At 71.3% G+C, this 109,287-nt stretch carries 110 protein-coding genes, 1 tRNA gene and 1 rRNA gene; 53 read left to right on the top strand and 59 right to left on the bottom strand.

What is annotated here, in order from left to right; genetic code table 11:
- Window positions 1-22: 22 nt before the first annotated feature.
- Complete coding sequence (locus DVK06_RS07965; protein WP_121599915.1) at window positions 23-1,240, bottom strand: twin-arginine translocase subunit TatC; 1,218 nt, start codon at window positions 1,238-1,240, stop codon at window positions 23-25.
- Between the two features lie 156 nt (window positions 1,241-1,396).
- Between DVK06_RS07965 and DVK06_RS07960 the strand changes: the two genes are divergently transcribed.
- Both DVK06_RS07960 and uvrA read left to right on the top strand, forming a co-directional pair.
- Window positions 1,397-3,622 (top strand): twin-arginine translocase subunit TatC, encoded by a 2,226-nt coding sequence (locus DVK06_RS07960; protein ID WP_121599914.1) that lies wholly within the window; start codon window positions 1,397-1,399, stop codon window positions 3,620-3,622.
- Between the two features lie 97 nt (window positions 3,623-3,719).
- Window positions 3,720-6,671, top strand: a complete 2,952-nt coding sequence (gene uvrA / locus DVK06_RS07955; RefSeq protein ID WP_121599913.1) for an excinuclease ABC subunit UvrA — start codon at window positions 3,720-3,722, stop codon at window positions 6,669-6,671.
- A gap of 24 nt (window positions 6,672-6,695) precedes the next feature.
- Here the strand turns inward: uvrA and DVK06_RS07950 are convergent, their stop codons facing one another.
- Window positions 6,696-6,944, bottom strand: coding sequence for a hypothetical protein (locus DVK06_RS07950; protein WP_121599912.1), 249 nt, complete (start codon window positions 6,942-6,944; stop codon window positions 6,696-6,698).
- Window positions 6,945-7,061: 117 nt separating this feature from the next.
- On the opposite strand from DVK06_RS07950, the gene DVK06_RS07945 reads away from it, so the two are divergent.
- Window positions 7,062-7,442: a RidA family protein gene (locus tag DVK06_RS07945; RefSeq protein WP_121599911.1), complete on the top strand. Its 381-nt coding sequence runs from the start codon at window positions 7,062-7,064 to the stop codon at window positions 7,440-7,442.
- A 49-nt stretch (window positions 7,443-7,491) separates the two neighbouring features.
- On the opposite strand, the gene DVK06_RS07940 is transcribed toward DVK06_RS07945, so the two are convergent.
- Window positions 7,492-9,507, bottom strand: coding sequence for a helix-hairpin-helix domain-containing protein (locus tag DVK06_RS07940; RefSeq protein WP_121599910.1), 2,016 nt, complete (start codon window positions 9,505-9,507; stop codon window positions 7,492-7,494).
- A gap of 132 nt (window positions 9,508-9,639) precedes the next feature.
- On the opposite strand from DVK06_RS07940, the gene larE reads away from it, so the two are divergent.
- From larE to DVK06_RS07905, 7 genes are all read left to right on the top strand, one after another.
- Window positions 9,640-10,584 (top strand): ATP-dependent sacrificial sulfur transferase LarE, encoded by a 945-nt coding sequence (gene larE, locus DVK06_RS07935; protein WP_121599909.1) that lies wholly within the window; start codon window positions 9,640-9,642, stop codon window positions 10,582-10,584.
- Window positions 10,585-10,680: 96 nt separating this feature from the next.
- A complete protein-coding gene (locus DVK06_RS07930) occupies window positions 10,681-10,884 on the top strand; it encodes a hypothetical protein (protein WP_053770335.1) in 204 nt (67 codons plus the stop codon).
- Window positions 10,885-11,064: 180 nt separating this feature from the next.
- On the top strand, window positions 11,065-11,715 hold the full coding sequence (serB, locus tag DVK06_RS07925) for a phosphoserine phosphatase SerB (RefSeq protein WP_121599908.1): 651 nt from the start codon (window positions 11,065-11,067) through the stop codon (window positions 11,713-11,715).
- Between the two features lie 106 nt (window positions 11,716-11,821).
- The gene (locus tag DVK06_RS07920) at window positions 11,822-12,655 is read left to right on the top strand and encodes a lycopene cyclase domain-containing protein (protein WP_053770333.1); all 834 of its coding nucleotides are present in this window, start codon (window positions 11,822-11,824) and stop codon (window positions 12,653-12,655) included.
- Window positions 12,648-13,781 carry a Brp/Blh family beta-carotene 15,15'-dioxygenase gene (locus DVK06_RS07915; protein WP_121600045.1) on the top strand — a complete coding sequence of 378 codons (1,134 nt, stop codon included), beginning with the start codon at window positions 12,648-12,650 and terminating at the stop codon, window positions 13,779-13,781. Before DVK06_RS07920 ends, DVK06_RS07915 begins: the two co-directional genes overlap by 8 nt.
- 71 nt (window positions 13,782-13,852) lie before the next feature.
- On the top strand, window positions 13,853-14,476 hold the full coding sequence (locus DVK06_RS07910; RefSeq protein ID WP_121599907.1) for a GNAT family N-acetyltransferase: 624 nt from the start codon (window positions 13,853-13,855) through the stop codon (window positions 14,474-14,476).
- On the top strand, window positions 14,473-14,751 hold the full coding sequence (locus DVK06_RS07905; protein WP_121599906.1) for a hypothetical protein: 279 nt from the start codon (window positions 14,473-14,475) through the stop codon (window positions 14,749-14,751). The genes DVK06_RS07910 and DVK06_RS07905 overlap by 4 nt, the downstream gene beginning before the upstream one ends.
- A 19-nt stretch (window positions 14,752-14,770) precedes the next feature.
- Here the strand turns inward: DVK06_RS07905 and DVK06_RS07900 are convergent, their stop codons facing one another.
- The 5 genes from DVK06_RS07900 to DVK06_RS07880 all read right to left on the bottom strand — a co-directional run bounded on the left by DVK06_RS07900 (window position 14,771) and on the right by DVK06_RS07880 (window position 20,459).
- The gene (locus DVK06_RS07900; RefSeq protein ID WP_121599905.1) at window positions 14,771-16,555 is read right to left on the bottom strand and encodes an L-aspartate oxidase; all 1,785 of its coding nucleotides are present in this window, start codon (window positions 16,553-16,555) and stop codon (window positions 14,771-14,773) included.
- Between the two features lie 69 nt (window positions 16,556-16,624).
- Window positions 16,625-17,518, bottom strand: coding sequence for a YkgJ family cysteine cluster protein (locus DVK06_RS07895; protein ID WP_121599904.1), 894 nt, complete (start codon window positions 17,516-17,518; stop codon window positions 16,625-16,627).
- Window positions 17,519-17,583: 65 nt separating this feature from the next.
- The gene (hisB, locus tag DVK06_RS07890) at window positions 17,584-18,180 is read right to left on the bottom strand and encodes an imidazoleglycerol-phosphate dehydratase HisB (RefSeq protein WP_053770328.1); all 597 of its coding nucleotides are present in this window, start codon (window positions 18,178-18,180) and stop codon (window positions 17,584-17,586) included.
- Between the two features lie 379 nt (window positions 18,181-18,559).
- Window positions 18,560-19,300 carry a 1-(5-phosphoribosyl)-5-[(5-phosphoribosylamino)methylideneamino]imidazole-4-carboxamide isomerase gene (hisA, locus tag DVK06_RS07885; protein WP_121599903.1) on the bottom strand — a complete coding sequence of 247 codons (741 nt, stop codon included), beginning with the start codon at window positions 19,298-19,300 and terminating at the stop codon, window positions 18,560-18,562.
- 319 nt (window positions 19,301-19,619) lie between these two features.
- Window positions 19,620-20,459, bottom strand: a complete 840-nt coding sequence (locus DVK06_RS07880; protein WP_121599902.1) for a hypothetical protein — start codon at window positions 20,457-20,459, stop codon at window positions 19,620-19,622.
- A gap of 84 nt (window positions 20,460-20,543) precedes the next feature.
- Here DVK06_RS07880 and DVK06_RS07875 point away from each other — a divergent pair, with 84 nt between their 5' ends.
- From DVK06_RS07875 to DVK06_RS07860, 4 genes are all read left to right on the top strand, one after another.
- A complete protein-coding gene (locus DVK06_RS07875) occupies window positions 20,544-21,773 on the top strand; it encodes a thiamine ABC transporter substrate binding subunit (RefSeq protein WP_121599901.1) in 1,230 nt (409 codons plus the stop codon).
- A 27-nt stretch (window positions 21,774-21,800) separates the two neighbouring features.
- A complete protein-coding gene (locus DVK06_RS07870; RefSeq protein WP_121599900.1) occupies window positions 21,801-23,609 on the top strand; it encodes an iron ABC transporter permease in 1,809 nt (602 codons plus the stop codon).
- On the top strand, window positions 23,599-24,741 hold the full coding sequence (locus DVK06_RS07865) for an ABC transporter ATP-binding protein (RefSeq protein WP_121599899.1): 1,143 nt from the start codon (window positions 23,599-23,601) through the stop codon (window positions 24,739-24,741). Before DVK06_RS07870 ends, DVK06_RS07865 begins: the two co-directional genes overlap by 11 nt.
- 402 nt (window positions 24,742-25,143) lie before the next feature.
- Window positions 25,144-25,401, top strand: a complete 258-nt coding sequence (locus DVK06_RS07860) for a hypothetical protein (RefSeq protein WP_049932058.1) — start codon at window positions 25,144-25,146, stop codon at window positions 25,399-25,401.
- 42 nt (window positions 25,402-25,443) lie between these two features.
- Here DVK06_RS07860 and DVK06_RS07855 read toward each other — a convergent pair whose 3' ends face one another.
- Window positions 25,444-27,822 carry an amino acid permease gene (locus DVK06_RS07855; protein WP_121599898.1) on the bottom strand — a complete coding sequence of 793 codons (2,379 nt, stop codon included), beginning with the start codon at window positions 27,820-27,822 and terminating at the stop codon, window positions 25,444-25,446.
- Between the two features lie 196 nt (window positions 27,823-28,018).
- Between DVK06_RS07855 and DVK06_RS07850 the strand changes: the two genes are divergently transcribed.
- Window positions 28,019-29,128: an alanine--glyoxylate aminotransferase family protein gene (locus DVK06_RS07850; RefSeq protein WP_121600044.1), complete on the top strand. Its 1,110-nt coding sequence runs from the start codon at window positions 28,019-28,021 to the stop codon at window positions 29,126-29,128.
- A 33-nt stretch (window positions 29,129-29,161) separates the two neighbouring features.
- Here the strand turns inward: DVK06_RS07850 and DVK06_RS07845 are convergent, their stop codons facing one another.
- From DVK06_RS07845 to DVK06_RS07835, 3 genes are all read right to left on the bottom strand, one after another.
- The gene (locus DVK06_RS07845; RefSeq protein WP_121599897.1) at window positions 29,162-29,464 is read right to left on the bottom strand and encodes a hypothetical protein; all 303 of its coding nucleotides are present in this window, start codon (window positions 29,462-29,464) and stop codon (window positions 29,162-29,164) included.
- Window positions 29,465-29,579: 115 nt separating this feature from the next.
- Entirely contained in the window at window positions 29,580-29,879 is a 300-nt protein-coding gene (locus DVK06_RS07840) for a DUF424 domain-containing protein (protein ID WP_053770320.1), read from the bottom strand.
- The gene (locus DVK06_RS07835; RefSeq protein WP_121599896.1) at window positions 29,880-30,725 is read right to left on the bottom strand and encodes a tetratricopeptide repeat protein; all 846 of its coding nucleotides are present in this window, start codon (window positions 30,723-30,725) and stop codon (window positions 29,880-29,882) included. It lies immediately after the preceding gene.
- Between the two features lie 108 nt (window positions 30,726-30,833).
- Between DVK06_RS07835 and DVK06_RS07830 the strand changes: the two genes are divergently transcribed.
- On the top strand, window positions 30,834-31,532 hold the full coding sequence (locus DVK06_RS07830; protein ID WP_121599895.1) for an SdpI family protein: 699 nt from the start codon (window positions 30,834-30,836) through the stop codon (window positions 31,530-31,532).
- An 83-nt stretch (window positions 31,533-31,615) separates the two neighbouring features.
- Complete coding sequence (locus tag DVK06_RS07825) at window positions 31,616-32,278, top strand: hypothetical protein (protein WP_121599894.1); 663 nt, start codon at window positions 31,616-31,618, stop codon at window positions 32,276-32,278.
- Window positions 32,279-32,320: 42 nt separating this feature from the next.
- Here the strand turns inward: DVK06_RS07825 and DVK06_RS07820 are convergent, their stop codons facing one another.
- Window positions 32,321-33,652 (bottom strand): M20/M25/M40 family metallo-hydrolase, encoded by a 1,332-nt coding sequence (locus DVK06_RS07820; protein WP_121599893.1) that lies wholly within the window; start codon window positions 33,650-33,652, stop codon window positions 32,321-32,323.
- A 105-nt stretch (window positions 33,653-33,757) separates the two neighbouring features.
- Here DVK06_RS07820 and DVK06_RS07815 point away from each other — a divergent pair.
- Window positions 33,758-33,831, top strand: a tRNA-Lys gene (locus DVK06_RS07815).
- 136 nt (window positions 33,832-33,967) lie between these two features.
- Here the strand turns inward: DVK06_RS07815 and DVK06_RS07810 are convergent.
- The 8 genes from DVK06_RS07810 to DVK06_RS07775 all read right to left on the bottom strand — a co-directional run bounded on the left by DVK06_RS07810 (window position 33,968) and on the right by DVK06_RS07775 (window position 41,021).
- Entirely contained in the window at window positions 33,968-34,624 is a 657-nt protein-coding gene (locus DVK06_RS07810) for a lactate utilization protein (protein WP_121599892.1), read from the bottom strand.
- 311 nt (window positions 34,625-34,935) lie between these two features.
- Window positions 34,936-36,588 carry a thermosome subunit alpha gene (gene thsA / locus DVK06_RS07805; RefSeq protein ID WP_121599891.1) on the bottom strand — a complete coding sequence of 551 codons (1,653 nt, stop codon included), beginning with the start codon at window positions 36,586-36,588 and terminating at the stop codon, window positions 34,936-34,938.
- Window positions 36,589-36,859: 271 nt separating this feature from the next.
- Entirely contained in the window at window positions 36,860-37,543 is a 684-nt protein-coding gene (locus tag DVK06_RS07800) for a hypothetical protein (RefSeq protein WP_121599890.1), read from the bottom strand.
- A 166-nt stretch (window positions 37,544-37,709) separates the two neighbouring features.
- Window positions 37,710-38,252, bottom strand: coding sequence for a KH domain-containing protein (locus tag DVK06_RS07795; protein WP_121599889.1), 543 nt, complete (start codon window positions 38,250-38,252; stop codon window positions 37,710-37,712).
- A 103-nt stretch (window positions 38,253-38,355) separates the two neighbouring features.
- Window positions 38,356-39,324 carry a serine/threonine-protein kinase Rio1 gene (rio1, locus tag DVK06_RS07790; RefSeq protein ID WP_121599888.1) on the bottom strand — a complete coding sequence of 323 codons (969 nt, stop codon included), beginning with the start codon at window positions 39,322-39,324 and terminating at the stop codon, window positions 38,356-38,358.
- A gap of 66 nt (window positions 39,325-39,390) precedes the next feature.
- A complete protein-coding gene (hjc, locus tag DVK06_RS07785) occupies window positions 39,391-39,939 on the bottom strand; it encodes a Holliday junction resolvase Hjc (RefSeq protein ID WP_053770311.1) in 549 nt (182 codons plus the stop codon).
- Window positions 39,940-40,024: 85 nt separating this feature from the next.
- The gene (locus tag DVK06_RS07780; protein ID WP_121599887.1) at window positions 40,025-40,396 is read right to left on the bottom strand and encodes a rhodanese-like domain-containing protein; all 372 of its coding nucleotides are present in this window, start codon (window positions 40,394-40,396) and stop codon (window positions 40,025-40,027) included.
- 70 nt (window positions 40,397-40,466) lie between these two features.
- On the bottom strand, window positions 40,467-41,021 hold the full coding sequence (locus DVK06_RS07775; RefSeq protein ID WP_053770309.1) for an NADPH-dependent FMN reductase: 555 nt from the start codon (window positions 41,019-41,021) through the stop codon (window positions 40,467-40,469).
- A gap of 144 nt (window positions 41,022-41,165) precedes the next feature.
- Between DVK06_RS07775 and DVK06_RS07770 the strand changes: the two genes are divergently transcribed.
- The 3 genes from DVK06_RS07770 to DVK06_RS07760 all read left to right on the top strand — a co-directional run bounded on the left by DVK06_RS07770 (window position 41,166) and on the right by DVK06_RS07760 (window position 43,810).
- Window positions 41,166-42,569 (top strand): phosphoglucomutase/phosphomannomutase family protein, encoded by a 1,404-nt coding sequence (locus DVK06_RS07770; RefSeq protein ID WP_121599886.1) that lies wholly within the window; start codon window positions 41,166-41,168, stop codon window positions 42,567-42,569.
- 130 nt (window positions 42,570-42,699) lie between these two features.
- Window positions 42,700-43,005, top strand: a complete 306-nt coding sequence (locus tag DVK06_RS07765) for a hypothetical protein (protein ID WP_121599885.1) — start codon at window positions 42,700-42,702, stop codon at window positions 43,003-43,005.
- A gap of 61 nt (window positions 43,006-43,066) precedes the next feature.
- Window positions 43,067-43,810, top strand: a complete 744-nt coding sequence (locus DVK06_RS07760) for a DNA polymerase sliding clamp (RefSeq protein ID WP_006114658.1) — start codon at window positions 43,067-43,069, stop codon at window positions 43,808-43,810.
- A gap of 55 nt (window positions 43,811-43,865) precedes the next feature.
- Here the strand turns inward: DVK06_RS07760 and DVK06_RS07755 are convergent, their stop codons facing one another.
- From DVK06_RS07755 to DVK06_RS07745, 3 genes are all read right to left on the bottom strand, one after another.
- Complete coding sequence (locus DVK06_RS07755; protein WP_121599884.1) at window positions 43,866-45,701, bottom strand: histidine kinase N-terminal 7TM domain-containing protein; 1,836 nt, start codon at window positions 45,699-45,701, stop codon at window positions 43,866-43,868.
- Between the two features lie 79 nt (window positions 45,702-45,780).
- Window positions 45,781-47,193 (bottom strand): MFS transporter, encoded by a 1,413-nt coding sequence (locus DVK06_RS07750; protein ID WP_121599883.1) that lies wholly within the window; start codon window positions 47,191-47,193, stop codon window positions 45,781-45,783.
- Window positions 47,194-47,228: 35 nt separating this feature from the next.
- Window positions 47,229-47,822 (bottom strand): hypothetical protein, encoded by a 594-nt coding sequence (locus tag DVK06_RS07745; RefSeq protein ID WP_121563330.1) that lies wholly within the window; start codon window positions 47,820-47,822, stop codon window positions 47,229-47,231.
- A 107-nt stretch (window positions 47,823-47,929) separates the two neighbouring features.
- Between DVK06_RS07745 and mdh the strand changes: the two genes are divergently transcribed.
- The 3 genes from mdh to DVK06_RS07730 all read left to right on the top strand — a co-directional run bounded on the left by mdh (window position 47,930) and on the right by DVK06_RS07730 (window position 49,688).
- Window positions 47,930-48,844, top strand: coding sequence for a malate dehydrogenase (mdh, locus tag DVK06_RS07740; protein WP_121599882.1), 915 nt, complete (start codon window positions 47,930-47,932; stop codon window positions 48,842-48,844).
- Between the two features lie 66 nt (window positions 48,845-48,910).
- Window positions 48,911-49,099: a hypothetical protein gene (locus DVK06_RS07735; RefSeq protein ID WP_053770302.1), complete on the top strand. Its 189-nt coding sequence runs from the start codon at window positions 48,911-48,913 to the stop codon at window positions 49,097-49,099.
- Window positions 49,100-49,112: 13 nt separating this feature from the next.
- Window positions 49,113-49,688, top strand: a complete 576-nt coding sequence (locus DVK06_RS07730) for a 2'-5' RNA ligase family protein (protein ID WP_121599881.1) — start codon at window positions 49,113-49,115, stop codon at window positions 49,686-49,688.
- A gap of 10 nt (window positions 49,689-49,698) precedes the next feature.
- Here the strand turns inward: DVK06_RS07730 and DVK06_RS07725 are convergent, their stop codons facing one another.
- The 3 genes from DVK06_RS07725 to DVK06_RS07715 form a co-directional block, all read right to left on the bottom strand.
- Complete coding sequence (locus DVK06_RS07725) at window positions 49,699-49,983, bottom strand: hypothetical protein (RefSeq protein WP_233561640.1); 285 nt, start codon at window positions 49,981-49,983, stop codon at window positions 49,699-49,701.
- Between the two features lie 3 nt (window positions 49,984-49,986).
- The gene (locus DVK06_RS07720; RefSeq protein WP_053770299.1) at window positions 49,987-51,378 is read right to left on the bottom strand and encodes a cytochrome P450; all 1,392 of its coding nucleotides are present in this window, start codon (window positions 51,376-51,378) and stop codon (window positions 49,987-49,989) included.
- A gap of 154 nt (window positions 51,379-51,532) precedes the next feature.
- Entirely contained in the window at window positions 51,533-53,149 is a 1,617-nt protein-coding gene (locus tag DVK06_RS07715; RefSeq protein ID WP_121599880.1) for a methyl-accepting chemotaxis protein, read from the bottom strand.
- A 145-nt stretch (window positions 53,150-53,294) separates the two neighbouring features.
- Between DVK06_RS07715 and DVK06_RS07710 the strand changes: the two genes are divergently transcribed.
- On the top strand, window positions 53,295-55,061 hold the full coding sequence (locus DVK06_RS07710; RefSeq protein WP_121599879.1) for an excinuclease ABC subunit C: 1,767 nt from the start codon (window positions 53,295-53,297) through the stop codon (window positions 55,059-55,061).
- A 30-nt stretch (window positions 55,062-55,091) separates the two neighbouring features.
- On the opposite strand, the gene DVK06_RS07705 is transcribed toward DVK06_RS07710, so the two are convergent.
- Together DVK06_RS07705 and DVK06_RS07700 are read right to left on the bottom strand one after the other, a co-directional pair.
- Complete coding sequence (locus DVK06_RS07705) at window positions 55,092-55,736, bottom strand: helix-turn-helix domain-containing protein (protein WP_199718607.1); 645 nt, start codon at window positions 55,734-55,736, stop codon at window positions 55,092-55,094.
- Window positions 55,737-56,009: 273 nt separating this feature from the next.
- A complete protein-coding gene (locus DVK06_RS07700) occupies window positions 56,010-56,906 on the bottom strand; it encodes an alpha/beta fold hydrolase (RefSeq protein WP_121599877.1) in 897 nt (298 codons plus the stop codon).
- Window positions 56,907-57,028: 122 nt separating this feature from the next.
- Between DVK06_RS07700 and thpR the strand changes: the two genes are divergently transcribed.
- Complete coding sequence (gene thpR, locus DVK06_RS07695; RefSeq protein ID WP_121599876.1) at window positions 57,029-57,604, top strand: RNA 2',3'-cyclic phosphodiesterase; 576 nt, start codon at window positions 57,029-57,031, stop codon at window positions 57,602-57,604.
- 10 nt (window positions 57,605-57,614) lie between these two features.
- On the opposite strand, the gene DVK06_RS07690 is transcribed toward thpR, so the two are convergent.
- Window positions 57,615-58,889 carry a hemolysin family protein gene (locus tag DVK06_RS07690; protein WP_121599875.1) on the bottom strand — a complete coding sequence of 425 codons (1,275 nt, stop codon included), beginning with the start codon at window positions 58,887-58,889 and terminating at the stop codon, window positions 57,615-57,617.
- Window positions 58,890-59,059: 170 nt separating this feature from the next.
- On the opposite strand from DVK06_RS07690, the gene serA reads away from it, so the two are divergent.
- Complete coding sequence (gene serA / locus DVK06_RS07685; protein ID WP_121599874.1) at window positions 59,060-60,664, top strand: phosphoglycerate dehydrogenase; 1,605 nt, start codon at window positions 59,060-59,062, stop codon at window positions 60,662-60,664.
- A gap of 230 nt (window positions 60,665-60,894) precedes the next feature.
- On the opposite strand, the gene thrC is transcribed toward serA, so the two are convergent.
- The 4 genes from thrC to DVK06_RS07665 form a co-directional block, all read right to left on the bottom strand.
- A complete protein-coding gene (gene thrC, locus DVK06_RS07680; protein ID WP_053770291.1) occupies window positions 60,895-62,178 on the bottom strand; it encodes a threonine synthase in 1,284 nt (427 codons plus the stop codon).
- Between the two features lie 107 nt (window positions 62,179-62,285).
- Complete coding sequence (locus tag DVK06_RS07675; RefSeq protein ID WP_053770290.1) at window positions 62,286-62,501, bottom strand: hypothetical protein; 216 nt, start codon at window positions 62,499-62,501, stop codon at window positions 62,286-62,288.
- An 82-nt stretch (window positions 62,502-62,583) separates the two neighbouring features.
- Window positions 62,584-63,261 carry a uracil phosphoribosyltransferase gene (upp, locus tag DVK06_RS07670; protein WP_053770289.1) on the bottom strand — a complete coding sequence of 226 codons (678 nt, stop codon included), beginning with the start codon at window positions 63,259-63,261 and terminating at the stop codon, window positions 62,584-62,586.
- A gap of 99 nt (window positions 63,262-63,360) precedes the next feature.
- Window positions 63,361-63,606, bottom strand: a complete 246-nt coding sequence (locus DVK06_RS07665; RefSeq protein WP_053770288.1) for a hypothetical protein — start codon at window positions 63,604-63,606, stop codon at window positions 63,361-63,363.
- A 58-nt stretch (window positions 63,607-63,664) separates the two neighbouring features.
- On the opposite strand from DVK06_RS07665, the gene DVK06_RS07660 reads away from it, so the two are divergent.
- Entirely contained in the window at window positions 63,665-63,991 is a 327-nt protein-coding gene (locus tag DVK06_RS07660; protein WP_053770287.1) for a hypothetical protein, read from the top strand.
- A 104-nt stretch (window positions 63,992-64,095) separates the two neighbouring features.
- Window positions 64,096-64,335 (top strand): hypothetical protein, encoded by a 240-nt coding sequence (locus tag DVK06_RS07655; RefSeq protein ID WP_053770286.1) that lies wholly within the window; start codon window positions 64,096-64,098, stop codon window positions 64,333-64,335.
- A gap of 30 nt (window positions 64,336-64,365) precedes the next feature.
- Here the strand turns inward: DVK06_RS07655 and DVK06_RS07650 are convergent, their stop codons facing one another.
- On the bottom strand, window positions 64,366-65,625 hold the full coding sequence (locus tag DVK06_RS07650) for a GTP-binding protein (protein ID WP_121599873.1): 1,260 nt from the start codon (window positions 65,623-65,625) through the stop codon (window positions 64,366-64,368).
- 116 nt (window positions 65,626-65,741) lie between these two features.
- On the opposite strand from DVK06_RS07650, the gene DVK06_RS07645 reads away from it, so the two are divergent.
- The 4 genes from DVK06_RS07645 to DVK06_RS07630 all read left to right on the top strand — a co-directional run bounded on the left by DVK06_RS07645 (window position 65,742) and on the right by DVK06_RS07630 (window position 69,434).
- Window positions 65,742-65,951 carry a hypothetical protein gene (locus tag DVK06_RS07645; RefSeq protein ID WP_121599872.1) on the top strand — a complete coding sequence of 70 codons (210 nt, stop codon included), beginning with the start codon at window positions 65,742-65,744 and terminating at the stop codon, window positions 65,949-65,951.
- 93 nt (window positions 65,952-66,044) lie between these two features.
- Entirely contained in the window at window positions 66,045-66,341 is a 297-nt protein-coding gene (locus DVK06_RS07640; RefSeq protein ID WP_053770283.1) for a hypothetical protein, read from the top strand.
- Window positions 66,342-66,369: 28 nt separating this feature from the next.
- Entirely contained in the window at window positions 66,370-67,323 is a 954-nt protein-coding gene (locus tag DVK06_RS07635) for a TRC40/GET3/ArsA family transport-energizing ATPase (protein ID WP_053770282.1), read from the top strand.
- Between the two features lie 224 nt (window positions 67,324-67,547).
- Window positions 67,548-69,434 (top strand): carbon starvation protein A, encoded by a 1,887-nt coding sequence (locus tag DVK06_RS07630; protein WP_053770281.1) that lies wholly within the window; start codon window positions 67,548-67,550, stop codon window positions 69,432-69,434.
- A gap of 90 nt (window positions 69,435-69,524) precedes the next feature.
- Here DVK06_RS07630 and DVK06_RS07625 read toward each other — a convergent pair whose 3' ends face one another.
- Both DVK06_RS07625 and DVK06_RS07620 read right to left on the bottom strand, forming a co-directional pair.
- Window positions 69,525-70,157, bottom strand: a complete 633-nt coding sequence (locus DVK06_RS07625; RefSeq protein ID WP_121599871.1) for a hypothetical protein — start codon at window positions 70,155-70,157, stop codon at window positions 69,525-69,527.
- On the bottom strand, window positions 70,150-70,533 hold the full coding sequence (locus tag DVK06_RS07620) for a cupin domain-containing protein (protein WP_121599870.1): 384 nt from the start codon (window positions 70,531-70,533) through the stop codon (window positions 70,150-70,152). The genes DVK06_RS07625 and DVK06_RS07620 overlap by 8 nt, the downstream gene beginning before the upstream one ends.
- 157 nt (window positions 70,534-70,690) lie before the next feature.
- Between DVK06_RS07620 and DVK06_RS07615 the strand changes: the two genes are divergently transcribed.
- The 4 genes from DVK06_RS07615 (at window position 70,691) to DVK06_RS07600 (ending at window position 72,435) form a co-directional block, all read left to right on the top strand.
- The gene (locus DVK06_RS07615) at window positions 70,691-70,948 is read left to right on the top strand and encodes a hypothetical protein (RefSeq protein WP_121599869.1); all 258 of its coding nucleotides are present in this window, start codon (window positions 70,691-70,693) and stop codon (window positions 70,946-70,948) included.
- 92 nt (window positions 70,949-71,040) lie between these two features.
- Window positions 71,041-71,727, top strand: coding sequence for a DUF5828 family protein (locus DVK06_RS07610; protein ID WP_121599868.1), 687 nt, complete (start codon window positions 71,041-71,043; stop codon window positions 71,725-71,727).
- A gap of 38 nt (window positions 71,728-71,765) precedes the next feature.
- Entirely contained in the window at window positions 71,766-72,005 is a 240-nt protein-coding gene (locus DVK06_RS07605; RefSeq protein ID WP_053770276.1) for a hypothetical protein, read from the top strand.
- Window positions 72,006-72,060: 55 nt separating this feature from the next.
- Window positions 72,061-72,435, top strand: a complete 375-nt coding sequence (locus DVK06_RS07600) for a helix-turn-helix domain-containing protein (RefSeq protein WP_053770275.1) — start codon at window positions 72,061-72,063, stop codon at window positions 72,433-72,435.
- A gap of 24 nt (window positions 72,436-72,459) precedes the next feature.
- On the opposite strand, the gene DVK06_RS07595 is transcribed toward DVK06_RS07600, so the two are convergent.
- The 5 genes from DVK06_RS07595 to DVK06_RS07570 form a co-directional block, all read right to left on the bottom strand.
- On the bottom strand, window positions 72,460-74,589 hold the full coding sequence (locus tag DVK06_RS07595; protein WP_121599867.1) for a S9 family peptidase: 2,130 nt from the start codon (window positions 74,587-74,589) through the stop codon (window positions 72,460-72,462).
- Window positions 74,590-74,670: 81 nt separating this feature from the next.
- A complete protein-coding gene (locus tag DVK06_RS07590; protein ID WP_121599866.1) occupies window positions 74,671-75,264 on the bottom strand; it encodes an IMP cyclohydrolase in 594 nt (197 codons plus the stop codon).
- Window positions 75,265-75,626: 362 nt separating this feature from the next.
- Window positions 75,627-76,220: a KEOPS complex subunit Cgi121 gene (cgi121, locus tag DVK06_RS07580; RefSeq protein WP_121599865.1), complete on the bottom strand. Its 594-nt coding sequence runs from the start codon at window positions 76,218-76,220 to the stop codon at window positions 75,627-75,629.
- Complete coding sequence (locus tag DVK06_RS07575) at window positions 76,217-78,667, bottom strand: ATP-dependent DNA helicase (protein ID WP_121599864.1); 2,451 nt, start codon at window positions 78,665-78,667, stop codon at window positions 76,217-76,219. Before DVK06_RS07575 ends, cgi121 begins: the two co-directional genes overlap by 4 nt.
- 460 nt (window positions 78,668-79,127) lie before the next feature.
- Entirely contained in the window at window positions 79,128-79,805 is a 678-nt protein-coding gene (locus tag DVK06_RS07570; protein ID WP_053770270.1) for a class I SAM-dependent methyltransferase, read from the bottom strand.
- Window positions 79,806-79,871: 66 nt separating this feature from the next.
- Here DVK06_RS07570 and DVK06_RS07565 point away from each other — a divergent pair, with 66 nt between their 5' ends.
- Window positions 79,872-80,315, top strand: coding sequence for a hypothetical protein (locus DVK06_RS07565; protein ID WP_053770269.1), 444 nt, complete (start codon window positions 79,872-79,874; stop codon window positions 80,313-80,315).
- Window positions 80,316-80,337: 22 nt separating this feature from the next.
- On the opposite strand, the gene DVK06_RS07560 is transcribed toward DVK06_RS07565, so the two are convergent.
- Together DVK06_RS07560 and DVK06_RS07555 are read right to left on the bottom strand one after the other, a co-directional pair.
- Window positions 80,338-80,913, bottom strand: coding sequence for a magnesium transporter (locus DVK06_RS07560; RefSeq protein ID WP_053770268.1), 576 nt, complete (start codon window positions 80,911-80,913; stop codon window positions 80,338-80,340).
- Window positions 80,910-81,482: a magnesium transporter gene (locus DVK06_RS07555; protein WP_053770267.1), complete on the bottom strand. Its 573-nt coding sequence runs from the start codon at window positions 81,480-81,482 to the stop codon at window positions 80,910-80,912. Before DVK06_RS07555 ends, DVK06_RS07560 begins: the two co-directional genes overlap by 4 nt.
- Window positions 81,483-81,720: 238 nt before the next feature.
- On the opposite strand from DVK06_RS07555, the gene DVK06_RS07550 reads away from it, so the two are divergent.
- Window positions 81,721-82,299, top strand: coding sequence for a hypothetical protein (locus DVK06_RS07550; protein ID WP_121599863.1), 579 nt, complete (start codon window positions 81,721-81,723; stop codon window positions 82,297-82,299).
- Window positions 82,300-82,326: 27 nt separating this feature from the next.
- On the opposite strand, the gene DVK06_RS07545 is transcribed toward DVK06_RS07550, so the two are convergent.
- Window positions 82,327-83,205 (bottom strand): hypothetical protein, encoded by an 879-nt coding sequence (locus DVK06_RS07545; RefSeq protein WP_121599862.1) that lies wholly within the window; start codon window positions 83,203-83,205, stop codon window positions 82,327-82,329.
- A 178-nt stretch (window positions 83,206-83,383) separates the two neighbouring features.
- Between DVK06_RS07545 and DVK06_RS07540 the strand changes: the two genes are divergently transcribed.
- Window positions 83,384-83,809, top strand: a complete 426-nt coding sequence (locus tag DVK06_RS07540; protein WP_121599861.1) for a hypothetical protein — start codon at window positions 83,384-83,386, stop codon at window positions 83,807-83,809.
- A 26-nt stretch (window positions 83,810-83,835) separates the two neighbouring features.
- On the opposite strand, the gene DVK06_RS07535 is transcribed toward DVK06_RS07540, so the two are convergent.
- The 4 genes from DVK06_RS07535 to DVK06_RS07520 all read right to left on the bottom strand — a co-directional run bounded on the left by DVK06_RS07535 (window position 83,836) and on the right by DVK06_RS07520 (window position 87,074).
- Entirely contained in the window at window positions 83,836-85,017 is a 1,182-nt protein-coding gene (locus tag DVK06_RS07535) for an aspartate kinase (protein WP_053770263.1), read from the bottom strand.
- A 363-nt stretch (window positions 85,018-85,380) separates the two neighbouring features.
- Complete coding sequence (locus DVK06_RS07530) at window positions 85,381-86,019, bottom strand: Zn-ribbon containing protein (RefSeq protein ID WP_121599860.1); 639 nt, start codon at window positions 86,017-86,019, stop codon at window positions 85,381-85,383.
- Window positions 86,020-86,433, bottom strand: coding sequence for a DUF2073 domain-containing protein (locus DVK06_RS07525; RefSeq protein ID WP_121599859.1), 414 nt, complete (start codon window positions 86,431-86,433; stop codon window positions 86,020-86,022). It lies immediately after the preceding gene.
- Window positions 86,433-87,074: an Era-like GTP-binding protein gene (locus DVK06_RS07520; protein WP_006114713.1), complete on the bottom strand. Its 642-nt coding sequence runs from the start codon at window positions 87,072-87,074 to the stop codon at window positions 86,433-86,435. The genes DVK06_RS07525 and DVK06_RS07520 overlap by 1 nt, the downstream gene beginning before the upstream one ends.
- A 410-nt stretch (window positions 87,075-87,484) precedes the next feature.
- On the opposite strand from DVK06_RS07520, the gene DVK06_RS07515 reads away from it, so the two are divergent.
- Window positions 87,485-88,237, top strand: a complete 753-nt coding sequence (locus DVK06_RS07515) for a TetR/AcrR family transcriptional regulator (RefSeq protein WP_121599858.1) — start codon at window positions 87,485-87,487, stop codon at window positions 88,235-88,237.
- A gap of 977 nt (window positions 88,238-89,214) precedes the next feature.
- Complete coding sequence (locus tag DVK06_RS07510) at window positions 89,215-91,023, top strand: Cdc6/Cdc18 family protein (protein WP_121599857.1); 1,809 nt, start codon at window positions 89,215-89,217, stop codon at window positions 91,021-91,023.
- 43 nt (window positions 91,024-91,066) lie between these two features.
- Here the strand turns inward: DVK06_RS07510 and DVK06_RS07505 are convergent, their stop codons facing one another.
- Window positions 91,067-92,122, bottom strand: coding sequence for a S26 family signal peptidase (locus DVK06_RS07505; RefSeq protein WP_121599856.1), 1,056 nt, complete (start codon window positions 92,120-92,122; stop codon window positions 91,067-91,069).
- A gap of 129 nt (window positions 92,123-92,251) precedes the next feature.
- Between DVK06_RS07505 and DVK06_RS07500 the strand changes: the two genes are divergently transcribed.
- A complete protein-coding gene (locus DVK06_RS07500; protein WP_121599855.1) occupies window positions 92,252-93,871 on the top strand; it encodes a DNA-directed DNA polymerase II small subunit in 1,620 nt (539 codons plus the stop codon).
- Between the two features lie 39 nt (window positions 93,872-93,910).
- On the opposite strand, the gene DVK06_RS07495 is transcribed toward DVK06_RS07500, so the two are convergent.
- From DVK06_RS07495 to DVK06_RS07480, 4 genes are all read right to left on the bottom strand, one after another.
- Window positions 93,911-94,543: a YigZ family protein gene (locus DVK06_RS07495; protein ID WP_121599854.1), complete on the bottom strand. Its 633-nt coding sequence runs from the start codon at window positions 94,541-94,543 to the stop codon at window positions 93,911-93,913.
- Window positions 94,540-95,046, bottom strand: a complete 507-nt coding sequence (locus tag DVK06_RS07490) for a hypothetical protein (RefSeq protein ID WP_121599853.1) — start codon at window positions 95,044-95,046, stop codon at window positions 94,540-94,542. The genes DVK06_RS07495 and DVK06_RS07490 overlap by 4 nt, the downstream gene beginning before the upstream one ends.
- A gap of 22 nt (window positions 95,047-95,068) precedes the next feature.
- Complete coding sequence (locus DVK06_RS07485) at window positions 95,069-95,674, bottom strand: hypothetical protein (RefSeq protein WP_053770255.1); 606 nt, start codon at window positions 95,672-95,674, stop codon at window positions 95,069-95,071.
- A gap of 111 nt (window positions 95,675-95,785) precedes the next feature.
- Window positions 95,786-96,700 carry an MBL fold metallo-hydrolase gene (locus tag DVK06_RS07480; protein ID WP_121599852.1) on the bottom strand — a complete coding sequence of 305 codons (915 nt, stop codon included), beginning with the start codon at window positions 96,698-96,700 and terminating at the stop codon, window positions 95,786-95,788.
- 80 nt (window positions 96,701-96,780) lie between these two features.
- Between DVK06_RS07480 and DVK06_RS07475 the strand changes: the two genes are divergently transcribed.
- Window positions 96,781-97,725 (top strand): NAD(P)H-binding protein, encoded by a 945-nt coding sequence (locus DVK06_RS07475; RefSeq protein ID WP_121599851.1) that lies wholly within the window; start codon window positions 96,781-96,783, stop codon window positions 97,723-97,725.
- Window positions 97,722-98,402, top strand: coding sequence for a hypothetical protein (locus DVK06_RS07470; RefSeq protein ID WP_053770252.1), 681 nt, complete (start codon window positions 97,722-97,724; stop codon window positions 98,400-98,402). Before DVK06_RS07475 ends, DVK06_RS07470 begins: the two co-directional genes overlap by 4 nt.
- A 102-nt stretch (window positions 98,403-98,504) precedes the next feature.
- On the opposite strand, the gene DVK06_RS18640 is transcribed toward DVK06_RS07470, so the two are convergent.
- Entirely contained in the window at window positions 98,505-98,672 is a 168-nt protein-coding gene (locus DVK06_RS18640) for a DUF5786 family protein (protein WP_233561650.1), read from the bottom strand.
- 125 nt (window positions 98,673-98,797) lie between these two features.
- Here DVK06_RS18640 and DVK06_RS07465 point away from each other — a divergent pair, with 125 nt between their 5' ends.
- The gene (locus DVK06_RS07465; RefSeq protein WP_121599850.1) at window positions 98,798-99,847 is read left to right on the top strand and encodes a DUF5784 family protein; all 1,050 of its coding nucleotides are present in this window, start codon (window positions 98,798-98,800) and stop codon (window positions 99,845-99,847) included.
- A gap of 161 nt (window positions 99,848-100,008) precedes the next feature.
- On the opposite strand, the gene DVK06_RS07460 is transcribed toward DVK06_RS07465, so the two are convergent.
- On the bottom strand, window positions 100,009-100,293 hold the full coding sequence (locus DVK06_RS07460; RefSeq protein ID WP_053770250.1) for a hypothetical protein: 285 nt from the start codon (window positions 100,291-100,293) through the stop codon (window positions 100,009-100,011).
- A 146-nt stretch (window positions 100,294-100,439) separates the two neighbouring features.
- On the opposite strand from DVK06_RS07460, the gene DVK06_RS07455 reads away from it, so the two are divergent.
- Genes DVK06_RS07455 through hemB form a run of 3 tightly spaced genes read left to right on the top strand, consistent with a single transcriptional unit; the run spans window position 100,440 to window position 102,588 of the window.
- A complete protein-coding gene (locus tag DVK06_RS07455) occupies window positions 100,440-101,369 on the top strand; it encodes a PHP domain-containing protein (protein ID WP_121599849.1) in 930 nt (309 codons plus the stop codon).
- A gap of 25 nt (window positions 101,370-101,394) precedes the next feature.
- A complete protein-coding gene (locus DVK06_RS18925) occupies window positions 101,395-101,559 on the top strand; it encodes a DUF6757 family protein (protein ID WP_006114727.1) in 165 nt (54 codons plus the stop codon).
- Window positions 101,560-101,607: 48 nt separating this feature from the next.
- Window positions 101,608-102,588, top strand: a complete 981-nt coding sequence (gene hemB, locus DVK06_RS07450) for a porphobilinogen synthase (RefSeq protein WP_121599848.1) — start codon at window positions 101,608-101,610, stop codon at window positions 102,586-102,588.
- A 355-nt stretch (window positions 102,589-102,943) separates the two neighbouring features.
- On the opposite strand, the gene DVK06_RS07445 is transcribed toward hemB, so the two are convergent.
- Window positions 102,944-103,186, bottom strand: a complete 243-nt coding sequence (locus DVK06_RS07445; RefSeq protein ID WP_121599847.1) for a ferredoxin — start codon at window positions 103,184-103,186, stop codon at window positions 102,944-102,946.
- 436 nt (window positions 103,187-103,622) lie between these two features.
- Between DVK06_RS07445 and DVK06_RS07440 the strand changes: the two genes are divergently transcribed.
- Complete coding sequence (locus DVK06_RS07440; protein ID WP_053770246.1) at window positions 103,623-103,877, top strand: hypothetical protein; 255 nt, start codon at window positions 103,623-103,625, stop codon at window positions 103,875-103,877.
- 93 nt (window positions 103,878-103,970) lie between these two features.
- On the top strand, window positions 103,971-106,616 hold the full coding sequence (locus tag DVK06_RS07435) for a valine--tRNA ligase (RefSeq protein WP_121599846.1): 2,646 nt from the start codon (window positions 103,971-103,973) through the stop codon (window positions 106,614-106,616).
- 30 nt (window positions 106,617-106,646) lie between these two features.
- Here DVK06_RS07435 and DVK06_RS07430 read toward each other — a convergent pair whose 3' ends face one another.
- Both DVK06_RS07430 and DVK06_RS07425 read right to left on the bottom strand, forming a co-directional pair.
- Complete coding sequence (locus DVK06_RS07430; protein ID WP_121599845.1) at window positions 106,647-107,702, bottom strand: quinone-dependent dihydroorotate dehydrogenase; 1,056 nt, start codon at window positions 107,700-107,702, stop codon at window positions 106,647-106,649.
- Window positions 107,703-107,799: 97 nt separating this feature from the next.
- Window positions 107,800-108,003 (bottom strand): hypothetical protein, encoded by a 204-nt coding sequence (locus tag DVK06_RS07425; RefSeq protein ID WP_049931938.1) that lies wholly within the window; start codon window positions 108,001-108,003, stop codon window positions 107,800-107,802.
- Window positions 108,004-108,348: 345 nt separating this feature from the next.
- Between DVK06_RS07425 and DVK06_RS07420 the strand changes: the two genes are divergently transcribed.
- Window positions 108,349-108,678: a non-histone chromosomal MC1 family protein gene (locus DVK06_RS07420; RefSeq protein ID WP_053770243.1), complete on the top strand. Its 330-nt coding sequence runs from the start codon at window positions 108,349-108,351 to the stop codon at window positions 108,676-108,678.
- Window positions 108,679-109,187: 509 nt separating this feature from the next.
- Window positions 109,188-109,287, top strand: a 16S ribosomal RNA gene (locus tag DVK06_RS07410); the annotation flags it as partial.

The following is a 109,287-nucleotide window of genomic DNA, read 5'->3' as shown; positions in this document are numbered from 1 at the left end:
AAACGAGCGACAGCGCCTGGATCTAATTCCCGGTCCAGCGCAGTATCGCGAGCGTCCCCTCGAAGAGGGCGATCATCGTGAGCGTCACGATGATCGGCGCCATCCCGGTCGGGTCCGGGCTGAACAGGAACGCGATCCCGAGGAACGTCCCCCAGAAGATCAGCCGCTTCGCCTCCAGCCACTGCCGGGTGACGAGGTTCATCATGATCGCGAGCATGATGAAAAGCGGGATCTGGAAGACGATCGCCATGAACGCGAGCATGATGACGATCAGGTTGAACGTCTCCGCGAGCCCGAAGGCGATCGTTGCCGCGTCGGAGGTGTAGGTGGTGAAATACGAGAAGATCGCTGGCAACACGAGAAAGTGCGCGAAGGCGATTCCGATCCCGCCGAGGATGAGGCTCGTCGGCACCGCCGCGAGGTAGTAGCGCCGCTCGGTCTGGTACAGCCCCGGCCGCATGAACCGGTACGTCTCGTAGACGAACGCCGGGAGCCCGACCACGACGCCCGCGAGGCCGGCCACCTTCAGCCGGGTGAGCGGGAGTTCGAGCGGGCCGTACAGTCGCGGCCGGTTCTCCATCGGCGCCGGGATGTGGTAGCTCCAGAAGTAGTTGATGAGCTCCGTCGACTCGGTGACGACGACGAGCGTCGCGAGGCCGCCGATGAGGAACACGACCGCGAGCCGGCGCATCATCTCCTCGATGTGCACGGCGAGCGGCATCTCCTCGTCCGTCTCGGGGCCCTCGATCCCGTCGAACGGCTCGTCGTCCTCGGTCGTCGGCACGCCGGCGATCGCGGGGTCCGCGGCCTCGGCGGTCGTCGCCGGGGTGCCGCCGTCGCCGGCGGCCTCGGCGTCGTCCACCGTCGCGTCGTCGGCCGACAGTTCGCCGTCCGCAGACGCCTCGGCATCGACCGACTCCTCGTCGGCCTCGTCACCGTCGTCGAGCGCGGCCGACCGACCGGCGTCCTCGGCCTCGACCACCTCGTCCGGGTCCGAGAGCGTCTCCGGCGACCCGTCGTCGTCGCTGTCCGTCTCGCCCGCCGCGGAGTCGTCGTCGCCGTGGGTCGACCCGACCTCGGGCTCGACCTCGGCTGTCACCTCGGACTCGACGCCCGCGGACGGCTCCGCGTCGGTCCCGGACCCGTCGTCGACGGCGCCGTCGCTCTCGGGTTCGGCCTCGTCGGTCGACCCGTCAGCGGCGGCCGAGTCGTCGTCGCGCGACCGGTCCGAGTCGTCCATTCAGTTTCCCTACGCGACCGGGCGGTTATCAACCTTTTCGGATAGCGGCGCCGCGCGGGACCGATCGGCGTCGCTCCGCGGGCCGTCCCGGAACGGCGCCGGCGGCGGCGCCCGCGGTCGAAAAGGTTGATAACGGCGACGGCCCTCGCCCTCCGTATGGCGAGCGCCCTCGACGAGGACACCCAACGGTCGATCGCGGAGGGCCAGGAGACGGCAAAGGCGTTCCTTCGCTCGATCCAGAAGGACCTCCAGAAGGTGTTCGTCGTCTTCCTCATCGGCTTCCTCGCGACGTTCTGGGCGCTGCGCACGTACATCTGGGACCGGCTCCGCGAGGTGACGGAGTCGAACATGAGCGCCGCGGTCGCCGAGGAGGCCGACATCATCGCGACGACCCCGTTCGAGGTGATCCTCCTCCAAGCGAAGATCGGACTGATCGTGGGCGCGATAACCGCGATCCCGCCGCTGATCTACGTCACCCGCGACGAGCTCCGCGCCCGGGGGATGTGGCCGCAGTCGCCGATCGCTCGGTGGAAGCTCGCGCTGCTCGGGCTGCTCGGCGCCGGCCTGTTCTCCGCCGGCGTCGCCTACGGCGTCTTCGCCTTCTTCCCGCTGATGTTCGGCTTCCTGGCCGAGTTCGGCCTGGAGGCCGACATTCAGCCGACCTACGGGATCGTGATGTGGACGGAGTTCATCGTCTTCCTCTCGCTGTCCTTCGGGCTCGCCGGACAGATGCCCCTCCTCATCACCGGGCTGTCGTACGCGGAGATCGTCCCGTACGAGACGTTCCGGGACAAGTGGCGCTACGCGGTCGTCGCCATCTTCGTGTTCGGCGCCGTCTTCTCCCCGCCGGACCCGTTCACGCAGCTCCTGTGGGCGTTCCCGCTGGTCGCGCTGTACGGGTTCAGCCTCTACCTCGCGAAGCTCGTCGTCACGGCCAAGCGGAGCTCCGACCGCATCCACGTGCTCGGCGCGGTCCGGGACCACTGGAACGTCGTCGGGGGCGCGACCGTCCTCGGCGGCGCGCTCGTGTACGGCTTCTACGAGTACGGCGGCCGGACCGCGGTCAACGACCTCCTGCGGCTCGCGGGGAGCACCCGCCGCTTCCTCGCGCCGGGCGAGGGGCTCGGCCTCGACCCCGCCACCGCGCTCTGGGTCTATGCCGCCCTCTGGGCGCTCGCGTTCGCGGCCGTCGCGACGCTGTGGGCGGTGTACACCGACCTCGACACGACGAGCGCGGGCGCGCAGTACGGCGACCCGACCGCGATCGACGTGGGCGAGCTCGACGCCGCGGGGGTGCGGGCGGCCCCCGCGGACGCGTTCGCCGAGATGGGCGAAGAGGAGTCGCTCGCGCTGGCGCAGGCCGCGATCGACGACGACGACCCGGAGAAGGCGCAGGCGATCCTCGACCGCTACGACGAGGTGAACGAGGGGAGCGACGACGACGGCGAGTCGGACGCGAGCGACGCCGCGGGCACGAGCGGTGGGGGCTCCGGGGACGGTGGCGGCGGCGGGCTGGTCGGCTCCGTCCAGAACCGGACCTCGCGCGCCGGCTCGACGTTCCTCGCCGAGCTGACGGACGGCAACGAGGAGGCGGCCGAGGACGACATCGGCGGCTACTACAAGGACCTCAAGTTCATCTTCGACTCGCTGCGCACGCGGTCGTTCCGGATCGTCGCGGTGTTCGGCGCCGTGATGGCGGCCGCGTTCACGTGGCTGTACCTCGGCGGCCTCGGCACCGTCCGCGCCGACCTCGAACGGCGCGTGCCGGCGGAGGTGGAGGGCGGGATCAACATCATCACGCTCCACCCGGTCGAGGCGCTCATCTTCATGGTGAAGTTCTCGGTGATGCTCGGCATCTTCGCCGCGTTCCCCGTCGCCCTCTACTACGCGTGGCCCGCGCTCCGCGAGCGCGGCTTCGTCGCCGGGCGGATCTACCAGGTGTACCTCTGGGCGGGCGCGCTCGGCGCCGGGATGATCGGCGGCTTCGCGCTCGGGTACACGACCATCGCGCCCGGGATCATCGGCTGGCTCGTCACGGACGCGCGCCTCGCCGACATGGTCATCACCTACCAGGTGAGCGACTTCCTCTGGCTCGTCATCTACACCACGATCGGGATCGGCTTCCTCGCGGACATCCCCATCGCGATGGTGCTCCTCAACAACGCGGGCGTCCCGTACCGCGTGTTCCGGGAGCGCTGGCGCGAGGTGACGATCGGGATCATGCTCGTCGCGGCGGTGTTCACCCCCGCCGACGTGATCACGATGTTCCTCGCGACGATCCCGCTAATGCTGGCGTACGGGATCGGCGTCGGCGTCCTCTTCCTCGTCACCTTCGGCGGGCGCCGCGACCTCTCGCCGCCCGCGGAGTTCATCGGGGAGTGAGGCCCGCGCGCTCGCCGCGGTCGCCGGCGGCAACGGCCTCGCGAGGCCCCCGCGACCGACGACTATTCCCGCGCGCGCCCGCAACGGCAGAGTAGAAATGAGCAAGGACTACATCGAGGTCCGCGGCGCCGAGGAGCACAACCTCAAGGACCTCGACGTCCGGATCCCGCGCGAGGAGTTCACCGTCGTCACCGGGCTCTCGGGCTCGGGGAAGTCGTCGCTCGCGTTCGACACCGTCTACGCCGAGGGGCAGCGGCGCTACATCGAGTCGCTGTCCGCGTACGCCCGCAACTTCCTCGGACAGATGGACAAACCGCAGGTTGAGTCCGTCGAGGGGCTCTCGCCGGCCATCTCCATCGACCAGAAGAACGCCGCGAACAACCCCCGGTCGACGGTGGGGACCGTCACGGAGCTCCACGACTACCTCCGCCTGCTGTACGCCCGGATCGGCACGCAGTACGACCCGGTCACCGGCGAGGAGGTCGGCGAGCAGTCCGCCCAGGACATGGTGAACCAGATCCTCGACCTCCCCGAGGACACCCGCGCGAAGATCGCCGCGCCCGTCGTCCGCGACCAGAAGGGCGCGTTCGAGGACCTGTTCGAGGAGCTGGTGTCGGACGGGTACAGCCGCGTCGAGGTCGACGGCGAGCCGGTCGACCTCACGCTCGACGACCCCGACCTCGACGAGAACTACGACCACACGATCGACGTGATCGTCGACCGCGTCACCGTCTCGCCGGACGCCCGCTCGCGGATCACCGACTCCGTCGAGACCGCCCTCGAAGCGGCCGGCGGCGTCCTCAAGCTGATCGTCCCGGACCCGCCCGAGGACGTGCCGTTCGCGTCGAACGCGCGCTCGACGGGGTCGCTCGCGGCCGACGCCGACGGCGACGACCGGCTCGTCGTGGAGTTCTCCGAGGAGCTCGGCAACCCCAACTCCGACGTGCAGTTCTCCGCGATCGAGACGCGCTCGTTCTCCTTCAACAGCCCGTACGGCGCCTGCCCCGAGTGCGAGGGGATCGGCTCGACGAAGGAGGTCGACGAGGACCTCGTGATCGAGGACCCCTCCAAGCCGCTGAAGCACGTGTTCGAGCCGTGGAGCTACGACCGCACCTACTACTCGCGACAGCTCGACAACGTCGCCGACCACTTCGGCGTCGACCTCGACGCGCCGTTCGAGGAGCTCGACGAGGAGATCCGGCGGCAGTTCCTCTACGGGACCGACGACCTGGTCCACTTCGAGTGGACGACGAAGAACGGCACCCGCGAGAAGACCGAGCGGTTCGAGGGCGTCATCCCGAACCTGGAGCGCCGCCACGTCGAGACCGACTCCGAGCGCGCCCGCGACCACATCGAGGAGTACATGGCCGTGACGACCTGTCCCGAGTGCGAGGGGACGCGCCTGAAAGAGCAGTCGCGGCACGTCCTCGTCGCGGGCACGTCGATCACCGAGGTCAACGAGCTGTCGATCGCCGAGGCCCGCGAGCACTTCGAGGGGATGGAGGCGGAGCTGACCGAGCGCGAGACGACCATCGCCGAGGAGATCCTCAAGGAGATCCGCGCGCGCCTCGGCTTCATGGAGGAGGTCGGCTTGGAGTACCTCACCCTCGACCGCGAGGCGTCGACGCTGTCGGGCGGCGAGAGCCAGCGCATCCGGCTCGCGACGCAGGTCGGGTCGGGGCTCGTCGGCGTGCTGTACGTCTTGGACGAGCCCTCCATCGGGCTTCACCAGCGCGACAACGACCGGCTGCTCGACACCCTCGAAGGGCTCCGCGACCTGGGGAACACCCTCCTCGTCGTCGAGCACGACGAGGAGACGATGCGGCGCGCCGACGAGATCATCGACATGGGCCCCGGCCCGGGCAAGCGCGGCGGCGAGGTCGTCGCGCAGGGCGACTTCGACGAGGTCGTCGCCGCCGACGAGTCGGTGACCGCCGACTACCTCGCGGGTAGGAAGGGGATTCCGGTGCCCGACGAGCGGCGCGAGCCCGAGGGCGAACTCGTCGTGCGCGGCGCCCGCCAGCACAACTTGAAGGACTTGGACGTGCCGATCCCGCTCGGCACGCTGACGACGGTGACCGGCGTCTCCGGCTCCGGGAAGTCGACGCTCGTCAACGACATCCTCTACAAGGGGCTCGCCCGCGAGATGAACGACAACACCTCGGTCGACCCCGGCGCACACGACGCGATCGAGGGGCTCGACGACGTCGAGACGGTGCGGCTCATCGACCAGTCGCCGATCGGGCGGACGCCGCGCTCGAACCCCGCCACGTACACGGACGTGTTCGACCACGTCCGCGAGCTGTTCGCGGAGACGAAGCTCTCGAAGCGTCGCGGCTACGAGAAGGGGCGCTTCTCGTTCAACGTGAAGGGCGGGCGCTGCGAGGAGTGCGGCGGGCAGGGCACCGTCAAGATCGAGATGAACTTCCTCTCGGACGTGTACGTCCCCTGCGAGGAGTGCGGCGGGGCCAGGTACAACGACGAGACGCTCGACGTGGAGTACAAGGGGAAGACCATCGCCGACGTGCTCGACATGAGCGTCGCGGAGGCCCACGAGTTCTTCGAGAGCCACCGCGGGCTCGAACGCCGGCTGAAGCTGCTGAAGGACGTGGGGCTCGGCTACATGGAACTCGGCCAGCCCTCGACCACGCTCTCGGGCGGCGAGGCCCAGCGCGTGAAGCTCGCCGAGGAGCTCGGCAAGCGCGCGACCGGCGACACGCTGTACCTCCTCGACGAGCCGACGACGGGCCTGCACAAAGAGGACGAGCGCAAGCTGATCGACGTGCTCCACCGGCTCGTCGACGCCGGCAACACCGTCGTCGTCATCGAGCACGAGCTCGACCTCGTGAAGAACGCCGACCACGTGATCGACCTCGGCCCCGAGGGCGGCGACGGCGGCGGCGAGCTGGTCGCGGACGGCACGCCCGAGGAGATCGCCCACGTGGACGCCTCCCACACCGGGCGCTACCTCCGAGACATGCTCCCGAAGGTCGACCTCGAAGGCCCCCGCGACGACCGCCGGAAGCCGGCGGTGGCCGACGACGACTGAGACGCCCCACCGCGAGCCCGGCGTCTACCCTCGAAGCGGGCGGCGACCGAACGTCCCCGTCACCCTCGCGACGGCGAGGAGCGCGATCAGGTCGGCGGCGAGCGCCGCGATGACGCCGAATCTGAACAGGACCAAGAGACCCAGTACCGCCACGGCGAGCCCGACCGCGGCGCGACGAGCGCGGTCACGGTTGGGGAGCGAGCGGGACACCTGAGCGCCGACGCCGGCCTGCTCCGCGAAGAGGAGGACGCCGAACGGGGACACGGCAGGCATACGGCTCGGGTCCGACCGAGCCTGTATGAATATGTCGGCGCGGGGGAAAGCATCCGGAGCGGGCGGGGTGACCCCCGCGACCCGCATCTTGATGCTGCGGCGCGTCGTCCCCTGGTCATGCGAGAGATCACGACGGACGACGTGCCGGAAGAGCTCGGCCCGTACTCACAGGGAATCGTCTCCGGCGACACGGTCCACGTCTCGGGGAAGACGGGCGTGGACCCCGACACGGGGGAGACGCCCGAGTCGGTCGGCGAACAGACGACGCAGACGCTCGAAAACGTCGCCGCGATCGTAGCGGCGGCCGGGACGACCCCGGACGCGATCGTGTCGGCGACCGTCTACCTCACGGACATGGACGACTACGACGCGGTGAACGAGGCGTACCGGTCGTTCCTCTCGGACCCGTACCCGGCGCGGACCTGCGTCGAGGTGTCTCGGCTCCCCGCGCCGCTCGACGTGGAGATCACGGTCACGGCGGAGCTCGACGGCGACTGAGGCCGGCAGAACGCGGCGGCGCGAACGGCCGAGCGCGGCGGCCCCGCCCTCAGAACTTCTCCAGCAGGTCGCCGTAGAACTCGCCGCCGCGGTCGTCCGCGAGCTTCTCGACGATGAGCTCCGGCGTCGAGCGCGCGAGGTGCCCCTTCTTCGGCGAGCGGTTCACGCGCAGTTCGCCGTCGACGAGCCCCGCGGCCTCGATGCCGTCGACCGCGACCGCGAAGTCGGCGGCGTCGCGTATCTCGCGGGCCAGGTGGGAGACGAAGACCGCGGTGGCGTCCTGGTCGTCGAGCGCCTCCAGGATGCCCGCGATGATCTTCGCGGAGGCGCCCGGCTCCGTGATCGACTCCAGCTCGTCGACGAGGACGAGCCGGCCGTCCGCGCCGTCGACGAGGTCGCCGAAGTCCCGCAGCGTCGCCTCGAACGCGCCCGCGTCGAGGGTCCCCTGCGACTTCGCGTAGTAGTGGATCTCCTCGAACCGCTCGACGGTGGCCGACTCGGCGGGCACGGGGAGCCCCATCTGCGCGAGGACGACGACCAAGGCGACCAAGTCGAGCGTGGAGGTCTTTCCGCCGGAGTTGACCCCGGACAGGAGCGTCGCGCCCGAGACGGCGTAGTCGACGGGCTCGACGGCCGCGAAGTCCACGTCGAGCAGCGGGGAGCGGCCGCCCTCGATGCGGAAGCCGGCGTCCGCGTCGGCGTCCTCCGGTCCGACGACCTCCGGCATCGCACAGTCGAAGTCGTCGGCGAACCGCGAGATAGCCAGCTCCACGTCGAGTTCGAGGGCGTCGCGCACGAGCTCCTCGACCGGCTCGCGGAGGTCGCCGAGGTCGCTCGCGAGCTCGGCCTTCAGCGTCGCCGCCCGCCGGTCGCGAGCCGCTGACAGCTCCGTGCGGAGCCGCGAGACCGCGCTCTCGTCGTGGTCGACCGGGAAGGAGGGGTCGCCGCCGAAGACGCGCTCGGCGAGCTCCGCCTCCTCGGGCTCTAAGCGGAGCGCGTCGGCGAGGTGCTCGCGGGCGGCGTCGACCGCCGCGTCGTACTCGTCGGCCAGCTCGCGGTCGAGCAGCGAGTCGACGCGGGCGCCCTGCTCGACCAGCGAGAGGAAGTCGGTCCCCTCGATGGTGACGTCGCGCTCGCGGATCGCCTCGCGCAGCCGGTCGTCGGCGACGGACGCCGCCGTCGACACCGCGGCGTCAAGGTCGTCGACGGCGGCCGTCAGCCGGTCTAACTCCGCGTCGCCGGCGATGGTGCCGTCGTCGTCGAGCCGCGAGAGCGCGTCGCGCAGGCGGTCGATGTCGACGGGGGGGTCGCCGTCCGAGACGGGGTCCCCGGCCGCCGCGGCGGCCTCGTGGACCGCCGCGGCCGCCTCCAGCCGCTCGCGGTTCTCCGCGAAGAAGGCGAGCAGGCGCTCCGGGACCGTCTCCGCGGGGGTCTCCAGCGCGTCCGGGCGCACGCTCACGTCGCCCTCCACGTCGAGGCCGGCGAACGACTCGTCTAAGACGATCACCGAGGCGTACGACCGGCCGAGCTCGGAGACGTCACGGGCGTCCTCGACCGTCTCGACGGAGAGCTCGGGCACCTCGGCCTCGGCCCGCGCGAGCGTCTCGGCGTCGGCGCTCGCGAGGCACCGGTCGCGGACGCGCACGGTCGGGGGGTCGGCGAGCGGCGCGCAGTCCGCGAGCGCCTCGCGGACCGCCGGGTCGGGGTCGCGCTCCGTCGCGGCGGCCGCGAACGCCTGGGCCTCGTCGATGCGCGAGGCGGACGCGCTCGGGTAGAACGTCTCCAGTCGCTTCGCGGCGTAGTCGGTGACGGTCCGCTCGCGCAGCAGGTCGATCGCCTCCCGGTACAGCTCGCGGGCCCGGTCGGTGGCCAGCACCCGCCCGTCGTCGCCGTGGCGGCGGCGGATCGCCCCGCGCGCGATGCGGGCCGCGCGGGCCTCGTTGACGCCCGGCGCGCGGGCGATGGCGGCCACGTCGCCGGACTCGACGGTCGCGGCCGGGTCGTCGAGCTCGCGCAGGGCCGCGGCCGTCTTGGCGCCGACGCCGGGGATCGCCTCCAGATCCATCTACCGGCCGGTATCGCGGCAACGGTCTAAAGCGTGCGGGTCGCTCCCGCGGGCCGCCGCTGCCGAACCCCGGACGGCCGCCGTCGGTTCCGCGTGCGACGGGCTTTTTCGCGCGGGCCGCGAACGCCGGCCATGAGTCAGAACGCGCGGCCCGTCGGCGACGGGTCGCTCGGCCCCGAGACGGCGTCGAAGGCGGCGAGCGCCCGCGGCGCGCTCGCCGAGCGGGACGGGGTGCTCGTCGCGTTCTCGGGCGGCGTCGACTCGGCGGTCGTCGCGGCGCTGGCCCGGGACGCGCTCGGCGGGGACGCCGTGGCGTGTACCGCCCGCAGCGAGACGCTCCCCGCGGCGGAGCTCGACGACGCGCGGCGGGTCGCCGGCGAGATCGGGATCGACCACGAGACGGTCGCCTTCTCCGAGCTCGACGACCCGAACTTCGTCGCGAACGACGGCGACCGGTGTTACCACTGCCGGACGATGCGGCTCGGGAAGATGTACGAGACGGCGAAGGAACGGGGGATCGACACGGTCTGTGACGGGACGAACGCGGACGACCCGGGCGAGGGGCACCGACCCGGGCTCCGCGCGGTCGAGGAGCTCGACGTGTTCTCCCCCCTCCTGGACGCCGGGATCGCGAAGGAGGAGGTCCGCGCGATCGCCGACGCCTACGACCTCTCCGTGGCCGACAAGCCGTCGATGGCGTGTCTCTCCTCGCGGATCCCGACCGGCCTCGAAGTGACCGAGGAGCGGCTGACCCGCGTCGAGAAGGCCGAGCGCGTGCTCCGCGAGTGGGGCTTCGAGGGGTTCCGCGTCCGCGACCACGACGGGCTCGCCCGCGTCGAGATCGCGCCCGACGAGCTGGAGCGCGCGCTCGATCCCGCCTTCGCCGACGCCGTCCACGAGCACCTGACCGACCTCGGCTTCGAGTACGTCACCCTCGACATGGCCGGCTACCGGACCGGCAGCGTGAGTCCGGGCGGCGAGGGCGAGCCCGCAGACGACGCGAACGGCGCGGACGGGGCGGACGGAAGCGAGTCGGCGGCGGCCGGCGGCGACCTCGGACGGCAGTACCCGCGCTGAGAGGCCGGAGAGGGGGTTGACGCGACGCCGTTCGGCGTTATCACCCGAGAGAACCCGGTAGGAACGCTTATAAACGGTGTTGCTGAATCGACACCTATGCGGGAGGCACAGACGCTGGCGGTGATCGCCGGCGGCGTCGGCGGGGCCGTCGGGGCGTTCGTCGGCGTCGCGGTCGGCGGGTCGGCGCTCTCGGTGACGCTGACCACCCTCGGGGTCGCGACGCTCGTCGGCGTGGGAGTCATCGCGAGCGCGGTCATCGCCGGCGACGTGGAGTTCCTCGCCGACGCGGACGGCGAGTGAGCGAGAGGGGCCGGAAGTCGGTCGCAGCGGCTGCGACAGCGAGTGCGGCTGCGCCGAGGCGGTCACGTACGTCGAGTACCGCGGCGAGCGGCTGTGAACGGGCGGCTCGACGGACGTTTCCGTCGGCGACATTCGCGGCCGACCGCGCGCTTCAAGGCCCCGCCGCGACGAACGAACGCCATGAGTCTCATCGCGTTCGACTTCGACGGGACGCTCTCCGACTCCGAGATGACGGTCCTGCTCGCCGAGCGGGCGGGCGTCACCGACGAGGTCGCCGAGATCACCGAGCGGGCGATGAACGACGAGATCGGCTACGCCGAGAGCCTCTACCGGCGCGCGGAGCTTCTGGCCGGCCTGTCGGCGGCCGACGCCGAGGACGCCTTCGACGCGGTCCGAATCCGTCCCGGCGCCGCGCGCCTCATCGAGCGCTTACGCGACGAGGGGCACCACGTCGCCGTGCTCACGGGCGGGTTCGAGCGCGGCGTCGAGGCGGCGCTCGACCGCGAGGGCGTCGCCGTCGACACGATCGTCGCCAACCGGCTGCCGACCGACGCGGACGGCGCGCTCACCGGCGAGGCCGAGGGGCCGCTGATCGAGGGGACGAAGGACGACGCGCTCGCCGACCTCGCCGCGGAGGTGGGCGTCCCGATGTCCGAGACGGTGGCGGTCGGCGACGGCGCGAACGACCTGCCGATGCTGGAGGTCGCGGGGCTCGCGGTCGGCTTCATCCCGAAGTCCGCGGTGCGCCCCGTCTGCGACTCGGTCGTCGCCTCCATGTACCGGCTCGGGAAGGTGCTGGAGGCGCACGGCGTCCTCGCGGCCGACGAGTGACGCCCGAACCGGTTCGGTCCGGCGGTACCTGACGACGTTCGGCTGAAGGGTTAAACAGAAACGAAGCGAAATATACGGGTATGAGTGTCTCTGCTGGGGTGGTTCGATGCTGCCGACGCTGACGTATCTCCAGTTTCACCTCGTCTTCAGCCTCCCCGTCCTCGCGCTTCTGTGGTACCTCGCGCCGCGGTACGACGCGGTCCGGCGGCGGCGCGCGACGGCCGGGATCGCGATCCTCGTCGCCATCGCGTACCTCTACACGACCCCGTGGATCAGCTACATGATCCGGCAGGGCGCATGGGGGTACGCCGACGGCGCGGTGCTCGTCCGCGCGCTGTCGATCCCGCTCGGCGAGTACCTCTTCTTCGCGATCCAGACCGTCGTCACCGCGTTCGCGCTCCACCTGATCGGGTTCGACCCGACGTTCCGCGAGGGCGACTTCGACCGCGCGCCGCGGATCGCCGGCGTCGCGGTCGGTCTCGCGATGGTGCCGATCGGGCTCGGACTCGTCCTCCTCGACCCCTCGTTCCTCTACCTCGGCGGGCTGATCGCGTGGGTCGGTCCCGTCCTCGCGCTCCAGTGGGGGGTCGGCGGCGGGTACCTCGTGCGGACGCCCAAGATGTGGCTCGCGGCCACGCTGCTCCCGGCCGCGTACTTCTGGATCGCGGACCGGATCGCGATCGGAATGGGCACGTGGTACCTCTCGCCCGAGCTGACGACGGGCGTCACCGTTCTCGGACTCCCGATCGAGGAGATGCTGTTCTTCGCCTCGGCCGGCGTGATGACCGTCAACGGACTCGTCCTCTTCGAGTGGGTGCTCGACTGGAACGACCGCCGGGGACGGGCGGTCGGGGAGCCGTCCCCGCCGGGCGACGGTGAGCGCGACGTTCCCGGCCCGGAACCGCCCGCCGACCCGGACCCCGACGTGGTCGATGACTGAGGCGGCGTCGACGGGCGCGGCCGAGTCCCGGACCGCGGCGACGCGCGACCCAGGAGCGGGCGCGGGGGACGCGCCGGAGGCGGCCGACGCCGCGAACGAGCGCGTCGACCGCTGGTTCGCGCGCCGCCCGGCGCTGGCGCTGGCCGCGCTGCTGCCGATCGGCGCCGTGACCCCCCTGTTTCCGGTCGAAGTCGGCGTCGCGACGTTCGCGCTCGGCACCCTCGCCGTCGGGATGGCGCACGGCGCGGTCGACCACCTCGTCCCGCTCCGGGGCGCGCCAGACGTGTCGCTCCGGCGGTCGATCGCGGTCGTCTCGGTCGTCTACGCTGTCCTCGGCGGCGCGGTCGTCGCCGCGTTCTTCGCGGCGCCCGTCGCCGCGTTCGTCGGGTTCATCGCGCTCACGTGGCTCCACTGGGGCCAGGGCGACGTGGCGGCGCTCGCGATCGCCGGCGTCGACCACCTCCCCACGTCGGCGGAGCGGTGGCTGGCGCTCGTCGTCCGCGGGGGCCTCCCGATGGGCGTCCCCCTCCTCGCGCACCCCGAGGAGTACCGGCTGGTGGCCGAGTGGATCGTCGGGCTGTTCCTCGTCGACGCCGGCGCGGCGGCGGCCGCGGTCGATCCGCTGTTCGCGCCCGGCGTCCGGGTCGGCGTCGGGGTCGGGATGGCGGCCGCGACGCTGGCGTCGGTCGGGCTCGGCTACCGTCGCGTGAGGAGCGGCCGCGACGCGGGCGGGTGGCGCCGCGACGTCGGCGAATTGGCGGTGCTGTGGGCGTGGTTCCTGCTCGCGGCGCCGGTGTTCGCGGTCGGGGTGTACTTCGCGCTGTGGCACGCGCTCCGGCACGTCGGGCGGCTCGTCCTCGTCGACCCCGAGGCGGCGAGCGCGGCGTCGGCCGGCGACGCGGTCGGCGCGCTCACCCGCTTCGGCCGCGACGCCGCGCCGCTCACGCTCGGCGGGTTCCTCGTCGTGGGCGCGGTCGGGGTCTCGGTGCCCGCCGGCGTGGCGGCGCCGGGCGACCTGCTCGCCGTGTCCCTGGTCGCCATCGCGGCCATGACGCTGCCGCACGTCGCCGTGGTCACGTGGCTCGACCGCCGGCAGGCGGTGTGGCGGCCGGACGCCGGCCGGTGACCGCGGGCCGCGGGGCCGGCGGGGTTCCGGCACCGCATCGCTCTTACTCCGCGGCGACGTTCCCTCCGTCGATGGACGAGATCGCGATCCGGGACCCGCGGCCGGACGACGCCGAGGCGCTGGAGGCGCTCATCACCTCGCACTTCAGCGAGGGGAGCTCCTACGGCGTCGACCTCGGGCTCGACGACCCGACGTACCACGTGCTGGTCGCGGTCGAGGCCGGCGCGGAAGACGCGGGGGAGACCGGTGCCGAGGGGGGCCGCGAGAGCGGCCGGATCCTCGGGGTGATGGCGCTCCGGGAGCTCGCGTCCCCCGACGCCGTCGCCGACGAGATGTACTTCTTCGACGACCCCGACCTGCTCCCCGATGCGGGGCTGTACGGGCACCTCGAGATGGGGTACGTCAGGCCGGACGCGACCGGACGCGGGATCGGGAGCCGGCTGCTCGAACGCCTCCACGCGGTCGGCGCGGACCGCGGCGTCGACTGCTTCCTCGCGGACTCGTGGTACCACGGCGGCGACGACTCCCCGGAGAAGCTGTTCGACGCGCACGGCTACGAGACGGTCCACCGCGACCCGATCGAGCGGTCGGCCGACGAGTGTCCGAAGTGCGAGGGCGAGTGCGTCTGCGAGGGAGCGCTCGCGGTGCGACGGGTCGCGGGCGACGAGGTCGACCCGGGAGCGGGCCGGTCGTGAACCACGACCGCGTCCACGCGAGGGAGCCGTCGCACCACGTCGACCGGTGGTCCGTCGGCGTCGTCGAGTCGGTCGGGGAGCGCGACGGCCACTGCGTCGTGACGGTGCGACCGGTCGGGGAAGCCGAATCGGAGGGCGAGGCGGACGGCGACGACGGGCCGGTCGAGCTGGTGATCACGTTCGCCGTCAGGGACCTGTTCGTGAGCCGGCTACCGACCGCGGAGGGGGAGTCGCCGGTCGGCGAGCGCGTCTGGTACCGGAAGCGGGGCGGGTGATCCGGAGCCTTCGACACCGCTACTCCAACTGGTGGTAGTCCAGCTCGTGCCCCTCGTCGAGCGCGGCCTGGACCGCCTCGCTCGGCTCGTCGACCGGCTCGCTCCTGAGCGCCATGCCGCCGACGTCGGGGGCGTCGAAGTAGAGGTTACGCCGCCAGTCGGGGTCGCGGTCGGGGAAGTCGGTCCGGTAGTGAGCGCCGCGGGACTCCTCGCGTTCGAGCGCGCCGCGGAGCACCGCCTCGGCGGCGACGATCATGAATCCGAGGTCGACCGCGAGCTCGAACGACTCGCTCGTCACCGGGCCGACGTGGAGGTCGGCCGCGCGGTCGCGGACGTCGGCGAGGCGGTCGAGTCCCTCGCGGAGCGACGACTCGTCGCGGAGGATCCCGGCGTGGTCCCACATCAGCTCGCGGAGGTCGGCGAGCACCGCGTCAACCTCGTTCTCGCCGTCGCTGTCGGCCATCGCCCGCAGGTCGGCGAGGTGCGGATCGACGAGCGTCTCGCGCAGGTCGGTCGGGACCTCGCCCGGTCCGTCGGCGCGGTCGGCGATCCGCTCGCCCGCGACCACGCCGTACGCGACGGTCTCGGCCAGCGAGTTCCCGCCGAGGCGGTTGGCGCCGTGGACCCCCGCCATCGTCTCGCCGATGGCGAACAGCCCGTCCACGTCGGTCTCGCCGTCGTCGTCGACCGCGACGCCGCCCATCCCGTAGTGGGAGGTCGGCGCCACCTCGACCGGTTCCTCCGCCATGTCGACCCCGAGGTCGTCGAACCGCTCGTACATCCGCGGGAGGCGCTCGCGGACGAAGTCGGCGTCGCGGTGGGAGATGTCGAGGTAGACGCCGCCGTTCTCCGTGCCGCGCCCCTCGGCGATCTCCCGCGCGATCGCCCTGGCGACCACGTCGCGGGCGTCGAGTTCCATCTGGTCCGGCGAGTAGCGCTCCATGAAGCGTTCGCCCTCGGCGTTGAACAGGCGGCCCCCCTCGCCGCGGACGGCTTCGGTGACGAGCCGACCGCTCCACGGCGCCCACTCCGGGTCGGTCTCGTCGACCGCCATCCCGGTGGGATGGAACTGCATGAACTCCATGTCCATGAGCGACGCGCCGGCGTCGTACGCCAGCGCCGCGCCGTCGCCGTTGTTCTCGTCGTCTCTGGAGGTGTGGCGGTTGTAGATCGCCGCGTGACCGCCGGCGGCGAGGACGACCGTCCCGGCGTTGAACAGCACGAACTCGCCCGAGTCCATGTCGAAGCCGACCGCGCCGTGGACCGCGTCGCCGTCGGCGACGAGCTTCGTGATCATCACGTTCTCGCGGTAGGGGACCGACAGCTCCTGCGCGCGGTCGACGAGGGCGTTCAGCATCGACTCGCCGGTGTGGTCGCCGGCGAAGGCGGTCCGGCGGAACGACTGCGCGCCGAAGAAGCGCTGGTCGATCTCGCCGTCCTCGGTTCGGGAGTACGCCATCCCCCAGTCGTCGAGCTCGCGGAGGCGCTCCGGCATCTGTTCGGTCACCGTCTCGACCTTCGCCGGGTCGTTGACGAAGTGCCCCTCGTTGAGGGTGTCGGCGGCGTGGATCGCCGGCGAGTCCTCGGGGTCGTGGGTGCCCAGGGCGCCGTTGATCCCGCCGCGCGCCCACGTCGTGTGGGCGTCGCCGTGCCCGCGCTTCCCGAGCACGAGCACGTCGTCGACCCCGCGCTCGGCGAGCTCGATGGCGGTGCGTGCGCCCGCGGCGCCGGCGCCGACGATGAGGACGGACACGTCCTCGCGTGCGTACTCGATCGGCTCGTCAGTCCGCGGCTGTTCGGCCATAAGAGAAGGGAGGGGACGCACACGGGTAAGCCTCACGCGCGTGTGCGCACGCGCGATCCGAGGGAGCTATCACTCCCCGTCCCACCCCGAGGTGCCGGGCGCGCCGGCGTCGTCTTCCACCTCGCGGACGAGGCGGTCGCGGGCGCCGCGGTCGAGGGCGACGGGGCCCCCGTCCTCGCCGGCGCGCTCGGTCCACTCTCGAATCGCGTTCCCGACCCACGAGTCGGCCTCGCGGGCGCTGATCCGCGCTTCGGTCATGCGGTCGCGGGCCACCGACAGCGACCCCGGCCGGGAGCCGACCGCGGCGCCGGCGAAGCGCGCGCGGTCGTCTGCGGTCGCCTCGCCGTCGCGGAGTCGGGCGACGACGCCGGCGAGGGCGTCGGGGTCGGGGTAGGCGAACACGGTCGCGCCGAGCGCCTGCGGGCCGAACGCGGGCGCCGGGAGGTCCTCGGGCGGCGCGTCGTCGAGGAGGCGGTCGCCGCCGCCGGCGGCCTCCACGCGCTCGCACTCCGTCTCGGCGCCGAGCTCGAGGTTGTGGCCCGGGTACGTCGAACAGGTCCGGGGGTAGCGGTCGGTGTCGTGGATCCGGCACTGGAGCGTCGCCGGGTCGAGGAACGCGCAGGCGCCGAGCCAGCGCGGCTCCTCCGTCCCGATCGGCGCGACGGGCTTGGGCGGCTTCCGGAGGCCGACGACGAAGACCGGGCGCCCGTCGACCGCGGCGAGGTCGGTCCCGTCGACGGTCACGGCCTCGTCCCGCTCGGCCGGCTCGAAGAGTCGGGGGGCGAGGGCGTCGCCGAGGCCGTCGCCGACGAACCGCGCGACCTCGTCGCGGGTGAGCGGCGCGAGGGCGTACACGTCGTCGAGCGGGGGGCGCGGGCCGGTGCGGTCGGAGCCCGCCGCGGCCGGGTCGAGCGGGCGCCAGTCGACGCAGCAGCCGGCACACCCCTCGCAATCGAGTTCCATACGTCCGTGGTAACGGTTCGCGCGGTGATAAGCGATCGGCGGCGGGGCGGAGTCGACGGTTCCGGCTACAGCTCGCCCTTCGTGCTGGGCGTGTCGCTGCGGCGCTCGTCGAGGCGGGTCGCGTCGTCGAGCGCCCGCGCCATCGCCTTGAACAGCGCCTCGACCTCGTGGTGGGCGTTGTCGCCCTTCTCGACGGTCGCGTGGAGCGTCAGCCCGGCGTTGTGTGCCAGCGACAGCGCGAAGTGGTCGGCCATGACGCTCGTGAACTCCCCGACCGACTCCTGGGAGAACTCGCCGTCGAACTCGTAGTACGGGCGCCCGGCCACGTCGACGACGACGCTCGCGACCGCCTCGTCGAGCGGGACGCGGCGGTCGGCGTAGCGACGGATGCCGCGCTTGTCGCCGAGCGCCTCGTCGAACGCCTCGCCGAGGCAGATTGCCACGTCCTCGACGGTGTGGTGGTCGTCGATCTCTAAGTCGCCGTCACAGCGGACCGTGAGGTCGAAGAGGCCGTGCTTGGCGAACGACGCCAGCATGTGGTCGTAGAAGCCGATCCCCGTCGAGACCTCGCTGTCGCCGTCGCCGTCGACAGCGAGGGTGAGTTCGATCGTCGTCTCCGAGGTCTCGCGGGTGACGGCCGCGGTCCGGTCGTGCTCGCTCATACCGGCCCGTCGCGGGGGATTCGTAAGTCGGTTGCGGGTGAAATCGCGCCTCGCGGTGGCGCGTGCCTGCGAGCGGCCGGAGCGAAAGCGGAGGCCGCGAGGAACACGCGCGAGGGAGTCGAGCGCCGAGCGAAGCGACGGCGGCCGACGAGGCTGGGGAGGTGTGAGGTGCGGTTGCGGTGCGGTTGGGTGGGACTCAAAGGGGCAGCCGGCGAGGCGGACGCAGGCGACGCAAGCACCGGAAGGAGCGAACGAAGTGAGCGACTGAGGAGCGCAGCGAGCGTGCGTCCGCCTCGCCGGCTGGGGCTTTGAAGAAATTCGCCGGCGATCCGCAGTAGATCAGCTATATGCTATCGACAGCGAACCCGCGCTCCGATTCTTAAACCTCGTGCGCCGCGTCCTGCGCCTCTCGCAGCGTGAACTCGCCCTCGTACAGCGCGGTGCCGACGACGACCGCGGCCGCGCCGGCCTCTTTTAAATCAACAACGTCCTCGACGCTCGCCACGCCCCCGGACGCGATCACGGGAATGTCCACAGCGTCGACCACGCTCGCCACGGCATCGCGGTCGATCCCCTCCAGTTGACCCTCCACGTCGACGTTCGTGAACAGGATGGCGCCCGCGCCGAGGTCCTCGTACTGCGCGGCGGCCGCGGCCGGTTCCAGTCCGGTCTCCTCCGTCCAGCCCGAGACGACGACCTCGCCGTCCTTCGCGTCGAGGCTGACGACGACGCTCCCGGGGTGAGTCGCGTCGATTTCGTCGACGATCTCGGGCGTCTCGACGGCCGCGGTGCCGAGGATGACGCGGTCGAGTCCCAGGTCGAGGAGGTCGCGCGCGCCATCGGCGGTCCGGATGCCGCCGCCCAGTTGGAGGCCGACCCCGTCCGGGACGCTCTCGACGACCGCCTCGATCGCCGCCGCGTTGACGCGCTCGCCCTCGAAGGCGCCGTCGAGGTCGACGAGGTGGAGCGTCTCGGCGCCCGCCTCGATCCAGCGCTCGGCGGCCGCGACCGGGTCGCCGTAGCGCTTGCCCGTCCCGCGCTCGCCGCCGACCAGCTGGACGACCTCGCCGTCCTGGACGTCGACGGCGGGGATCACCTCGAACTCCGGGAAGTCGCTCATGCGGGGTGAGAGTCGGGGACGCCGATTAAACGGGTCGGTTCGAGACGAAACGGAGGAGTACGCGGTGAACGTCTCGGAAGGCTCAGTCGCCCGTTTATCAATAGACACGGTAGATCGAGGGCGGACACCGCCAAAGCCCCGCACAGCACCGCAGCCTCACGCCTCCCCAGCCTCGCGGTTCGCGCTCTCCGAGCGCTCACCGCTCCCTCGCGCGTGCTCCTCGCGGCCGCCGGCGGCGGCCGCTCGGAGGCACGCGCCGCCGCACTTCTCTAAGCAGTATATTTCGACGGAACTCGGAGATTCCGGATCCCTTCCCCGCTCACGCCACCGAGATGAGCAGCTGCGAGACCTCAACGTCGAACTCCGCGGGGTCGGTCGCGAGCGCCTCGGCGGTCTCCGCGTCGGCGACCCGTCGCACGACCGTCTCGGCGTCGACCGCGTCGGGAAGCGACTCGTCGAGAACGGCCGTCAGCCGCTCCGTCGGGTACGCGCCGCCGGAGACGATGACGTCCGTCCCGTCGTGCCAGACGCCGAGCCGGGCCCCGATTTCGAGCCGCCGGTCTATCTCCGCCGTCGTGCCGTTCGGGAGGGGAATCGCGCCGTCGATCGCGTGCGCGCCCGTCAGCCGCCACGCCGTCGCGGTGTGACCGGACCGAACGGTGGTGATCCCCTCGTCGGCGACCTGAACGTCCTCGATGCCGGCGTTCCGGAGCCGCGTTCGGAAGGCGTCGACGGCCGCCGTCTCGGCCTCGCTCATCACCCGGTCGCGGCCGACCTCGGCCGGAAGCCCGTCGATCGCGGGCCGGAGGTCGACCCGCGTCGCGAAGAAGACGACGGGCGACCCGTCAGCGTCGACAATCTCCGCGAGCGCGTCCGCGACGGGCGCGTACTCGAAGATCCGCGTGCGTTCGAGCGCCCGGACGGTGACGGGGCCGTACGACTGCTCGAACGCGGTGCCCTCGGACGCGTCCGTCCGCCGCCAGTCCTCGATGCGGTCGCTCGTCACCTCGGGGGCCGGAACCGGGCCGTCGCGGCCGCCGAGACAGCCGGCGAGGCCGGCGACGCCGACCGCCGCGCCGCCGGCGAGCAGCCGCCGTCGGGTGGTCGGCCCGAACTGCGCCGAATTCTCTGCGGAGCCGTTTCTCGGTGCCTCTCCCATGCGAATTCGACGGGCGCGACGGGGAAATTCGTGTCGCCGTCGACACGGATCGCTTATGTAACCACCGAGTACAACAACCGAGTGATGACCACCGACGAGAGCGAGACGCGGCGGCGATCGGCCCGGCCACGCACCCGACGACGCTTCCTGACCGCGGCCGGGGCGGCCGGGGCCGTCGCGCTCGCCGGCTGCAGCGCCGAGCGGGTCGACGACGGCGACGGGTCCGACGGCGGCGACGGCAGCGGGAACGGGACGGACGAGGACGGCACCGACGGCGGCGACGGAGAGACGCCGACGCTGACGGTCGCCACGTACACGAACTTCATCGACGCGCCCTCGGTGAGCCCGGGCGAGTGGCTCAAAGAGGAGTTCGAGAGCCGGTACGACGCCGAGTTGGAGTGGGCGACCCCGGACAACGAGGTGAACTACTACATCGAGCGCGCCGCGTCGGGCGCGGGGATCGACGCCGACCTCTACGTCGGCCTCACCACCGAGGACCTCGTGCGCGTCGACGGCGAACTGGACGAGGACCTCTTCGCCGAGGCCGGCGACGTCGAGGGGCGCGACGCGGTCAAGGAGGGCCTCCGGTTCGACCCGTTCGACCGGGCGGTCCCGTTCGACACCGGGTACGTCAGCCTCGTGTACGACGGCACGACGACGGAGGCGCCCGAGACGTTCGAGGGGCTGCTCGACGACGAGCACGCGGGCGCGCTCATCGCGCAGAACCCCGGCGGCTCCTCGACCGGGCGCGCGTTCCTCCTCCACACGATCAGCCGCTTCGGCGACGGCGGCGTCGCGAGCGACGGGGACGGGGAGGCGATCGAGGGCGGCGACGGCGACCCCGACTACGACTACCTCGACTACTGGGCGGACCTCCAGGCCAACGACGTGCGCGTGCTGGGGAGCTGGGACGACGCGTACTCGGCCTGGAGCGAGGGCGAGGCGCCGATCGTCGTCTCCTACTCCACCGACCAGGTGTTCGCCGACATGGAGGGCGCGGACCTCGAGGAACACCAGATCCGCTTCCTGAACGACCAGGCGTACGCGAACCCCGAGGGGATGGCCCTGTTCGCCGACGCCGACGAGCCCGCCCTCGCGCGGCGGTTCATGTCGTTCATGCTGGAGCCCGAGGTCCAGGGCGAGATCGCCCAGCGCAACGTCGCGTTCCCCGCGACGGACGGCGCCGAGCTGCCGAGCGACTACGCCGAGCTGGCCAAGGAGCCGAGCGACCCGGTGACGTTCACCTACGACGAGCTCCAGGGCTCGGTCGACGCGTGGGTCGAGGCCTGGGAGCGGCAGTTCGCCGGGAACTAAGCGCGTGGCCGACGTGGGGCCGAGCGCGTGACGGGACCTGACGGCGGCCGCGCGGGGCGGCTGGCCCGCTTGCGCGAGGGCGTCGAGGCGAACGCGCTGACCGCGCTCGCGGTCCTCACCAGCGCCGCGCTCGTCGTCGCGTTCTACTACCCGGCCGCGACGGTCCTGATCGAGGCGGTCGTCGTCGACGGCGCCGTCACTCTCCGCGTCTTCGCGGACGTGCTCACCGACCCGTTCTACTTCGGCGAGCTGGCGCGGCTGCTGTCCGGCGAGCCGCCGGCCGCCGTCGCCCGGTCGCTGCTCTCGCCCGACCGCCGCCTCGGGGTAGTCGGTTTCACCGCGTACCAGGCGGTCCTCTCGACGCTCGCGAGCGTCGCCCTCGGGCTCCCGGCAGCGTACCTGCTCGCGCGCTACGAGTTCCCCGGCCGGCGGACGCTGCGCTCGCTCACCATCGTCCCGTTCGTCCTGCCGTCGATCATGGTCGCGGTGGGGTTCGTCGCCACGTTCGGCGAGAACGGGACGCTGAACGCCGCCCTGACCGCGCTCGGGCTCCCGCGGGTCGAACTCATGTTCACCCTCGAAGCGGTGGTGATCGCGCACGCCTTCTACAACGCTCCGCTCGTGGCGCGCGTGACGACCGCGGCGTGGGAGTCGGTCGACGCCAGCGCGGTCGAGACCGCCCGCAGCCTCGGGGCGGGACCGGTCCGGGCGTTCTACGACGTGGTCGCGCCGCAGGTGTACCCCGCGGTCCTCACGGGCGCGGCGCTGACGTTCGTGTTCACCTTCGGCACCTTCCCCATCGTCTTGGCGCTCGGCGGGTTCGAGCTCGTGACCGTCGAGGTGCTCGTCTACCGGCTGGTCCGCGACCTGAGCTACGCCGAGGCCGCGGCGCTCGCGATCGTCGAGCTCGCGGTGTCGCTCGCCGTCCTGCTGGCGTACCTCCGGTACGAGGCCCGGAACGCGACGAGCGCGCGGGGGGCGCGCCCGCTGCCCCGGCGCTCGCTGTCACCGCCCGCGCCCACGCTCCGGGAACTGCTGCCGCGGGCGGGGCTGGCCGCCTACGCCGTCGTCGCCGGGGTCGTCTTCGTCGCGCCCATCGCGTCGATGGTCCTCGCGTCGCTAACGGGCGGCGACGGCGCGCTCACGCTGGAGCACTACCGGTTCCTGGTCGAGCGCCAGCGGACGGGGGCGGCGTTCCAGGTGCGGCCGCTGCCCGCGATCTACAACTCGCTCGCGTTCGCGACGGCGGCGACCCTGCTCGCGCTCCCGATGGGCGTCGTCGTCGCGGTGCTGACGACGCGACGCTACCGCGGGCGGACGCTGGTCGACGCGGCCGCGATGGCGCCGCTGGCGGTGTCGGGGATCATCGTCGGCCTCGGGCTCCTGCGGGGGCTCGTCTTCGGCGTCGAGGTCGCCGGGTGGCGGATCGCCGCCGGCGGCGCGGTCGCCATCGTGGTCGCGCACGCGGTCTCGGGGTACCCGTTCGTCGTGCGCACCGTCTCGCCCGGGCTCGCCGGGCTGGACCGCTCGCTCGTCGAGTCCGCGCGGGCGCTTGGCGCCTCGCGGGCGCGGGTGATCCGCGACGTCGAGATCCCCCTGGTCTGGCCCGCGGTCGTCGCGGGCGCGGCGTTCGCGTTCGCGGTCTCGATCGGCGAGTTCACCTCGACGGTCGTGCTCTCGACCGGCGCCGACGCGTACACGATGCCCGTCGCGATCGAACGGTTCATCGGGCGGCGGCTCGGACCGGCGACCGCCATGGGCGTCATCCTGCTGGTCGTCACGGGGCTCAGCTTCGTCGTCATCGAGCGGCTCGGGGGTGATCACCGTGGGCTCTGAGCGCGGCACGGCGTTCGAGAGCGACAGCGAGGTCGCGGTCGAACTCGACGGCGTGACGAAGCGCTACGGCGAGACGACCGCCGTCGACGACGTGACGCTCCGGGTGCGCGAGGGGGAGTTCTTCACGCTCGTCGGGCCCTCCGGCTGCGGGAAGACCACCACGCTCCGCCTGATCGCGGGGTTCGAGGAGCCGACGAGCGGGACGGTCCGCTTCGCCGGCGCGTCGGTCGCGGGCGTGCCCCCGGAGGACCGCGACGTGGGCGTCGTCTTCCAGAGCTACGCGCTGTTCCCGCACATGACCGTCGGCGAGAACGTCGCGTACGGGCTCAACTTCGCCGACCCGCCCGAGGGCGTCACGCGCGACGAGCGCGTCGCCGAGCTCCTCGACCTGGTTGACCTGCCCGACGCCGCCGACCGCGACCCCGAGAGCCTCTCGGGCGGGCAACAGCAGCGGGTCGCGATGGCGCGGGCGCTCGCGCCCGGGCCCGACGTGCTCCTGCTCGACGAGCCGATGAGCGCGCTCGACGCGCGGCTCCGCGAGCGGCTCCGCGCGCAGGTGAAGCGGATCCAGTCCGAGCTGGACATCACCACGATATACGTCACCCACGACCAGGAGGAGGCGCTGGCGATCTCCGACCGCGTGGCGGTGATGAACGACGGCGCCCCCGAGCAGGTGGCCGCGCCCCGCACGGTCTACCGTCAGCCCGCGACGCGGTTCGTCGCCGAGTTCGTCGGGGACAACAACGTGTTCGCCGGGACGGTGACCGACGCGTCCGCGGCGGGCGAACTCGCGGTCGAGGTCGACGGCGGCGACGGGACCCTGCGCGTGCGGACCGACGACGACCCCGGAGCGGCCCCGTCGGTCGGCGACCGGATCGCCTTCTGCGTCCGTCCGGAGAACCTCCGCGTCGCCGGCGCGGACGGAGGTCCCAGAGACGCCGCGGCCCCCGCGGGCGAGAACGCGCTGCGCGCGACCGTCGCCAGCGCGGAGTTCCTCGGCGAGACGACGCGCGTCACGCTCGACTGGGGCGACCGCGAGCTCGTCGTCCGCGTCGTGGACCCGATCGACGGCGCGGTCGCGGTCGGGTTCGACCCCGAAGACGCGCACGTGATCGGGGTCGAATCGCGGTGAACGGCACCGACTACTTATAAATACGTGCGGTGGCGCGTGCCTGCGAGCGGCCGGAGCGAAGCGGAGGCCGCGAGTGAGCACGCGCGAGGGACGCGGTGAGCGCTCGGAGAGCGCGAACCGCGAGGCTGGGGAGGCGTGAGGTGCGTTGTTGTGCTGTCGAGGTGGGACTCAAAGGGGCAGCCGGCGAGGCGGGCGCAGGCGACGCAAGCACCGCAACGAGGGAGCGATAGCGGCCGAGTGAGGCGCGCAGCGAGCGTGCGCCCGCCTCGCCGGCTGGGGCTTTGGCGGTGTCGTCCGTCGACTCGCTAACGGCCGTCTACCGAACAGTTCCATCGAAACCAGCCACGTAGTACACGTATCGAGGCGACACGCCTTACCCCGCGCGCCCCGTTACCTCCGAGTATGGCCTCCGAGGCGTGCGACGTCTGCGAGCGGTCCGTCCGGATCGCCGGCGGGATCGGCGACCTGTGGAACTTCGCGTTCGAGTCGACGCAGGGACTGACGCTCGAACTCACCGACGGCTCGGAGTTCTTCCTCTGTTTCGACTGCATGGAGCGGCTGCCGGACGACCACGAGCCGACCGCCGAGGACGTGGCCGCCCTCCGGGAACGCACCGACCCGGTCGAGGACGACGACAACCACTTCTGGCACTGGGGCTGACGCGGGGCACTCGCCCTCCGCTAGTAAAAAGCGACCGCCGCGTCAGTCCGCCTTCGACTCCTCGCCGGACCCGCCCTCGTCTATCTCGGGCGTGGACGGCGCCGGCTCGACGCCGGTATCGGCGGGCGTCTCCGCTCCGTCGGTGATCTCGTTCGACCGCGCGCCGCTCCCGAACAGCCGGTCGAGGATGCCGCGGTCGCTGCGCTTCTCCGCGAGCAGCACGGAGCACTCCACCTCGTTGAGCACGTCTAACACGAGCGAGCCGCGGACCAGCCGCGAGAGCAGCCCCTTCTGCGTCGCGCCGATGATGAGCATCGTCGCGTCGCGGGCGGCGCGCTCAATGCTGTCCTCCACGTCGCCGGTCTCGATCCGGAGCGCCGCGTCCGAGAGGTCGTGCTCGTCGGCCCACTCGGACAGGAACGCGCGGCCCTCCTCCTCGCCATCCTCGGCGACGTGGAGCAGGGTGACCTCGCCGTCGAACTCCGTCTGGAGCATCTTCGCGACCGCCCCGGAGAGGTCGGAGGCCGGACCGCCAGCGGTCGGCACGAGGATGCGCGAGGCGTCGAAGCCACGGTCGCGGAACACGAGGAAGTCCGAGGGGAGCGAGTACGCCAGCTCGTCGACGGCGGACTCGGCGCGCCCCGGCGCCCCGTGGGAGTCCTTCCCCCAGCCCATCACGGTCATGTCGGCGCCGTAGGTGCGCGCGGCGTCGAACACCTCCTCGAACACGCGGTGCGACAGGACGACGTGCGTCTCCACGTCGACGCCGAACGTCTCGGCGTCCTCGCGGGCCTGGTCGAGGAGGCCGTGGGCCGCCTCGTGGGCGCCGCGGTCGCGGGCCGCCTCCAAGGAGGTCTGGTCGGGGACGTTCGCGATGTTGACCGCGACGACGGTGCCGTCGCGCTGCTTCGCGATGGCGGACGCGAGCGTGATCAGGTGCTTCTCGGTCGCGGGGTTCGCGAGCGGCACCATCACGCGGTAGTCGCCGCCGCTCGGCTGGACGGAGGTCGCCGCCGAGACGGCCGGCTCGGGCAGGTCCTCGGAGCGGTCGAGGATCCACGTCCCGAGCACGCCGCGCGACTCCACCTTCCCGCGGGCGTACAGCAGGTACCAGAGCAGCGCGAAGACGACGAGGCCGGCGGACAGCAGGATGATCGTCGGGTCGATGTAGTAGATCAGCGCGAACGACGACACCGCGCCGATTATCGGGACGACGGGGTAGAAGGGGACCTCGAAGTCGGGGTCGTATCCCTCGACCTCCGACTCGCGCATCACGATGAGCGCGAGGTTGAGCAGGCCGTATACCACGAGGTGGAGCACCGACCCCATCGTCGACAGCGACTCGACGCTCCCGGCGACGAGGAAGAGGACGATGAGCGCGCCGGTGAGCGCGATCGACTTGTACGGGGTGCCGAACCGCTCGTGGATCTGATTGAGCTTCGGGGTGACGATCTTCTCGCGGCCCATCGCGAAGTTGATCCGGGACGACGAGAGGATCGAGGCGTTCGCGGAGGAGGCGGTCGCGAGCAGCCCGCCGATCAGCAGCATGGCGGCGCCGACGGCGCCCAGCGAGAAGCCGAACAGCGAGTACTCGCCGAACAGCAGCCTGGCGGCGTCGACGACCGCGGTCTCGTTGTTCGCGACCAGCTCGTTCGGCACCGCGGCGAGCAGCACGAGGAGGAACAGCGCGTAGACGACCGTAACGATGATCACCGAGCCGAGGACCGCGAGCGGGAGGTTCCGCCCGGGATTTTTGATCTCCTCGGCGACCGAGGTGATCTGGACGAAGCCCAGATACGAGACGAAGATGATCCCCGTGACCGGGAGCACCTCGCTCGTCGTCCCCGGCGGCGCGAGGGGGCGAAGCGACGACATCTCGGCGTTCAGCAGGCCGACAACGGTGAAGACGGCGAGGATGCCCAGAAGCGACATCACGATGACGATCTGGAGCCCGCCGGTCTCCTTCGCGCCGAAGTAGTTGACGGCGATGAAGAGCAGCGCGCCCGCGAGGCCGATCACCTGCGCCGCCTCCAGCGTCACGAATCCGAGCCCGATCGGCCCGAGGCCGACCAAGGCGTTGACGTACTCGCCGAAGCCGTACATGTAGAACGCCGACGCGAACGCGAGCCCGAGCCAGTTCGCCCACCCCGCGACGGAGCCGAACATGGGGCCGAGCGCGCGGTTGACGTAGAAGTACGCCCCGCCCGACTTCGGCATCGCGGTCCCCAGCTCGGAGGCGGACAGCGCGGTGAACAAGGCGATCACGCCGCCGAGGACGAAGGTGAACGCCGCGAGCGGGCCGGCGCGGGCGACCGCGGTGCCTGGCAGCACGAAGATCCCGGCGCCGATCATCGTCCCGATCCCGATGGTGAGCGCCGCGAGCGGACCGAGGTCCTTCGCGAGCTCCTCGTCGCCGCTCACGGCGGGCCACCTCCGGCGGTTGCGACTCTCGGTGCGTGTATCATACCACAATTCAACCGCCCGGTCGTATAAACCCGGCTGATCCGGGCGACGGCACCGTTTCCGTGAGGCGACGGCGACCGCGCGTCGCGCCTTTTGAACGGAACACAAGGACCATACCCTCACGCGCCCCGGTACGATCTAACAGGTGGATCCCGTGACGAAGAAACGCGAATACCGCGACGACTACGACGAGAAGACGCTGTTCATCCCCGGCCCGACCGAGGTCCGCGACGACGTCATCGAGGCGATGGCCGAGCCGATGTTCGGCCACCGGATGGACCGGATGACCGACCTCTACACCACCATCGTCGAGGACACGAAGGAGTTCCTCGGCACCGACAACGAGGTCGTGATCCTCACCGGCTCCGGCACGGAGTTCTGGGAGGCGACGACGCTCAACCTCGTCGACGAGCACGTCCTCGTGCCGACCTGCGGCGCGTTCAGCGAGCGCTACGCCAACGTCGCCGAGCGGCTCGGGAAGACCGTCCACCGCCTGGAGTACGAGTGGGGCGAGGCGGTCAAGCCCGAGGACGTGCGCGACGCGATCGAGTCCGCGGACGTCCACTACGACATGGTCGCGGGCGTGATGAACGAGTCCTCCACGGGCGTCCGGAACCCGGTCGAGGAGATCGGCGATGTCCTCAAGGAGTACCCGGACACCTACTTCGCCGTCGACGCCGTCTCCTCGCTCGGCGGCGACTACGTCGACATCGACGAACACGGGATCGACGCCGTCTTCGCGTCCACCCAGAAGGCGTTCGCGATGCCGCCGGGGCTCGCCGTCTGCGTCGTGAGCGACGACGCCTACGACCGCGAGGTCGAGAAGGGCGACTCCTCGTGGTACGGCGGCTTCCGCCGCACCATCGACTACTACGACCGCAAGGGACAGACGCACTCGACGCCCGCGATCCCGATCATGTTGGCGTACCGCACGCAGATGAAGCGCATGCTCGACGAGGGGCACCGCGCCCGCGACGCGCGCCACCGCGAGATGATGGAGTACGTCCACGACTGGGCCGACGAGCACTTCGCGATGTTCCCCGAGGCGGGCTACGAGTCGCAGACGGTCGCCTGCATCGAGAACACGCGGGGGATCGACGTGGCCGCGACCATCGAGGAGGTGAACGAGGAGTACGACATGGCCTTCTCGAACGGCTACGGCGACCTCGGCGAGGAGACGTTCCGGATCGGGCACATGGGCGAGCACACGGTCGAGAGCGTGAAAGCGCTCACCGACGCCATCGAGGACGTGGCGGACCTGTAATCCGGCGCCCGCACCGACCGAGTTCGAGCCGCGTCAGTCCCCGTCGCGGTCGGCGACCAGTTCGATCCGGTAGGTCCGCCCGCCGGCCTCGGTCGGGGTCGCGTCGACGACGACGAACGCGTGGTCGCCGACGTCGACGATGTCGCCGGTGGCGAGCGGTTCGCGCCGCTCGTCGCCGCCGTCCGCGGTCGCGCCCGCGCTCGCCGCCGCGGCGACCGCGTCGGGACCGACGCCGAGCGCCGCCTCCCCCCGGTCGACGGCGCGGCGCCAGAACGCGTCCGACGGCTGCCGCGGCCCCAGCCGCGACGCCAGTTCGCTCCGCGTGAGTCGTCTCATCGGATCTGCCTCGTCGCGCGCGCCCTTAGCCGGTTCGGATCCCGGCGAGACGGCGGGCGACGGCGACCGCGACGTCGACGGACCGCGCGTCCGGGTCAGTCGGACCGGGCCGCGTCTACAGCCAGAGCAGTTGCGCGTGCCGCGTCCCGTCGAACTCCAGGACGGTCTCCTCGTCGACGAGGCCGGCCTCGACGGCGACGCCGACCGCCTCGGTGCCGACGATGTTCGCGACCTGCGCGCGCCGGAGCCCCTCGACCACCTCGTCGGCGGTCGCCTCGACGGCGTCGTCGCCGCCGTAGAACGCCTCGCTCACGGTGAGCGTCGCGCGCCCGTTGTCGTACGTCTCGCCGAGACAGTCCGGGTCGCAGACGGAGACGAGCCGTCCCTCGGCGGTCTCGCGCTCGCGGAGCAGCATTCAGAAGCCCTCGGGCCCCTCGCCCTGGAGCTCGCGCTCCGGGGCCTCCTCGCCGCCGCGACCGCCCCGCGGGGGCTGGCCGCCCGGCCCGGGCGCCTGCCCGGTCTGTTCCTCGACCATCTGCTCTTCCGCCTCGCGGCGGAGCTCCTCGGCGCGGTCGGCGACCTCCTCGGCCTGCTCGTGGTCGCCGGCCTCCTCGAGGGCGCGGGCCTTCTCCTCTAAGACGCCCGCGTCGCGGTAGCCGAGGCGGATCGCGTTGTCGAAGCACTTGACGGCGTCCTCGGCGAGGCCGCGCTCGACCAGGAGGAACCCCCGGTTGTACCACGCCTCGGCGAAGCGCGGGTCGGTCTCGACGGCGCGCTCGGCGTGTTCGAGCGCCTGCTCGCCCCGGCCGGACTCCCAGAGGGCGTACGCGAGGTTGGTCTCGGCGGTCGCGGCGTGTTCGGACTCCTCGTCGATGCGCAGCGCCTCCTGGTAGGCGCCGATCGCCTGGTCGAACTCCTCCAACTGAGCGTGGGCGGCGCCCTTGTTCACCCACGCCTCCTGGGCCTCCAGCGAGCCCTCCTCGGCGAAGTTGGCGGCGCGCTCGAACGTCTCCGTCGCCTCCTCGAAGCGGTTGATCCCCATGTACGAGAGGCCGACGTCGATCAGCTGCTCGACGTCGACGTCCTCGCTGCCGATGTTCCGGCGGTCCAGCTCCTCGGTCAGCACCCGGGAGTCGACGGGGTCGACGCGGCTCGGGTCCTCGCCTAACTCGGGCGGGTCGAGGGTGAACGCGTCGTAGTCGGCGTCGACGCCCTGCCCCGAGGAGAACTCGTGGCCGTCGTCGTCGCGTTCGTCGGTCATACGCCCGGATTGGCGGTCACGACGCCTAAGGGTTGCGTCGTGCCGGGCCCGCGGGGGCGACTCCCACGGGTGAAGCTTTTCGTCGGTGGGGCCCGTCTCTCCGCGCGTATGCCCTCCGACTCCCGACTCTCCACGCGGCTCCGGTTCGGCGCCGCGGCCCTCCTCGTCGCCGTCGGCGCCGCCGCCAGCCTCGCGGTCGCACCGGACCTGCCCGAGCGGATGGTGACGCAGTGGAACGGCGCCGGCGAGCCGACCGGAACCCTCCCGCGAACGCTCGGGATGTGGTTCGTGCCGGGGCTCGCGGCGGGGCTGATCGGCCTGTTCGCGCTGCTCCCGCGGATCGACCCCCTCGGGGAGAACATCGCCGCGTTCCGCGTCCACTACGACCGGTTCGTCGTCGTGGTCACCGCGTTCCTCGTCGCCGTTCACCTCGCCGTGCTCGCCGTCAACCTCGGCTACGCGGTCGACGTGACGACGCTCGCCGTGGCCGGCGCGGCCGCGCTGTTCTACTACCTCGGGACGCTGCTCCCGCACGTCGAGCCGAACTGGTTCGTCGGGATCCGGACGCCGTGGACGCTCAGCGACGACGCCGTGTGGGACCGGACCCACGCGCTCGGCGCGCGGCTGTTCAAGCTCTCCGCCGCGATAGCGGTCGTCGGCCTCTTCGCCGGCGAGTACGCGGTGTACTTCCTCGTCGGGCCGGCGCTCGCGACCGCCGCGGCCACCGTCGCGTACTCGTACGTCCTGTACGCGCGCGGACCGGACGAGGGGGACGACGGCGACGCGAGCGCCCGGACGGCGAAGTAAGGCCCGCGCCGGGGGCGTCCCGCGTTCGGGCGAGTTCCGCCCCGGTGCCCGGCGTTTATACCTGCGGCCCCGAAGGGACGTGTATGACCGAGGAGTCACGCGCTGACCGGCGGTCCCCCGTCGGCGAACCGGTGGTCCGGTCGGACCCGGCGGTGACGGGCGACCGGGCCGCGGACGCGGTGGGGTTCGACCCGAACGACCCCGACAGCGTCGCGGAGGCCGCGGAGACGGTGGCCCGCTTCGCGGCCGGCGACGTGAGCGACGACGACAACGTCCTGATGCTGCGCGGCGCCGCCGCCTGCGCGGCGCTCGTCCGCGGCGTGGGGTCGTACAAAGAGGCGGCCGAGCGCGGGGGCGAGGGCGTCTCCGTCGCGTTCATCCGCAAGTGGGCGCGGGTCCACGACCTGCCGCAGGCGGTCCGGCGGCAGGTCGCCAACGGGCGGATCGCGCCCAGCGCCGCGAAACACGTCGCGCGGCTCGGCGGGCGGGACCGCTACCTGCTCGCGTGGGCGACGATAGACGGGGACCTCACGGTCCGCGAGGTGCGCGCCGTCGCGTCGGCGGTCAACGACGGGGCGGACGTCGCGGCCGCGGTCCGCGACGCGGGGGTCGAACTCGGCCGGCTTCAGCTCCGGCTCCCGGCGGACACCTACGTCGAACTGCGCCGCCGGGCCTCCATGGAGACCGTCGATCCGGGCGCGATCGTCGCGGACGCGCTCGACGAGTACCTCGGGGACGAACGGTAAAACGACCCGACGACGACGATCGAGGGAACCGCGCGTCGCCGACTAGGCGGCGTAGTCGGTCGCGAACCGCTCGGCGGCGGCGGCGACGGCGTCCCGCGCCGCGACGACCTCCTCCCACGCGATCGTCTCGTCCGGGTAGTGCGCCTCGTCGATGGTGCCGGGACCGAACAGCACCGCCGGGATCCCGGCGGCGACGAAGTGTCGCGAGTCCGCGCCGTACGTCGCGCCCCGCGGCTCGACGTCCGGGTGGCCGGTCGCGGCGAGGCCGGCGCGGACCGCCTCCACGACCGGCTCGTCGACGGCGATCTCGGCCGGCTCGAACTGGACCGAGAACCGCTCGAACCGGGGCGGGTGCTCGCGCAGCCAGGGGTCGTCGGCCGCGACCCGGTCCAGCCGCTCGCGGAACGCCGCCTCCACCTCGGCGACGGTCTCGCCGGGCGCGACGCCGATCCGGAACTCCGCGTCGAGCGTCGCCGGGACCGTCGAGGCCCACGAGCCGGCCTCGACCCGACCGCAGACGACCGGCCACGGGACCGGGAAGGACTCGTACAGCGGGTGCGACACCGACTCGGCGCGCTCGGCCTCTAAGTCGGCGAACGCCTCTCGCACGGCCTCGAACCGCGGGAGCACGTCCTCGCCGCGCCACCGGGTGGCCGCGTGCGCGCTCCGCCCGTCGATCTCCAGCCGGGCCATGAGCGACCCCTCGCAGGCGACGACGGGGCGCAGCTCGGTCGGCTCCGCGACGATCGCCGCGTCGCGCTCGAAGGGGTACGGGCTCGCGAGCGCGGCGGTCGCGGCGCCGTAGCCGCCGTCCTCCTCGCCCGCGACGGCCTCGACGACGAGCCGGAGCCCGGACGGGGGGAGGTCGACCGAGCCGTCCGCGACCCCCTCGCGGACGTCCACCGCGGCGCCGACGCAGGCCGCCAGCCCCGACTTCATGTCGGCGGCGCCGCGGGCGGTGAGCGTCTCGCCGTCGCGACCGGGCGGGGCGTCCCGGGCCGCGGCGTCGCCCCAGACCGGCTCGAACGGGTCGCTCGACCATTCGGCCGGCTCGGCGGGGACGACGTCGAGGTGGCCGTTCAACACGAGGGTGGGGACCGAGTCGTCCCCGTCGCCCGCGTCGGTCGCGTCGCTCGCGCCGCCGAGTTCGAGGACGCCCGCGACGCTGCGCCGCCCCTCGACGGCCGCCGCGTCGAGGTCGTCCGGAAAGGAGGGGTGGCCCGCGAGGACGGCGGGGTCGGCGTCCCAGGCGTACGTCTCGAAGCCGAGGTCGGCGAGTCGCTCCGCGACGAACGCGGCCGCGGCCGCCTCCTCGCCGGCGGTCGAGCGGTGCCGACAGAGGTCGGCGGCGAACGCGCGCATGTCGAAGTCCATGGTCGCGGCGACGGCGGGGGCCGGGAAACCGTTTCGGGTGGCGACGCCGACCCCTACCGCGGTTCTAAACGTTTATCCGTCGGCTGACCCTACGACAGTTCGTCTGGGCCGGTAGCTCAGTTAGGGAGAGCGTCCGGCTTTTAACCGGACGGTCGGGGGTTCGAATCCCTCCCGGCCCGTACAGCGAGACGGTGAGCAGCGCGAACCGTCGAGCGAACCGATCGGGAGGGATTCGAAGAGACCGGTCGCGCGCAGCGAACGGAGTAGGCGAGGCCGTCGAAAGGAGGAAAAAGCGCCTGGAGCGTCGGCGCGGGCTCAGTACCCGAGCTGCTCGCGCACGAGGACGACCGTCGTGCGGCCCTCCTCGGTCTCGCGGCGGTAGATCAGCTGCTTCGCGATGGCGGACTCGACGCCGTACGCCTCCTGCGCGCGCTCGTTCTCCAGCGGGTACGCGACCGACTCGAGCCGGTCGAGGGCGTCGTCGAGCGTCGGAACGATCTTGTTGATACCGGTGACGATGACGACGTTACCCGCCGCGAACGGGTACGCGCCGATCCGGCTGCCGGAGAGGTCGGCGGCGACGAGCTCGCCCGTCTGCGCGACCGCGTTGATGCCGCCGAGGAAGTAGTCCGCGGTCTGGGACTCGCGCCGCGCGGCCTGGCGCTCCGCGTCGTCGTCGATGTCCCAGATCCGGTCCGGGAGGCTCTCCCACTCGTGGTTGCCCTCGCTCAGGAACTCGTCGAACCCGATCTCTTCGAGCGTCGTCGAGTGCCCGTTCATCACGGAGACCCCGGCGGGGATCCGCGACGTCACGGTCTCCAGCGCCTCGTCGGCGTCGTCGACGACGACCGCGTCGAAGCCGCGCTCCTCCAGGTTCGCGACCGTCTCCTCGACCGTCTCGTCGTCGGGAAGCTCGTCTAGTTCCGCGTCGATATCGGCGTCGGCTGCGTAGTCGGCCTTCTGCTGTGGCATGGTGAACGTGAGAACCTCGTCGGATCATCGGAGGGCCGGGAGTCACTTAACCGCTCGCGGACACCGCCGTCCGGTGGTGACGCGGGTGTTACCCTCGTGTCGCGCGAGCCGAATGTGGGGGTCGGTAGCGCGGGACTCGGCATGGAGAGATGTGGATCCGGACCGAGGAACGAGCGCGTCGCTACGCGGGTCCGGTCGTCGATAAAAGTCGCGTGTCGGCGGGCCCGGAGGGGCGCGCGACGGTCGGTCGAGAGGCGGTGCGGCTCGGCGTCAGGTCGGGGTCAGGGGGCTGTGTGAGTTCTCGCCGAACTTCACATCGCGCCGCCCATGCCGCCCATGCCGCCCATGCCGCCGCCCATGCCGCCGGGCGCGCCGCCGGGGCCGCCGTCGTCGCCGCCGTCGTCGGTGCCGCCGCCCTTGAGGTCGCCCGCGGCGATGACGTCGTCGATGCGGAGGATCATGACGGCCGCCTCGGTGGCGGACTCGATGGCCTGGGTCTTGACGCGGAGCGGCTCCACGACGCCCTCGGCCTCCATGTCGATCACGTCGCCCGTGTAGGCGTCGAGACCGGCGCCGAACTCGCCGCCGTCGTGGCGGGAGCGGAGGTCGACCAGCGAGTCGATGGGGTCGAGGCCCGCGTTCTCGGCGAGGGTGCGCGGGACGACTTCCAGCGCGTCGGCGAACGCCTCGACGGCGAGCTGCTCGCGGCCGCCGACGGAGTCGGCGAAGTCGCGGAGCTGGAGCGCCAGCTCGGCCTCGGGGGCGCCGCCGCCGGGCAGCACCTTCCCGTCGAGCAGCGTCGTGCGGACGACGCCGAGCGAGTCGTCGATGGCGCGCTCGACCTCGTCGACGACGTGCTCGGTGCCGCCGCGGAGGATGAGGGTGACGGACTTCGCCTCCTCGACGTCCTCGACGAAGATGCGCTCGTCGCCGCCGATGTCCTTCTGGGCGACGGAGCCGGCGAAGCCGAGGTCGTCCGTCTCGATGTCGTCGAGGTTGGAGACGACGCGGCCGCCGGTCGCGCGGGCGAGGCGCTTGAGGTCGTCGGACTTCGCGCGGCGGACGGCGAGGATGCCCTCCTGCGCGAGGTAGTGCTGCGCCATGTCGTCGATGCCGTCACCGACGAAGACGACGTCGGCGCCGATCTCGGTCAGGTGGTCGACCATCTCGCGGAGCTGCTCCTCTTCCTGGTCGAGGAACTGCTGGAGCTGGTCGGGGTCCGTGACGTTGACCTCGGCGTCGATCTCCGTCTCCTTCACTTCGATGGCGCCGTCGAACAGCGCGACGTCGGCGTCCTCGACCGCGAAGGGCATGTTCTCGTCGACGCGCTCCTTGTCGACGATGACGCCCTCGACGAGCTCGGACTCGTCGATGGAGCTGCCGACGACCTTCTCGACGGAGACGTTCTCCGTGTCGATGCCGTCGTCGTCCTGGACCGCGAGGACGGCGTCGACGACGAGCTCGGCGAGGAGGTCCTTGGAGTTCTCCGCGCCCTTGCCCGTCATCGCCGTCTCGGCGATCTCGACGAGCGTGTCGCGGTCGTCGGCGGAGACGTCGATGGCCTCCTCGTCGAGGATCTCCTTGGCCTTCTCGGCGGCCTGGCGGTACCCCTGCGCGAGGGTCGTCGCGTGGATGTCCTGGTCGAGGAGCTCCTCGGCCTGGTCGAGGAGCTCACCGGCGACCACGACCGCGGAGGTGGTGCCGTCGCCGACCTCCTCCTCCTGCGTCTCGGAGACCTCGACGATCATGTTGGCCGCCGGGTGGTCGATGTCCATCTCTTTCAGGATGGTGACGCCGTCGTTCGTGACGACGACGGACCCGCCGGAGTCGACGAGCATCTTGTCCATCCCTTTCGGGCCGAGCGTCGTGCGGACGGACTCCGCGACAGCCTTCCCGGCCGTGATGTTCATGTTCTGCGCGTCCTTTCCGGACGTGCGCTGCGACTCTTCGGAAAGTACGATCATGGGCTGGTTGCCCATCCGCTGTCGCTGAGACATAATCAACCTCTGATTGTTTGTGATTCTATATAAATCCTTCGCTCACATCGTGCGAAACCGCAACACGGTGGGGGAGTGTTGCCCGGTATGGGGTGCGTTCACACGGCCTTTTATATAGAACTCCAGATCAAGTACTGGCCGCGAATCGGAGTAGGAAATTTCGCGGTGGCGCGTGCCTGTGAGCGGCCGGAGCGAACGACGCGGGAGCGCAATGACAGTGACGGTCGACCGGCCTACCTTACCCGCCGTCCCAGACTCGCCGGAGGATCAGCACGCCGCCGAACACGGCACCTGCCGAGAGGACGCGCTCCGTGACCGGTCGTTCGGGAAGGAACGTCCGGGGACCGGCGGTGTAGACGACGTAGTAGCGGCCGTTAGACGAGACCAGCGTCGGTTCTGGGAGGGGGTCACTGGCCCGGGCAGACCCGGTTGCGACGGCCTCCCGAAGGGGTCGATCGTAGTAGCCGACCCGTTGGGCCGCGTCGGCGAGGACTCGGCTGGCGTTCGCACGCCGCAGCTCGAGGACGTAGGCGCGCGCCGAGGCGTTCCAGTCGGTGGTTCGCTCGAACACGCGTCCGTCGCTGGGGAACGCCACGTACCGTTCCCGCGCGCTGAGCGACGGATCCATCGAGAGGGACGGGATATTCGGGTGGGTCGCCTGTACCGATCCGTCATCGAGTAGCGATGCCTCGAAGACACAGCGTCTCGACGGCCTGATTTCGTGGAAGCAATCGATAGTTTCGACGCCCGTGAGCTGTACGGGGAGCTCGGGCACGCCGATCCGGTTGTCTTCGACCGTTACGGGCGCGGCCCGGTACTCGTAGTCCTGGCCGGTGACGTCGAGCGCCGGAGCCCACAGAGGAACCGTCACGAGGACGATAGCGAGCGCGATGAGGACGGTTCGACGAGAGGGGAGGGCCATACGAGTACCTGCTATCATAGGATGATAGAACTTGTGTCTCAAGGCACGGGTCCGGTCCGAGGCGGGGATTTATGCGAATGTTCGGGCGCGTGGCCGGGTCTCGACAGCGCCGAAGAATCGGTCACGAACCGAGACGTCGACCGCGACGACAAACGAATCCGCTCGTTTACTGTGGCGCGCTGAAGCTCACGTCGTCGTCGAGCTCGTTCGACATCCGCTCCAAGTACGAGTACACCGCGCCGTGCGGGGCGCCGTCGAGCAGCATCCCGACCGCGCGCCGGACCACTTCCAGTTCCTCGGGCTGGCCGACGGCGCCAACCGTCGAGCCGTAGACGACGACGTTCGCGCCCGACAGCTCCTCGATCAGTTCGCGCGTGCGACCGTTCTCGCCGATGATCCGGCCCTTCTTGCGCTGGAGGTCGTTGTCGTTGCGGGTGTGCTCAGAGAGGTCGATCAGGTCGAGCGTCCGGAGGTCGTGGTCGAGGATCGACAGCGCCGTCTCGGGCTTGAAGCCGCGACCGATCGCCTTGATGATGTCCGGGGCCACCATCGCCGCCACGGGGTCGTCGCGCTCCTCGATGGCGACGCTCCCCGACTCGGAGTCGATGTCGAGCCGCACGTTCGCCCGCTCTTCGATCTCCCGCATCGTCTCGCCGCCGGCGCCGATGACGACGCCGATCCGGTCCTGCGGAACCGTCACGTGTTGCATGCCACGGGGTACCCGGCGGAGCCTTTTAAGCGTGTTCCGCCGCGGGCGGTGTGTGGCCGCGTGACGGTGGTCTTCGGCCGCTTACGCCGGAGCCCGCGTCGGTCTACTCGGTCGCCCCTTCGTCCGACTCCGGTTCGCCGTCCGCTCCCGGCTCACCCGTCGGATCCGGTTCGGGCTCCGTCACGTACGCGCGGAGGTCGTCGGGGTCGACGTCGATCCCCTGACGCGTGAAGAAGGCGGCCACGTTCTCGCAGTCGCGCGTCAGGAACTCCCCGGCGTTGGGGTGGTGGACCGTCACCGCCTGCCCGAGGTCGATGATCACCAGCTCGCCCTCGTGGATGATCATGTTGTACTCCGAGAGGTCGCCGTGGATCAGCCCGGCGCCGTACAGGCGGCGCATGTACTCGCGGACGACCTCGTAGGCGGTCTCGGGGTTCTCCACGTCGACCTCGCTCAGCCGCCGGGCGCGGTCCTCGGCGTGCCCGACCAGCTCCATCACGAGGACGTTCCGCTGGACCGCGATCGGTTCGGGGACCCGGACGCCCGCCTTGCGCGCGCGTTCGAGGTTCGCGAACTCCTTGCGGGTCCACGCCAACACGACCGCCTTCTTGTCGTTCGCGATCCCCTCGAAGCGCGGGTCGCCCTCTAAGTACTCGCGCATCTGCCGGAAGTTCGAGGAGTTGATCCGGTACACCTTCACCGCGACCTCGCGATCGGGCGCGACGCCCTCGGGGCCGCCGCCGGCCGCCTCGGACCCCGGCTCCGGTCGCTCGCCGGCCTGCCCGCCGAGCGCCTCGAAGACGCTCGCCTCCTTCCCCGTAGACACCGGCCCGCCGAAGGCGTCGACGTAGCCGTCCTGGACCAGCTTGTACACCGCCGCGAGCGTGGCGTCATCGAACACCGACTCCTGTAGCTTGAACTGCTCGGTGTCCTTGATCCGCTTGCGGAACTCGTCGAACTCGCGGTCCTGCCGCCGGGCGATCCGGTCGGCCTCGGTGTCGGAGACGTCGAGCTGCTCCCACTCGTCGCCGGGCTGGTCCGCGGGTTCGAGCAGGCCGAAGTCCTCGCTCATTCGTCCCGGGGTTCGACGCGACGAGGGATAAGCGAGGGGGTCGCGCGGCGCGGGAGGTCCGCCGCGCTACAACACGTCGAGCGCGTCCTCGACCGGCATGTGGCCGTCGCGGACGGCCTCTAGGATCGTCCGCCGCTCCCCGGTCTCGGGGTCGACCTCGTCCGCGTCGCCGTCGCCCCCGCCGACCTCGCCGAGCGTCACCTTCTCGGTCTCACCGACGAACTCGGGGAAGTCGGTGCCGTCGGCCAGCGCCGTCTCCTTCTTCACGCGGTAGGAGCCGGCGTCCGTGGTGTAGAGGTCGCCCGGGTGGAAGAAGTACCAGTCCTCGCGGTCGAACCGGACCGCGATCCGGGCCTTCGCGCCGAAGTTCCGCGCGAAGAAGAGCAGCGCCTCCACCTCCTCGCCGGTGAGGTAGATGGGGTCGCCCGCGCTCGACTTCGCCTCGATGGCGTAGAACGTCTCGCCGTCGCCGGCGAGCACGTCGGGCAGCTCGCGCTCCGTGGCGGAGCCGCTGGCCGGCGCGCGCATTACCGCGAACCCCGCCTCGTCCAAGGCGTTCACCAGCTCGCGCTCGCGGCGGTCCCCCTTCCGGTTAGCGGACACGGTCGTCGTCACCCGGTTCGGTCATGGGCGCCGTAGGCGCGAGGCGGGCAAAAGGGCGGCGGGTTCCGGCGCCCGAGTGCCGCGACCGCGCGCGCGGTCACCCTCGCAGCCGCCACCACAGCGACCGGATCCTGTAGCCGAGCGACCCGCGCTGGTACCCGCTCCACCCGCTTATTCCGCCGGCGAGCGTCGACGCCTCGTAACCCGCCTCGTCGAGCACGCGGGTCGCGCGCTTGGCGACGATCCCCATCTTACAGACGGTGACGACCTCGCGGTCGTCGGGGATCTCGTCGAGCCGGCGGCGGAGTTGGGCGTCGTCGCCGCTCCGGAGGTCGTCGTACACCGGCACGTTCCGGCTCCCGTCGATCGCGCGGTGCCCGTAGTCCGACTCGGGCCGAATGTCCAGCAGGAACGGCTCGTCGTCGGTGCCGAGGCGTTCGTCGAGTTCGTCCGGGCGGATGCGGCTCATGGGCGGACGGACGGCCACGCGGGGGAAACCCCTGCCGACCGCGGCCGGCACTCGGCGACCGGGACCACTCTCACTCCCGCATCCGCTCGGCGTGCTCGACGACGACCCGGCCCAGCCGCTCCGTGCGGCGCCGGATGTCCCCGTCGGTGATCCGCGGCCCGCGGTCGGGGGCGGCCGCCGCCGTCTCGACCTTCGAGGAGGCGCCCTGGATCCCGACCTCGTGGGGGACGGTCCACGCGTGGACGTTCCGGAACGTCGACCGGAGGTGTTCCAAGGTCCCGCCGTAGGAGCCGCCGCCGGCGGTCGCGAGCAGCCCCACGGCCGTGTCCGCGTACTCGTCTGAGCCGCAGAAGTCGTGGAAGTTCTTGAACGTCGACGAGTAGGAGCCGCGGTAGACGGGCGTGCCGGCGAGGACGCCGTCGGCCTCGCGGACGCGGCGCTTCAGGGCCTCGCTGTCGCCCTGCGCGCCTTCGTCGGGATGGAACAGCGGGAGGTCGACGGCCGCGAGGTCGATCAGGTCGGTCTCCGCGCCGGCGTCGGCCGCGGCGTCGAGCGCGACGCGGAGCGCGGCCCGCGTGGTGCTGTCCGCGCTCCGGCTGCCGGAGACGGCGGCGATTCGGGTCATGATTCGGGTTCGAGGTCCGACCACAAAAACGCGGCCGATCGACGGAGCCGTCGGGCGCTCACCAGGCTCCGCCGCTCGCCGCGCCCGTCGCAAGCCTCGCGACCGGCACGGGGCATTATTGCCCTCGCCGCCGACGTGGTCGGTATGGACGAGATTGCCTTCGGCACTGACGGCTGGCGCGCGACGCTCGACACCTTCACCGACGAGCGCGTGCGGATCGTCGGGCAGGCGGTCGCCGACCACCTCGACGCGGCCGGTCACGACGAACCGGTCGCGGTGGGGTACGACGCCCGCGAGACCTCCGAGGGGTTCGCCGAGAGCCTCGCCGAGGTGCTCGCCGGCAACGGCTTCGACGTACTCTTGCCCGAGCGCGACGCGCCGACGCCCGTCATCGCCCACGCCATCGTCGCCCGCGGGCTCGCCGGCGCGTGTATGGTCACCGCCTCCCACAACCCGCCCGAGTACAACGGCGTGAAGTTCATCCCCCACGACGGCGCGCCCGCGCTCCCCGACGTGACCGAGGACGTCGTCGACCGGCTCGCGGAGCCCGCCCTGCTGCCCGAGGCCGAGCGCGGCGGAATCGAGCGCGTCGACCTCGTGAGCGACCACGCCGACGCGGCCCGCGAGGTGGTGGGCAACCTCGCCGGGGCGGAGGGCGGCGTCGACCTCTCCGGGCTCACGGTCGCGTACGACGCGATGCACGGGAGCGGGCGCGGCGTCACCGACGCGCTGCTCGAATCTGCGGGGGCGGAGGTCGTCCGCCTGCGCTGCGAGCGCGACGTGACGTTCGGCGGCGACTCCCCCGAGCCCTCGGCGGAACACCTCGGGGAACTGGCCGACCGCGTCACCGACCCCGACAGCGACGTGGACCTCGGGATCGCAAACGACGGCGACGCCGACCGGATCGCGGTCGTCACGCCCGACCGCGGCGTCCTCGACGCGAACCTCTTCTACGCCGCCTGCTACGACCGCCTGCTGGAGGCCGACTCCGGGCCCGCGGTCCGCACCGTCTCGACGACGTTCCTCGTCGACCGCATCGCGGAGGCACACGGCGAATCGGTGTACGAGACGCCGGTCGGCTTCAAGTGGGTCGCCGAGGCGATGGGCGAGCACGACGCGCTGTTCGGCGGCGAGGAGTCGGGCGGGTTCACCCTCCGCGGCCACGTCCGCGAGAAGGACGGCGTGCTGATGGCGCTGCTCGCGGCCGCGACCCACGCCGCCGAGCCGTTCGACGCGCGCGTCGACCGCCTGCTCGACGAGCACGGGCATATCGCGGCCGGGAAGGTGTCCCTCGACTGCCCGGACGACCGGAAGGAAGGCGTCCTCGACGAGCTGGAGGACCACATCCCGGAGTCCGTCCGCGGCTCCCCCGTCGCGAAGGTCGTCACCCTCGACGGGTTCAAGCTCCTCTTGGAGAGCGGCTCGTGGCTGCTCGTCCGCCCCTCGGGCACGGAGCCGAAGCTGCGCGTGTACGCCGAGGCGGACTCGGAGGCCGCCGTCGACGAGCTCCTCGGCGAGGGGCGGGACCTCGTCGAGCCGCTGGTCTGAGAACGGGGCGGGCTGACCGATCGGAGCCCCGGCCGCCCGGACGAGTTTCAGTTCCGCCTTGCGTTCGGCTCGTTTATTTATAAATTAACCGCGTATCGTCGCGTACGGCCCGACGCGGCCGAGAGACACCATGCCCGACGAGCCGCTGCCCGCGACCGAACGCACCGACGCCGAACCGAGCCCGACCGAGCGCGGCGAGCCGCCGAAGCGCGACGCGACCGATCGGATCGCCCGAGCCGAGCCGGACCGAACGACCGATCCGCCGCCCGACCGGTCCGACGGCGACGCGGCCTGCGAATGCGACCGCGGGCCGGAGGCCGAGGCCGACGAGGCGGGCGAGCCCGACACGCGCGAATACCGGCTCGAACGGCTCCGACTGTGGCGGACCGTCGTCACGCTCGCGGTCGTCGTCGCCCGCCTCATCCGGTCGCTCTGAGCCGGCGGTCGCCGCTCCGATCGGGTGCCTTTTTAGGTGATACCGCCCAAGCTGAACGTATATGTTCAAGGCCATCGTGGGCGCGTCGACGTTTCAGGACGCGCTCGATTCGGTGAGCGTGTTGGTCGACGAGTGTAAGATCCGCCTGAACGAGGAGGAGCTCTCCATCCGGGCCGTCGACCCCGCCAACGTCGGCATGGTCGACCTCACGCTGGAGGCGGCCGCGTTCGAGTCGTACGAGGCGGACGGCGGCGTCATCGGCGTCAACCTCGCCCGCTTGGAAGACATCGCCGGCATGGCCAACTCCGGCGACCTGATCCACCTCGAACTCGACGAGGAGACCCGCAAGCTCCACATCGAGATCGACGGCCTCTCGTACACCCTCGCGCTCATCGACCCCGACTCGATCCGCCAGGAGCCGGACATCCCGGACCTCGATCTCGCCTCCGAGATCGTCGTCGAGGGCGCCCAGCTCGACCGCGGGATCAAGGCCGCCGACATGGTCTCCGACCACATCCGCCTCCGCGTCGACGAGACCGACGAGGCGTTCTTCATCGAGGCCGAGGGCGACACCGACGACGTGAATCTCAAGCTCGACCGCGAGGACCTCATCGCGCTCACCGCCGGCCCCGCCGACTCGCTGTTCAGCCTCGACTACCTCAAGGACATGAACAAGGCGATCCCCTCCGACGCCGAGGTCACCGTCGAGCTCGGCGAGGAGTTCCCCGTCAAGCTCCACTACGGCTTCGCGGAGGGGCTCGGGAACGTGACCTTCATGCTAGCGCCGAGGATTCAGAGCGACTAACGCGCCCGAATTCTGCCGTTTCGGGAGGAACAGCGGTCTCGTTTTCCGACCCGACTCACTCGCCGTCCACGACCGGGATCGACACCGTCACCCGCGTCCCCCGCGGCTCCCGCTCGGCGTACTCCACCTCGGCGCCGACCGCGGCGGCGCCCCACGCGACGACCCACAGTCCCAGCCCGGAGCCGTGTTCGAGGGCGGTCTCCCGCCCGGACTCGACCGCCTCGACCTCGTGGTCGGGGATGCCGGGGCCGTCGTCCGCGACGGTGAGGACGAAGCGGGGGTCGTCGCCCTCGGACCCGCCCGTCGCGCCGCCCGCTCGGCGGAGCGAGACGCGCACCCAAGCCCCGCCGTCCTCGCGCTCGGTCCCCTCGCCGTCGTGGTGGCCGACCGCGTTCTCCACGGTGTTCTCGACGACCGCGCGGAGCGCGTCGGGCCTCACGTGGGTGGTCCAGTCGGCCGCTCCGCCGCCGTCGGTCTCCGCGTCGGGCTCGCCGGCGACCGCGAGTTCGACGACGGCGTCCGGGTCGCGGTCGCGGGCATCGGCGACGACCGCGCGGACGAGGTCGCGGACGTCGGTCGCCCCGGCGTCGCTGTCGGCGAGGAGCCGCTCGACGGTACCCGCCTTCTCGCCGAGCGCGGCCAGCGCGCCGGCGCGCCGCTCGACGGCGTCGGCCATCCGGACCAGCTCCGGGTCGTCGAGGCGGTCGCGGAGGATCTCGCCGTAGCCGCGGACGACGCCGGCGTCGTTGCGGAGGTTGTGGCGCAAGATTCGGTTGAGCACCTCTAACTGCTGGCGGCGGCGCTCGCGCTCGGTGACGTCCGAGAGGACGACCGTGTAGCCGACGTGGGTCCCGTTCGGATCGGTCAGCCGAGAGACCGACACCGCGTACGTGCGGCGACCGGCGCCGTCGGCGGCGTCGACCTGAACCGTCTCGCGGGAGCCGCCGCCCGCCTCGTCGTCGCCGGGGTCGTCGTCGGCGGCGTCGATCGCCTCGTCGCCGATCCCGACGGGCAGGTCGAGGAAGTCGGCGAGCTGCCGGTCGCGGGCGGTCTCGGCGTCGACGCCTAACACCGTCTCCGCGGCGGGGTTGAGCCGGACGACGCGGCGGTCGAGCGCGAGCGCGACGATCGGGTCCCGGAGGTCGTCGATCGCGGTGCGCTCGGCGGCGCGGCTGGTGGTCGGGTTCCGGTCGAACATCTCCGCGCGGTCGAACGCGTACGCGTCCAGGATCACGTGCGGGACGAACATCACCGGCGCGAGCTGGAGTTGCGGGACCGGGCCGAGCTGGAGCGTCCACGCGACCAAGGCGAACCCCGGCGGCAGCGAGCTCAGGGCGACCGCGGCGCTCTCGCGGCGGTACAGCGGCCCGTAGCTGAGCAGCGTGTCGACGAGGAGGAAGACCGCGCTGGCGACGAGGACGGTCTCGACGGCGACGGTGAGGTACGCCCACGGACCGAACGCGTACGAGACGGTCTCGACGCCGAAGACGGGGGCGCGCGAGAGGTCGGTCCAGAAGGCGCCGTGGAGGGGGTTCGTGGCGACGAGGACGGACGAGAGGAGGCCGAACCCGGCGACCGCCCCGAACGGGCGGCTCCGGACCACGTCGCTCCGGCCGGTGTACTCCAAGGCGAAGCCGAGGAAGGCGACCCCGGTCCAGATCACGCCCAGCCACATCGCCGCCTCCAGCGCGGCGCGGACCGCCGGGTCGGCGACGAGCAGCCCGACGCCGTAGGAGACGCACCACGTCGCCTGCGCGGCGAAGACGCCGAGGAACCAGTCGACGCCGGGGCGGCCGCGGTGTTGGCGGATCGCCCACGCGAGCGCGACCGCCCCCGCCCCGCCCGCGAGGGATCCGACGGCGGGCCAGGCGGGAACGAGGTCGAGGGCCATGTGCGAGGCACGACGGCGACGGCGGGCGTAAAACTGTCGTGCGGAGGCGGGACGGCCGCTCACCGCCCGCCCGGGGCGCTCACCCGGCCCGGCGTCCGAACGCGAGCGCCACGGGCGCGAGGAGCAGCGCGCCGATCAGGAACGGCGACGCGACGGCGACCGTGTACAGCACCGCCATCAGCGGCGGGCCGACGGTCCGCCCGAGGCTCGACGCGCCCTGCGTCACGCCGAAGGCGGCCCCCTGGTCGGCGTCGTCGGCCGACGCGGAGACGAGCGTCGCCAGCGAGACGTTCACGAGGGCGTTGCCGAGCGAGAGCGCGGCGAGCGCGGCGAGCAGCGCGAGCAGAGGGAGCGTGAGCCACCCCGGCCCGCCGAGGGCGACTCCGCCCGCGACCCGGTCAACCAGTCCGGTCGCGGGGATCGCGGCGAGCGCGCCCGCGAGGACGACGGACCCGGCGGCGACGAGCGTCCGCGAGGGGACGACCCGCGAGAGCCGACCGACGACGACGCCCTGGTTCACCGCGCCGAGGACGCCGACGTAGGTGAGCAGGAACGCCGCGGCCGTCGCGTCGTAACCGAACGCGTCCGCGACGTACGGGATGAACATCACCTGGACGCCCGCGAACGCGACGGCGACGACGAAGTACGCGACCGTCAGCGGCCGGAGCGACGCGGACGCGAGCGCGTCGCGGAACTGGCCGATCGCGGTGGTGCGGGCGCCCGGCGCGTCACCCGCGGGTCGCGTCCGCGCCGGCTCTTCGAGGAGGAGGAACCCGACGGCGACCGCGAGGAGGCTCATCCCCGCCGCCGCGAAGCTCGGCAGGGAGTACGGCGTCGCGGGGACGAACGCGGGGAAGAGCGCGTCGGCGCGGGCCACCACGGCGTCGGCGGCGAGCAGGCCGCCGATCGCCGGCCCGAAGACGAACCCGAGCGCGAACGACGCGCCGACGAGGCCGAGCGCGCCCGCCCGCCGGTCGCGGGGCGTGATGTCGGCGACGTACGCCTGCGCGGCGGCGATGTTGCCGCCCATCGCGCCGGTCAGCGTGCGGGAGGCGAAGAGCACCGCCAGCGCGGCGACGGGGCCGAAGCGCGCGCCGGCCGAGCCGGCGTAGCCGAACGTCACCCACGCGACGCCGGCGGCCGCGAGCGACGCCAAGAGGACGGGACGGCGCCCGATCCGGTCGGAGAGCCGGCCGAGCGTGGGCGCCGCGACGAACTGCGCGAGCGAGTAGGAGGCCGCGAGCAGCCCGATGAAGGCGTCGCTGACGCCGAACGACCGGACGTAGAAGGGGAGGATGGGGATCACGATCCCGAAGCCGACGAGGTCGATGAACACGACGCCGATCACGACGGCGAGCGCGCGGCGGGGGTTGGCGACGGCCGGGGGGCGGTCGGCGCCGTCGCCGTCGGGGGCGTCGGCGGTGTCGGCGTCACTGACGGCGGCCGCGTCGGGGTCCGCGGTCGGCGCGGCGCCGGCTTCCGGGTGTGTCACGGTGTCGAGAGGTCACGGGGCGACTTAAGTCGGCGCTACAGGTGGCGCTCGATGACGCGCTTCGCGGCCTGGCCCTTCTCCTTCCAGCCGTACCCCTCGTCGTACACGTGGCGCTTGGCGTCGACGAGTTCCCCCGGCGTCGACTCCTCGAAGCCGCCGCGGTCCCACGCGCCCGACTCGCGGAGCCACTCGATCACGTTCTCGCGGGTCTCGGGCCACGAGAGGCCGACCATCTCGTACCACGCCACCATCGCGAAGACGGCGTTGTCGTGACAGCCCGGCACGGAGCCGTGCTGATAGACGGTGCGCATCGGCTCGCGGGTGGGCTCGGAGACGCGCTCCTTGAACTCCGCGGCGGTGAGCAGGCGGAGCCGGTCGCCGTCCTCGACGACGCGCTGGTCGCGGCGGAGCGCGCCGAGCGCGGCCTTGTGGAGCCCGCCCCAGTCGGCGGGGACCGCGTCCCGCAGCGCCGCCTCCGAGAGGCCGTCGGGCTCGGCGGACAGCACCGAGAGGAGGTCCGTGTAGGCCTTCTCGACGGTCGGCCAGCTCACGCCCTCGAACTCGCAGTCGGCGTCGTGGAGGCTGTTCGTCGTCCGACAGCCCGGGCACGGGTAGCGGAACGTCGGCACGAGGCGACGGTTCGACGCCGCGGGAGTTAGGGGTTTCGCGACGGCGCCCGCGGACGTTGGGGGGTTCCGAAACGTTTACTCGCCGTCCGGTCGCGGATCAAGACGGTATGACAAAGGTCAGCGTTATCGGTGCGGCGGGGACCGTCGGAGCCGCGGCGGGCTACAACCTCGCGCTGCGCGACGTGGTCGACGAGCTCGTCTTCGTCGACATCCCGGACCAGCGCGAGACGACGATCGGACAGGCCGCCGACGCGAACCACGGCGTCGCCTACGACTCGAACACGACCGTCCGGCAGGGGGAGTACGAGGACACGGCCGGATCGGACGTCGTCGTCATCACGGCCGGCATCCCGCGGAAGGAGGGACAGACCCGAATCGACCTGGCCGGCGACAACGCGCCGATCATGGAGGACATCGGGTCGTCGATCGCCGAGCACAACGACGACTTCGTCACCGTCACCACGTCGAACCCGGTCGACCTGCTCAACCGCCACCTCTACGAGGCGGGCGACCGCGACCGCCACAAGGTGATCGGCTTCGGCGGCCGGCTCGACTCCGCGCGCTTCCGCTACGTCCTCTCCGAGCGCTTCGACGCGCCCGTCAAGAACGTCGAGGCGACGATCCTCGGCGAGCACGGCGACGCGCAGGCGCCGGTCTTCTCGAAGGTGCGCGTCGACGGCCGGGACCCGTCGTTCGACGCCGACGAGAAGGAAGAGATCCTCGCGGACCTCCAGGAGTCCGCGATGGACGTGATCAGCCGGAAGGGCGCCACGCAGTGGGGGCCCGCCACCGGCGTCGCCCACACGGTCGAGGCCATCCTCAACGACACCGGCGAGGTGCTCCCGTGCTCGGTCGTCCTCGACGGCGAGTACGGCTACGACGACACGGCGCTCGGCGTGCCCGCGAAGCTGGGCTCGAACGGCGTCGAGGAGGTCGTCGAGTGGGACCTCGACGAGTACGAGGCCGAGCTGCTCGACGAGGCCGCCGAGAAGCTCTCCGAGCAGTACGAGAAGATCGCGTAGGGCCGTTCGCGGGGGTCGGCCGCCGACACCCACCGGATTTTTATTGCTGCCGCGTCGCTTCGGAGCATGAACCGCGCCGAGATCGACACCGACGACCTGCTGAAGGTCGTGTTACTGCTCGTCGTCGTGTGGCTTCTCCTGGAGATCGTCGGGACCGTCTTGGAGGTCGCGTTCTGGCTGCTCGACGCGCTCCCGACGCTGATCGGGATCGCGCTCGTCGTCGTGATCGCCTTACACCTCACCGATCGGATCTGAGGCGCCCGCCGACGTGTTCAGCCTCAACGTCCCGCTGCCGCCCGGCGTCGACCGCCTCGCGGCCGATCTCCACCCGAAACTGTCGGGGTTCGACCGCGTCCGCGAGCGCCGCACCCTCGTCTGTAAGCGGTTCGGCGTCGCGGACGTACGGGACGGGGAGCGCGACGGGGACGAAGGAGGTGGGCGGGAAGGGAGTCGGGAGCCGCCGCCTCGGGAAGAAGCCCTCGACCGCCTGCGCGAGCGGCTTCGTCGGCCGCTCGCCGGCGTCGGCCCCTTCGAGGTCGCCGTGACCGGGATCGACGTCTTCGACGCGCCGCGGTCGGGGTCGCGGCCGGTCGTCTACCTGACCGTCGAGGGCGACGGGCTGGATCGGCTCCACCGGCGGCTCTGCGCGGCGTTCGGCGCGGTGGCAGGGATCGAGGGCGACGACTACGTGCCGCACGTCACGCTGGCGCGGGGCGGGAACCCGGAGCCGGGCGTCGTCGCCGACCTCGTCGACGCCGCGTTCGACCCGGTCCGCTGGCGGGTCCACGCGCTCGACGTGTGGGACCCGGAGTTCCGGGAGGTCGCGTCGAGCGTTGAGCTGTAGCGTTACGCGGTCACGCGGGGTCGGTCGGCGTTACGCCGGCGTCGGCCGCCTCGTCGTCGTTCGGCTCCTCGACCGCGTGGTGCGGCCCCACCGGACCGTGCGTCGGGCAGACGCCGGCGATGGGGGTCGCGTTGAGACAGCAGGCGCGCCGTCCGCTCGCGACGAGGCCGCGCGAGAGCGGATCGCCGCAGCGGGCGCAGTAGACGTCGGCCTCGGAGGTCGCCTCGCCGTCGGGGGTCGCCTCGCCGTCGGGGGTCGCCTCGCCGTCGGGGGTCGCCTCGTCGGCGCCGGCCATCCCTCAGCGCTCGCGGATCCGCATCGGCACCGGGTGGTTCGGGTGCATCGTCAGCGACCCGCGTAAGGAGAGGTCCGGCCCCTCGTAATCGAGGTCGAACCGCGAGCAGACCGTCGCGAGGATGATCTTCGCCTCCAGGAGCGAGAACGCCTTCCCGATACAGTGGCGAGGCCCGCCGCCGAACGGGAAGAACGCGAACCGGGGGCGCTCGCTCCGGCGCTCCGGGGTCCAGCGGTCCGGGTCGAACGCCTCGGGGTCGTCGTACCAGCGCCCGGACCGGTGGATCGCCCACTGGGACACCATCAGCGCCGACCCCTCGGGGATGCGGTACCCCCCGAGCTTCACGTCGAGCTTCGGTTCGCGGAACAGCGTGTACACCGGCGGGTAGAGCCGCATCGACTCGTTGAGGGCGCGCTCGGTGTAGTCCATGTCGCGGACGGCGGCCGCGGTCAGGGGGCCGTCGGCCGTCGCCTCCCGGGCCTCGCTCGCGACGCGGTCGCGGGCCTCGGGGTGGTTCGAGAGGAGGTAGAACGCGTACGTCAACGCGAGCGCGGTGGTGTCGTGGCCGGCGAGCAGCATCGTCACCAGCTCGTCGCGGAGGTTCTCGTCGGTCTGCTCGCCGCGGTCGCGGGCGCGGAGCAGGACGGAGAGCAGGTCCATCGGGAGGTCGGCGTCGGGGTCGCCGGGCGGCCCGCGGACGCCGGTGCCGTCGGGGCCGGCGGGGTCGACGCTCGGGTCGCGCTCCGTGCCGCGGCGGCGGGCGACGATGTCGTCGATCACCGATTCGAGCGTGTCGATGGCGGCGTCGAACTCGCGGTTCTCCCGAGTCGGCAGCCAGTCCGGGATCAGGAACCGGCGGGGGTCCGGCTCGAACCGGGCGCCGAGCGGTTCGAGGTTCTCCTGGACCGTCTTCACCTCCTCGTCGCTGATGTCGGCACCGAACATGGCCGTGACGATGATCTTCACGGTGAGCCGCGCAAGCTCCAGCTGGACGTCGACGACGTCGCCGTCCTCCCAGTCGGCGACGTGCGACTCGGCGTGGTCGGCCATCACGCCGGCGAGCGCGCCGATCCGGCGGTTGTGGAAGGCTGGGTTCGCGAGCCGGCGCTGGCGCTTCCACGTGTCGCCCTCGCTCAGCAGGAGGCCGTCGCCGAGGAGCGTGTCCATCGCGTCGTCGAACTGCGGCTTGCGGTAGCGTTCGGCGTCCGCGACGAGCACGCGCTCGACGTCGGCGGGATTCGTGAGCAGGTACGTCTCTCGCGGGCCGAGGTCGAGCCCCACCACGTCGCCGTAGCTGTCGGCGCAGGCGCGCAGGAATCCGAACGGGTCGTCAGCGAACTGGCGACCGTTCCCGAAGAGGGGGTCGCCGAGCGGTCCGGGCGGCGTAACGGACATACGATTTCTGGGGGTTGAGCGGGGTTAAACGTTCGGCGGAGGGGAAGGGTACGCGGGGAAAAACGCGGAGAACGAGACCCCGGAAGAGTGGGCGGGCCGCGGCGTCGACGGGGCGTTGCCGGAAGAGCGGGCGGGCCGCGGCGTCGACGGGCCGTTACCGGGCGTCGAGGCGCTCGACGCGGCCGATCAGCTCGTCGACGGCCGCCTCCTGGTCGTCGGTGGCGTCGACGATGCGCTCGGTCGCGTCCTCGGTGCGGTCGGAGCGCTCGCGGACCGCCTCCAGCGAGGAGGTGAGCTCCTCGACGGTCGCGGCCTGGTCGTCGGTGGTCCGCGCGACCTCCGCGACGCCCGCGGCCGCCTCGTCGACGGCGTCGGCGATCTCTTCGAGGGAGTCGAGCACCGTCTCGATCTCGGTGCCCGCGTCCTCGATGCGCTCGTGGGAACGCTCGACGGCGGTCGTCGTCTCCGCCGACTGGGTCTGGAGCTTGTCGAGGCTCTCCGTGATCTCCTCGGTGTAACCGCGGGTCTCGTCGGCGAGCTTCTTCACCTCCTCGGCGACGACCGCGAAGCCGTCGCCGCCCTCGCCGGCGCGGGCGGCCTCGATGTTGGCGTTCAGGGCGAGCAGGTTCGTCTGCTCGGCCACGTCGGAGATGACCTCGATGACCTCCTCGATGTCGTCCATGCGCTCGGAGAGCGCGCCGACGCTCTCGACTAGCTCGTCGCCGATCTCGACGACGTCCTCGGTCGCCTCGCGGGCGTCCTCGCTGGCGTCGAGGCCCTCGTCGGCCGCCTCGCTCGCGGCGACGGCCGCGGAGTCGACCTGGTCGGCGGTGGCGGCGACCTCCTCCATCCCGGCGGAGAAGGACTGCATCTCCGAGACGCTCTCCTCCAAGAGCTCGTTCTGCTCGTCGACGTTCTCCGCGATGTCGGCGGCCGCGGCGCTCGCCTCCTCGACCGTCTCGTCGAGGTCGCGCGCCTTCTCGTGGACGCCCGAGGAGAGCTCGTCGAGGTTGTCGGCCATCCGGTTGACGACGTCGACGACGCGGATCAGGTCGCCGTCGAGGTGCTCGAAGGAGTCGCGGTGGCCCGCGCGGGCGTCGAGGTCCCCCTCGCCGATCGCCTCGGCGGTCTCGCGGACCTCCGCGACCAGCTCGCTCGTCGCGTCGCGCTCGTTCACCGTCTCCGTCCGGTCGATGACGACCTCGGTCACGCCGACGAGCTCGCCGTCGTCGTACAGCGCGGTCGCCGTGAACTCGATGTGGCGCTCCTCGCCGTGGCGGTCGACCATCGTGCTGGCGTCGCGGTAGCGGTCGCGCGCGGAGTCGCACGGCTCGACGCCGTACACCTCGTCGGCGTTCGTCGGCGCGTCGAGGACCTTGTCCGCGAGCGTGTCGGCCCGGCGGCCGTCGGGGTAGAAGAGCTCGGAGACGTGGCCGTGCCCGACCGCTTCGTCGCGGCCGACGCCGGTGAGCGTCGCGATCGACTCGTTCCACTCGGCGACGTTCCCGTCGCAGTCGAGGATGAACGTCGGGATGCTGGTGGCGTTGAACGCCTGCTCGAAGCCGGCGCCGGCGAGCGTCGCCGCGCGGTTCACGCCGGCCTCGTCGGCGACGCCGTGCCCCTCCTCGCCCGGGCCGACGGCCTCGTCCGCCGCGGCCGTCCCGGCGTCCGTTCCCTCGCCGTCCTCGACGACGACGCCCCCGTCGGGGACCGACCGGGAATCGCTCCCCCACCCGAGTGCGTTCCGCAGGCGCTCGCGAAGTCTACTCATGTCTACGTCACCGTCTCCCAAGCGCCATCATAAAGCGTCCGTCCCGATATTCGATTCTGATAACCTCGACGAGCGGCCTCGGGGCGGCGGGGACCGCGCCCCGCAGCGTTCAATGGCGTCGGGCGGCTACGTCGGTCCGAGACCGATGGACGCCGACGCGGTGCGCGAGCGGGCCCGAGACCTCCCGACGGAGCCGGGGGTCTACCAGTTCCGGGCGGGCGAGGCGACGCTGTACGTCGGGAAGGCGCTCGACCTCCGCGACCGGGTGCGGTCGTACGCGGACCCGCGCTCGGGGCGGATCAGGGGGATGGTCGAGCGCGCCGACCGGATCGAGTTCGCGGTCACCGACACGGAGACGCAGGCGCTCCTCTTGGAGGCGAACCTCATCAAGCGGCTCCGGCCGCGCTACAACGTCCGGCTGAAGGACGACAAGTCGTACCCCCTGGTCGCCTTCTCGGACCACGAGGTGCCCCGGATCGAAGTGACCCGCGACCCCGAGGCGGGCGCGGTCGCGTACGGTCCCTTCACCGACGTGGGACGCGTCGAGACCGTCGTGAAGGCGATCCGCGACGAGTACCGGCTGCGCGGCTGCTCGGACCACAAGTACGAGGGCCGCGACCGGCCCTGCCTCGACTACGAGATGGGCATCTGCTCGGCGCCGTGTACGGGCAAAATCTCGCCGGAGGAGTACGCCGAGGACGTGGCCGCGGCGCGGCGCTTCTTCGAGGGCGAGACCGGCGTCCTCGCCGACCCCCTCCGCCGCCGGATGGAGGCGGCCGCCGAGGCGAACGAATTCGAGCGCGCCGCGAACCTCCGCGACCGGCTGGAGGCCGTCGAGGCGTTCCACGGCGAGGGCGGCGAGGCCGTCAGCGACCGGAGCGACGACCGCACGGTCGACGTGCTGGCGGCCGCCGTCGAGGGCGACGCCGCCCGCGTGGCCCGGCTCCACAGCGAACGGGGCCAGCTCGTCGACCGGAGCCGGCACCGGCTGGACGCCGCGGCGGTCGAGGGCGCGGACGGCGGCCCCTCGTCCGCCGACGCCAACACCCCGGCCGCCGTCCTCGCGGCGTTCCTCGCGCAGTACTACGCCGAGCGGGAGTTCCCGGACGCGGTCCTGCTCGCCGAGCGGCCCGCCGACCCGGACGTGGTCGACTGGCTGGAGGGCGAGGGGGTCGCGGTCCGCGTGCCGGGCGCCGGCCGCGAGGCGAAGCTGGTCGAGCTCGCGCTGAAGAACGCCCGGAAGCGCGGCGGCCGCGACGACCCCGTGGGCGCGCTCGGCGAGCGGCTCGGGATCGCCCGCCCCGAGCGGATCGAGGGGTTCGACGTGAGCCACGCGCAGGGGACCGCGGTGGTCGGCTCCGACGTGTGCTTCGTCGACGGGAGCGCGGAGACGGCCGACTACCGCCGGAAGAAGCTCACCGAGCGCAACGACGACTACGCGAACATGCGCGAGCTGGTCCGGTGGCGCGCCGAGCGCGCGCTCGACGGCTCGGACGACCGCCCCGACCCGGACCTCCTCCTCATCGACGGCGGCGACGGACAGCTGGGGGCCGCCCGCGACGCGCTCGCGGAGACGGGGTGGGACGTGCCCGTCGTCGCCCTCGCGAAGGCGGAGGAGCTGGTCGTCACCCCGAGCGGGACCCGGCGGTGGGACGACGGCGCGCCCGAGCTCCACCTCCTCCAGCGCGTGCGCGACGAGGCGCACCGCTTCGCGGTCGCGTACCACCAGACCGTCCGCGACGAGGTGGCGACCGTCCTCGACGACGTGCCCGGCGTCGGCCCAGAGACGCGCCGCCGACTCCTGCGCCGCTTCGGCTCGGTGGAGAACGTCCGCGAGGCCTCCCGCGAGGACCTCATCGACGTGGACGGCGTCGGCGACGCGACCGCGGACACGCTCCGCGAGCGGCTGTAAACGCGGGTCTCTCCCTCGCGGCGGGCGCCGTCACTCCGGCTCGACGGCGCGCTCGACGACCGCCGCCTCCGCCTTGCGGAGCAGTTCCCCGGCCGTGCTCGTCGCGCAGTCGAGCGCGGCCGCGACGTCCGCGACGGTCCCCTCGCGGGGCACCTCGTAGTACCCCGCCGAGACCGCCGCCTCCAGCGCCGCGCGCTGTCGGTCGGTCAGCCGGGAGGGGGTCCGCCGGCGCTCGAACTCCCGGACCCGCTCGATGGTGAGGTCGGCGAGGTCGGCGAGGTCGTCGTGGAACGCGCTGAGCGCTTCGGCCGCGCCCGCCGCCTCGAACCGCACGTCGCCGTCCTCGCGGAAGACGACCGGCGGGAGGAAGATCACCCGCGACGACGCGACGGTGTCGAGGAGGGCCGCCGGGAACTCGTAGTCGTCCTGTCGGAGGAAGGCGTAGGTCCCGCCCGCGCCGCGCACGAGGCTGCGCGCGACCAGCGAGTCGAGCGCCTCGACGGCGCCGGTCGTCGCGTCGCGGTCGCCGTCGAACCAGAGCAGCGTCGTCGCGTCCGCCGTCGGACTCCACATCAGCAGCTCGGCGCGAGCGATCGGCGACTCGCCGACGATCGATCGGTGGAGGGGGTGGCGGAGCCGCTCCGGGTAGGCGGCCGAGAACCGGATCCGTTTCATGCGGCGCTCGCTCCCCGTTCGGCGCTCCCACACATCAATCCGCATGATTCGGCGCGGCTTCGGGACGGGTTCGAGAGGCGGGGCAGACTGAAGCGGTCAGCGGGAACGCGGAGCGGGCGGAAGCGGTCAGCGGGAACGCGGAGCGGGCGAGATCGGTCAGCGGGAACGCGGAGCGGGCGAGATCGGTCAGCGGGAACGCGGGATGGGTGGGAGGGGTCAGCGGGAACCTGGAGGGCCGAAGCGGTCAGCAGGAATTCGGAGGGATCGAAGCGCTCAACGGGGACGCGCCAGCGCCTCGGGGGCGGCCCGGAGGAGCGTCCCGAGGTGGTCCGCGCCGTCGAGGGTGCGGAGGTCGGCCGTCGGGAGCGCCTCGACCAGTCGCCGGGCCCCGGCTATCGGGACGTTGGCGTCGGCCGTCCCGTGCCACAGGCGCACCGGGACGTCGACCGCGCCGAGGTCGATCCCCCAGTCGCCCCCAGCGACCCGGAACTCGGTGACTGCGCCGCTCCGGTGGCGCTCGAACGCCGCGAGGAAGTCCGCTTTCACCGTCGCCGCGGCGTCGGCGGGGACGGCGTCCGCGTCCGCGGCGTACTGCCCGACCACGAACGACGGGTCGGCCCGGCCCGCGACCCACGCCTGTCCGCGGAACAGCGCCCCGAGGACCGAGGGCGTCGCGGACGCGAGACCGGTCAGCAACCGCTGTACCGCCGGCGCGTCCTCGGTGAAGGAGGGCGGCGTCGCCCCGGCGAGGAGGTCGACGCCGGTGACCCGCTCACCCAGCGTCGCCGCCGTCGAGAGGGCGTAGGGAGCCCCGCCGGAGAACGCGACGAGGGGCGCGCGCTCGGCGCCCGCGTCGTCCAGGACGGGCCGCACGGACGCCGCGGCGTCGGCGATTGTCCGGCCCGGCTTCGGCGACGACCGACCGTATCCGGGCCTGTCGGGCGCGATGACGCGGACGTCGTTCGCCCGCGCGGACGGTTCGAGGAGCGCCCCCAGTCGGCGTGACCCGGGCGTCCCGTGGAGGAAGACGAGCGGGTCGCCGGTCGGAGGCCCGTACGTCGCGTACGCGATCCGACGGCCGTCGTCGGTCCGGACGACGCTCGGTGCTCGACGCTCCGAGACCCGAGGCTCCGGGGTCGGTTCCGGCCGCGCGGAGTCGGTGGTAGCCATCGATGTCGACTACGACCGCGCCAGTGGTGGGACTGGTGCCGGACTGATACGGGAGTATTTACCTGTCGCTCGGAGGCCCGGCCCCAAGCCGTATCCGTCCCTCGGCCGATCCCTCGACCGAGATGCGCGCGTTCTTCGCCGTCGACCTCCCGGACCCTCTCGCGCCCGCCGTCGCGGACGCGCAGGCCCGGTTCGCCGACGCGCCCAGCGTCAACCCGGTCGGCCCCGAACAGGCGCACGTGACGCTGAAGTTCCTCGGCGAAATCGGCGGCCGCGGCGACGGGGGCGACCCCCCGCTCGACGACGTGATCGCGGCCGGCGAGCGCGCCGTCGACCGCGCGGGCGTCGCCCCGTTCGAGGCCGAGGTCGCGGGGCTCGGCGTCTTTCCGAACCGCGAGTACGTCTCCGTCGCCTGGGCCGGGGTCGAGCGCGGCGGCGACGCCCTCGCCGCGCTCCACGAGGCGCTCGAAGCGGAGGCGACCGCGCTCGGGGTCGACCCGGCCGATCACGACTTCACGCCGCACGTCACGCTGGCGAGGGTGGAGAACGCGGCCGGCGCCGACGCGGTCCGGGACGCGCTCGACGCCGAGGCCCCGGAAGTCGGGACCTTCGCCGTCGACGAGGTCCGGCTGGTCGAATCGACGCTTACGCCGTCCGGCCCCGAGTACGAGGTCGTCGAGCGGTTCCCGCTCGCCTGAGGCCGCGCCCTCACGCGGCGTCGACGGCGAACCCGTTCTCGTCGGTGTGTTCGACCCGGACTCGGGTGACCCGCGTCGCGGTCGCCCCGGTGACGGCGAGCGTGACGGCGCCGACGGCGACGCGGTCGCCCTCCCGGGGCAGCCGCCCGAGCTGTCGGGTGACGAGCCCCGCGACGGTCTCGGCGCCCGCGTCCGCGGGGAGCGCGAGCCCGAGCGCCTCGTTGAGGTGCGAGACGGTCGTCCAGCCGCGGACGACGGCGGCGTCGGGGGCGACGACGGCGACGGCGTCGGTCTCCCATCGCCCGACCAGCTCGCCGACGACCTCCTCGAAGAGGTCCTCCAGCGTCGCGATCCCGACGACCGCGCCGTGCTCGTCGACGACGATCACCATCCGCGCCTCGCTGGCGCGCATCTCCGCGAACAGCTCGTCGAGGGGCTTCGTCTCGGGGACGAACGCCGGCTCGGTGAGCGCGCTCGCGAGGTCGGCGCCGCTCTCCTCGGCGCGGATCGCGTCGCGCACGTCGACGATGCCGACCACGTCGTCGCGGTTCTCGCCGTAGACGGGCATCCGGGTCACGCCCTCGCTCGCGGCCGTCGAGAGCGCGTCCGACGGGGTCGCCGTCCGCGGGAGCGAGACCACGTCGGTGCGGGGGACCATCACCGCGGCGACGGTCGTGGTCTCCAGATCGAGGACGCCACGGATCATCGCGCCCTCGTCGGGGTCGAGCGCGCCCGCGGCCTCGCCCGAGCGAACCAGCGTCGCGATCTCCTCGCGGGTGAGGTACGACTCGATGTCCGACTCGCCGCCCGTGACCCGGTTGACGACGCCCGACAGCGCCTCGAACACGTACAGCACCGGGCGGAGCACGCGCTGGATCGCGACGACGATCCGCGAGACGCGGAGCGCGTGCCTCTCGGCGTTCGCGACCGCGTACGACTTCGGCGCGATCTCGCCGAAGACGATGACGAACACCGAGGTGACGAGTGTCGACCCCGTGGCGGCCTCGCCGCCGGAGAAGCCGAACCGGACGAACACCGCGGTCGCCACCGACGCGGCCGCGATGTTGGCGACGTTGTTGCTCACCAGCGCCGTGACGAGGAACCGGTGCGAGTCGTCGCGCAGCGCCGACAGCGCCCGGGCGCCCGGGGCGTCCGTCGCGACGAGCGAGTCGATCCGGTGGGTGGGCACGGAGAACACCGCGAGCTCGGAACTGGAGAAGAAGGCGCTCACGGCGGTCAACGCGAGGATGGCGCCGACGCCGACGAACGCGATCGTGAGGTCCATACCGTCCCATGCGGACGGGTATAAAAGGGAGTACCGACGCGGGAGGTACCCACGAACGCGCATTCTCCACCCGAAACGCAGGGGTCGATGCCCACGTGCGCGGATCCGATCGGGCGGCAAAACGGCGCGATGAGGAAAGCGTTAACCCCGCGCCGCGGGTGCGTTTCGGCATGAAGGTACTCGTGACCGACCCCATCGCGGACGCGGGGTTGGACCGACTCAGAGACGCCGGCCACGAGGTCGTCACCGACTACGAGGCCGAGGGGGAGGCGCTGCTCACCGCCGTCGCCGACGCCAACGCGCTGATCGTGCGGTCCGGAACCGACGTGAGCGAGGCCGTCTTCGAGGCCGCGAGCGACCTCGTCATCGTCGGCCGCGCCGGCATCGGCGTCGACAACATCGACATCGAGGCCGCCACCGACCACGGCGTCATCGTCGCGAACGCGCCCGAGGGGAACGTCCGCGCCGCCGCCGAGCACACCGTCGCGATGACGTTCGCCGTCGCGCGCTCGATCCCGCAGGCGCACGGCCGCCTCGTCGGCGGCGAGTGGGCGAAAGGCGAGTTCCTCGGCACCGAGGTGAACAACAAGACGCTCACCATCGTCGGCCTCGGCCGCGTCGGCCAGGAGGTCGCCAAGCGCCTCGACTCGCTCGGGATGGACCTGGTCGTCTACGACCCGTACATCTCCGAGGAGCGCGCCGACCGGATGGGCGCCGAACTCGTCGAGGACCTCCACGACGCGCTCGCGGCGGGCGACTTCGCGACGATCCACACCCCGCTGCTCCCCGAGACCGAGGGGATGATCGGGGAGGCCGAGCTGGCCCAGCTGGAGGGCGGCTACCTGATCAACTGCGCGCGCGGCGGCATCGTCGACGAGGGCGCGCTCGCCGCGGCGGTCGACGACGGCGTCCTCGCGGGCGCCGCGCTCGACTCCTTCGCGGAGGAGCCGCTCCCCGAGGACTCGCCGCTGCTCGACGTCGAGGAGATCGTCTTGACGCCCCACCTCGGCGCCTCGACGGAGGCCGCCCAGGAGAACGTCGCGGTCGACACCGCGGAGGCGGTGCTGGCGGCGTTCGACGACGAGCCCGTGCTGACCGCGCTCAACGCGCCCTCGGTCGACGAGAGCGCCTTCCCGCGGATCGAGCCGTACATCGACGTCGCCGAGACCGCCGGGAAGGTCGCCGCCCAGCTGCTCGACGGCCGGATCACCGAGGTCGAGGCGACCTACGAGGGCGACATCGCCGCGGAGGACGTGGACCTCGTCACCGCGAGCGCGCTGAAGGGCGTCTTCGAGCCACTGGAGTGGCAGGTGAACGCCGTGAACGCACCGCGGCTCGCCGAGGAGCGCGGTATCGAGGTGACGGAGTCGAAGACCCGACAGACCGACGACTTCCAGAGTCTCGTCCGCGTCACCGTGCGCAACGGCGACGACGAGATCGCGGTCGAGGGGACGCTGTTCGCGGGCGAGGACGCCCGCATCGTCCGGATCGACGGGTTCCGCGTCGACGCCGTGCCGTACGGTCACATGCTCGTCGCGCGCAACACCGACGAGCCCGGCGTCATCGGGCTCATCGGCACCGTCCTCGGCGACCACGGCGTGAACATCGCCGGGATGTTCAACGGCCGGGAAACCCAGGGCGGGCAGGCGCTCACCGTCTACAACCTCGACTCGGCGGTCCCCGACGCCGCGATCAAGGAGCTGCTCGCGGACGGCCGCGTCGTGGAGATCACCGAGATCACGCTGGACGGCGCCAGCGGGCGCGCCGACGAGTAGAACCGGACTGACCGACGCGCCGGCGAGCGGAAACCGGCGCGGCCGAGCCGCTCACTCCTCCGCCGCGAGCGCCCCCGACGGCGCGACGAGGTCGTCCGGCGCCGTCATCGAGCGGTCTACCGACGCGTCTGTTGTACCGTAGGCCGGTATTTACTACGAGCCGTGCCGCCCGTGCGTCCGAGCGGCGGGGTACCGAGAGATCGGCGACCGCGAGGATCGTCGCGGGGGACTCAGTCCCGCAGGTGCTCGACGACGGCGTCGACGTCGTTCGGGACCGGTTCGGGCTCGCCGCCGGCCTCGTAGGCGGCGTCGGGGTCCTTCAGGAGGTGCCCGGTGGTGAGGCAGACGACCCGCTCGTCGTCGCCGACGACGCCCGAGCGACGGAGCTTCTTCAGGCCCGCGAGGCTCGCCGCGGAGGCCGGTTCGACGCCGACCCCCTCGGCGGCGAGGTGACGCTGGGCGGCGGTGATCTCCGGGTCGCTGACGGCGACCGCGGTGCCGCCGGTGTTGCGGATCCCCGGGATCGCCTTCGGCGCGTTGACCGGGTTGCCGATGCGGATCGCGGTCGCGCGCGTCTCGACCTCCTCCCAGCGCCGGATCTCGTCGTTCCCCTCCTCGATCGCCTCGACCATCGGGGCGGCCCCCTCTGCCTGGACGCCGGTGAGCTTGGGGACCTCGTCGACGTCGAGCGCGCCCGCCTGGACGAGCTCGCGGAACCCCTTGTACAGCGCCGAGGTGTTGCCCGCGTTGCCGACTGGGAGGACGATCCGGTCCGGGAACGCACCGTAGTCGGCGTAGAACTCCTCTAATATCTCGAAGCCGATCGTCTTCTGTCCCTCCAGACGGAACGGGTTCAACGAGTTGAGCAGGTACGCCTCGCCGCGGGCGGCCAGCGCCTGGACGATGTCGAGGCAGGCGTCGAAGTTGCCGTCCACCTCCAGGATGCGCGCGCCGTGGAGGCTCGCCTGCGCCACCTTCCCGGCCGCGACCTTCCCCGCGGGGAGGAGGACGAGCGTCTGCATGTCGCCGCGGCCGCCGTAGGCCGCGAGCGCGGCCGAGGTGTTGCCGGTGGACGCGCACGCGAGCGCGCCGACGCCCAGCTCCTTCGCGACGCGGACGCCGACCGTCATCCCGCGGTCCTTGAACGAGCCCGTGGGGTTCATCCCCTCGTGTTTGATCCGGAGCGCGTCGACGCCCACGGCCTCCTCGATGCGCGGGACGCGGTGGAGGGGGGTGTCGCCCTCGGGGAGGGTGACGCCGAGGTCGAAGGGGAGCGCCTCGCGGTAGCGCCAGACGCCGCGCTCGGGGCCGTCGGTCGGCGCGCCCGACCCGAACTGGTCGAACGACGGCGGGTCGTCGTACCGCACTTCGAGCAGGCCGTCGCACTCGTCGCAGGTGTACCGGACGTCCTCGAAGGGGGCGAACGTCTCGTCGCAGTCGATACACGCGAGCCACGTCCCGTCGGCGGCGCAGTCGGGCGCCGCCGGGGCCGGGGCGTCGATGGCGAGATCCATTACCACGGGGTCCGTCCCGCCGACGCTTAAGCCGGCCGGTCGGAACGGACGTTGCCGGCCGGAGCGAAGGTGTTCGGCCGTCCCGCTCGGAGCGACCGCCGCGGGGCTCAGTCGACGATGATCTCGGAGGTGTCGTCGCTCTCCTCGCCGCCGGAGCCGAGGCGGTCCTGGTAGCGCTGGATCCAGTCGGCGAAGCAGTCGGGGCAGAGCCGCTGGGTGTCGATGTTCGCCCGGTCGACGCTCAGCCGGACGGTGCGCGCGAGCGCGTCCGTGGTGGGGTCGCCGCAGGCGTCGCAGGGCTCGGTCGTCGGCGCGTCGCTCATATCGTACCGGTCGCGGCGGCGGCTCTTAAAAGTACGTCGACGGGAGCGGGGCCTCGCGGGGGCGACGCGCCTGCCGCGAACCTCACACCGTACGGAACGCCCGGTCGCCCGCGTCGCCGAGGCCGGGGACGATGAACCCGTCGTCGTCGAGGTGATCGTCGATGGCGACCGTCAGGAGGTCCGCCTCGGGGACGGCCTCGCTCACGCGGACGAGGCCAGCGGGCGCGGAGACCGCCGACAGCACGAACAGGTCCTCGAAGTCCTCGGCCTCGTCGAGGACGTGGTCGAGGACGGCGACCATCGTCGAGCCCGTCGCGAGCATCGGGTCCGCGACGATGACGGTGTCGTCCGGTCGGATCTCGGGGAGCTTCACGTAGTCGACGGTGATCGGGAACTCGCCGTCCTCGGTCATCCCGGCCTCCTCGTCGCGGCCGGCGGAGATGACGCCCTGCTTCGCGCGGGGGAACGCCTTCAGGAGCCCCTCGACGAACGGGGTCGCGGCGCGGAGGACGTTGATGATCACCACGTCGTCGAGGCCCTTCACGCGCTCGCCGGTGGTCTCCTCCAGCGGGGTCTCGACCGGGACGTACTCGGTCTCCATCGCGCCGTCGATGATCTCGTAGCCGCAGATGCGGCCGAGCTTCACGAGGCCCTTCCGGAACGCGACCTGCTCCGTCTCGGCGTCGCGCAGCCGCGAGAGGGTGTCCGTCGCCAGCGCGTGCGTGATGAGGTACGCGTCGTCGCGGTCTTCGATCGTCATTGGTCGGAACCGCGGCCGGAACGGTCTTAAAACGTGGCGTGTTGGCCGCTCGACCGACGACGGTCGACGCCGAGAGTCGCCGGCCGCACCGGCCGACCGCTACCGGAGCACGGCGACGTACGTCGCGGCGAAGAGGATCAGCGCCAGCGTCGCGACGTTGCGCGCCGACAGCGTCGCCGCGCCGAGGAGGTCGAGCCCCCAGACGACCATCCACGCGAACCACGTCGAGAGCACGGCGTTCATCGCGAGCAGCACCTTCGGGTCCCCCGAGGAGCGCTCGACCCCCTCGCGGATCCCGGGGCCCCGTTCGTCGTCTCCCCCGTCGACGCTCTCCTCGGCGCTCATACGCCGACTGGCGGGTGTGCGCCACTTAGCTCTTGTCCGTCCGGGACGTACGGCGGCCATGGTCGCAGCGCCCCGCCCACGCAACCGCCGCGGCGAGCCGATAGACCCGGTCCCGTTCCTCGTGACGACCGGGCTCGCGTTCACGCTCGTCTTCTCGTTCGGGCCGCTGTACGGGCTCGCCTACGGGCTGTCGCTCCCCCTCGCGCTCGCCGCCTCGGCGGTCGGGTTCGCCGCGGTCGCGCTGGTCGCGCACCGGCGGCTGGTCCGGTCGGCGCCGCCGGTCGACGCCGGCCCGCTCCCCTCCGGACAGCGGTTCGAGCGGCTGCTGTACGCCGGGGTCGGGCTGGGCGTCGCGTTCCTCGCGCTCACGCTGCCGCTTTTGTGACGGGGCGGCGGGGCCGAGCGGGGCGATTCGGGACCGCGAGTCGGCTGTGCGACTCGATCGCACGACACCGGGAAACTAAGACGATCGATGCTGACAGTTAGGGCATGGGGATCTTCGACACGGTGACCGACGCGCTCGCGGGCTCGACGCAGCGGGCGCCCGGCACCGCGGGCGACGACGGCTCCGAGGGGGCGTACTGGTGCGACGGCTGCGGCGTCCGCGTCCGCGACGTCGACGTGGACGACGAGGGGCTCGACCGCGACGCCGAGGGGACGCCGACCTGTCCCGACTGCGGCGACGCGATGCGCTTCGAGCGCGCGACCGGGAGCGGCTGCGCCTGCTGAGCGGCCGAACGGCCACGGTTTCGAACGGTTCTACGGCTCCCGGAGCGCGACCTCGTCACCCTGCTCGGCGGGGAAGGGCGCGGGGTCGACCGCGGCCGGGTCGTCGCCGACGCCCGGGTCGCCGAGCTCCGCGAGTTCGGCGTCGGTCAGCAGCGCGTCGTCGAACCGCGAGACGAGCCCGTCCGCGTCGAACTCGGTGCCGATGACGACGTACTCCGTCCGGCGGTCGCCGCGCTCGTCGTCCCAGTCGAGGTCGGGGCGGTTCGCGCGGAGCATGTCCCGCTCGACCGCCGGGACGCTCGCGATCCAGGGGCCGAGCGCGGTGACGCGGACCGAGCGCCCCGCCTGCCCGACCTGCTGGCGCTGGCCGGTGCCCGCGACCCACAGCGTCCCCTTCGAGCGGACCACGCCCGCCGGGAGGTCGCGGAGGACGGCGGCGATCCGGTCGGGGTGGAACGGGCGCCGGCGGCGGTAGGTGACGGAGGTGACGCCGTACACCTCGTCGGGGTGGCGGTGGTCGTGGCCGCCGTCGTCGCCGTGACCGTGCTCGCCGCCGTTCGAATCGGCTTCGGCCAGCGCGCGCTTCCAGCCGGGGAGGTCGCCGAGCGCGCGCTCGTCGAACAGCCCGACGTCGAGGATCCGGTCCGGGTCGACCGCGGAGAACTCCGTGACGACCGTCGCCGCGTCGGGCTGGAGCGCCCCGACGAGCTCGACCGCCTCGTCGATCTCCGCCCCGGTACAGAGGTCCGCCTTGTTACACACCACGAGGTTCGACACCTCGACCTGCTCGACGAGGAGGTCGGAGAGGGGCCGGTCGGCGTCCCCGCCGCCCGCGTCCGGGTCGACGCGGCGCTCGGGCGCCTCGTCGCCGGCGAACGCGTCGAGGAACTGGCGGGTGTCGATCACCGTCACGAGCGCGTCGACGCGGTACCGGGCCGCCGCGCGGGACTCGGTCGTGAACAGCCGCGCGACGGGCGCGGGTTCCGAGATGCCCGACGACTCGACGACGAGGGCGTCGAAGGAGCGCTCGTTGGCGAGCCGCACCACGGCGCTCTCGAGGTCGTCCTGGAGCTCGCAGCAGATACAGCCGTTCGACAGCTCCGTGACGCCCTCGACGCCGACCTCGGACTCCTCGGCGATCAGGTCCGCGTCGACGTTCACGTCGCCCATGTCGTTGACGAGGACCGCGACGTCGCGCTCGCCGACGTTCCGGAGCAGGTGGTTCAGCAGCGTCGTCTTGCCCGCGCCGAGCCCCCCCGAGAGCACGGTCACCGGGATGCGGTCGTCCATACGGCCGGATCGGCCACGACGCTCTTCAAGCCCCCGGCGGCATCCGCCGGATCGGGGGCGGACCGAGCGCGTTCCGAGCCGATACGTTGATAGGCGGTGGTCGTCGAACTCGGGACATGGTTCTGTCCGCCGCTACCGTCTCGCTGGTCAGCATCACGGTGACGGTGCTGATGGTCGCCGCGATGCTGTACCTCGTCTGGGGAGCGCTCGACAGCGACATCCACAGCCCGAGCCCCGGCGACGACGACCGACCGGGACTGGACGACGCCGAGGACGGCGAGTCCGACGAGTCGGCGAGCGAACTCCCGGACGGCAACGCCGCTTGAGGACCGACGTAACGGGCGACCCCCGCCCCGGATCCGAGCCTCGCCGCCCCGACCGCGACAGCTTTTAGCACGCGAGGGGAGTCATGACAGACGATGACAGTAGCCGATCGGATCGAACGGTTCCGCGCGGTCCTCGAGGAGTGGGCCCGAGGCCTGTATCACGGGATGATCACGCACCCAGCCTACGAGAAGATCGAGAAGGAGGCCGAGGACACCGAAGACGAGTTCATGCTGGCGTGTTTCCCCGACGCCTTCGGGATCCCGTCGCCGGTGTCGTACTACACCGCCGAGCTGCTCCCGTACCTCGAAGACGAGTTCGAGGCGTGGGAGCGGCGGCTGTGGGACCGCGACAGCCTCATCGAGCGCAAGGGCCAGCAGTACCACTTCTGATGACGGCCCGGCGCTCACTCCCCGACTGATGGAGCAGTTCGTCTTCTTCGGCGGCAAGGGCGGGGTCGGGAAGACGACCGTCTCGTGCGCGTACGCCCACCGCTGCGCCCGCGAGGGCCTCCGGACGCTCGTCGTCTCCACCGACCCGGCCCACTCGGTGTCGGACGTGTTCGACCAGCGGTTCGGCGACGAGCCGGAGTCGGTCACCGGGGTCGAGGGGCTCGACGCGATGGAGATCGACCCCGAAGACGAGATGCAACGGCACTTAGACGAGATCCGCGAGTCGCTTTCGGAGCAGGTGTCGGCGGCGATGGTCTCGGAGATCAACCGCCAGCTGGAGATGTCTCACGGCACGCCGGGCGCGTACGAGTCGGCGCTGTTCGACGCGTTCGTCGACGTGATGCGCACGGAGAGCGAGCCGTACGACCGGGTCGTCTTCGACACCGCCCCCACGGGCTCGACGCTGCGGCTGCTCGGGCTCCCCGACTTCCTCGGGGACTGGATCGACCGGCTGCTGTACAAGCGCAAGCAGTCGATCGACCTGTTCGAGAAGGCCGCGGTCGGCGACATGGAGCCGCGGCGCCTGCTGGAGGGCGACCCCGTGATCGAGCGGCTCCAGCAGCGCAAGGAGTTCTTCGAGTACGCCGGCGAGACGATGCGAAACGAGGCCGCCTTCTTCCTCGTGTTCAACCCCGACCAGCTGTCGGTCAACGAGACGGCGCGGGCGATCGAGGGGTTCACCGACCGCGACCTGCGCGTCCGCGGCCTGGTGGCGAACAAGCTCACGCCGTCGCCGGACGACGACGAGACCGGGCGCGGCGCGCGCTACCTCCGCGAGAAGGTCGAGACCGAACGGGACCGCCTCGCGCAGGTGCGCGAGGGGTTCGACCCGCCGCTCGTCGCCGAGATCGAGTCGCGCACGACGGAGGTCCGCGGCGACGTGCTCGCCGACGTGGCCGCGTCGCTGGACGTCGAGCCGTGACGCGCGGCGCGCCGGCCGAGTTCCGCCGGACCGCACCGCCGCCCCGGATCGCGCGCGAGGTCGATCGGGGCGACGACGGATCGGATTTTATCTATTAACTGGAGAAATAAATCGAATCCCCGCGGCGACGAAAGTGCGACTGGCAGATATTGTCGTTAACCATCATGAACGAAAGTAACGTTTAAGTTCGGCATAGTGAACCGGTACCACGAGGCAGGGAACTCATGACAAGTGTAATTTGGATCGTCGTCGCCGTGCTCAGTACGTTCACCGTGGGATACATGGGCTACTCGCGGTACCTCTCTCGGTTCGTCGAACTCGACGACGACCGGGAGACGCCGGCACACAAGTACGAGGACGGCCAGGAGTACGTACCGGCGAAGAAGCCGGTGCTACTGGGGCATCACTTCTCAAGCATCGCGGGCGGCGCGCCGATCGTCGGCCCGATCACCGCCGGGGCCATCTGGGGGTGGGTCCCGGCGCTTCTGTGGGTCGCCATCGGCAACCCGCTGATGGGCGCGGTCCACGACTTCATCTCGCTGTCGGGGTCGATGCGACACGAGGGGAAGTCGATCGGGTACATCATCGGGGAGTACGTCGGGGAGCGCGGCAAGAACATGCTGCTGTGGTTCGCGTTCCTCACCATCATCCTCGTGGTGGCGGTGTTCGCCTTGGTCGTCGGAATCGTGTTGAACGCGTTCCCGTCGGCCGCGACCGCGAGCCTCGTGTACATCGGGCTCGCGTTCGCGTTCGGGGTCTACCTCTACCAGCTCGACGGCCCGTTCCTGCCGGGGACGGTCGTGTTCGTCGCCGGCGTGTTCGCGGGCGTCTGGCTCGGTATCCAGTACCCGCTCGCGCTGTTCCCGGCGGTCGAGACCGGCGCCTACCCCGCGGGGACCATCGTGCTCTTCGAGTTCCTCGGGAACGGCGCCTGGCTGCCGGGCGCCGTGATGAGCGCCGACGCCATCCTCCAGCCGAACGTCGCCGCGTGGGTGCCGGTCATCCTCATCTACGCGTCGCTCGCGAGCGCGCTCCCCGTGTGGGTGCTGCTCCAGCCGCGCGACTACCTGTCGTCGTTCCTGCTGTACTCGGGCGTCGGCGGGGCGCTCCTGGCGATCATCGTCGGCACGCTGCTCGGCACCTCCGCGCAGCCGCTGACGATCGACCCCTCGATCGGGGCGTACATGGGCTTCTTCGGCAGCGAACTCGCGATCGACACCAGAGGGATCACGCCGCTGTTCCCCCTGCTGTTCGTGACCATCGCCTGCGGGACGATCAGCGGCTTCCACTCGCTGGTGTCGTCGGGGACGACGGCCAAGCAGCTGAACAAGGAGAGCGACGCGCGCCTCATCGGCTACGGCGGCATGCTCGGTGAGGGGCTGCTCGCGTCCGTCGCGATCTCGACGCTCGCGGTGGCGGGCGCGACCTCGGCGGCCGCCGGCGGCGGCATCGGCGGCGCGCTGCCGAACTTCGCGACCGGCGGCGGGATCATCCTCACCAGCCTCGGGATCCCGCAGAGCTTCGGCGCGCCGTTCATGGCGCTCGTGCTGGTGAGCTTCCTCCTCACCTCGACCGACACCGCGGCGCGGCTCGGTCGGTACATGATGGAGGAGATCGTCGGAACCCGGGGGAGCGGGACGACCACGGGCTTCTCGACCGACCTCGGAAGCTTCGCGAAGGGGCGGTACACCAACCCCGTCGTCCAGTCGCTCGTCGCGTACCTGCTCGTCATCTCCGGCGAGTGGGTGACGCTGTGGGCCCTGTTCGGCGGCGCGAACCAGCTGCTCGCCGCGCTGGCGCTGCTCGCGGCGACCGTCTGGCTCGCCAACTGGGACGAGTCCAAGCAGCTCGCCTCCACCGGCGTCCCGATGACGATCATGGTGACGATCACCGTCCTCGGGCTGTCGTGGGTGGCGCTGTGGGACAACCTCTATCAGAAGCTCATCCTCGGGAACGTCACCGCGCTCAGCGGACAGATATCGGCGGTGGTCCAGATGGGCTTGGCGTTCGTGCTCATCTATCTCGCGCTGTCGCTCGTGCGCATCGGCTACGGCAACATCACGAGCGTGCGGGGCGGGAGCGGGGCGGCCGCCGAACCGAGCGACGACTGACCGGCGCTCCGGTCGCGCTCGTCGCGGAACGGATTTTTTCGCCGACTCGACGGCCCGGACGGGGAGCGACGGCGCCGCCCGGTCGGCGGCTCAGCTCCAGAAGCGCTTCGCGAACCGCGAGAGGAACCCCTCGTCCTGCGAGTCGACCCGCTCCCACAGGCGGAACGCGGCCGCGGTGTCGGCGTTCTCGCTGGCGACGAGCGACTCTCGGTCGGGCGCGACGACAACGAAGTTCACCTCGTAGTGGCCGTAGTACCCGAACGTCAGGAGGGTGCGGTCGCGGAACCCGTCGACGAACTCGGCGACGTCGTCGGGGATCCGGTCGACGACGAGGACGACGGTGACGTCGGTGCCGTAGTGCTCCTCGTGGGCGTCCACCCGCTCGTCGGCGACGCCGTGGGCGAACTCGACGAGCCGCTCGGCCTCGTCGACGCTCGGCGTCGCCACCCGGCGGGCGAAGACGAACTCTCGCATGTCGTGGTCCGCGTAGCTCAGCGCGGGGTGGAGGAACTGCTTCTGGTTGCGCACCCGCATCTCCGCGGTCATGTCGAACCGCTCGCCGTCGACGACGACGTCGCGGTCGAGGTCGTAGCTGTACATCAGCCGGTCGGAGACGCGGTCGAGGTACTCGTCGTCGTAGTCGGGGACCGCCTCGCGGATCTCCGCCGGCAGCTCCTCGGGGTCGCGACGGGGGGCCTCGCCCGGCGCCGCGTTCTCACTCATCGTCGTCGGGGTCGTAGGCGACGGCGTCGCCCGAGGCCGGCGGGGCGCCGATCGCCAGCACCGTCACCGGGTCGTCGGCGTCGGCCGGGTTGTACGCGCGCTGCGGGCTCTCGGGGTCGACGACGAACAGGTCGTCGGCCGGGACCTCGTAGGTCTTGTCGGGCGTCTCGACCGCGAGCGTCCCGTCAAGGACGTAGAACGCCTCCTGTTGGGTCTCGTGGTAGTGGTACGCGAGCGGCAGCTGCTCGCCGGGCGCCGCCCGGAACCGGTTGACGGCCGCCGCGTCGAGCCCTCCGGGGTCGGACAGTTTTCGACACTCGCAGGGGCGGTCCGGCTCCGGTTCGACGGCGTCGACGTCCACGACGCGATATCCCATGCGAACGCATTCCACGGAGGGGGTCAAAAGGGCGTCGGCGGCGGTAGCGCGCGGCGGTTCGGGCGGCGGCGGTAGCGCGCGGCGGGCGCGAACCCGCCTCGCTCGGGGTGAGCCGCGGATTTAAGACCCGCGACACCGTATCAGACGGTGAACGACCATGACAGACGAGGCCGACCGGACGGACGCCGACGAGTCGGTCGAGGCGGAGGCGTGCGGGCGCTGCTCGATGTCGACGGTCGTCGGGGCGGTCGCGAAGGACCAGTCGCCGGAGGAGCGGGCCGAGCGCGATCCCTTCCGGGGCGACCGGATCGAGGTCGACGAGTCGGCGGTCCGGCGCGTCTCGCCCGCGGGGTACCTCGGCGACCTCAAGGAGCGGCTGGACGCGTTCGCGCGCCGGGTCGCGTACGGCAAGTAGCGTCGGCCGCGGCTCGGCCGTCGACCCGCGGGCGGCAGATCACGTCAGTTCGGGGAGACTTATACGCGTCCGTTCCGTAACGGTGGCAACCGATGGAAGAGAGCATCTCCGGCTTCAAAGTGCGCGGCGACTGGGGCGACGTCGTCGAACACGGCGAGCGGATCGCCCTCGCGCTCCGAGAGGTCGGCGTCGACGGCGACGCCTACTACGAGTTCGACGAGTGGCGTCCCAAGACCCACGAGCGGATCGACGAGGACGTCTCGGAGAAGACCGCGGCGCAGGCGTCAGTCGACGAGGGGGAAGGCGAGCGCGCGGGGCAGTCGCCGGGCGACGACCTCCAGACGGCCGGCGAGAAGCTCACGGAGTCCTACGAGAAGGTCGAGGAGAACGACACGGAGAGCGCCCGCGAGAGCTGGGGCGAGTCGATCGAACACGTCGCCCGCGCGGCCGACTCCGCCAGTCGGAAGGCGATCCGGAAGGTCGAGGACGCCGTTTACCGCAACGTGATGACCCAGATGGCGCCGTACTACTTCGACAACGAGCTCGTCAGCGCCAACATCCAGGAGGTCGCCCGCGCCGAGGACGGCGAGACGTTCGTCTTCGAGGTGAACGTGAACGACGACGAGCTGAAAGACGAGGTGTCCGCGGTCCTCGACGAGTACGAGGCCGATATCGACCGCTGGCACGTCGAGGCGGAGAAGCGGACGGAGGACGTCGCGGCCGCCGAGGGCGTCGAGCCGCCCGCCGAGGAGGGCGGCCCGGACTCGACGACGACGTGATCGGTCGCTTTTAACTCGCTGACCGCCGAATCGCATCCATGAGCGAGGTACTCCGAGTCGAGGCGGGCGAGCTGTCCGCCGACGAACTCATCGACGCGCTCAACGACGGCCGGCGGATCCTCGTCGACGTGGAAGTCGCCGGCGCCAACCACGAGGTCGCGCTGCGGTACGACGGGGAGACGTACCACTGCGACACGCCGACGAACCTCCACCGGCACGCGGACGAGTCCGGGATGCGGGGCTGTCTCGACCAGATGGGCTACGCGGCCGAGGAGTGACCGCGCCGCGCGGGGATGACGGAGGTTTAACACCGCCGCGCGCGGAACGAGTGACATGAGCGACCCCGAGATAGAGGACCTCGTCGGCGACGCCTCCCCGTCGTTCGAACACGTCCTTTCCTGCGTCTTCGGCGTGCGCGACCACGAGAGCCGCGCGTACCTCGCGCTGTTGGAGTACCCGGGCAGCACCGTCTCGGAGCTCGCCGACGCGCTCGACCGCGACCGGTCGAACGTGAACCGGTCGCTGTCGACCCTGCGGGAGAAGGGGCTCGTCGAGCGCCGCCGCCGGCTGCTCGACTCCGGCGGCTACGTGTACCAGTACACCGCGATCCCGGTCCCGGAAGCCAAGCGCCGCCTCCACGACGCGCTCGACGAGTGGGTCGCGGACGTCCACGACGCCATCGACGGGTTCGACCCCGACGAGCGCTGAGCGGGCGCTGCGGGCGCGTTCCGGTTACGACTCGTCGCCGTTCCCCTCGCCGTCCCCGTCCGCGCCCGCCGTCAGCCCGTCGTCCTCGGGGCGGTCGAGCGCGCGCTCGGCGTCGTGGTGCTCGGAGTAGCCGTCGAACCACCGCGCGATCCGCTCGATGCGGTCGATGACGTGCGCCGGCTCGCCCGACCGGGAGAGCTCGTGGCCCTCGCGGGGGTACCTGACGAACCGCGTGTCGACGCCGTTCTTGCGGAGGATCCGGTGGTACAGCTCCGCCGTACAGATCGGCGTCCGCGTGTCGTCCTCGGAGTGGATGAGCAGCGTGGGCGTGTCGACCGCGTCGGCGTGGCCGGTCGGCGACTGCTCCCAGAGCCACTGCGGCTCCTCGGAGGGCACCGCGTCGAAGTCGCCCTCGACGAGCTTGTAGGCGGCGTCGGTCGAGCCGTAGAAGCCGGTGAGGTCGTAGACGCCGCGCTGGGCGACGGCCGCGCGGAAGTAGTCGGTCTGCCCGACCGCCCACGAGGCCATGAACCCGCCGAAGGAGCCGCCGGTGACGAAGGCGTTGTCGGCGTCAATCTCGGGGCGGTCGGCGACCGTCTCGACGCCCGCCATCACGTCGTCGAGGGTGACCGCGCCCCAGTCGCGCTCGATCGCCTGCATGAACGCCTCGCCGTAGCCGGTCGAGCCGCGGGGGTTCGACCAGAAGACGGCGTAGCCCCGGGCGGCGAGCGTCTGGAACTCGTGCCACATCGTCCCCGCGGTCGACCACATCGCGTGCGGCCCCCCGTGAATCTCCACCGCGAGCGGGTACGGCTCGTCGGCGTCGGCGGCCGCGTCCCCGTCGGCCGCCGGCGGCGTCAGCAGCCACCCCTGGATCTCGACGCCGTCGGACTCGAAGCGGACCTCCTCCGGCTCGCCGACCGCGCGCTCGGCGAGGTAGTCGGCGTTCAGGTCCGTCAGCCGCGTCGTCTCGTCCGCGGCGGCGTCGTACGCGAACGCGTCGCCGGGGTGGTCCCACTCGCTGGCGGCGTAGGCGACGGTCACCGACTCGGGGTCGGCGCCCGCGTCGCCGCCGACCGTCGCGCCCGACACGGTCCCGGGCCGGAGCAGGCGCTCGGGCTCGGCGCTCCCGTCGGCGGGGACGTGCCACAGCGCGGTCTTCCCCTCGTCGGGCGTGGCGAAGTACAGCGTCTCGTCGTCCGGGCCCCACTGCGGCGCCGTGTCGCGGGCGAGCCCGCGGTCGATACCGCCGGTGAGGTCGGTGACGGCGCCCGACTCGGCGTCGAGGACGCGGAGGTCGGTCGGCTGCATCGACACCTGCTTCGGCTCCGCGTGCGTGAAGGCGACGCGGCCGTCGGCGGTCGCCGCGAGCGCGGCGCCCCAGCCGGTCGTCGTGTGGACTGCCTCGGACTCGCCGCTCGCGAGGTCGTGGGCGCGGATCGCGATCTCGACGGAGTCGTCGGGGTCGTCGCCGACCGCCTCGGTGTAGTACAGGGTGTCGGCGTCGCCCCACGACGGGGCGGCGAAGTCGGCGTCGCGGTCGGTGACGCGCTCGACGGCGCCCGACTCGGCCGGATCCGGGTCGGTGACGCCGCCCACCGAGGCGTCGGCGTCGACGACGTAGACGCCGGGGCGCCGGCCGTCGAAGTAGCGCTCCGCGGCCCGGTAGACGGTCCGGTCGATGACGCGCGGGTCGGGGTGCTCCTCGGGCTCGTAGCCGTCCGGCACCGCGAGGTCGCGGTCGGCCTCGCGGTCGTCGGCGGTCACGGACTGGACGAACGCGATCCGCTCGCCGTCGGGCGACCACGCGATCTGCGAGACGCCGCCGACGGCGTCGGTGACGCGGCGGGCCTCGCCCCCGTCGAGCGGGAGGACCCACAGCTGCTGGCGGTCGTCGTCGGCTCCGCGGGTGGAGGTGAACGCGAGGCGGTCGCCGGAGGGGCTCCAGCGCGGCTCGGCGTCCGAACCCTCCGAGAGGGTGAGGCGGCGCGGCTCGCCCTCGCCCGCGGCGTCGACGAGGTACACCGTGGTCTCGTAGCTGTCGTCGCCGTTCGGCTGTCGGCGCACGAAGGCGACGCGGTCGCCGTCCGGCGAGACGCGGGGGTCGGACGGGACCGCGAGATCGTGGTAGTCGGCGGCGGTGATCGGCTCCATGCCCGTCACTCGGACGGGGGAGCCAAAAGGCGTCGGGAGGCGGAAAGGCGGTCGGCGGTCGATATTCTCGGGCGGGGGCGATCAGTCGCCGCCGTTGTCGAACGCGAGCGAGACGCCGTCGCCGTCGACGGTCGCGCCCGCGGCGCAGACGGGGTGTTCGAGGTCGGCGCCGAGCAGTTCGGTCGCGACCGACCCGGCGTCGGTCGCCGTCAGGTCGTACGGCTCGGGGGCGTCCGTCTCGTAGGTCGCGACGACGGTCGGCTCCTCGACCGACTCGACGAGCAGCGCGTCGCGGCGGACTGTGCCGATCGTCGCCGCGTCGGCGCCGACGACGCCGGCGACGCGGGGCGTGTCGTAGTCGTCCTTCTCGTAGTCGAGCGCGAGCAGCGCCGACGCGAGCGCGTCGCGGGTGGGGTAGCCGCGCGCCAGCTTCTCCGCGATCGGGTCGACGTGCGAGCCGTTGCCGAGGACCGCGAGCGGCTCCCCGGTCGGGGTCTCGACCGCCCGCGCGCAGTTGTACGAGACGTACGGGTTGTCGGTCTCGGGCGCGTCCGCCGTCGGCCCGACGGTGAGCGTCCCGCCGCGGTCGCGGACGCGACGGTTCGGGAACGAGCGCGAGGAGACGCGGTAGCCGCCGATGCCGGGCGCGACGACGACGAATCGTCCGACGTACATACAGGGTCGTGCGGATTCGGTCCTGTAAAGCGCGTCGATATGCCCACGAACGCGATCCGGCGAGAGGTTGTCGGACCCGGCGCGGCCACCCCTCCCTCCCGACCGCGCCCCGCCGGGAAGCCGTCCCGTCAACCGATCGCACGGCGGCCGCAACGCGCAACGCTTACAAAGACGTACTGGCTATCGGTTAGTACGGAGTCCATTGGGGTAGTGGCCAATCCTGTTGCCTTCTGGGGGCAACGACCCTGGTTCGAATCCAGGATGGACTACTTCTCTCGCGTCTCGCTTCGCCTAGAACCGAGCGGCGCCGCCGTCCCGCGGTCTCCAGTCGAAACGAAGGGGTGGCAGCGGAGCGTCCGCGGTCACTTCTCGACGTCCAGCAGCGCGACGCGCTCGCGGACGGCGTCGGCGAGGCCGCCGTTCGTCGCGGCGAGCTCGCGGTCGGTGACGCCGTAGAACTCGCGGACGCGCTCCTCGTCGAATCCGGTCGCGGGCGCGTCCCCCTCGGCGAGCTCGGCCGAGTCGAGCGCGAGTCCCCGGACCGCCTCCACCGCCCCGTCGAGGTCCGCCGGCGGACGGTCCGCGCCGGGCACGTCGCCGAAGTCCGCGGCGAGGACGACGGCCCGAGGCTCGCCCTCCGCGACGCCGAGTTCGAGCGCGCGGTCGATCTGTCGGCGCCCGGCGGCGTACAGCAGGACCTCGACGCCGGGGTCGCGCGCGACCGCCTCGCCGCGGGCGATCGCCCGGGCGGCGAGCCGCGCCGCCTCGCGGAGCTGCGTCCCGGAGACGACGAGGTCGGCGTCGAACGCCTGGACGACCGCGCCGGTCTCCGCGGCGATCCCGTCGAGTTCGGCGAGGAACGCGTCGAGGTCGGCGACCGCGAACGCCCCGGCGACGAGACGGACCGCGGGGGCGAGCGCCGGCTCCCCGTCGGCGTCCGTCGCGGGCGCCGTCATCCGAAATCACCCAGGCTCGCCTGCCCGTCGCCGTCGCCGTCGGCGTCCGCGCCCGCGGTCGCCGCCGCGGAGGCCGAGCTGTCGGGGTCGACGCCGTCGAGCGAGGGGTCCTCGCGGCCGGCGTTCTCCAGGATGCGCTCGGCGGTGCGCTCGCGGCCGCGGAGCGCGCCGAGGACGACCGCCTTGTCCGCCTCGCGGAGGTCGGCGCGGCTCTCGATGCCGGCCTCGTAGAGGCGGCGGGCGCGCTTGCGGCCGACGTTGCGGACGCCCGCGAGGTCGAGCAGCTCCTCGCGGACGCCGTACTCCAGCCGCTTGCGGGCCTCGCGCACCTGGACGACCACGTCGCCGTCGATGCCCTCCACGTCGCGCGCGAGCGTCTCGGCGGCGCGCAGGAGCCACTCCGCGGTGTCGACCTTTCCGCGGATGTCGCCCGGCCCGACGCCGTACCGCTCCGCGATCCGGTCCTCGTCGACCTCGTTCGCCCAGTCCTCCAGGAGGCGGCCCGTCTTCAGCGCGGCGAGCCAGTCCTCGAACCGCACGTCCTCGTACTCGGAGGGGGTGTCGCCGAGCAGCTCGGCCTCGCGCTCGTAGCAGACCTCCGTGTACTCCTCGCGGTCGCCGGACTTGAGGTACAGCTGGTAGGTGTCCGGCGTCCGGCTGACGAGGTGATAGAGGCCGAGCGGGGTGACGGCGGGACCGTCGCCGGCGTCCGACTCGGTCGTCTCGGCGGGCTCGTTCCCGTCGCCGTTCGCCCGCGTGTAGGTCGTGAACCCGGCGTCGTCGGCGTCCGCGTCGGGCCCGGGGGCGGCGCCGTCGGCGGGCACGAAGTCGCCGGCGCCCCCGTCGTCCGCGCCGTCCGGGACGGTGCGGAGCCCGTCGAGTATCTCGGCCGCGCTCATCGGGTCGAGGTAGAGCCGCGAGACGGTGTGACCGATGCCGGTCGCCGCGAGGCCCTCGCTCCCGCCGTCGCGGTCGCGCTCGACGAAGCCGTTCACGTCGAGGTAGTCGAGGACGGTGTCGGTGACGGCGGCGAGTCGCCCCTCGTCGTCGGTCTGGGTCGCGTAGAGGGTGTTATCGAGGAAGGAGAGCAGCCCGTCTCGGGTGGCGGCGAAGCCGGACGCGACCGTCGCGAGGACGTGCGTCCGGAGCGCGGGCTCGGCCGCGAGCTTCGAGCGGACCGGCTCGGCCTCGGCCCAGACGTACCGGTCGAACAGCTCCTCGCGGGTGTCGGCGCTGTTCGCGAGCAGGACCGCCTCGCCGTAGGGGTCGAGGCCGGGGCGGCCCGCGCGGCCGCACATCTGGTGGACTTCGAGGACGTCGAGCGGCTTCATGCCGCCGAACTCGCCGTCGTAGCGGCGCCAGTCGCGGACGATCACCCGGCGGGCGGGGGTGTTGACGCCGGCCGCGAGCGTCGGCGTCGCGGAGACGCACTTGATCAGCCGGTCGCGGAACGCGTCCTCGACCAGGCTGCGGTGCTCGCTCGCGAGCCCGGCGTGGTGAAACGCCGACCCCCGCTCGACCGCGTCCGCGAGGTCCTCGGAAGTGTCCGTGTCGGAGACGCCGCGGATCTCCTCGGCGAGTTCGCGGAGGCGGTCGCGCTCCTCGCCGGTGAGCCGGGGGCCCGTCACGTCGGTCAGCTTGCGGGCCGACGACTCGGCGTTGCGTCGGGAGTTGACGAAGACAAGCGAGGAGCCGCCCTGCCCGTCCTCCTCGGTGTCCAAGGCGTCCGCGACGAGCCTCGCGGTCTGGTCCTCGCCGCGCTCGACGGGCACCTCGCGCTGGCTCCCGTCGTCGAAGTTGATCGCGTTGCCGAAGTGGACCCCGGTGCGGAGCGCGATGGGCCGCCAGTCGGACTCGACCAGCTCGGCGTCGAGCCAGTCGGCGATGACGTCGGCGTTACCGACGGTCGCGGAGAGCGCAACCGTCTGGAGGCCGGGGTTCACCTTGCGGAGCTTCGCGAGGGTGACTTCGAGCGTTGGGCCGCGGTGGGAGTCGTCGACGAGGTGGACCTCGTCGCTGACGACGCAGGTGAGGTCGTCGATCCACGGCGCGCCGTTGCGGATGAGCGAGTCGACCTTCTCCGAGGTGGCGACGATGACGTCGCGGCTGGCGAGCCACTCGCCGTCGGAGTCGTAGTTGCCCGTCGAGACGCCGACCGTGACGCCGTGGTCCTCCCAGCGCTCGAACTCGGCTTTCTTCTCGCTGGCGAGCGCGCGCAGCGGGACGATGTACAGCGCCTTCCCGCCGCGCTCGACCGAGGAGAGCATCGCGAGCTCGGCGATCAGGGTCTTGCCGGACGCGGTCGGCACGGCCGCGACGAGGCTCTCGCCGTCGGTGACGCCCGCGTCGACGGCCGCCTCCTGGGGCGGGTACAGCTCCGCGACGCCCTCCGCCTCGAGCGCCTCGCCGACGCCCGCGGGGAGCCCGGAGAGCGAACTCGGTTCCATTACCGGAGTCTGGGCCCCGACTCGATTTAAACCGTCGGAAGAGCGCGATGGCGGGAGACGACGAAGGCGGCCGCGACCGACGGCTGCGACGAACGCTTATAAACGGATCCGCGGTGGCGCGTGCCTGCGAGCGGCCGGAGCGAAGCGGAGGTCGCGAGGAGCACGCGCGAGGGACGCGGTGAGCGTACGGGCGACCGCAGGGAGCCCGGAGCGAACCGCGAGGCTGGGGAGGCGTGAGGTGCGGGGCGGTCGCGGCAGGGTGGGGCTCGAAGGGGCAGCCGTGAGGGCGAAGCACGGCGAAGCAAGGACCGGAGCGACGGAGCGAGTGAAACGAGCGACGGAGCGAGGACCACAGCGAGCCGCGCGAGCCCTCACGGCTGGGGCTTCGGCGGCGGCCCTCACGAGAGCAGTCGCTCACGAGGGATCGGGACGGACGCCGTCGATCGAACGGGAATACGCGTTAGGGAGCGACGCCGACCGTCAACAGCGTCCCCCACGTGCGGTAGCGGTCGACCATCGCCTCGCGTGTTTCGTACCCCTCGGTCGGGAACTCCGACGCCTCCGGAATCTCCACCTCTCGATCCGGAATCGCGTCCTGTTCGGCGACGTACAGCCCGGCCTCGCGGAACGCCTCGCGGTACGCCTCGCGCGACCACAGCGTCATCTCGACGGAGATGTTCTCCTGCCACGCGTGGGTCGTCTCGCTCTCCTCGAAGTAGTTGACCGCGCAGTAGAAGGTGCCGCCCGGCCGGAGTACCCGACGAATCTCTTCGAGGGTGTGGACCGGGTCGCTCGCGTAGTAGAACGCCTCCATCGAGAAGACGTGGTCCAGCGAGTCGTCGGCGAAGGGGAGCTCGTCGAAGTCGCCGACGAGGTAGCCGACCGCGCCGTCGTCCGTGTACTCGCGGGCGTTGGTCGCCATCTCCGGGGCGCCGTCGAGGCCGTACCCTCGCCCGATTCCCCGCTCGCGCAGCGCGCGGAGCGCGTAGCCGGAGCCGGTCCCCAGATCGAGGACGGCGTCGCCCGCCTCGACCGGCATCCGCGCCAAGACGTGTTTCGCGGTGTGCCAGTGCCGGTCCTCCATGCCGCGGTCCTTCCCCGCGGCCGCCCACTCGTCGAACTCCTCGCGAACGCTCATACCGGCCGAACGGGGAGAGCGGTGAAAAACGGCGGTGTTTTACCGGCTCCGGTCCCGGAGGTGGACATGAAACGCCCGCGAGCGCTCCGCCGACCGCACTTCCGGGTGGCCGACATTGCCCAGCAGTCGGTCGGCGGCTTCCTGCTCGCGGGGCCGTTCGTCGTCACCGCGGAGGTGTGGGAGCTCGCCGCGGGGATGAACTGGATCCAGGCCACCGTGACCGCCGTACTCGTGGGGCTGATCGGCTACGCCGCGCTGTACCGGGCCGACACCGGCCGCGACGTGGACGAGGAGCCGGACCTCGTCGGGATCCCGACGCGGTTCGTCTCGCTGATGACGGTCGCGTTCGGCTCCGTCCTCCTGCTCGCGCTGATCTTCGACGCGCCCGAAACGTTCCTCGTCGAGGGCGGGATCGGCGACGGCGCGGTGGTCGCGACGACCGCGAAGGCCGTCGCCGTCGGCGCCGTGTTCAGCGTCGTCGGCGCCGCGACCGCCGACAGCGTGTTCTAGTCGGGTTCGAGCCGGTCGGTCCTCACAGCACGACCGAGACGACCGCGAAGAGGATCAACACGCCGGCGATGTCACAGAGGTTCGTCACCACCGGAATCGTCGTGTCGTCGGGGTTGAGCCCGATCCGGTAGGACGCCTCGACGGCGGCGACGCTGGCGGCGACGACGAGCGCGGCGAGCGCCATGCCGGAGACAAGCGAGATCAGTAGCACCCGGCCGAGCGCGAGCGACCCGCCGAGCGCGAGCCCGATGGCCCAGGCGGCGATCCCGACGGCGCCGAAGACGGTCGCCGCGAGCGCGAACACCGCGCCCGCGTTCGCCCGGAGCGCGGGGTTCGACGGGCTGAGCTCGTAGGTCCCGAGGTACAGCTGCGTCGTGAGCCGCGAGCAGGTGATCGACGCGAGGTTGCCGGCCGTCCCGATCTGGACCGGGACGAGGACGAGCAGGGCCGGGTACCGGAGGAGGACCGCCTCGTAGGTCTCCAGCACGGTGCCGGAGACGAGTTGGAGCACCGACAGCGCGGCCAAAAGCGGGATCATCGTCCGGACGATCCGCCGGACCGACCACTCGTCGACGACGGTCGACTGCGGCTCGGTCACGAGACGGCCCCCACGACGGCCACCCCGACGAGGAGGAAGAACACCCCGAACACGTCGCCGAGCGTCGTGACGACCGGCCCGATGACGTTGTCGGGGTCGAGCCCGCGGCGGTAGCCGACGAAGATGACCGCGATCAGCACGGTGATCATGAGGACGGCGGAGAGGAAGCCGGCGACGACCATCACGCCGACCAGCTGGAAGAGGCTGCCGCCGTCGCCGAACAGGACGAGCGTCGCGTAGGTGACGACCGCGATGAACACGGAGACGGTCATCCCGTTGAGGAAGGAGGCGACGACGGCGTTGGTGAGCCGGCGGTCCGGGCGGAACCGCGGCTCGATGATCCCCTGGTGGAGGCCGGTCGAGAGCCGGGCGCCGAGCGAGCCGTACACCCCGCCGCGGGTCGCGAGGAACGCCGGCAGCAGCAGCAGGAGGCCGGGGACCTCCGCGATGTTCGCGCGCATTGTCTCGGAGGCAAGTATCGTCCCCGCGAACAGCCCGGCGATCAGGCTGACGGCTATCACCGGGAGCGCCTGCCGGTAGACGTCGCGCGCGGAGTCGTGCCCGGGCATCGACCGGACCGACGGCGGGCGGGGCAAAAAAACCGACCGGCGCGACCCGAGAGCCGTCGGCTTGCGGGCGGTCGGCCGACCGACAGACGCACACATATCAGAACTTCCAAACGAAACGAAGGGGTGGACGCGATCGAGCGCAATGCCGGCCGGACGCGGACCGAGCGACCCGCTCGCGTCCGACGGTCTCGGACGCCCCGGCCCGCACCGTTAAGTCGGTCCGGCGAGTTCCGATCCCATGGACTACTCCCTCGCCATCGAGAACGGGCCGGAGACGATACCGGGCGGGACCGGACTGCTCCTCATTCACCCGAGCATCGGCGAGACGGACCGGATCGACACGGACTTCCTGAAGACCGACACCGACGCGTTCCTCGTCGTCTCGACGCGGACGACGGCGCGCGAGGTCGAACAGAAGCTGGAGTACTACGACGTCGACGAGACGAAGGCGACCATCCTCGACACGCTCTCCGTCGAGCGCGGCTACTCGCGCCGCACGTCCGACGACGTCTACTACGTCTCCGCGCCGGACGACCTCGACGGCGTCGTCGACCGCGTCGAGCGGTTCCTCACGGAGAACGAGGGGAAGCGACGCGTCTCCGTCGACTCGCTCACCGAGATGGCCTACTACGCCGACGACGACGCCGTGTACGAGGCGGCCGCCGAGATCCTCGACCTGCTCGACGAACACGACGCGGTCGGCATCTTCCACCTCTCCGAGGAGGTCCACGAGGTCGCGACCCTCGACCGGTTCCGCGACCTGTTCGACGGCGTCATCGACCTCGACGGCGACGGCAACGTCGTCGTCGACGTCTGAACGACGGTTGCGGCCGCGACGGCGACGCTACTCCTCGTCGACGAGCGCGGCGAACGTCTTGTCCGCCCACGCGACCGCGTAGGGCGCCCCGCGTTCCCGGTAGGCGGTCGTGTCGAGCGCGCCGTACGGCGCCGGCGGGTCGAGGTCGTGTTTGACCGCCGAGCAGGCGTACTCCGTCGCGGCCGGGAAGTCGGTGTCGCCGCGCGCCACCTCGCCGGAGAGGTCGCCGAGCCGCCCGGAGAGCCGGTCGCCCGCGTCGACCCAGGCGTCGAACAGCCGAGGATACTCGTCTTCCCACGACGCGAACGCGTCGCGGGCGTGGAGCCCGACCCACGCGTCGAACAGCGCGTTCGCGACCTGGAAGACGTCGGTCGGACCGAACCCGGTCGTCGACTCGCCGGTCTCCGGGTCCGGGCGGCGGATCGCGGCGTCGAGGTCGCGGTAGCGCTCGCCGAAGAAGGGCAGGAACGACTCGGGGAGGCCGACCGGGTCGCCGCCGTTCGAGGCGTCGCCGTGGACCGCGCCCGGCGCCGGCTCGCGGCCGATCTGAACCAGCCGCTCGGCGATCAGGAACGCGAGGAAGTCGTCCGGCGTCCCCTCCGCGCGGCGCTTGACGAGGACGGCCGGCGGGTCGGTCTGCGCCGTCCGGACGACCGTACCGTCGCCGGGCAGCCCGACGGTGAACGCCGGCCCGGCGTGCTTCCGGAGCAGGTCCGGGACCGAGTCCGGGAGCCACTCGACCGGGTAGGAGGCGGGGTCGAGCCCGTCGACGAAGAGCCCGAGGTCCTCCGCGGCCGCCGGCGGGAGCGTCTCGAAGTCGGCGTCGACGTCGAGGACGGGCGACCCGGGCGCGTACCGGTCGCGGACCGCCGCGAGGTCGTCGTCGAGCGACCGGGACGAGAACATCAGGCGAAGACGTACGAGAGGACGATGAGCACCGAGAGGACGGCCGAGACGCCGATCGTACCAACCACGATCTGGGTCGACTTGTTCATGCGTGCCACTGGGCGCGCCGGTCGTTAAAATCATCCGGTCCGCGGCGACCGGGCGGCGATTTTATGTCGTCGGGGGAGAGTGCGGAGGTATGCGAGTTCGCGACGGGGTCGAGGCCGACGCCGCGGCACTCGCGTCGATGACGGGGCGCCCCGAGGGCGTCGTCCGCGACATGATCCACGATCGGTCGGTTCGCGTCGGCGTGACCGACAGGGCCGACGCGGACGCCGGCGACGACACCGCGGTCGACGCGGTCGCGGGGTTCGTCGCGTTCGACGTGCGGGACGGCGTCGTCCACGTGACGAACGTCGAGGGCGCCCCCGACCCGGTCGAGCGCCTGTTCGATGAGCCGGTGGGGTTCGCGACCCGGGAGGGGATGACCGTCGAAGCCGTCCTGCCGGCCGACGGAACCGCGGCCGACGCGGCCGAGGCGGTCGGGTTCCGGGCGGTCGGCTCGGGACCGCGGATCGACGGCGCGACGACGCGGTATCGGTTCGATCCGGAGGAGGGCGGCTGAGAGCCGGTGAGGTCGGATCGATCCGGTCAGTCGAACCGCTCTTGGACGATGCCGAGCGCCTCTTCGCGGTCGTCCCAGTCGACGAACACCGCGACGGAGGTGGCGCTGGTGATCAGGTCGATGATGTTGATCCCGGCGTCCGCGATGGGCGCGATGATGTCCTGGATGACGCCGGACTGGTTGGGGAGCTCGCCGCCCGTGACGCGGATCACGGCGATGGGGTCGGCGACGGTGACCGAGGAGAGCGCCTCGTCGGTGACGACCGCCTCGTGGAGCAGCGCCTCGGCGGTCTCGGCGACCTCGACGTCGACGTAGAAGGTGACCGAGTCCATGCCGGAGGCGACCGCGTCGATGTTGATCTCCTCGGCGCGGAGCGCGTTCGAAAGCTCCGAGAGGATCCCGGGTCGGTTGCGGATCGCCCGGCCCGCGATGGTGAGACACGCCAGCGGCTCCTCGCGCATGTCGATCAGGCTCTCGAACTCGCCCTCGATCCGGGTGCCGCCCCGGAGGAGGTCGCCGTGCTGGTAGTGGACGACCCGGACGGCGAGGTCCTCGTCCTTGTACGAGAGCGCGGAGGGCGCGACGACCTCGGCCCCGCGAAACGAGAGGTTTCGCAGCTCGTCGACGGTTATCTGCCCGACGTTGCGCGCGCCCTCGACGACGCGCGGGTCGCCCGTCATCACGCCCTCGACGTCGGTGACGATCACGACCTCGTCGGCGTCCACGTAGTTGCCGAGCATCACCGCGGTCGTGTCCGACCCGCCGCGCCCGAGCGTGGTGACGTTGCCGTCGTGGTCCTCGGCGAGGAACCCGGTGATGATCGGGACGACGCCGTCCATGTCGGCGGCGACCTCCCGCGCGCGCTTCTTCGTCTCCGCCACGTCGACCTCCCCGAGCTCGTCCGTGATGACCGGCCAGTCAGGGTGGCCGGGTTCGAGGAAGACGGCGTCGACGTCGCGGACCGACAGGGCAGCCTTCAGCATCCGGACGCTGGTGCGCTCGCCCATCGAGACGATCTCGGCGCGGTCGGCGTCGTCCGTCTCGAAGGTGATGTCATCGAGGAGGTCGTCGGTGGTCGACCCCATCGCGCTCGCGACGACCGCGATCTCGTGGCCGGCGGCGACCGCGCTCGCGACCGAGTCGGCCGCGCGCTCGATCCGGTCGCCGCTCCCGAGGCTCGTGCCGCCGAACTTCGCGACTACGCGCATGCGGCTACCTCGTCGGAAGCGCGAGGCGCTCGGTGTCGGGGGTGTGGTCGGCGGCGGGCGAGCGGGACGGCGCGGCCCGAACCGGAGCCGGAGTCCCGGCTCGGTCTGCGGCGATCGGTAAACATGCCACTGCGTAGCGGAGGAAGCCGGATAACAGTATCCTCTTCGACAAGGGTCGCCCGAATCGCAGAACCACACGAAAGGACGGGAGAGACACCGGGAAATCGAAACGAACGATCACCGGAGATCCGGACGGCGTCGATCGACGGGGGCAGCAGTCGCGGAACGCGGCGTGGCGACCGCGGAACCGAGGGGCCGGGGAGTCGGGGAGTCCGGGCCCGCGGGGTCGGGGCGGAGAGGTCCCTACTCGTCCTGAAGGCCCCACGCGTCGGGCATCTCGATGACGTACCGGCCGTCCTCCTGGAGGGAGATGATGTACTCCCGTCTGTCGTACAGCTCCATCAGGTTGAGCTCGTACTGCCCGGGGCTGACGATGCGGATGCTCTCGAACTGGTCGTTCAGTTCGTCGCGGAGCGCGTCGATGCCGGGCTGGGGCTCCTCCGCCGCCGGCGTCTCCGCGGGCTCGACGTCGCGGCTCGCGCGGTCGAGTTCGTCCGGCGACACCACCTCCGAGCGGGCGCTCGCCTGCGCGGTGTCCTCGTCGCTCCGGTCGGCGATCTGTTCGGTGCCGTCGGACTCGCCCGTGGCGTCGACGCTCGCGGAGGCGTCGCTCGGCGCCGCGTCCGCGGGCTCGGTCGGAGGGCGGTCGGCCGCGGGCTCGTCGGTAGTCGGCGCCGACGAGTCGTCCGGGCCCGGTGCCGTCCGGTCGGACCGGTCGGGAGCGGACTCGGACGCCCGGCCGCCCGCGTCGGCGCCGGCGTCGTCCGCGGCCCCGGCGGGCTTGAACTGGAACTTGTTCCCGCCGCAGTCGGGACAGCCCGACAGCATCTCCTTGGAGCCGTCGGGGAACGTCCGCCCGCAGGAGGTACACTGGTGGGGCATCTACTTGCGGGAGACGAGCGTGCTGATGAGGTTCTCGTCTTTGTGGAGGGTCTCGATGCGGTTCGCCGGGCCGATGACGGTGAGCTTCTGGGTCGACTCGCGGCCCATCAGCTTGTCGAGGAAGCCCTGGTCGCCCGCCTCGGCCTTCGGGTACGTCTCTATCTCGATGCCGGTGAAGTCGTCGGGGCTGATCTCGGTCATCGTCACCTCGATGAGCTTCGACTCCTCGTCGGGGGAGAGCCCCTCTTCGAGGATGACGATGTTGCCCTCGCGGACGCCGTCGAGGATGAGCCGGATCTTCTCCATCCCCGTGAGCCCCTCCATCCGCGCGCCGCTTATCATGTCGATCCGGACGCCGTCGTCGCCGTCGTCCGGGTCGTCCGCGGCGTCGACGTTGGCTTTCGGGCCAGGCATCAGCCGAAGTACTCCGCTATCTTGGTGTACACTTCGTCCATGTTGTCGCCCTCCAGCGCGGACAGCGGGATCGTCTCGTGTTGCGGGAAGGCGTTCGCGATCTGCTGGACGTCCGACCCCTCCAAGTCCGTCTTGTTAGCGAGGATGAGCGCCGGCAGGTCCTGCGACTCGATGATCCCGATCAGCATCGTGTTCACCTGCGTGAACGGGTCGGTGGTGGAGTCGAGCACGTAGATGACGCCGTCGACGTCCTCGCGGAGCCAGTGCATCGCCTCCGCGACACCCTCGGTCGCCTCGCGCGACCGGCGGACGGCGTCGTCCTTCTCCATGTCGTGGTCGAGGAACTCCTTGTAGTCGACCTTCGTCGTCACCCCGGGGGTGTCGACGATGTCGATGGTGACCTTACGCCCGTTGCGCTCGATCTCCACGTTCTCCTTCCGGCGGGCCCGGCGAGTCTCGTGGGGGATGTGGCTCTCGGGCCCGACGGCGTCACCCGTCCAGTCGCGTGCGATCCGGTTTGCGAGGGTCGTTTTGCCGGCGTTCGGCGGTCCGTAGATCCCGATCCGCTTGGGCTCGTCGGCCGCGAACAGGCCGTCCGTGACCCGCGATATGCTGTCTCTGAGATTCGTGAGCAGTCCCATCCTGACCTCCAGTCCGTGTGTGGTTGACCCGAACACCGCGGTCGTTTCGCGACGCCGTTCGATCCGCGCGCTCGACGCCCGTTCGGGGAATTACGGTAGGGTCCTCGCCGCTCTCACTTAAGAACTGCGTCAGACATCCCCGATCCGGAGCGTCGACGCCGGACGGACCCGAAACGCGGGACCAGTCACGTCTCCTCGCGACCAGTCACCGGTTACGCCTCGTCGCGACCGGTCGAGGGGGCGCTCGCCTCGTCGCGACCGGTCGCGGCGTCGAGGGAGACGACGGTCCCGCTTCGCACGATGTTCCGTGTCATGTTCGAGGATAGGATTTGATCGAGGGGTTGAATTTTCCCGGGTTGTAGCCAATCGAGAGGCAGTCGTATTATCTACCTCACCCGTAGAGTGTGGGTATGAGCGAATCACAGGGCGGACCGGCGGGCGACTCCGTCGAGTCCCCGAGCGACGCCGGCGCCGACGGGTCCGATCGAGACCCTCCGGCGGACGGTCCCTCGGACGAGTCCGGCGAGGAGACGGTCTCCTCGAAGGACACGAAAGAGGTGATCATGGAGGCGACGTTCCGCGCGCTGAGCAAGCACGGGTACAAGGACCTCCGGATGCGCGACATCGGCGAGGAGATGGACCTCACGCGGCAGGTCATCCACTACCATTTCGACGGGAAGTACGACCTGATGTCCTCGTTCCTCGAACACATCATCGACCAGTACGAGGGGAGCGTGGTCGTCGACGGCAGGGCGGACCCGCGGACGGAGCTCCGAGCCCGCGTCGACCAGTGTATGTTCGGCCCCGAGTTCGAGGAGTTCAGCCACTGGGACCGGATGAAGGTGTACCACGAGCTGTACACGCACGCGCAGAACGACGGCGAACACCGCGAGGTGTTTAACGAGCACTACGATCGCATCCGCGGCGGCATCGTCGAGGTGGTCGAGGAGGGGATCGAGGAGGGCGTCTTCCGGGACGTCGACGCGGAGCGGATGGGCCAGCTGGTGACCGACGTCATCCACGCCGCCCGCGGGCGGCGGATCTCGCTCGGCCACGAGGACGCGCCCGAGGAGGCCCGGCAGGCGATGGACGAGTTCATCTTCGAGTCGCTCGAACGGACCGAGAGTAGCGGAGCAGGCGAGCAGTCGAACGGGAGCGAGTAGGAAGGCGGCAAGAGATAGGAAGGCGGCAAGAGGTAGGAAGGCGGCAAGAGGTAGGAAGGCGGCAAGAAGTCGAAAGAGTCGTTTCCGGCCCGTCTTGTGCCGTCAGGAATCGTCGACCGCGACGAGCCGCAGACCGGCCCGGTCGCGGCCGTTGCGGCCGTCGCGGAGCCGGTTGGACCCCTCGAAGCGGACGACGTCGCCGTAGCCCGGCTGGGGGTCTGTCGCAACCCGAAACAGGTCGGTGACCTATCAGGATCGGACGGTAGCCCCCCACCCCTTCGTTTCAGGTGGAACCCGGAGAACTGCCGGGGCGGATGGTGGCCGCTCGGGTGTCAGTTGGAATCCCACCAGATAAAATCAGGGTAGAGATCAAATAAAATAACCACAACTCTACAAATATAATCTTTAGTAGATTGTCGAGGGTACTGTTGTATAGTATTTGTATTAAAACTGCCGCTATCTATAGACGGCCTAACACCCCTACCCCACCTATCCGTCGTTCCACCCGAAACAAAGGGGTGTGGGGGTATCCCCAGCCGACGCGGCTCTCCGAGCGAGAAACCGGGGCCCAAAATCGCCGAGAACGAGGCGGTGCGCGGGGTTCGGATACAGACATTGCCGAGACAATCGCCGAAGGGCGAGGTAACCGCAACGGCGGCCGATGTCCACAACACGTCTTGTTCCCGTCGAAATGCCTCGCGATCTGTCCGGCCCTCGTCCGAGTCAGATCCGTTTCCCGATAGGTCCGACCGACGCGTCGTCCGACCCGAATCGACCCCTCCATCGCCCCGACGCCTCGATCGAGGGGGGCGTTTCAACTCCAGAGAGGAACACTTTTGTACCGTCTCTTCATCTGGTTCGACTGTATCAACTGGACGTGGTCGGCCTCGATTCCGACCGCGAACGCGTGTTTCCGACCGGAGACGGCGTCTGACGGGTTTTCCGTCGCCGTCTCCACCTGAAACAGAGGGGTTCACATGGACGAAGGCGATCACACACCACGGGCCGACGGCGGCATCGACCCGGACGACGGCGACGAATCAGATCATAGCAGCGGCTCCGAGGACTCGCCGTCGAACCGATCTTCGGCGACCGATCCCGACGACGTCAAGCGTACTGGCTCCGCAACCGCCGAGTCCGGGGACGAAAGGTCCGACTCTCCCGACGTCGACGATTTCGACCCCGACGCTCCGACTGGGTCCGACACCGGCGTCGACGTGGGATCGGACTTCGGCGTCTCGGACGCCGACTCGGACCCCGACGCGGCCTCCCTCCCGACCGACGCTCGACCCGAAACGGCGGGGCTCGACAACGGCGGCCGCGACCGGTCGTCGCCGGACGTCGACTTCGACGGCGTCGTGCTCGACGACGACGACGACAACCAGGGGCTGTTCGACGACCTTCTCTCCGGCGAACCGATATTCGAGAACAAGGAGGTCCTCCGCCCCTCGTACACGCCGCACGAGCTCCCCCACCGCAACGATCAGATCAACCGGATGGCGACCATCCTCGTCTCCGCGCTCCGCGGCGAGACCCCCTCGAACATCCTCATCTACGGGAAGACGGGGACCGGAAAGACCGCCTCGGCGAAGTTCGTCTCCCAGGAGCTCGAGTCCACCTCCCAGAAGTACGACGTGCCCTGCGAGGTCGAGTACATCAACTGCGAGGTGACCGACACCCAGTACCGCGTCCTCGCCCAGCTCGCGAACACGTTCATCGAGGAGAACCAGGCGGTGATCGCCGACCGGTTAGAGCGGCTGGAAGGGCTCCGCGCCGACGCGACGGACGCCGCGGAGACCGCCGGGCGCGACCCGGCCGCCGCCCTCGCCGACACCGAGTTCGACTCGGTCGACGAGCTCGACGACCGCATCGAGACGCTGGAAGAGGACGCCGAGGAGATGGAGGAGGTGCCGATGACGGGGTGGCCAACCGACCGCGTCTACTCGACGTTCTTCGAGGCGGTCGACTACCACGAGCGCGTGGTCGTGATCATGCTCGACGAGATCGACAAGCTCGTCGAGAAGAGCGGCGACGACACCCTCTATAACCTCTCCCGGATGAACTCCGAGCTCGACCGCTCGCGCATCTCGATCATGGGCATCTCGAACGACCTGAAGTTCACCGACTTCCTCGACCCCCGCGTCAAGTCGAGCCTCGGCGAGGAGGAGATCGTCTTCCCGCCGTACGACGCCAACCAGCTCCGCGACATCCTCCAGCACCGCGCCGACACCGCGTTCAAGCCCGACGCGCTCACCGACGACGTGATCCCGCTTTGCGCCGCCTTCGCGGCCCAAGAACACGGCGACGCCCGACGCGCGCTCGACCTCCTCCGCACCGCCGGCGAGCTCGCAGAGCGCTCGCAGGCCGAGATCGTCGCGGAGAAACACGTCCGACAGGCCCAGGACAAGATCGAGCTCGACCGCGTCGTCGAGGTCGTCCGCACGCTCCCGACGCAGAGCAAGATCGTCCTGTTCGCGGTGATTCTCCTCGAAAAGAACGGCGTCCACAACATCAACACGGGCGAGGTGTTCAACATCTACAAGCGCCTCTGCGAAGAGATCGACGCCGACGTCTTAACCCAGCGACGGGTCACCGACCTCATCAGCGAACTCGACATGCTCGGGATCGTCAACGCCGTCGTCGTCTCGAAGGGCCGCTACGGCCGGACGAAGGAGATGGGTCTCTCCGTGCCCGTCGAGGAGACGGAGGCGGTGCTCCTGTCGGACTCGCGGCTCGGCGACATCGAGAACGCGCAGCCGTTCGTCCAAGCGCGGTTCGACAACTAATCTCGGTCCGTCGAGGTCTCCCTAACAACGGCTCCCTCGGAAGCTACGCCGTCGGCGCAGTCGAAGCGATCCCCGGTCCGGTCGCCGGGAGACCGCTTCCCACCGCCCCCGCTATCGCCTCGTTCAGCTCTACCTGTCCCGTCGCGATCAGCCGGATGTAGCCGAGATACGGGACCCGGAGACGTGCCACTCCGTTCACCCACTCGGCCCTGACCGGCGGCGAGAGGCCGCTGGCCTGGTCGTAGGCGCCGTTGTTGTCGCCGAGGGTGATGTACCCGTCGTGCGGCGCCGGGCAGTTGGCGAGCGACCCGCAGTCGACGGCGTTGTGGTACTCCGCGTCGGCGCGGTCGTACCAGTTCTCGCCCTTGGTGACGTGGAACATCGCCCGGTGGATGATCGGCGCCCCGGTCCGGCCGGGCGGCGTGTATATCATCACCGACCCGTAGGACCCGAACGTCCGATAGTCGACCTTTTGGCCCACCTCGTGGGTGACGACGCCGACCCCGTTTTCGGCCACGTCCGGCGCGAGCCGGCCGGGCTCGGTGACGAAGACCAGGTCGCCGACCCGCATGTTCGGCTCCATGCTTCCGGACTCGACGGCGACCATCGGCGGCCACACGCCGCTGACGCCGAACAGCAGCAGTCCGACCAGGAGAACGACGGCGACGCTCGACAGCATCTCCCGGATCCACATCAGCGCGCCCTCCCGATCGTGCCGGAACCGGTGTACGAGCGACTCGTCCGCCGTCGGCTCTCCCGACTCGATTCCCGATTCTCCTCCCGCTCTCGACGCGCTCCGCTGCCCGGTCGCGGCCTCGCCCTGCCCGAGCGACCCGGGCTCGTCCCGAGAGTGAGCCTCAACCTCGGAATCGGAGGGCACGTCGTCCTCGCCGAAGGAGGTCGGACCGGCGGATTCGTCGGGAAGGCGGTCGTCCGACTCCCCGGGAAGCCGGTCTGCCGACTCGTCAGAAAACCGGTCGGCCGATTCGCCGGACGCTCCGTCGTCCGAGCCCTCGGACGCCGCCGCGGACTCCTCGTCCGTCCGCTCGTCTCGACCGGCCGACTCGTCGGAGTCCGTCGGCCGATCCCCTTCGTCCATTACGTCGGCTTTGGAGGGTTCCGTTCATAAGCTTCCGGGTCCCCGCGTTCCGGGAGCTCGGGCTCCCGCGCACCGACTTCCTTCGACGCCTCCGGAACGGTTTTGCCCGCGACCCCCCTTTCGGGTAGCGTGCCGCTGGAGTCGAACGCCCGGATCGCGAAGGCCCTCGCCGAGCGCGGCTACAACGCGGAGCGCGAGGCGGTGACCCTGCTCGCGGGCGCGACCGACCCGGCCGCCGCCGTCGCGGCCGCCGTCGACCGCGCCCCCGACGACGCCCTCCGGATCACCGCCGACCACGTCCGCGAGGCGATCGGTGACGCCGACAGATCGGACGCCTCTCCCGACGAAACGGGACAATCTCCAGTCGAAACGAAGGGGTCTACCGATCCAAACGCGGGGGCGACTGAGCCGGGCTCCGCGACCGCGGTCGACGGCTCCGATTCCCCCTCCGCCGGCCCGGGTTCCTCCTCCGCCGACCACGACCGTTCGTCCGCCGACCGGGACCGTTCGTCTACCGGTTCCGGGGCGTCTCGGGACCCGGAGCTACGCGACCTCGAAGTCGGCAACGACATGACCGGGCGCAGCACGGGGACCGGCGAGTACACGGACTTCGTCACGACGTTCCGCGACCGCTACGAGCGGCTCTCGAAGATCCTCCGCGGCCGCGTCAACCACCGGCCCGCGGAGGCGATCGCCGACATGCCGGGCGGCAGCGACGCCGCGATGATCGGCCTCGTCAACGACGTTCGCTCCACGAAGTCCGGCCACTGGCTGATCGAGTTGGAGGACACCACCGGGACCTTCCCCGCCCTCGTCATGAAGGACAAGGGCCTCGCCGACGTGGTCGACGAGATCCTCTTAGACGAGTGCGTCGCCGTCGAGGGGTCGCTCGCGGACGACGCCGGCATCCTCTTCGCCGACTCGCTCCACTTCCCGGACGTCCCTCGGACCCACCGCCCGGGCGGCGCGGACCGCCACGTCCAGGCCGCGCTGATCTCCGACGTCCACGTCGGCAGCGACGAGTTCATGGCCGACGCGTGGCACTCGTTCACCGACTGGCTCCACACCCCCGAGGCCGACCCCGTGGAGTACCTCCTCCTCGCGGGCGACATGGTCGAGGGGGTCGGCGTTTACCCCGATCAGGACGAGGAGCTGGACATCGTCGACATCTACGAGCAGTACGAGGCCTTCTCGGAGCACCTCAAGGAGGTGCCCGCCGACACCGAGGTCGTGATGATCCCCGGCAACCACGACGCGGTCCGGCTCGCCGAGCCGCAGCCGGGCTTCGACGACGAGATCCGGGACATCCTCGACGTCCACGACGCCCGGATCGTCTCGAACCCGGCCACCGTCTCGGTCGAGGGCGTGGAGGTCCTGATGTACCACGGCGTCTCGCTCGACGAGGTGATCGCGGAGCTGCCGGAGGAGAAGGCGAGCTACGACGAGCCGCACAAGGCGATGTACCACCTGTTGAAGAAGCGCCACGTCGCCCCGCAGTTCGGCGGTCACACCCGCGTCGCGCCCGAGGAGCGCGACTACCTCGTCATCGAGGACGTGCCCGACGTGTTCCACACCGGCCACGTCCACAAGCTCGGCTGGGGGAAGTACCACAACGTGCTCGCGGTCAACTCCGGCTGCTGGCAGGCCCAGACCGACTTCCAGAAGTCCGTCAACATCGACCCCGACGCCGGTTACGCCCCCATCCTCGACCTCGACACCCTCGACATGACGGTCCGGAAGTTCTCGTAGGTGGAGCCCTCGGACCGCGTTCCGGGTCTCCGGCGACCGCTAGCGTCCGATCTCGACCCGTCCGCTCGTCGCGTCGTTGAGCCGCTCGCGGAGCGCCTCGACCTCCTCGACCGGAACCCGGAGGTCGAACCGGACGCGCTCGCCGTAGTCGGCGTCGAACTCGACGCCCGCCGACTCGATCACGCCCCGGACCGTCCCCGAGTCGTCGTACTCGGTCTCGACGACGAGGGCGCGGTGCGGCCGCTCCTCGACCACGCCGGCGGCGTCGATACCGTCCTTCACCGCGCGCGAGTAGGCGCGCGCGAGCCCGCCGACCCCGAGGTTCGTCCCGCCGTAGTACCGCGTCACCACCGCGGCGACGTTCCGGACCTCGCGCTGCTGGAGCACGTTCAACGCGGGCTTGCCCGCCGATCCGGTCGGCTCGCCGTCGTCCGACGAGTACTCCCTGAGCATCGGCTCCGACCCCGGCGTCCGCTCGGACGGCTCGCCCGCGGGCACGCGGTACGCGGGCACGTTGTGGGTCGCGTCCGCGTACTCCTCGCGGACCGCCGCGACGAACGACTCGGCCGCCTCGACCGTGTCGACGGGCGCGACGTGGCCGAGGAACTCCGACCCTTGAACCTCGAACCGCGCGGTCGCGCGCTCGGCGACCGTCAGGTACGCGTCGCTCACGGCGGCCCCTCCCCCCCGTCCCCCGACGCCTCGTCCGGTGCCTCGTCCCGTCGCCGTTCGAGGGCGACGCTCGTCGGCGGCGCGAGGCGGTACAGCGCGAGGAAGGCGACGACCCCGACGACCTCCGCTATCGCCGCGACGACCGCCAGCGGCTCGGCCGCGAGCGCCGCGGAGGCGCCGGTCCCGTGCCACGCGAGGAACCCGCCGAGGAACGTCCCGAGCGTCCCCGCCCCGAGGGCGTACAGCCGACGGTACTCGCCCGCCCGGAGCGTCGCGACGGCGACCGCCGCGGCGAGCGCGCTCCCGGCGAGGAAGAGGTACGGGCGGGCGTCCGGGGGCGAGCCGAGCCGGGGCCACGCCCACAGCAGGTGGACCGCCGCCGCGACGGCCGCGGCCTGGACGGCGACGCCGCGGAGCAGGCGCTTCTTCGGGGTGTTCCGCCCGTCCGCGTCGGACCCGACGCCGAGTTCCGGCCCGCCGGTCGGGCCGCGGCCGTCGCTCATCGGACCACCGTCGGCTCGGCGGTCACTCCCACGGGTGGCTCCCGGGCGCGTCGGGCCACAGCGGGTACCAGTACGACTCGTCGTCCTCTAAGCCGAGCTCGCCGTCCAGGACGGACTGGAGCTTGAACTCGACCCGCTGGTTCCGGTCGTTCGTCCCCCGCGGCGCGAACGGGTAGTACGCGCCCCGGCGGAACGAGTAGATCCAGTAGACCGGACCGTCGTCGTTCTCGAAGCCGAAGACGGCCGCGAGCAGCCGCGACCCGAACCCCTCCTCGATGAACTGGTCGGCCGCGAAGTGGACGCTCGTCACCAGGTCCTCGGGGTCGTCGTCCTCCAGCACGAACCACTGGTAGCCGTGGTCGTCCTCGTACCGGTGGAAGCCGGTGCCGGTGTCGATCTCGCCGGCCTCCAAGATGGCCTCGACGGTCTCGACCGCCTCGTCGAAGCGCGTGCTGTCCATCCCGGAGAAGCACAGGGCGGCCTCGCCGCAGTGGTCGTAGCGGAGGTCCGCCTCCATCGTCATGTACGCGGTCGACATCCCGAAGAGGTCCTCGGGGTCCGCCTCGCGGGTCGCGTCGGTCTCGGCGCTCGTCCCGAGCACGGCCCGGATCGTGTCGAAGATGCCCATCTGCCCCGGCCTACGGGCGGCGGGGTTTAGGGCGTTTCTCTCGCCGGGTCCGCGCCTCTGTCGCCGCTTCCCGCCGAGTCGCTCCCCTGCCCTTCGCCCCCCTCCGACGAGTCACGCCTCGTCGCCGACGCGGTCGAGGTACGTTAACACGCCTCTCGCGTTCAGGCTCGCGTTCGCCCGCGCGCGCTCGCGGTTCCAGTAGTCGACGTCGCGGCTCGCCGACTCGAAGTGCTCGACGACCGCCTCGTCGTCGCCGAGTTCGGCGCGCTTCTCCCTGACGCGCTCGACCCACTCGACGTACGCTCGCTTCGCCTCGCCGATCAGGGCCTCGTCGCAGGTCCGCGGCCCGAAGTGACCGAAACAGACCGTCTCGGGGTCGATCTCCTCGATCAGCCGGATGTCGTCGAGGCACTGCTCGAAGTCGAACTGGGGCGGCGGCGTCGTCGGGGTCACCGCGTCGACCGCGAGGACGTAGATGCCGGCGGCGTCGGCGGCGAACACCACGTCCGCGTCGGGGTCGTGGTAGACCGCGTGGTGGGGGGCGTGCCCCGGCGCGTCGCGGACGACGAGCTCGCGGTCGCCGAGGTCGATCCGGTCGCCGTCGGCGACGCCCGCGATCCGCTCGTCCGGGACCGGCCGCGGCTCGGCGTAGTACTCCCACTGCTCCTCGACCGCCGACTTGGTGCCGGCGACGAGCGCGTCGGGGTCGACGAGGTGGCGGACGCCCTTCTCGGGCACCCGGACCTCGGCGTTCGGATAGCGCTCCGCGAGGTACCCGGCGCCGCCCGCGTGGTCGAGGTGGGCGTGGGTCGGGAGTATCCACGCGAGCTCCTCGCGGTCGATCCCGATCGCCTCTATGCTCTCGAACAGGGACTCCCGGTTCGCCCCCGTCCCCGTGTCTATCACGATCGGTCGCTCGGCGTCGTACACGTAAACGGCGCCGTACTCGTCGGTGTCGAACATCCCGGTGTCGTGGACGTACAGGTCCTCGACGCCGCGGACCGGTTCGAACTCGCCTGCGCGCATACCGGAGGAGGAACCCGGGGGCACTTCTAGCGATCGGTCCGGGGGCCGAGGCTTATGGTCGTTCCGCCCCAGGAGACGGTATGCGAGTGCTCGTCACCGGCGCGACCGGATTCGTCGGGAGCCGGCTCGTCCCGACGCTCCTCTCGCGCGGCCACGACGTGGTCGCGCTCGTCCGCGACGCCGACGGCTACGACGCGCCCGAGGGCGTCTCGGTCGTCGAGGGCGACCTCTTGGAACCGGAGACGCTCCCCGCGGCGTTCGAACTCGACGGCGAGGCGGTCGACGCCGCGTACTACCTCGTCCACTCGATGGACGGCGGCCCGGGGTACGAGGAGCGCGACCGGAACTGCGCGAGGAACTTCGTTGCGGCCGCGTCGGCCGCCGGGATCGACCGGATCGTCTACCTCGGCGGGCTCGGAGAAGACCGCGAGGAGCTCTCCGAGCACCTCCGGTCGCGCCGCGAGGTGGAGCGGATCCTCGCCGAGGGCGACCCGGCGCTCACGACGCTGCGCGCCGCGATCATCATCGGCGCCGGGAGCGCGAGCTTCGAGGTGGTGTCCGGGCTCGCTCGGCGACTCCCCGTGATGGTCACGCCGAAGTGGGTCGACACGCTGTGCCAGCCGATCGCGATCGGCGACGTGATCGCGTATCTGGCGGGGGTCCTCTCCGCCCCCGAGACCGCCGGCGAGACGTTCGAGATCGGAGGACCGGAAGTGCTGACATACGCCGAGATCCTCCGCCGGACCAGGCGCCAGCTCGGCCACTCCCTCCGGATCGTGCGGGTCCCGGTGTTGAGCCCCGGACTGTCAGCCCGGTGGCTCCGGCTCGTCACCGACGTGAACCCCTACCTCGCCCGGTCGCTGGTCGAGGGGCTCCGCAACACCGTGATCGTCGAGGACGACCGGATCCGGGAGCTGGTGCCCGTCGAGCGCACGCCCTTCGAGCTCGCGGTCGCCCGGGCGCTGACCGAGTCGCAGAACGCGGAGGCGTCGCCGCTGAGCGCGCTGCCCGGGGTCTCGCCGTGAGCCGCGAGTACGGGGAGACGTGGGTGTACGAGAGCCTCGTCGGCGGGATCCCGGGGCTCGACGTCTCGCGCACGCTGGCGGTCGCGCTCCAGTTCGCCATCTTCGAGGTCGGCGTGGTGGCGCTCGGCTGGTACTACGGGACCTGGGACGCCGTCGTCGCCGGGACGGTCGCGGTCGTCGTCGCGGCCGTCGGCAGCGTCGAGATGCACCGCCTCGGGGCGAAGAACCGGCTGCTCGGCACGCCGCCCGAGCACAAGCGTCTGCTGTTCGGGTCGAGCATCGAGATCGTGTTGGGCGTGCTGGCGTTCATCGCGCTGCTCACCTACCTGTTCGCGTGGGACGCGACCGGCGGGCCGACCCTCATCGACCGGCTGTTCGGGGACGACCCCCCGCTCCCCGTCGTCTACCTCACGCTGCTCGTCCTCTGGGACCTGACCTACCGGATCGGCACCTCGTGGTGGAGCGCGGTCGTGGCGCTGTGGCGCGCGGTCCACGTCGACCTCCCGGACGAGGAGCGGGCGACCGTCCGCCGGCTCGACGCCGAGAACATCGGCTTCTCGCTCGTCCAGCTGGCGCTCGTCCCGTTCCTGCTCACCGAGCCCGTGCTGCTCGGCGCGGTGGTCGGGCACGTCATCGCCGTCGCCGTCGTCTGCTCGCTCGCGATCTGGCTCACCTGAGCCGTCGCTCGCGGCGTCGCCACTCGGCGGTCGTCGTCGCCTACGGCTTCGTACTCGGCGGTTGAGAACGGAATCAGAAAACGCGGCGTCGCCGCGGCCGCGTCACTCGCCCTGAAGCTCTTCGAACTTGTCGAGGAGTGCCTCCGTCGAGTCGCCCGAGTCGTAGGTCAGGGAGCCGGAGTACTCGGGCCGCTCCGCGTCGAAGTCGGCGTCGACTTCGCTGGTCTTCTTCTCGCGACGCTCGTGTTCGGTCTCGTCATAGGCACCCATTGACATGGTACGACTACACTTGGCCGTTTCCTGTAATATACCTGTCGGTAAACGTATCAAAGACCGTGAACGTTCGGGGCCGGCCACCGGAATCGATTAACCGCGCGGCGTGATACCGAACGGGCGTGGCACAACCGCTCCGCTTCAGGCGCTCGCCCGGTCGGTGGACGGCGGACCGCGTCCGGTCGCAGCTCGCTCGCCCCCTCGACGAGAACCTCGGAGCGACCGCCGGCGACCCGTGGTTCGCCCCGCCGCCGGACTACGAGGCGCGTCGGTTCGACATGGACGACGGGTCGTTCGCGCTCTTCTGCTGGACCGACAGTGACTCGGACCCGCCGGCCGGCGCCGACGGCGGCTCGGTCGGGTACTGGCTGGGCAACACGGAGACCCCGAGCGAGCTCTGGCGGACGGACAAGTACGGGTTCGACGAGGCGCCATACCCGGTCTCCCGGTGGGCGCAGCGCGAGCTCCTCGCCGGGCTCCACGACGACGAGCCGTGGCTGGCCGACTACCCGCACGTCTCGTGGTACTTCCTGCCGGTGTTCTGCTCGAAGGACGGCGCGGAGACGAGCCGGGCGTTCTTCCGCGACCACGCCGCCGGGTTCCCGGACGCGACCCGCGAGGCGGGCACCGGCTTCGTCGAGGAGACCCTCCGGCCGGGGACGCTGGACGACTACCGCGAGGTCATGGCCGGGAAGCTCGGCACCTCCGCGTCGCGGGACCTCGTCCGCATGAGCGCGGCGATAGCCGAGTTCGCCGCGGCCCGGATCCTCTCCGACGCGGGGTACGAGATCACGCCGGAAATCGAGGTGACGACCGGGCACTCGCTCGACTTCCGCGCGACCGATCCCGAGACCGGCGCCGGTCACCTCGTCGAGGTCACGCGCCCGCAGCCGACCGCCGGCCGCTCCGCGAACGACCCCGTCGCGGCCGTCCGCGACACCGCCGAGACGAAGACCAGCGGCCAGCTCGCGGCCCACGCGGGCGGCGTCACGCTGTTCGTCGACTGCTCGTCGTTCCCCGCCGACGAGTGGGCCGCCGTGCGCGCGGCCGAGCCCGCGGTCCGTCACAAGCCCGCGGTCGTGTACCGCGCCGAGCCCGACGGGTCGATCGAGGGGTACCGGAAGGGTTCGGTCCCGCTCGACCTCTCCGGCGTCGTCGACGGCGTGTCGTAGTCGCGTCGCTCGTCGTCCACGGCACGTGGTAGTCGCGTCGCTCGTCGTCCACGGCGTACCGTAGCCGCGTCGCGGGTCGCGGCGTTCGGAATCTGCGGATCGGCGACGCTCCGCGGTCGGCTTTCGGAAAGAAGGGTATGGACTTCGCGCGGTTCGCCGCGTCAGAACGAGACTGGCGCGGGCCCGTCCTCCGCGTCGGTGGTCGGGTCGCGGTCCGAGTAGAACCGGCGACCGACGCCGCGGTGACAGACGCCGGCCCGGAGCGTGGTGAACACGTCTTCCGCGTCCTCGAACGTCTGGTCGCCGAACCGCTCCAAGACGTCGCCGAGCCGCTCGGACCCGTTCGCGAGCTCTACGGTCGCGTTGCCGTGAGCCGCGATGATCTCCTCAGAGGTGGTCGGGTACTGGTGCCGTTCGAGTCGGTCGTCGACGCCGTTCAAGCGCATCAACAGCTGAAAACCGCCGATGGTTCTTAATGATTGTCCATGTACAACCTTAGTCGGAGGGAATACCTTATACCTCCTTATATGCGAGTTCCGCGGCCGCGAACCGGACCGCCGTCGCTTAGTGCCGGGGCGGGCTATTCGCTCCCATGCCCTCAGAATCCGCCGATTCCGTCGATTCCGCCGGATCGACCGACTCCGCCGAACCGGCGGACTCCGCTGCCCAGGCCGACTCCGTCGACTCCGTCGTCGCCGACCTCCACGCGCACACGACCGTCTCGGACGGGACCCTGACGCTCGACGAGGTGCCCGCGGCCGCCCGCGAGGCCGGCGTCGACTGGGTCGCCGTCACCGACCACGACCGGATCCACCCCGAACTCGACGCGCCGGTCGTCGAACGCGACGGCGTCCGGGTCGTCAGGGGGATCGAACTCCGGGTCGACGCCGGCTTCGAGCGCCTCGACCTCCTCGGGTACGGCGTCGAACACACCGACGCGCTCGACGCGGAGGTCGAGCGCCTCCAGCGCGACCGCCGCGAGCGCGGCGCCGCCATCCTCGACGCGGTCGAGGACCGGCTCGGCGTCGACCTCGACGTGGCGCCCCGCGAGGGACTGGGGCGCCCGCACATCGCGCGGGCGATCGAGGAGTCCGACGCGCCCTACGACTACGCCGGCGCGTTCGACGAACTGATCGGGAACGACGGCCCCTGTTACGTCGCGCGTGAGGTGACCCCGCTCGACGATGGGCTGGACCTGCTCGCCGACGCCTGCGCGCTCGTCGGGCTCGCGCACCCGTTCCGGTACGAGCGCGTCGACGAGGCGCTCGGGGTCGCCCGCGACCGCGACGCGATCGGCGCGATCGAGCGCTTCTACCCGTACGGTCGCGCCGTCGACGACGAGCGGATCGACCGCGTCGCCGCCGAGGCCGGCCTGCTCAGAACCGGCGGCACGGACGCGCACGAGCGCACCCTCGGGGTCGCCGGGCTGACGGAATCGGCGTTCGAAGCCGTCCGCGAACGGCTCCCCGAACCGGTCCCCGTCCGGTCGTCCTCCGTCACGGCGCCCGACGAACAGGATTAAGCCCGCGCCGGCCGGAGAGGCGCGTATGCGGTGTCACTACTGCGACCGGGAGGCCACGTACGAGGCGGAGCAGCGCGGCGTGGTCGTCGGCCTCTGCGAGTCCCACTTCAAACAGCGCGTCGAGGAGCTCGCCGAGTCGGACGAGCTGGCCGAGCTCCGCGACCGGATCGACATCGAGTCCTCGGAGTAGCCGGACCGAGACGAACGGTAAAAGGCGGCGCGGGACCAACCGGTCGGCATGGACCTCACGGACCGGCCGCGGCGCCTCCGGACCGACGGCGTTCGCCCGCTCGTCGCCGAGACCGACCTCTCGGCGTCGGACCTCGTCGCGCCCGTCTTCGTCGACGCGACGACCGACGAGCGCGTGCCCATCGAGACGATGCCCGGCCACGAGCGCGTGCCCGTCGACGAGGCCGTCGACCGCGTCGCCGAGATCGGCGAGACCGGCGTCGAGGCCGTCATCCTCTTCGGCGTCCCCGAGTCGAAGGACGCGTCCGGGAGCCGGGCGTACGCCGACGACGGCGTCGTCCAGCGCGCGATCCGCCGGATCGCGGCCGAGACCGACGCCACCGTGATCGGCGACGTCTGCCTCTGTGAGTACACCGACCACGGCCACTGCGGGGTCATCGAGGAGACCGCCGAGTCGGACCCGACGCTCACCGTGAAGAACGACGAGACGCTCGACCTGCTCGCGCGCACCGCGGTCTCGCAGGCCGACGCGGGCGCGGACGTGGTCGCCCCCTCCGCGATGGCGGACGGGCAGGTGGGGGCGATCCGCGCGGCGCTCGACGAGGCGGGACACGAGGACGTGGCCATCCTGAGCTACGCCGCGAAGTACGAGTCCGCCTTCTACGGCCCCTTCCGCGACGCGGCCGACGGCGCGCCCGCGTTCGGCGACCGCCGGCACTACCAGATGGACCCCGCGAACCGCCGCGAGGCGCTCCGGGAAGCCCGTCTCGACGCCGAGCAGGGCGCGGACGTGCTGATGGTGAAGCCCGGCCTGCCGTACCTCGACGTCGTCGGGGACCTCCGGCGAGAGTTCAACCGCCCCATCGCCGCGTACAACGTCTCCGGCGAGTACGCGATGCTCCACGCCGCCGCGGAGAAGGGGTGGCTCGACCTGGAGGCGACCGCGCTGGAGTCGCTCACCGCGCTCAAGCGCGCGGGCGCGGACCTGATCATCACGTACTTCGCCGAGGACGTGGCCGATCACTTCTAAATAAAGCCGGAGGGGAGCAGACGCGCTTTCTCAAACATACTCCCCCGGCGCGCGCCTGCGAGCGGCCGCCCCCGGCGGCCGCGAGGAGCGCATGCGAGGGACGCGGTGAGTGAGGGGCGACCGGAGGGAGCCCCGAGCGAACCGCGAGGCTGGGGAGGGTGAGGCTGTGGTAGCTGTGCTGTGCGGGGCGGGACCTAAAGGGGCAGCCGCGAGGGCGAAGCACGGCGACGGAAGCACCGCAGACCGCGAACGGAGTGAGCGGTCGAGGAGCACACCGAGCCGCGCGAGCCGTCGCGGCTGGGGCTTTGGAGGTGGTCTCCCTCGACACACAGCAACCTCTCGGATCTCGAACCGGCTACACCACCTGTTCGCCGTCGTCGTCGTACACTTCGATGGCGTCGACCGGGCACGAGCGCGCCGCGAACTTCGCGTCGAGCTCCTCCCCGTCGGGCACCTCGACGACGAACAGGTCTTCGTCCTCTTCCTCGCTCCCTTCTAAATCGGCCTTCCCGTCGTTCAGGTTCTTCTCGAAGGCGTCCCACTCGGCGACGCACTGGTACATCCCGACGCAGGTGTCGCGGTCGAACTCGACGTACATGATCACCGGTTCGGCGAGCCGATACAAAGCCGTGGCGACGAGACGAGTGAGAGTCCGGTCGATTTGGACCCGCCGACAGGTCACCGGAGAACCCCCCAAAGCACCGGCCGGGAGGCGGGCACACGCTCGCTGCGCTCCTCAGTCGCTCGTTCCACTCGCTCCCTGCGGTGCTTGCGTCGTCTGTGCCCGCCTCTCGACCGCCCCTTTGGATCCCACCCCGCACCGCGACCGCACCTCACCCCTCCCCAGCCTCGTCGCTGGCTCCCGGAGCGTAGCGGAGGGTGCCAGCGACTCCCTCGCGCGTGCGACTCACGCCCGGAGGGCGTTCGTCGGCACGCGCCGACCGGATTCGGTCGGTCGATCAAAAAGAGGGTACTACCGACCTCGCCGCGCGCCGACCGTCCTTCTTAAGCCTCGCAGGGACGGATCCCCGCGCATGCCCACCGTCTGGCTCGTCGACCGGCAGTTCGACTCGAAGGGACTCGTGAGGCTCACCTACGCCACCGAGGACGGCGAGCGCGTCCACACGAAGGAGCTGGCCGAACAGCGGCTCGTCACGGGCGACGGGATCACCGCCGGCCGCGAGGTCGACGAGAGCGCGCTGGGCGAGACGCCCGAAGAGGAGGTCGAGCGGTTCGCGACCGAGGCGTCGAAGATGGCGGCCGACCACGACCTCGACGACCGGGTCTGATCCCGCTCTCCGCACCTCACCGCGCTCGACCGCGCAACGCCGCCCCACACAACCGAGTCCGTTAAGAGGGAACCGGCGGAACGTGTGACCGAAATGCCCAGTGGTGAGTACGACCCCGACGCCGTCGAACCGCGCTGGCAGCGGCGCTGGGTCGACGAGGAGACGTACGCCTACTCCGACGACGACCCGGTCGATCCGAACACCGTCTTCTCCATCGACACGCCCCCGCCGACGGTATCGGGGAGCCTCCACATGGGCCACCTGTACGGGTTCACCCTCCAGGACTTCGTCGCGCGCTTCGAGCGCATGAACGGCGGCGAGACGTTCTTCCCGTTCGGCTACGACGACAACGGGATCGCCTCCGAGCGGCTCACCGAGGACGAGCTCGAGATCCGCCACCAGGAGTTCGAGCGGCGCGAGTTCCAGGCGAAGTGCCGGGAGGTCTGTGCCGACTACGAGCAGCAGTTCACCGAGAACGTCCAGTCGCTCGGGGTGTCGGTGGACTGGAACCACACGTACCAGACCATCGAGCCGCGCGTCCAGCGCGTCTCCCAGCTCTCGTTCGTCGACCTCTACGAGCAGGGCCGCGAGTACCGCGAGAAGGCGCCCGCGATCTGGTGCCCCGAGTGCGAGACCGCCATCTCGCAGGTCGAGACCGAGGACGACGAGCAGGGCAGCCACTTCAACGACATCGCCTTCGCCGTCGCGGGCGGCGACGGCGAGACCTTCACCATCTCGACGACGCGGCCCGAGCTCCTTCCCGCCTGCGTCGCCGTCTTCGTCCACCCGGACGACGACGAGAACCAGCACCTCGTCGGCGAGTCCGCCGAGGTCCCGCTGTTCGGCCACGAGGTGCCGATCATCGCCGACGAGCGCGTCGACATGGAGACGGGCTCCGGCATCGTGATGTGCTGTACGTTCGGCGACCAGAACGACATCGAGTGGTACCAGGTCCACGACCTGGACCTGCGCGTCGCAATCGACGAGTCCGGGCACATGACCGACGTCGCGGAGGAGTACGAGGGGCTCCACGCCGACGAGGCCGGCGAGGCCATCGTCGAGGACCTCGACGAGGCGGGCGCGCTGCTCGACCGCCGCGACATCACCCACACGGTCAACGTCCACGAGCGCTGCGGGACGAGCGTCGAGTTCCTCGTCACCGAGCAGTGGTACATCGAGATGCTCGACAAGACCGACGAGTACCTCGAGGTCGGCCGGGAGATGGACTGGTCGCCCGAGAAGATGTTCACCCGGTACGAACACTGGGTCGAGGGGCTCCAGTGGGACTGGCTCATCTCCCGCCAGCGCTCGTCGGGCATCCCGTTCCCGGTGTGGTACTGCGCCGACTGCGGCGAGGCGGTCATCGCCGACAAGGCCGACCTGCCGGTCGACCCGCTCTCCGACGACCCGCCCGCCGACGCCTGTCCCGAGTGCGGGCACGACGAGTTCGAGCCCGAGGACGACGTGCTCGACACGTGGGCCACCTCCAGCCTGACGCCGCTCATCAACGCCGGCTGGGACTGGGACGAGGCGGCCGGGGAGTTCACGATGGAGCGCCCGGAGCTGTATCAGTTCGACCTCCGGCCGCAGGGCCACGACATCATCAGCTTCTGGCTGTTCCACACGATCGTCAAGTGCTACGAGCACACCGGCGAGGTCCCGTTCGAGGAGACGATGATCAACGGTCACGTGCTCGACGAGAACCGCGAGAAGATGTCGAAGTCGGTCGGCAACGTCGTCGAGCCCGAGGCCGTGCTGGAGGAGTTCCCGGTCGACGCCACGCGCTACTGGGCGGCCGGCACCGCCGTCGGCGACGACTTCCCCTTCAAAGAGAAGGACCTCCGCGCGGGCGAGAAGCTGATCCGGAAGCTGTGGAACGCCTCGAAGCTCGTCGAGTCGCTCGCGCCGGAGCCGTTCCCGGCCGAGCCGGACGACGGGCTCCGCGAGCTCGACCGCTGGCTGCTCGCCGAGCTCGACGCCGAGGTCGAGCGGCTCACCGACCTCCTCGACGACCGCGCGTTCTCGAAGGCGCGCGACGAGCTCCGGAGCTTCTTCTGGAACACGTTCTGCGACGACTACCTCGAGATCGCGAAACAGCGCGAGGACGCCGCGGCCGCGTACACGCTCCGCGCCGCGCACCGCCGGTTCCTGAAGCTGTTCGCGCCCCTCCTCGCGCACGTCACCGAGGAGCTGTGGCACGACATGTACGCCGGCGACGCGGCGGCGGCCGGGCTCGCGGACGGCGCGACCGACTCGGTTCACCTCACCGACTGGCCCGAGCCGCTGGGGATCGAGGCCGACCGCGACGCCGGGACCGCCGCGACCGCGGTCGTCGGCGCGCTCCGCAAGTACAAGAGCGAGAACCAGCTCCCCCTCACCGCCGCGCTCGACGCGGTGGAGGTGTACGCCGACGTGCGCGGGTTCGAGGACGACATCACCGGCGTGATGCACGTCGACGACCTCGCGGTCCACCCGGACGGCGACGCGCCCGTCGAGACGGTGATCACGGGGATCGACCTCGACTACGCCACCGTCGGCCCGAAGTACGGCGACCAGGTCGGCGACATCGAGGCCGCCCTGGCTCAGGAGGAGTACGAACTCGACGGCGACGAGCTTCACGTCGCCGGCGTCACGCTCGTCGGCGACGAGTTCACGGTCGAGGAAGAACGTCAGTATCAGGACGAGGGCGAGCTGCTCCAGGCGGACGGCGTCGTCGTCATCGTTCGCAACGACGCGTAACCGCGCCTCTCCCTCTCGTATTCGACTCGATTACAGATCGGCGCCGACGGCGTCTCCGACCGAGTCGAACCCGTCCCGTTCGAGCAGTTCGAGCAGCCCTTCGTTGATATCGCGTGCGAGCCCCGGCCCCTCGTAGACGAGCCCGGTGTACAGCTGGACGAGCGAGGCGCCCGCCCGTATCTTCTCGTAGGCGCCCGCGGCGTCCGAGACCCCGCCCACGCCGATCACGGGCACGTCGGTGCGCTCCGCGACGAACCGCACCCGCTCCGTCGCGAGCGACTCGATCGGCTTCCCCGAGAGGCCGCCGCGTTCGGCCCGGTTGTGGCTCCGCAGCGAGTCCGGCCGCGACGTCGTCGTGTTGGTCGCGATGACGCCGTCGAGGTCGAGGTCGTCGACGACGCCGAGCGCGTCCTCGACCGCCGGCTCCGGGAGGTCCGGGGAGAGCTTCACGAGGAGCGGGTCCGCGCCGGCGTCGTCGAGGGTCCCGAGGATGCGCTCTAAGGCCTCGCGGTTCTGGAGTTCGCGGAGCCCCGGCGTGTTCGGGCTGGAGACGTTGACGACGAAGTAGTCGCCCGCGTCCGCGACGCGCTCGTACGTGTAGCGGTAGTCGTCGGGGGCCTCGGCCAGCGGCGTCGACTTCGACTTCCCGATGTTGATCCCGACCGGCACGTCCGGGAGCGGGTCGCGGTCGAGGCGCTCCCCGACGCGGTCGGCGCCCTCGTTGTTGAACCCCATCCGGTTGACGAGCGCCTCGTCCGCCTTCAGTCGGAACAGTCGCGGTCGCGGGTTCCCGGGCTGCCGCTCGGCGGTCACGCCGCCGACCTCCACGTGGCCGAATCCGAGCGACGCCAGCGCTCGCGGGACGTGCGCGTTCTTGTCGAACCCGGCCGCGACGCCCACCGGGTTCGGGAACGACGACCCGAACGCGTCGACCGCGAGCCGCTCGTCGTCGACCGCGTACCGCTCGGCGAGCGCGGCGGCGACCGGCGTCCCCTGGACGCCGCCGAGCAGTCGATGCACCAGTCCGTGTGCGGTCTCGGGTGGAAGCCGGAACAGCGCCGGCTTCAACAGGTCGTACGCGCCCATCGTCTGGGCCTCGTCACGAGCGACAATCAATCCGCCGACCGCGGTCCGCGTCGCGGCCGCTCGCGGGCATCGATCCGGTGAAACCCCGCGGTCCGTCTCAGAAGTCGTGTTCCAGCTGCTCGGGGTTGGCGTCCGCTTTCTGGATGATTATCTTCCCGTCTCGGACCCGGACGAACACCTCGTCGCCGATCTCCATGCCGGCGACGGCGAGTTCGTCCTCGTGGAGGTTCACGTGGACGTTGTGGTACTCCCCCTCGTCGTCCTTGGCGCCACTGGGGCTGAGCTTCTTTTTACGGACCATCGCGGGTGTGTTGTCGCATGTCGCCATAGCAGACACATAAGTGTTGTTTACCCGCAGTCGGCAGGAGTCCCAGACTGCGCGCGTGCGTCGACGTGACCCGGAACGGACATTGAGGCGCTGTCCGCGCTCTGCGGGGTGACCCGAGCCGTCACGCGGGCCGCGAATCGACGGCCGGCCGGAGCGAACGCCTCATCGCGAACTGGTGTCCGCCTCCCGTCTCGCGTCGCAGAGAGCGAAAACCGCAACCAGCGACCGGGATAGTATATAAAAATTGTGGCGTACAGCTTTCATTTCCCCGATATATTTATTACAGACTGTGTGCTGGTGTCACACGGAGGCAAAACCATGGTACGTGAAGACGGTAAGCGAAACTTTGCCCTTCGGGAAGAAGACGGATCGGAACCGAGCGAGTTCTCGGGCAACATGCCGCGTCAGGCGGCGCTGAAGGCAGCTCGGACGCTCGACCCGGCGCCCTCGGAGGAGGAGGCCGAGCGAACGACGCTCCGCCTCCGCGAGAAGGGGACGCAGAAGGTCCACGAGTACGAGGGCTGGGCGTGGAAGGACGGCGCCCCGGAGGTGGACGACGCCGACGACGACTTCTGGCTCAACGACCTCGACAACATCACCAAAGCCAACGTCTCGAAGCAGGGCATCGAGTACCTCGACGAGGAGTAGTTCCCCGGGCACTCCGATCCCGATCTCTCGTTTTAGCCGCCGGTCGACCGGAACGCTTCGGGCATGATCACCGTTGCGCCGCAGAGTGACCGCCCCGAACAGTCGCGTCGCCGGTTCGATCGGATCCGGTCAGTTCCCTTCTCTCGGCATGAAACCGCATGACGTGGCGCCGATGGTTCGACGGGGTTAAGTACAACCCGGGCATTCGAAGAAATGCGAAGAACGCATCGCGGACTCGGGCCGTTCAATCCGGCCCGGTTTCGCAGGACCCGTACCGTTCCGATGGGTTTATCACCCGTCGTCCGGTACGTTCAGGTCCGCGAAGGATGAGGATCACGCCCCCTGCGCTCCGGCGTAAGCGGTGATCTGATGTGAGCCGTGGTCGTTCGGTGCCATCCAAGCCGTTGGCTGGCCCGGACACCACACAGACCAATGCAATGGTGTGTCAACACTATGTTGACACCCGCCAACACCCCCTTCGGGCCGGGAATCAGGCTCGAAGGACATACATTCCGGTTGATCCTGCCGGAGGCCATTGCTATTGGGATCCGATTTAGCCATGCTAGTCGCACGAGTTCAGACTCGTGGCGAATAGCTCAGTAACACGTG

It is taken from the genome of Halorubrum sp. Atlit-28R (genome assembly GCF_003665955.1).
Classification (GTDB): domain Archaea; phylum Halobacteriota; class Halobacteria; order Halobacteriales; family Haloferacaceae; genus Halorubrum; species Halorubrum tropicale.
The sequence above is the reverse complement of the archived record's forward strand: the minus strand, read 5'-3'. Positions and strand labels throughout refer to the sequence as shown.

Excerpts from the sequence above, each read along its gene's own strand:
- DVK06_RS07965 (WP_121599915.1), bottom strand. The coding sequence starts at position 1,240 with ATGGACGACTCGGACCGGTCGCGCGACGACGACTCGGCCGCCGCTGAC.
- DVK06_RS07960 (WP_121599914.1), top strand. The coding sequence starts at position 1,397 with ATGGCGAGCGCCCTCGACGAGGACACCCAACGGTCGATCGCGGAGGGC.
- uvrA (WP_121599913.1), top strand. The coding sequence starts at position 3,720 with ATGAGCAAGGACTACATCGAGGTCCGCGGCGCCGAGGAGCACAACCTC.
- DVK06_RS07950 (WP_121599912.1), bottom strand. The coding sequence starts at position 6,944 with ATGCCTGCCGTGTCCCCGTTCGGCGTCCTCCTCTTCGCGGAGCAGGCC.
- DVK06_RS07945 (WP_121599911.1), top strand. The coding sequence starts at position 7,062 with ATGCGAGAGATCACGACGGACGACGTGCCGGAAGAGCTCGGCCCGTAC.
- DVK06_RS07940 (WP_121599910.1), bottom strand. The coding sequence starts at position 9,507 with ATGGATCTGGAGGCGATCCCCGGCGTCGGCGCCAAGACGGCCGCGGCC.
- larE (WP_121599909.1), top strand. The coding sequence starts at position 9,640 with ATGAGTCAGAACGCGCGGCCCGTCGGCGACGGGTCGCTCGGCCCCGAG.
- DVK06_RS07930 (WP_053770335.1), top strand. The coding sequence starts at position 10,681 with ATGCGGGAGGCACAGACGCTGGCGGTGATCGCCGGCGGCGTCGGCGGG.
- serB (WP_121599908.1), top strand. The coding sequence starts at position 11,065 with ATGAGTCTCATCGCGTTCGACTTCGACGGGACGCTCTCCGACTCCGAG.
- DVK06_RS07920 (WP_053770333.1), top strand. The coding sequence starts at position 11,822 with ATGCTGCCGACGCTGACGTATCTCCAGTTTCACCTCGTCTTCAGCCTC.
- DVK06_RS07915 (WP_121600045.1), top strand. The coding sequence starts at position 12,648 with ATGACTGAGGCGGCGTCGACGGGCGCGGCCGAGTCCCGGACCGCGGCG.
- DVK06_RS07910 (WP_121599907.1), top strand. The coding sequence starts at position 13,853 with ATGGACGAGATCGCGATCCGGGACCCGCGGCCGGACGACGCCGAGGCG.
- DVK06_RS07900 (WP_121599905.1), bottom strand. The coding sequence starts at position 16,555 with ATGGCCGAACAGCCGCGGACTGACGAGCCGATCGAGTACGCACGCGAG.
- DVK06_RS07895 (WP_121599904.1), bottom strand. The coding sequence starts at position 17,518 with ATGGAACTCGATTGCGAGGGGTGTGCCGGCTGCTGCGTCGACTGGCGC.
- hisB (WP_053770328.1), bottom strand. The coding sequence starts at position 18,180 with ATGAGCGAGCACGACCGGACCGCGGCCGTCACCCGCGAGACCTCGGAG.
- hisA (WP_121599903.1), bottom strand. The coding sequence starts at position 19,300 with ATGAGCGACTTCCCGGAGTTCGAGGTGATCCCCGCCGTCGACGTCCAG.
- DVK06_RS07880 (WP_121599902.1), bottom strand. The coding sequence starts at position 20,459 with ATGGGAGAGGCACCGAGAAACGGCTCCGCAGAGAATTCGGCGCAGTTC.
- DVK06_RS07875 (WP_121599901.1), top strand. The coding sequence starts at position 20,544 with ATGACCACCGACGAGAGCGAGACGCGGCGGCGATCGGCCCGGCCACGC.
- DVK06_RS07860 (WP_049932058.1), top strand. The coding sequence starts at position 25,144 with ATGGCCTCCGAGGCGTGCGACGTCTGCGAGCGGTCCGTCCGGATCGCC.
- DVK06_RS07845 (WP_121599897.1), bottom strand. The coding sequence starts at position 29,464 with ATGAGACGACTCACGCGGAGCGAACTGGCGTCGCGGCTGGGGCCGCGG.
- DVK06_RS07840 (WP_053770320.1), bottom strand. The coding sequence starts at position 29,879 with ATGCTGCTCCGCGAGCGCGAGACCGCCGAGGGACGGCTCGTCTCCGTC.
- DVK06_RS07835 (WP_121599896.1), bottom strand. The coding sequence starts at position 30,725 with ATGACCGACGAACGCGACGACGACGGCCACGAGTTCTCCTCGGGGCAG.
- DVK06_RS07830 (WP_121599895.1), top strand. The coding sequence starts at position 30,834 with ATGCCCTCCGACTCCCGACTCTCCACGCGGCTCCGGTTCGGCGCCGCG.
- DVK06_RS07825 (WP_121599894.1), top strand. The coding sequence starts at position 31,616 with ATGACCGAGGAGTCACGCGCTGACCGGCGGTCCCCCGTCGGCGAACCG.
- DVK06_RS07820 (WP_121599893.1), bottom strand. The coding sequence starts at position 33,652 with ATGGACTTCGACATGCGCGCGTTCGCCGCCGACCTCTGTCGGCACCGC.
- DVK06_RS07810 (WP_121599892.1), bottom strand. The coding sequence starts at position 34,624 with ATGCCACAGCAGAAGGCCGACTACGCAGCCGACGCCGATATCGACGCG.
- thsA (WP_121599891.1), bottom strand. The coding sequence starts at position 36,588 with ATGATCGTACTTTCCGAAGAGTCGCAGCGCACGTCCGGAAAGGACGCG.
- DVK06_RS07800 (WP_121599890.1), bottom strand. The coding sequence starts at position 37,543 with ATGGCCCTCCCCTCTCGTCGAACCGTCCTCATCGCGCTCGCTATCGTC.
- DVK06_RS07795 (WP_121599889.1), bottom strand. The coding sequence starts at position 38,252 with ATGCAACACGTGACGGTTCCGCAGGACCGGATCGGCGTCGTCATCGGC.
- rio1 (WP_121599888.1), bottom strand. The coding sequence starts at position 39,324 with ATGAGCGAGGACTTCGGCCTGCTCGAACCCGCGGACCAGCCCGGCGAC.
- DVK06_RS07780 (WP_121599887.1), bottom strand. The coding sequence starts at position 40,396 with ATGAGCCGCATCCGCCCGGACGAACTCGACGAACGCCTCGGCACCGAC.
- DVK06_RS07775 (WP_053770309.1), bottom strand. The coding sequence starts at position 41,021 with ATGACCCGAATCGCCGCCGTCTCCGGCAGCCGGAGCGCGGACAGCACC.
- DVK06_RS07770 (WP_121599886.1), top strand. The coding sequence starts at position 41,166 with ATGGACGAGATTGCCTTCGGCACTGACGGCTGGCGCGCGACGCTCGAC.
- DVK06_RS07765 (WP_121599885.1), top strand. The coding sequence starts at position 42,700 with ATGCCCGACGAGCCGCTGCCCGCGACCGAACGCACCGACGCCGAACCG.
- DVK06_RS07760 (WP_006114658.1), top strand. The coding sequence starts at position 43,067 with ATGTTCAAGGCCATCGTGGGCGCGTCGACGTTTCAGGACGCGCTCGAT.
- DVK06_RS07755 (WP_121599884.1), bottom strand. The coding sequence starts at position 45,701 with ATGGCCCTCGACCTCGTTCCCGCCTGGCCCGCCGTCGGATCCCTCGCG.
- mdh (WP_121599882.1), top strand. The coding sequence starts at position 47,930 with ATGACAAAGGTCAGCGTTATCGGTGCGGCGGGGACCGTCGGAGCCGCG.
- DVK06_RS07735 (WP_053770302.1), top strand. The coding sequence starts at position 48,911 with ATGAACCGCGCCGAGATCGACACCGACGACCTGCTGAAGGTCGTGTTA.
- DVK06_RS07725 (WP_233561640.1), bottom strand. The coding sequence starts at position 49,983 with ATGGCCGGCGCCGACGAGGCGACCCCCGACGGCGAGGCGACCCCCGAC.
- DVK06_RS07720 (WP_053770299.1), bottom strand. The coding sequence starts at position 51,378 with ATGTCCGTTACGCCGCCCGGACCGCTCGGCGACCCCCTCTTCGGGAAC.
- DVK06_RS07715 (WP_121599880.1), bottom strand. The coding sequence starts at position 53,149 with ATGAGTAGACTTCGCGAGCGCCTGCGGAACGCACTCGGGTGGGGGAGC.
- DVK06_RS07710 (WP_121599879.1), top strand. The coding sequence starts at position 53,295 with ATGGACGCCGACGCGGTGCGCGAGCGGGCCCGAGACCTCCCGACGGAG.
- DVK06_RS07705 (WP_199718607.1), bottom strand. The coding sequence starts at position 55,736 with ATGAAACGGATCCGGTTCTCGGCCGCCTACCCGGAGCGGCTCCGCCAC.
- DVK06_RS07700 (WP_121599877.1), bottom strand. The coding sequence starts at position 56,906 with ATGGCTACCACCGACTCCGCGCGGCCGGAACCGACCCCGGAGCCTCGG.
- thpR (WP_121599876.1), top strand. The coding sequence starts at position 57,029 with ATGCGCGCGTTCTTCGCCGTCGACCTCCCGGACCCTCTCGCGCCCGCC.
- DVK06_RS07690 (WP_121599875.1), bottom strand. The coding sequence starts at position 58,889 with ATGGACCTCACGATCGCGTTCGTCGGCGTCGGCGCCATCCTCGCGTTG.
- serA (WP_121599874.1), top strand. The coding sequence starts at position 59,060 with ATGAAGGTACTCGTGACCGACCCCATCGCGGACGCGGGGTTGGACCGA.
- thrC (WP_053770291.1), bottom strand. The coding sequence starts at position 62,178 with ATGGATCTCGCCATCGACGCCCCGGCCCCGGCGGCGCCCGACTGCGCC.
- DVK06_RS07675 (WP_053770290.1), bottom strand. The coding sequence starts at position 62,501 with ATGAGCGACGCGCCGACGACCGAGCCCTGCGACGCCTGCGGCGACCCC.
- upp (WP_053770289.1), bottom strand. The coding sequence starts at position 63,261 with ATGACGATCGAAGACCGCGACGACGCGTACCTCATCACGCACGCGCTG.
- DVK06_RS07665 (WP_053770288.1), bottom strand. The coding sequence starts at position 63,606 with ATGAGCGCCGAGGAGAGCGTCGACGGGGGAGACGACGAACGGGGCCCC.
- DVK06_RS07660 (WP_053770287.1), top strand. The coding sequence starts at position 63,665 with ATGGTCGCAGCGCCCCGCCCACGCAACCGCCGCGGCGAGCCGATAGAC.
- DVK06_RS07655 (WP_053770286.1), top strand. The coding sequence starts at position 64,096 with ATGGGGATCTTCGACACGGTGACCGACGCGCTCGCGGGCTCGACGCAG.
- DVK06_RS07650 (WP_121599873.1), bottom strand. The coding sequence starts at position 65,625 with ATGGACGACCGCATCCCGGTGACCGTGCTCTCGGGGGGGCTCGGCGCG.
- DVK06_RS07645 (WP_121599872.1), top strand. The coding sequence starts at position 65,742 with ATGGTTCTGTCCGCCGCTACCGTCTCGCTGGTCAGCATCACGGTGACG.
- DVK06_RS07640 (WP_053770283.1), top strand. The coding sequence starts at position 66,045 with ATGACAGTAGCCGATCGGATCGAACGGTTCCGCGCGGTCCTCGAGGAG.
- DVK06_RS07635 (WP_053770282.1), top strand. The coding sequence starts at position 66,370 with ATGGAGCAGTTCGTCTTCTTCGGCGGCAAGGGCGGGGTCGGGAAGACG.
- DVK06_RS07630 (WP_053770281.1), top strand. The coding sequence starts at position 67,548 with ATGACAAGTGTAATTTGGATCGTCGTCGCCGTGCTCAGTACGTTCACC.
- DVK06_RS07625 (WP_121599871.1), bottom strand. The coding sequence starts at position 70,157 with ATGAGTGAGAACGCGGCGCCGGGCGAGGCCCCCCGTCGCGACCCCGAG.
- DVK06_RS07620 (WP_121599870.1), bottom strand. The coding sequence starts at position 70,533 with ATGGGATATCGCGTCGTGGACGTCGACGCCGTCGAACCGGAGCCGGAC.
- DVK06_RS07615 (WP_121599869.1), top strand. The coding sequence starts at position 70,691 with ATGACAGACGAGGCCGACCGGACGGACGCCGACGAGTCGGTCGAGGCG.
- DVK06_RS07610 (WP_121599868.1), top strand. The coding sequence starts at position 71,041 with ATGGAAGAGAGCATCTCCGGCTTCAAAGTGCGCGGCGACTGGGGCGAC.
- DVK06_RS07605 (WP_053770276.1), top strand. The coding sequence starts at position 71,766 with ATGAGCGAGGTACTCCGAGTCGAGGCGGGCGAGCTGTCCGCCGACGAA.
- DVK06_RS07600 (WP_053770275.1), top strand. The coding sequence starts at position 72,061 with ATGAGCGACCCCGAGATAGAGGACCTCGTCGGCGACGCCTCCCCGTCG.
- DVK06_RS07595 (WP_121599867.1), bottom strand. The coding sequence starts at position 74,589 with ATGGAGCCGATCACCGCCGCCGACTACCACGATCTCGCGGTCCCGTCC.
- DVK06_RS07590 (WP_121599866.1), bottom strand. The coding sequence starts at position 75,264 with ATGTACGTCGGACGATTCGTCGTCGTCGCGCCCGGCATCGGCGGCTAC.
- cgi121 (WP_121599865.1), bottom strand. The coding sequence starts at position 76,220 with ATGACGGCGCCCGCGACGGACGCCGACGGGGAGCCGGCGCTCGCCCCC.
- DVK06_RS07575 (WP_121599864.1), bottom strand. The coding sequence starts at position 78,667 with ATGGAACCGAGTTCGCTCTCCGGGCTCCCCGCGGGCGTCGGCGAGGCG.
- DVK06_RS07570 (WP_053770270.1), bottom strand. The coding sequence starts at position 79,805 with ATGAGCGTTCGCGAGGAGTTCGACGAGTGGGCGGCCGCGGGGAAGGAC.
- DVK06_RS07565 (WP_053770269.1), top strand. The coding sequence starts at position 79,872 with ATGAAACGCCCGCGAGCGCTCCGCCGACCGCACTTCCGGGTGGCCGAC.
- DVK06_RS07555 (WP_053770267.1), bottom strand. The coding sequence starts at position 81,482 with ATGCCCGGGCACGACTCCGCGCGCGACGTCTACCGGCAGGCGCTCCCG.
- DVK06_RS07550 (WP_121599863.1), top strand. The coding sequence starts at position 81,721 with ATGGACTACTCCCTCGCCATCGAGAACGGGCCGGAGACGATACCGGGC.
- DVK06_RS07545 (WP_121599862.1), bottom strand. The coding sequence starts at position 83,205 with ATGTTCTCGTCCCGGTCGCTCGACGACGACCTCGCGGCGGTCCGCGAC.
- DVK06_RS07540 (WP_121599861.1), top strand. The coding sequence starts at position 83,384 with ATGCGAGTTCGCGACGGGGTCGAGGCCGACGCCGCGGCACTCGCGTCG.
- DVK06_RS07535 (WP_053770263.1), bottom strand. The coding sequence starts at position 85,017 with ATGCGCGTAGTCGCGAAGTTCGGCGGCACGAGCCTCGGGAGCGGCGAC.
- DVK06_RS07530 (WP_121599860.1), bottom strand. The coding sequence starts at position 86,019 with ATGCCCCACCAGTGTACCTCCTGCGGGCGGACGTTCCCCGACGGCTCC.
- DVK06_RS07525 (WP_121599859.1), bottom strand. The coding sequence starts at position 86,433 with ATGCCTGGCCCGAAAGCCAACGTCGACGCCGCGGACGACCCGGACGAC.
- DVK06_RS07520 (WP_006114713.1), bottom strand. The coding sequence starts at position 87,074 with ATGGGACTGCTCACGAATCTCAGAGACAGCATATCGCGGGTCACGGAC.
- DVK06_RS07515 (WP_121599858.1), top strand. The coding sequence starts at position 87,485 with ATGAGCGAATCACAGGGCGGACCGGCGGGCGACTCCGTCGAGTCCCCG.
- DVK06_RS07510 (WP_121599857.1), top strand. The coding sequence starts at position 89,215 with ATGGACGAAGGCGATCACACACCACGGGCCGACGGCGGCATCGACCCG.
- DVK06_RS07505 (WP_121599856.1), bottom strand. The coding sequence starts at position 92,122 with ATGGACGAAGGGGATCGGCCGACGGACTCCGACGAGTCGGCCGGTCGA.
- DVK06_RS07490 (WP_121599853.1), bottom strand. The coding sequence starts at position 95,046 with ATGAGCGACGGCCGCGGCCCGACCGGCGGGCCGGAACTCGGCGTCGGG.
- DVK06_RS07485 (WP_053770255.1), bottom strand. The coding sequence starts at position 95,674 with ATGGGCATCTTCGACACGATCCGGGCCGTGCTCGGGACGAGCGCCGAG.
- DVK06_RS07480 (WP_121599852.1), bottom strand. The coding sequence starts at position 96,700 with ATGCGCGCAGGCGAGTTCGAACCGGTCCGCGGCGTCGAGGACCTGTAC.
- DVK06_RS07475 (WP_121599851.1), top strand. The coding sequence starts at position 96,781 with ATGCGAGTGCTCGTCACCGGCGCGACCGGATTCGTCGGGAGCCGGCTC.
- DVK06_RS18640 (WP_233561650.1), bottom strand. The coding sequence starts at position 98,672 with ATGGGTGCCTATGACGAGACCGAACACGAGCGTCGCGAGAAGAAGACC.
- DVK06_RS07460 (WP_053770250.1), bottom strand. The coding sequence starts at position 100,293 with ATGCGCTTGAACGGCGTCGACGACCGACTCGAACGGCACCAGTACCCG.
- DVK06_RS07455 (WP_121599849.1), top strand. The coding sequence starts at position 100,440 with ATGCCCTCAGAATCCGCCGATTCCGTCGATTCCGCCGGATCGACCGAC.
- DVK06_RS18925 (WP_006114727.1), top strand. The coding sequence starts at position 101,395 with ATGCGGTGTCACTACTGCGACCGGGAGGCCACGTACGAGGCGGAGCAG.
- hemB (WP_121599848.1), top strand. The coding sequence starts at position 101,608 with ATGGACCTCACGGACCGGCCGCGGCGCCTCCGGACCGACGGCGTTCGC.
- DVK06_RS07445 (WP_121599847.1), bottom strand. The coding sequence starts at position 103,186 with ATGTACGTCGAGTTCGACCGCGACACCTGCGTCGGGATGTACCAGTGC.
- DVK06_RS07440 (WP_053770246.1), top strand. The coding sequence starts at position 103,623 with ATGCCCACCGTCTGGCTCGTCGACCGGCAGTTCGACTCGAAGGGACTC.
- DVK06_RS07435 (WP_121599846.1), top strand. The coding sequence starts at position 103,971 with ATGCCCAGTGGTGAGTACGACCCCGACGCCGTCGAACCGCGCTGGCAG.
- DVK06_RS07430 (WP_121599845.1), bottom strand. The coding sequence starts at position 107,702 with ATGGGCGCGTACGACCTGTTGAAGCCGGCGCTGTTCCGGCTTCCACCC.
- DVK06_RS07425 (WP_049931938.1), bottom strand. The coding sequence starts at position 108,003 with ATGGTCCGTAAAAAGAAGCTCAGCCCCAGTGGCGCCAAGGACGACGAG.
- DVK06_RS07420 (WP_053770243.1), top strand. The coding sequence starts at position 108,349 with ATGGTACGTGAAGACGGTAAGCGAAACTTTGCCCTTCGGGAAGAAGAC.